Genomic DNA, 115,343 nt, shown 5'->3' on the forward strand with positions numbered 1-115,343 from the left:
AGAGAAGGCGACAGACTCAGAGTCTGTCGCTTTTTTTATGTCTGTTTGTCCTGTGCATGGTCTTTCATGCTTCGCGGTCCGCCAGTAGGATACACACACTTATTCATGTCTCCGGATGGATTATGACTGACATATCGCGCTCCGCTGTAGAAAAAGCCCTGGCCCAGTATCAGGACCCTTACCTCCAGACGGATCTGATCAATGCAGGCTGCCTGCGCAGTCTCGATATTATCGGCTCTGAAGTTCAAGCCGAGTTCGTCCTTGGCTATGCAGCTGCGGGCATCAGGAGCGGTATCGAGCAGATGCTCCAGGTGGCTGTGGAAAATCTTGAGGGCGTCAGCTCCGCACGTATCAGTGTGCGCTGTGAAATTCAGACAGCCCCTGCTCAAGGCTCCATAGCTGCTCTGGAGAATGTCAGGAACATCGTCGCTGTAGCCTCCGGGAAAGGAGGTGTGGGTAAATCTACCACTGCGGTCAATCTGGCGCTGGCGCTGGCCCGAGAGGGGGCCAGGGTGGGTATCCTGGATGCAGATATATACGGCCCCAGTATGGGGCTGATGTTAGGTCTGCCCGAGGGCACACGGCCAGAGGTCAAGGACCAGAAATTCTTTGTGCCGCCGCGAGCCCATGGCGTGCAGGTAATGTCCATGGCATTTCTGGTGGATGACAAAACCCCCATGGTCTGGCGTGGACCTATGGTCTCGGGGGCACTGATGCAGTTGTTGACGCAAACAGCCTGGGATGATTTGGATTATCTGGTAGTGGATATGCCCCCGGGTACGGGTGATATCCAGCTCACCCTGGCGCAGAAAGTGCCGGTTACTGGTGCGGTGATTGTCACCACCCCTCAGGATCTGGCTCTTCTTGATGCGAAGAAGGGCATTGAAATGTTTGCCAAGGTCAATATCCCGGTACTGGGGATTGTGGAAAATATGGCAATCCACATCTGCTCCAATTGTGGGCATGCAGAGCACTTGTTCGGTGAGGGCGGAGGTGAGCGGCTGGCCAACGATTACGGTGTTGACCTGCTGGCCTCCATGCCACTGTCCATGATGATTCGGGAGCAGACCGATGCCGGTGCGCCTACGGTTGTTGCCGAGCCCGAGTGTCAGATCAGCATGCTCTATCAGGACATGGCCCGTCACGTCGGCGCGCGCATCGCTGAGCGCGCCAGGACGGGTGGTGCTATGCCCGACATCAGCATCAGTGATGAGTGAGTTTCCCCAGGCATGTCTGCAGGTGCCGGCGGGGCTTTTTCCCGCTGGCAATACCCGGTAACATGCGGTCTCTTTTCGGCACATCGCAGGGCACATCATGAGCATCAAGTCTGACCGTTGGATACGTCGCATGTCCCAGGAACAGGGAATGATCGAGCCCTACGTCGAGCGTCAGGTGCGTGGCGACGAGGGTAATCGAGTCATATCCTATGGGGTTTCCAGCTACGGCTACGATGTGCGCTGCTCCAACGAGTTCAAGGTGTTCACCAACATCCACTCGGCCACCGTTGATCCCAAGCATTTCGACGAGAAGAGTTTTGTCGACATCACCAGTGATGTCTGCATCATTCCGCCCAACTCCTTTGCGCTGGCACGTACTGTCGAATACTTCCGCATTCCGCGGAATGTACTGACTATTTGTCTGGGCAAGAGCACCTATGCGCGCTGTGGCATCATCGTCAACGTCACACCCCTGGAACCAGAATGGGAAGGCCATGTGACGCTGGAGTTTTCCAACACCACCACGCTGCCTGCCAAGATTTACGCCAATGAAGGCGTAGCACAGATGCTGTTTTTCGAGTCTGACGAGCCCTGTGAAGTGTCTTACCGTGACCGGGGTGGCAAGTATCAGGGGCAGCGCGGCGTCACACTGCCGCGGGCTTGACCGGCAGCATGCCGGCTTTCTCTTAATCTCGGCAATATGCATGAAGGTTGATCTGGGCATCCGTCGACGGGCTGCCGAGGCCTGAAGAAAACCAGAGCCTAAAAAAACCGGAGCCGTGTTTGCCACGATTCCGGTTAAAAGCTGAGAAGCAAACACGGCGCCCAATGGGCGCCGTACTAAATCAGAAGCTCTTTGAAGCAGACAGAGTAACGTTGGAGTCGCAAGAATCGCTATCAACGTATATTGCTGTGCACTCGTTGCCAAGGTTGGTGTCGCTGTACATCAATGCCCAATCGATACCTAGCATTGTCTTGCCCAGAGTCACAGCCCAGTCAGCATAATCTTCATCGCTGCTGGCGCCGATCGGATCCTTCGTGTCGGTGCGACCATAATGCAGACCCAGGCCGATATCGTAGGGCAATTCAAAGCCATAGCCGATGTAAGTGTAGAGCGCGCTTTGGGGCTCATAGGCGTACTTGACGCCGCCACTGAAGCCGTAGGCGTCTACGTGAGCGATCCATTCGTCAACCGCATCAATACCCTGGGGAAAAGTGTAAGTGTTCCAGGAAACCGCGTAGCTGATGTCTTCGGTGATGGCGCCACCGTATCCGACATAGTAGTCCAGCTCGATGCTGGCTCCGCCGAAATCTTCATCAGCGACGTTAGAGCCCCAGGCACCAAGGAATACGCCGCTTTCGTGGGCAAAGTCCAAGCTCGCCTGAACCGCGCCGGCACCGTTGGTCTGTGACTGGCCGCGCCAGATGTAATCAGAGGCCAGAGTGGCGGTCATGCTGGCATCGATCTCACCAATGGCAGTCTCGAAGGTTTCCGCATGGGCCATATTGGCAAAGCCGAGTGTGCTCGCAGTGGCGATGGCGGCTGTCAGTTTTTTCATCATTTTCGTGTACCCCATGTTTTATGATTGCTGTAGTGGTTCAAAATGCGTTGGCATGGGACACATAGCATTTTGCTTGCCAGGTTTTATCTTTATTATATAAATCATGTGTTTAGGTTAATATTTTGAGAATAATTCAGCACTCTACCAGTTTTGGCGGGCTGGGGTTCGCCCTAAAGTAGTGCCGCTTTCCAGCCCAGGTGATTATGCTGGTGCGTACCCCAGACTTGTCAGTTATCCAGCCACATGGGTACTAGGTCTTTGCTTCTCTGGTAGCGCTTAAGTTTGCTTGCGAGGGATTCGGGAAGGCTGGGACAGTGAGCAAAGCCGTGGCTGCGGTACAGCTGTTCAAGCCCGGGTTGGCAAAACAGCCAGATGGGTCCAGTGACTGAAGCACAGGCATTTTCAAGCAGGTGACCTGCCAGCCCCTGGCGGCGCATGCGGGGGTCCACGAACAGGCTCGTGAGCCATTGTCCATGAGCCATCGGCTGTAGACAGAGACAGGCAACTAACTGATCCGAGCGCATCGCCCACACTGTATGCTCGGGGCGTGTTTTCATCCGGCTGCCATGTAGCCGGTAAAATTTGTCTGCCAGGGGTCGCTCGGTTGGCTGCAGTACTGCGCAAGGATAACTATCGCTCGGTTCACGGCGAGCTTGATGTGCATCAAGCGGCATCACGTCCGGTCTGCCACAATGATCAGAGTGTAATCATCAAAATGGACAATCTGGAGTAAGCGCAAATGCATACGATATTGCTACCCTTTGACGGCTCGGAAAGCGCAATGCGCGCAGCTGAGTATCTGGTCGATTTTTCAGCGACACTTGGTGACGTTACCGTACATGTGGTCAATGTCCAGACAGAACCAAAACTCTTCGGCAACTACGTATCGCCGACCATGCTGGACCAGCTGAATGCGGGTGCGCTAGATCACGCGGCGGAGGTAAACGCGAAGGTGGCCGACAAATTGCGCGCCGCGAATCTGGCCGTTCAGACCCATGAAATAATGGGTGAGGTCGTCAGTGAGCTGGTTGACGCTGCCCGCAAGCTCGGCTGCACCATGATTGTGATGGGTACCCGGGGCATGGGTAGTCTCGGCAACCTGGTGTTGGGCTCCGTGGCCAGCCAGGTTGTGCATGAGACGCCGATACCGGTCTTGTTGGTCAAATAACTGGGCCGCACCCACGCTTCAGCGTTTACCCATGGACCTGCGGGTCCCCTTGGGCGCCATGCCGATTTTCTTTTCATGGCGGGCGTTGCTGCCTTTCTGGTGCCAGGGCTGAGCTGGAGCCTGCTTTGGCGCAAAGTTGGCCGGGGCGAAGGGAAACTTGAAAGCCGGGACCTCAGTCTTGGCGTGGGTCTCGATCGAATCGGTATTTTTGGCAACCGTTTGTTCGAGTGGCAGGTGCTCAGTCATGGCGCAATCCGTGATAGAAAAAAAGTGGATATAAGGGCGCGCGAGTATACCTGTTTCCCGCACATTTTCCCGATTCGTTGGAACTAATTCCGCCCCCTCCTGGTCGATTGGGTGTAAGCCAATTTATATGTGAGGTATACCATGAGCGATAAAGAAGACAAGTTGAAAGGTAAAGCCAACGAAGCTATCGGCAAAGGTAAGCAGGGCGTTGGTGAAGCAACTGACAACGAGGACCTTAAAGCTGAAGGCGATCTCCAGGAAACCAAAGGCAAGGCCCAGGGTGTGAAGGGTGAAGCCAAGGAAAAGATCAAGAAGGGCGTGGATAACGCGTAACTCGGGTCTGATAGTAGTAAGTTGCTGATCAAAGCCGGTAGTTTCCCTACCGGCTTTTTTGTGGCCATCGTTCCGCTTTTAATCCTCTGTCACGTACGGTCACAGTCGGACTCTGGTGCTGTATCAAGTTGGGCAGATGGAACTGTGGCGGTGTAAATGCTGTCACTGTGATGAATTCGTTCAAAAAACCTATTTTGCTGACGCGGTCTGAAAAGCCCGCAATCTGGCGAATGGCTTACGAGGTTTCCACATGCTTCACTCCCACTGCAAACAGCAATCATCAGCTCCTCGCGCTGATGCCATGTCTCCGATTTCGCGTCTGGCAGTCAGCCTGCTCGCAAGTGCGGGCCTGTTCTGGACGTCTGGCGTGGCAGCCGAGCAAAACACCGAGCTGGTCAATCTGATCAACGAATATCGCGATTCTGCGGCCCAGTGCGCAGGGCAAGAGATGGCCGGTACCGGTCCGTTGGCACCCAACTCGGCACTGGCTCAGGCCGATCTGTCCTCGGCTGATTGGCAGGTTGCTCTGCAAGAATCGGGCTACCAGGCTTCGGCCGCTCAGTTAGTTCAGTTGTCAGGTCCTGCTGATGCCCGACAGGCGATGACCATGATTCAGAGCCGTTTCTGTAAGGTATTGCGCAGTGGTCAATATGCCGAAATCGGTGTGTCTCGCTCTGGTAACGAGTGGCAGATAGTGCTTGCCAGCCCATTGATTTCCAGAGAATTCATGGATCGCGACTGGATGGACGTTGGGCAGGAGGTGTTGGCTGAGGTCAATCTTGCGCGTCGGGAGCCGCGCACCTGTGGCGACCAGACCTTTGCTGCGGCGAACCCACTGACCTGGGATGCTCGCCTCGCGCGGGCCGCACATGAGCACAGTGGCTACATGGCGGAGGGTGCCGTACTCAGTCACGCTGGGCCTACCGGAGAGCAGGTACAAGCGCGGGTGGATGCGGTGAACTACGAATGGCGTAAATTGGGTGAAAACGTTGCAGTGGGCCAAAGCTCGCCAAAACAGGTAGTTGAGGCCTGGCTGCACAGCCCGGGGCACTGCGCGAACATCATGAACCCCGAGTTTACGGACATGGGCGCTGCATTCGAAAGCCGGCCGCAGAGTTCTATCTACTGGACTCAGGTGTTTGCGAGCGAGCGCTAGAGCCGGAAATGTGCCCGGCCTGCAACGGCCGGGCAGCAGGATCAATCCTGACGGCTGGTCACTTCCAGCAGGTGATACCCGAACTGGGTTTTCACCGGACCTTGCACAACATTGATGGGTGCGCTGAACACCACTGTATCGAACTCCTTGACCATCTGGCCTGGTCCGAAGGTACCCAGGTCACCGCCCTGACGACCTGATGGGCAAGAGGAGTTATCTTTTGCAACCTGTGCGAAATCGGCTCCGCCTTCAATGGCGCTCTTGAGTTCGTTGCACTTGTCTTCTGTAGCCACGAGAATGTGACGTGCGCTGGCTTTGGGCATGGGTTTGTGCTCCTGTGATTGAAGGGCAGGAGGTTACCGCAATCAGCTGTCACCCGAAAGCGCTCCAGGCCACAATCCCTTCCATGCTACCGCTGAGAGTGTCATGTCCCGCGACGAGCCTATTTTGCATGCCGCCACCGAAACCTTGAGTTTCTGCCAGATTGATTACCTGAACGGTTTTACCAAAGGCACGGCCTTCAGGCTCTTCAAGGCCGGTCGCCAGCATTTGGTGGAAGGACAGGATTATTTCTATCTGCCGGCAGTACAGCATGCGGACAAGATTCAGTTGCTCAAAGCCACTGGTCAGATATATCCAACCACCGTCAATCTGGTGCTGATCACCCGTCCAGGATACGGCAAGCTTCGGCAAGGGCAGGGGTTCGCTGGTTCAGGCGCCTGAGCGATGCCTGACAAAAGGAATCACCCTAGCTGAGGGGGTATTGTCGAGGACGAAACCGGGACTCTGCAGGGACGTCAGAGTTGCCTGTAGCTCAACAGTCGAATCGAGCATCAATTGCGAAAGTCTCATACAAGCCTGGAGGGGGTTGCGAGCTCTGAGCCGCTCGCCCTCGATAACAAATGCCAGCCCCCGTAACCTTCGTCTGCTCGCGGGGGATGCGTTGTTGATCAGCTCCTCGGTCAAGGTTTTGCGCAAGTTCTCCAGCGCTTCGGGTTGTTGTTGCGCCATGGTTTGCATTTCCTCAAAGCTGGGTAATTGCATTGTGATCTTGGCCATCGTTCTATCCTCTGGGGGTGGCGACTGGCAATCGGCACGTCAACACAGGGCTGGATCAGCGCTTGGAAACGAACACCGCTGTTGCTCTGCTACAGCTAAAGACCGCATTTGCTGAAAGTAATTCAGCATGAATCAGAAAGTTGGGTCTTCCTCACGGGAATAGTCCCATGAGCTATATTCCAGGTATCAATATGCGGCGCTCACTTCGCGCCACCAGTGATCAGACTCTCAGGTGTTATCGATGGCCTATCGAATCAAGCCCCGTAAATCAGCGACTAAACAGGTGCGACGCGTGGCGTTGGAAAGGCTGCATAAGGCGCGGAAGGCGTTAATGTTGCCACCGCAAGATCGCGCTCGCGGCATACATCAGGCTCGCAAGCGACTCAAGGAGGTACGAGCCCTGATCCGACTTGTACGCAAGCCGCTTGGAGAGACGTTCAAGGAGGAGAATCGGCGTTTTCGTAACATTAATCGCAAGCTGTCTAGCATGCGTGATGCTGGCGCCCTGATTGAAATCTGGGACATTCTTGCCGATGCTGAACCGGAGCGCTTTGCCTCGCAGGAAAAGCGCGATGTGCGCCAGCGCCTGGTTGTTCGCGGCCAGGATGGTGGTCAGACGGTAGAGGAGTCGCATCAGATTCTGAATGAAGTAATCGAGGATCTGGCAAAGGCAGAGGATGCGGTTGCGGCCTGGCCAGCGAAGGGTGAGACATTTGCATTGGTCTCAGATGGGTTGAAGCGCACCACGGCGGATGGTCGCAGAGCCCTGGAAGCGGCGTGCGATTCGGTTTCCGATGACCGGCTGCATGACTGGCGCAAGCGAGTGAAAGATCACTGGTATCACACCCGGCTGCTGAAGTCCGCCTGGCCGGCAGCTCTCGATGCCCGTACGGCCATGCTCAAGGATCTCGCTGACCTGCTGGGGCAGGATCATGACCTCTCGATGTTGCAGACCATGCTGGACAAGGAGCCAACGCTGTTTGGTTCCGCGCAGCAGCGCGAGGAGTTGCTTGAAATTGCCGGCAAACGACGCGATGAGTTGCAACATAGCGCGTTCAGACTAGGTCTACGTTTATATGCCGAGTCGCCAGCGGCGTTGTGCAAACGTTGGGGACGTTATTGGAAAATTGCGCGCGCCGAAAAGACCTGAACGGGGCTTTACCTTATATTCGTTTTCCCATATATTCGGATAAACGCATATGCAGGTAGGTAAAGAGTATGGGGAACACAGTGGCAACGTCAGATGCCGGCGAGGAGCTCACGCCCACAGCGTTATTCAAATGCCTGGCTGATGATACCCGTGCACGCATGACGTTGTTGATCGCCCGTGAAGGGGAGTTATGTGTGTGTGAACTCACTTCAGCCCTGAATGAGAGCCAACCCAAAATTTCACGACACCTCGCTCAGCTGCGCACCTGTGGTGTTCTCGAGGATGAGCGGCGTGGCCAGTGGGTGTACTACCGCCTTCATTCCGACTTACCCGAATGGGTGTTGGCCATGCTGACTCCAGTCATGCAGGCCAACCAGCAGTGGCTTGAGAGTGACAGCCGCCGTCTCGCGAAGATGGCGGGCCGGCCTGGCAGGGCGGATGTATGTGGTATTCGCGGCTGCTGAAATAAACCAGATCCGTTACACCCGGAGGAGCAAACATGAGCATCAAGGTAGGCATCAATGGTTTCGGCCGCATCGGGCGTCTGGCGTTGCGTGCGGCGTGGGATTGGCCCGAGCTGGAGTTTGTGCAGATAAACGATCCTGCTGGCGACGCGGCGACACATGCACATCTGCTCAACTTTGATTCGGTCCACGGGCGCTGGCTGCATGAAGCCAGCAGCGAAGGTAATGATCTGCTGATTGATGGGCAGCGTCTCAAGCTAACGGCCAACAAGGCTATTGCCGACACCGACTGGTCAGGTTGTGATCTGGTTATTGAAGCCAGTGGCAAGATGAAAACTGTCGCTGTGCTACAGGCCTACCTGGAACAGGGGGTCAAGAGAGTAGTGGTCAGCGCTCCAGTCAAGGAGGCTGGGGCGCTGAACGTGGTGCTCGGTGTCAATGATCATCTGTTCGAGGCAGCCAAGCACCGCATTGTCACCGCCGCTTCCTGCACAACCAACTGTCTGGCCCCGGTCGTTAAGGTGATCCACGAGAACCTGACAATTCGGCATGGATCGATCACGACTATCCATGACATCACCAACACCCAGAGCATTCTCGACCAGCCACACAAGGATCTTCGCCGGGCACGTGCCTGTGGCATGAGCCTGATACCCACTTCCACTGGGTCTGCCACTGCGATTGCAGAGATTTTCCCCGAGCTCAAGGGGCGGCTCAACGGCCACGCGGTACGGGTGCCTCTGGCCAATGCGTCACTGACCGACTGCGTCTTCGAGGTCGAGCAGGCGACCACGGTGGAGGAGGTAAACGAATTGTTCAAGGCGGCCGCGGCCTCTGGCCCGCTCAAGGATATCCTCGGCTACGAGGAGCGCCCATTGGTCTCGATCGACTACCGTACGGATCCGCGTTCCTCGATTGTCGATGCGCTTTCAACCATGGTGATCAATGGTACCCAGGTGAAGATCTATGCCTGGTACGACAACGAGTGGGGCTATGCCAACCGCACGGTTGAGCTGGCCAGAATGGTAGGCAGCGCCGACTGACAGGCAGGAGCCTAGACGTGATCAAAGCATTGGCGGCATTGAGTCCGCAGGTACGTCAGTACCTGTTGGTAACAGGCAACTACTGGGCATTCACGCTGACCGACGGCGCGTTACGCATGCTTGTGGTGCTGCATTTTCATACCCTGGGTTATACGCCGCTGGAGATTGCAGCACTGTTTCTGTTCTACGAAATCTTCGGGGTGGTTACCAATCTGGTGGGCGGCTATCTGGGTGCCTGGGTAGGGCTCAACCGAACGATGAATATCGGTCTGGCCATCCAGGTGATTGCACTGCTGTTACTGACAGTGCCTACTGCCTGGCTGAGTATTCCTCTGGTCATGGGCGCCCAGGCACTGTCGGGCATAGCCAAGGATCTCAACAAGATGTCTGCCAAGAGCTCGATCAAGCTCCTGGTGCCAGGTGATCAGCAAAGCACTCTTTACAAGTGGGTAGCCATACTGACCGGCTCGAAGAACGCGCTCAAGGGTGTTGGCTTTTTTCTGGGTGGTTTATTGCTAGCGACAGCAGGGTTCCGCGGCGCAATGTTGATCATGGCTGGAGCGCTGGCGGTCATCTGGATATTCAGCGTCATCTCGCTCAAGAAAGACCTGGGCAAGGCCAGTGCCAAGCCCAAGTTTCGCGAGCTGTTGTCCAAATCCCGGGCGATCAACATTCTTTCTGCAGCCCGTATGTTTCTGTTCGGCGCGCGAGATGTCTGGTTCGTGATCGCCTTGCCTGTCTATCTGAGTACCATATTTGGCTGGAGTTTCTGGCTGGTGGGCGGCTTTATGGCCACCTGGATTATCGGTTACGGCATAGTACAGTCGGCTGCACCACTGATCACCCGCCGCAAGGATGGGCGTGTACCCGATGGGCGGGCGGCCATGCTTTGGGCGCTGATGCTCGCTGGGCTGCCTGCAGCCATTGCTCTGGGCATGGATTCACAGTGGTCAACGCAGGCAGTCATCGTCATCGGTTTGCTGGTGTTCGGAGTGCTGTTTGCGGTCAACTCCTCTTTGCACAGCTACCTGATCGTCAGCTATGCCAAGGATGACGGCGTCTCGCTGGATGTCGGCTTCTATTACATGTCCAATGCGATGGGCCGTTTGATAGGTACAGTCCTGTCGGGTTGGGTGTACCAGGCCTACGGACTGCAGGCCTGTCTTTGGGTGTCCAGCGCCTTTGTGGCGATGGCTGCCGTGATTTCCCTGGGGCTTCCCCGTGCCCACGAGCTGACGAGACCTTAGGGCGGCACTCAGAACTCCAGGCAGATCTTGCCGAAATGGGCACCGCTTTCCTGGTGGCGGAAGGCGTCGGCAATCTTGTCCAATGCAAAGCTGCGGTCGATTACCGGACGCATATCGATTCTTTCCAGCGCCCGAATCATATCCAGCTGATGCCTGCGACTGCCAACAGTTACCCCCTGAATACGAGCCTGTCGATACATCAGTTCGGCGGTGGGCACCTCGCCAATCATGCCGGTCAGCACGCCGATCAGAGCAATATGGCCGCCCACCTTGATGGCCTTTATCGATTGCGGTAGCGAACCTGGGCCGCCAACCTCGACAACGATGTCCACGCCGCGTCCACCTGTCAGCTCCCGGACGCGCGCTCCCCATTTCTTTTCGGTCTTATAGTTGAGTACATGGGAGGCGCCCATTTCCTTGAGACGGTCCATCTTCGCTCCGCAAGATGAGGTGGCAATGACCTCGGCACCCATGGCGCGAGCCATTTGCAGCGCGCAGATCGACACGCCGCCGGTGCCCTGGACCAGTACGGTGTCCCCAGCCTTGATGCCGCCATCTACAACCAGCGCGCGCCAGGCGGTCAAGCCCGCCGTGGTCAGAGTGGCCGCTTCTGCGTGGCTATAACCCCTGGGCGCCTCGGTAAACCAATGGGCCGGGGTAACGGCTACCTCTCGGGCATAGCCGTCCATTCCATCCCCAGGCACGCCGCTGGCAAAGCCGTCCATGGGGCCACCTTCCTGCCACCAGGGAAAAAAGCAAGACACTACGGCGTCACCAACCTTGAATTCTTCGACTCCCTTGCCAACCGATTCGACCACTCCGGCCCCATCTGCCATCGGGATCCGTCTGTCTGCGTTGGGGATTTTCCCGGTCACCACCAGGTAGTCGTGGAAGTTGAGCGAGCTGGCGTGAATGCGAACGCGGATTTCCCCACGGCCCGGTTGGCCAGGATCATCACGCTCCACAACCTGTAAACGTTCGAGACCGCCCGGGGATTTCAATTCAATAGCCTGCATAACGCTCTCCGCTGTTGATACGTCTGAAAACCCTAAGCCTAGCAGGCGACACAGGGACTGCTGTCAAGTTGGCCAGCCCTGGCTCAGTCCAGCGCCTGGATTCTGAATTCGCCACATTTTGCCAGGTCAGCGTCGTTACAGGGCACCTGTTTGACTATCGCTCTTAGCGCACTGCGCAGGCCCTCTTCCAGTACGGGATGATAGAAGGGCATGCGTAGCACCTGATGGACGGTGAGCCCCTCGCTGATTGCCAGGCCCAGCAGGTGCGCCATGTGTTCAGCTGCGGGCACGCACATCTCGGCACCGATCAGCACCGCGTCCTTGCCCCTGGCATATATACGCATCAGCCCCTGATTGCGTTGCGCTGCCACGGCACGGCCCTGACGAACGAAGCTCGCCTCACCGATCAGTGCATCTGCATCGAGCTCTGCAAATCGTTGCCCGACAAAGGCCACCCCCGGCTCGATAAATACCACTCCCATGGGTGTACGTCTCGGAAACGCCGTAGGCTTATCAGCCATCGCGTTGTGCGCTGCGATATAACCTTCATCGGCAGCTTCGTGGAGGATGGGCGCATGTTGGTTGACGTCTCCGGCTATATAAACCGGCAGCTCGCCTATTTGCGTTGTGGCGGGGTCAAATGGCGGCATGCCGCGCTCGTCCAGGGGTACGCCGAGGGCCGCCAGGTTGAGGCTGTCGATGTTCGGTTTGCGGCCCACGGCAACCAGTACACGGTCCACAAGAATGCTGAACGCTCCAGTATCCACGCGCACGCCGTCGCCATCGGCGTGCAAGGAAACATCCGCGCCGGTGTGAATGCTGAAGTCCTTTTCCAGCGCCTCACGCAGTGCCTTGCTTACCTCTGGATCGCTTATGCCGGCCAGGCTGGTGCTCTTGTCAAAGGCGTGTACCTCGATGCCCAGATATGCCATGGCCTGCGCCATTTCCAGCCCGATTGGCCCCAGGCCAATGACAGCCATGCGTTCAGGGAGAGTTTTCTGTTCGAAAAAGGTGTCGGTAGTCAGCACCCGGTCACCGAGTGCCTTCCAGGGGGCAGGCATGACCGGGCTGGAGCCTGTGGCCAGGATAATACGCTCGGCATGGTGTGTCTGGCCCTCTACCTCGACTGTCTGAGGCCCAAGCAACCGGGCCAGGCCTTGAATATTGCGTTTGCCCAGGGTAGCTGTCGCCTCCAGGGTGCCACTGACAAAGTGATCGCGAAGCTTCCTTACGTGCTGCAGCATGGCCGGAATGTCAGCGGCCACGTGCTGGCCCCCGCGAATGCCAACCCCGGCCAGCTTGTTGCAATCATGCAATGCCCTGGCCGACTCGATCAGTACCTTAGAGGGCATGCAACCTACGCGTGCGCAGGTTGTGCCGTAGGCGCCGGCGTTGATCATGAGTACCTTGTCAGTCTCTTTTGATACTTCGCGCAGTGCCGCGAGACCTGCTGTACCAGCCCCGATAATAATGACATCCCAATGTTCAGCCATGCGTCCTCCAGAAAAACGGTTTTCTCTATCCTAGGCGATCTGTGAATGCCAGGCACAAAAAAACCGCCAGCGGACGTGTCCGGCAGGCGGTTTGCTGAGTCCAGGTAATACTGCCCTTGGGGGCAGTACCATGGCTCAGGCGGCGAAATTACTCTTCGCCGGCCATATCATCTTCACGCTGCATCGCTTGCTTGGTGTTGTTCCAGGCTGATGAGGTAGCGTGCTTGGTATTTTCCCAAGCGCTTTCAGTGGTGTCCTTGGTGCTTTCCCAAGCCTTGTTAAGCTCTTTCTGGGTATTGTTCCACCACTCTTCGCTGTACTCTTCAAAGCCCTTCAGCTCTTCGCCAGCGGAGGTGACGTGCACGTTGTAGCTGACATCACCGAACATGGGGTTGTCATCGGTTACGCGGGCTGTGAAATCGCCGCGGTTGACGATGACGTCACGCTCGCCAATACCGAGAAATTCGTTGGTCTGGACTACGATGGAGTGCAGGCCCATGTCATTACCGAGCAGAATGTCTTCAACATTGCCGACTTCATCGCCGTTCGCGTCGAATACTTCGGCCCCGAGGAGGTCTTCTGCCGAATACAGGCCTTGGGCATGCATGTTGTGGTCATCGGCGATGGCCGAGAAACTCAGACCCATGGCGCCGGCCAGCAGTGGAATACCCAGTTTGCGCATTGTATGTGTAGTCATAATGTATCTCCTCAATTGCTTTAAAAGTGATCTTCAGCCCTGCATGGGACTGTGATCAGTGCTTGCGGTTCAACCGATATGACGGTTGAGCTGTCAAGCGTCGTTTCTCAAAACGGCATTGCTCTTCAGGAATCAGGTCAGGCTCGCAAGGAACTGTGTTGGCCCTGAAGACATGCCGGAATTCACAAAACGGCAACACTGTGACGACACCCAGTTCAAAAAATTCCATTGAATTTCATCTGCATCAATTTCATTGCAGCGAACGCCCGGCTTTTCAAAGGCTCGATAGCCAGCTGATACGGGCTTTCACGCCAGTCTCCCCGGGCTGATAAGATGGGCACATATTCATAGACCGGAATCACGAATGCGCAACGTAATTAACGTATCAGTCAGTCCCAAGGGCACCCTCGAAACCCTTTCCCAGATCGAAGTTCAGCAATTGAGCGCAGCGGGTTCAGGTAGTACTTACCGTTTGTTCCGGCAGTGCGCGTTAGCGATTCTCAATACCGGCGTCCAGATCGACAATGCCAAGGCCATTCTCGAAGCCTACGAAGATTTCGATGTCAGGATTCACCAGCAGGAGCGCGGGGTTCGGCTTGAATTGATCAACGCACCGGCGGATGCCTTTGTCGATGGCGAGATGATTGCAAGCACCCGCGAGATGCTGTTCAGCGCACTGCGCGATGTGGTTTATACCGAAAGTGAGCTGGGTAGTCCGCGCATTGACCTGACCAATTCACAGGGCATCACCGACTATGTTTTTCACCTGCTGCGCAATGCGCGGACTTTGCAGCCGGGTCTGGAGCCAAAAATGGTCGTTTGCTGGGGTGGGCACTCAATCAATACCGAGGAATACAAGTACACCAAGAAGGTAGGGCATGAGCTGGGTCTGCGCAGTCTGGATATCTGCACCGGGTGCGGTCCGGGTGTCATGAAAGGTCCCATGAAGGGCGCCGCGATTGCCCACGCCAAACAGCGGATCAACAACGGTCGCTACCTGGGGTTGACCGAACCCGGCATCATCGCCGCCGAAGCGCCCAATCCGATCGTCAACGAGCTGGTTATTCTGCCGGACATTGAGAAGCGTCTTGAAGCCTTCGTGCGCGTTGGTCACGGCATCATCATCTTCCCGGGTGGCGTGGGTACCGCAGAGGAGTTTCTCTACCTGCTGGGTATTCTGTTGCATCCGGACAACCAGTCGCTGCCATTTCCGGTTGTTCTTACCGGGCCAAAAAGCGCCGAGGCATACCTGCACCAACTGCATGCGTTTGTCGGGGCTACCCTGGGGGACCAGGCACAGCAACGCTATGAGGTTATTATTGATGATCCGGCGGCCGTCGCCCGCGCCATGGCCCAGGGCCTGCGTGAGGTTACCGACTTCAGGCGTGCGCACAATGATGCCTACCACTTCAATTGGCTACTGAAGATCGAGGAAGGATTCCAACTGCCGTTCGACCCCACACATGCCAACATGGCCAGCCTGCAGTTGCGCCGCGATTTACCCGCCCATGAGCTTGCTGCCAACTTGCGTCGTGCGTTCTCCGGCATCGTCGCGGGCAACGTCAAGGATAAGGGGATTCGCCGGATCGAGAAGCATGGCGTTTACGAGATTCATGGTGATGAATCGATTACCGAGCCGCTCGGCAAATTACTGGAAGCCTTCGTAGCGCAGCACCGCATGAAGCTGCCCGGCGCTGCCGAATATGTGCCCTGTTATCGTGTGGTCGCCTGAATAGGTGACCGGTGGTCTGGAATGACAGTTCTGCACCGGGAACACCCGACGCGCCGCAGAGTCCATCTACAGTAACCACTCAAGCGGAGAACAACCATGCAGCAGACACCAAAAGTCAATCAGGCACCGAATGTACAAGGGTTTGAACGTTTCGCATCAGTCGCCGGCGGTCTCCTATTGCTCGGCAAGGGCATACGCCGTGGAGGGCTGATGGGGATAGTCGAATTTGCCATCGGCGGGATGGTTCTTGCCAGGGGCGCCAGCGGGCAATGTGAGCTCAAAAGAGCGATGAGCGAGCTGGAGACGAAACATAGCGGGCAGAGTCATAACCAGGATATTGAGCGCTATAGCCACATGCCGATGGACTCCGAAGTGCACAGTCCGGACTTCGAGAGCGATTCTGCCACCATGCCGGATGCAACCCAGATGGGTAATGAGGCTCGCGCAGATCGTCTGTCGGGCAACAATTGATCAGTTATTGAAATGAGAATCAAAACCATTTAGAGTTCGCGTCATAGAGACTGCTGTCGGGCGCTGGTGAGTACATCCTTGCCGGCACCCTGTAGATCGAGTGACGCCATGCCCTCCACCAAAGCCAGCACACATGAAGAGATCGAGCATTTATATGCCGATAACCAGAGATGGCTGCAACGCTGGCTCTATCAGAAAATCGGCTGCTCGCAGCGGGCCTCTGATCTGTTGCAGGATACCTTTTTGCGGCTGCTCGGCCGAAACGAGGTAATCGATGCTCTTGAGCCGCGTGCCTACCTGATGACAGTGGCAAAGCGGGTTTTGATTGATCATTGGCGCCGGTCACGCATCGAACAGGCCTATCTGGATGCTCTGGCGCAAATACCGGAAGCTTACGCCCCGGACCCCCAGGAGCAGCTTGTTCTGATTGAAACACTGGTCGAGATCGACAGCATGCTTGACGGACTTCCTCCTTTGGCCAAGCGAGCCTTTCTGTTGGTGCAACTCGACGGGATGAAGCAACGGGACATCGCAGCTCTGCTGGGTATATCGATCAGTACGGTCAAACGCTATCTGGTGATGGCTGCCACGCAGTGCTATTTCTCGAGGATGACGAGCGATGACTCCGCCAGACTCGCCTAGTTCTGCAGCAGATTACAGGCCGATTGCGCCTGCGGTAGCCGAACGTGCAGTCGAGCTCTTCCTCGCCTGGCAGGACGCCGACCAGCCTGGTTCCTGCACAATAGCAATCGCGCGGTGGCGTAATGAGCACCCGGAGCACGAGCGTGCGTGGCAACAGATCGAGCGGGTCAATCTCCGATTCCAGCAAGTCGGTACCGGGTCGGTGGGCAGTGCCGCGCAGCGGGCTTTGATTGATGCGGGAGTGCCCCGCCGCAGCGTGCTCAAAGGCATGGCAATGGTCCTGCTGCTGGCGGGTGGAGGTATCTACTCGCAGCAGGAGCGGCCGTGGGAGGCATGGACTGCGGATTATCGTACCGGCATGGGCGAGCGTCACAGGGTAATACTCTCTGACGGTACCGAACTGACACTGAACAGCGAAACGGCGGTGCGGGTAGTACCGACCACCGGTGAGCTCGGTATAGAGATACTGCGTGGGGAGATTCTGATAAGCACCGGTAGTGATCGGGACACCACCAACGCGGAGCTGCCCGGCATGCAGGTGCGCGTGACTACCGACCAGGGACAGATCACGCCGATAGGGACGCGATTTTCGGTCAGGCAGTTGGCGGACAAAACCCGTGTTGGTGTCTATCGTGGTCGAGTCCGAGTCCAGCCGTTCGAGAGCGGGCACGGCAGCCTGGTCGAGAGCGGTCAGGCATTGATGTTCAATCGGCACGGTGCGCTGCTGACCCTGGCTGCCGACGAGACCGATGCGGCCTGGGCACGCGGCATGATTGTGGCGCGCAGCATGTTACTGCCCGCGTTTCTTGAGGAGTTGAGTCGATACCACCCGGGCGTGATTCGATCCGCGCCCGTCTTAAGAAATCTGAAGGTGTCGGGCACCTATCCCATTGCCGAACTCAATCCGGTGCTCGACGCGCTGGCAGCGAACCTTCCTCTACAGATCAGGCGCGTTGGCCCCTTGTGGACAACGCTGGTGCCTGCCCCAAAGAGTCTCTGACAAGAGAATAAAAATCATTTTAGATGAGCTGATTCTCATTCTCATGCGACAGGTTCAATAGAAACCCTGTTTATCACTTGAGAGGATCAGCGCATGGCGCCTGTTTTTTGTCCCCGTACCGGCCATCCATTAGATGCACGCAAAGGTCTGCTGATCGGCATGATCAGCCTTTGCGCGGCGCTGCCCCTGCAGGCGGGCGCCCAGACGCAGGGTGAGGCCTCACAGCCAGCTAGCGAAGTTGGGCAGCGGTACTTCAAAGTTCCGGCTGGTGACCTGGAGCGTGCGCTGACAGACTTCGGACAGCAGGCGGATCTGCTGCTGTCATTTCCCGCAGCTCTTACCGAAGGTCTGCAAAGCGCCGGGCTTGATGGCAATTACTCTGTTACCCAAGCGCTTGAGCGATTGCTATATGGCACCCGTATGGAAGCGGTGGCCCAGTCGGAGAATGCCTACTGGATCAAGCGTTCGACAGGGCCTGCCGACCGCTTGGCGCCTGCGGCGCTGCCACAGATGCTGGTAGTCGGACACCAGACAGATGCCGACGTGAAGGTCATTGAAAGTGACGAAATGCGCGACGCGATGCGCTCGGACCTGGCTGAAACGCTTAGTCTGCTGCCCTCGGTACGGGTCGACAATACCGCCAGCTCAAGCTTGCAGCAGGGCGATCTTAAGCCTGCCGAGCTATCCATTCGAGGTGCTGCGGCCTATCAGAACAAGATCATGCTCGACGGAGGGTCGATCGACAATCTGCTCGACCCGGCTTTGAAGGAAAGCGCCGACAACTACACCAGCGTGGCTGGCCACTCCCAGGGGCTGTTTGTTGATACCGACTTCCTCGGCCGGATAGAGGTGATCGACGTCAACGCATCTGCCAGTGAGGGCGGCTTTAGCGGCGGGGTGGTCAAGGCCGAAACTCGCGCCTACGACGGCCGGGACAGCTTTGATATCAACGTTCGAGGCACCCGTGACAGCTGGACCTCGTTCCATGTTGATAAATCCCAGGAGGGTGAATTCAGTGATGGCGCGGCACAGGCTGTCACTGGGGTACCGGGCGAATTCCAGCCGAACTTCTCCAAGAGCGAGGGCTCGGTCAATGGTGCAACCCGCTTTGGTGATATTGGCGTTTTTGCCGGCTTCAGTGAAAAGCGCTCGACCATCAGGCAGAAACAGGTTGCAGCTTTGGACTGGGATTATTTCGCCGAGACGGGCCGCATTTTCAAACCTGGCGAGGAAACCTCCCTTGATAGCCGGTCGCGCTTTGGAGTGGTACGTATGGATCTGCTGGAGCGTGACTATGAACTGAATGCCTCGCTCGCCTACAGTGATTTCAGCGAAGACAGCTTTCTGATCAATTATCGCGACTCGGATTTCGAGAGTCAGCACAACGGGCTTAATCTGAGTGTGAATTTCGCTACCGATCTGGGCGCCACGCGAATGGACCTGAACGTCAATGCTGGTATCACAGCGGACGAGCGCGAATACGCCAACAACGTGCTGAACCAGTACAAGAACACCAGTATTTACGATTCCGGCATGGTCGGCGGTTTCGGTGACCTGGCCAACGAACAGCGGACTCTTGGTGCATCTGCGAAGTTCAATACCCCTCTGACCCGCAGCCTGAACCTTGCCTACGGCGCCGAAGCCTCCTGGATCGACTACCAGCAGGACCGCGGCATCGATTTTATCGTGAACGAATACAAGCTGGACTTTACCCAGCCGCTGCCCCCACAGACCAGCCCCGGCTCCTGGGCTCCTGAAGACCAATATCAAACCTCGGAAATCATTTATCAGGCCGGCAAGCTGGATTTTTCCAACATCAATTCTGCTCTATTTACCGAGCTGGCAGGCGAGCATGACAGATTGTTCTGGCGCACCGGCACACGTCTTGAACGGGACGGCTGGCTGGGCAACACCAACTTTGCGCCGCGGCTGCTCGCAGGGATTAATCTGGGTGCAGACCATCAGTACCGCCTGGCTGCTGGTGCCAACCGCTATTACGGCAAATCCTTTCTATCCTATCGGTTACGGGAGAAAGAGCGCAGCCTGCTGATCGTCCGCGAACGCACCTCGCCGGATGATCCCTTTGAACTGGTTGATTCAGCACGTAGATGGCAATACCTGGACCTGAATACCCCCTATGACGACGAGTACAGCCTGGGTCTTTCCGGTCCCTTGCTGACAGGTCAGGCGGGGATCCAACTGGTACAACGCCGTGGTGAAGACCAGATCAGAACAGAGCGTGACAACGATCGCGATATCGAGTGGTTCGAGAATTCCGGCTCCAGTCTGACCCATCAGGTGGATCTGTTCTGGCGCTCCAGGCCGATGCACTGGATGGGCATCAACTGGGCAGTTCACAGCACCGCGTCCTGGATGGACAAGGAAACCGACTCCACCTATGGCGATGGTTCAGGCGGGTACCTGTCCACCGATGATGGAAATGAAGAGGTTATTTTCGAGGGATCGCGTATCAAGCGCCGAGACCTCCCGGCAGATGATTTTGCCACCCCGATCAGTATCAATCTCGATCTGATCAGCCATGCCCTCGATGACCGCCTGTTTGTACGCAATAGCTTGGCGTTTACCGATGGCTATCAGTCCCTGCGCCGCCTTAGCCGTGAACCTGCTACCGGGCTCTATCGATACGAAGTTGAAGAGCAGGGCAGTGCGCTGCGCTGGGATATGAGTGTGGAGTATCAGTTGATGCGTGAGGCGTCGCCCTACGTTCGCGTTGACCTGGTGAATGTGACCGACAACGACAACGTGGTGCGGGCCGAGTCCGGCGTGCAACTGTTTGGCGTTGGCCGTCAGTACTGGCTGGAAGTGGGGTATCGATTCTGATCAGGTTTCTTTCTCTAGTCTGTCTGCTGTCGGCGCTGACAACGCTGGCCTATGGCGACCCAAAGCTGGTCGATGCCTATCGTCAGGAACAGGCGCACTGGCCTCCCGCACTGATCGATCCGGGTGTTCAGGCGCAGCCCCTGGCTGCGCAGCCACAAAAGGTGGTCCATCCGCAGGGCAATCCGTTTTCGGCGGCCCGGCAGTCTCTGGGCAAGCAGCTGTTTTTCGAGCGACGCCTGTCAGCGTCGGGGCAGATTGCCTGTGCGAACTGTCATGATCCAGACCTCGGCTGGGCCGATGGACGGCGAGTGGCTATCGGTCACAACCGCATACAGGGTGAGATGAACTCTCCCGGTATTCTCAATGCTGGATTCCTTGAGCACCTGTTCTGGGACGGCCGGGCGCAGACCCTGGAACAACAGGCGCTAGCCAGTTGGACCAACCCGATAGAAATGGCAGGGGATCCGCAAAAGGCGTCGCGCAAACTGGGGGAGGTGCCAGGTTATCAGCCCCTTTTCGAGGCAGCCTTTGGTACGCCGGAGGTAAACCCCGAGCGCATAACCCAGGCTATCGCCACCTTCGTGCGGTCCATGACCATGCCCGACACCCCCTTCGACCGGTTTATGCGCGGTGACAAGCAAGCGCTGAATGATCAGGAAATTCGTGGACTACACCTGTTCAGAACCAAGGCCCGGTGCATGAACTGCCACAATGGGCCGCTGCTCAGCGACGGCCAGTTCCATCATTTGGGCACCTCATTCCACGAGATGGGCAATTTCGAGGGTCGTTACCGCGAGACAGGCAAGCCGGAGCATGTTGGGGCTTTTCGCACGCCACCCTTGCGTGGGCACAGCGCTACGGTGCCTTATATGCACAACGGCTTCGTCGCAAATCTGGATATGCTGCTGCCGCTTTACAACATGGGTTGGTGGCAGAACGCACCAACGGTGGACAAAAGCGATGATGTGCCCTTGGCGCAACTCTCACCACTGATCAAGCCACTGGAGCTTGACCAGGGCGAGCTGGCTGATCTAAAGGCATTCCTGTTGTCCCTTGATGGGGATATGCGCTACCAAAGCATGCCGGAGGAGCTTCCCGACGCACCCTGATCGTCAGGTCAGGCCTTCATGTGCTTGCCTAGCTTGTCGCGCAAAATCTCGGGGGTGTTGCCGGCAGCCTTGTCCAGATCTGCCAGTTCGCTCGGCACAAACCAGTGCAGGGTCTCCGAACTGTAGGCGTCCATTACCGCGCGAGCGACTTCGACGGCTTCGACCACGCGAAAGGGCCCGGTGGTTGGCGCGTCCCGCAGCAGTTCATCCGATGGCATGCCGGTGCGAATCAACCCCGGCAGCACGTCGGCACAGCGTACGTCGAAGCGCCGGAATTCGTTGGATAGGGCCTCGGTAAGCCCCTTGACGGCGTGCTTTGTCGCTGCGTACACCGCGATCAGCGGCATGCCCATGGTGGCGGAAGAGGAGGAGGTGGTGAAGCAGAGTGCGTTGGGTGTCGCTTTCAGCAACGGCAATGCGGTGTAGATGCCATTGAGTACTCCGACCAGATTGACCTGAATCATGCGCAGCTGGTCTTCCAGGGGCATCTCGTCGAAGAAGCCACGCATTGCGATACCGGCGTTATTGAACAGGATATCCATGCGTCCGTCTGTTGCATCCGAAAACGCGGTTACCGCTGATTCAAACTGGCCCTTGTCACTCACATCAAGCGCATGTACCAGGCAGTTGGCAGCGCCTAGCTCGGCTTGCAAGGCATCAAGACCATTCTTGTCGACATCGAAAGCGCCAACAAACCAGCCCTGCTGGTTGAAAAGCCGTGCAGTCTCGCGGCCCATGCCCGATGCTGCACCTGTGATAAAGATTGATTGTCTGCCCGCTGCCTTAGTCATGTCGCAACCTGCTATTCGTTAGTGAAGTCAGCAGGCTAGCGTGTTGGTGTCTTGTTGTCCGCTACAGTCACAGATGCTGATCAGAGAACCTTGGCGGTGGTTATGTCTGCCGCCCGGACGTCAGACAACAAAATGCCGGGCCCGTTATCGGGCCCGGCATTTAGAGGCTGTTGCCTGCTACTTAATAGGAGCAGTTGCCACGATACTCGGAGATGTCGCGATCCGACTCGTGATCCGGGCCACACAGGAACTGTCTGTAGCGCTCGTCCTGATCCAGGTGCAGCTTCATCCAGGAAACACCAAAGCGGCTCAGCACATCGTTATTCACGCCACCGCCGTTGGCACAGTAATGGCTACCGCCATCGATCTCGACAAAGGCCTTCGGCGTGCTGTCGGGAATCTCGTTGTAGAACGGCGAGGCGTGCTGCCAGACAGGCGCAATGATGTCCGATTGGCAAGCGAAGATCAGCGCAGGGGTGTGCACATCACGGAAGTTAGTGGTATCCCATGGCGCCAGCGGAATAACCGCACCCAGACGCCCTTCTTCAGCCACACGCAGGCTGCCGCCACCCCCCATGGACCAACCGACAACGCCCAGGCGGGTTTCATCGATCATGCCGTTTACCGGGCTGAAGCGCGAAGTATTACGGTCGATCAGATAGTCCAGTGCACTGTTGATCTGACGTGCACGACTTGGCGGCTGATCAAAACCGCTGTTGGTATCGATGGTCATGACAACAAAACCGTGGGAGGCGAGTTTCGGGCCCCACCACTCGATGGACGATTCAGCTGAAACAAAACCTGGGATCACAACGATCGCCGCCATGGTGCCCGTGGTGCCTGTGGGGTAGTGGATGGTTCCACCACCAAACCCGGTGGACCAGCTTGATACGTTACTGGTGCGAACCGAGTAGGGACCCGTAGAGGCCTCAAGGAAGGAGACGCTGGGGTTCGGGCCGCGCTGGAAAGGGCTTGGCTCGCCAGGCGTTGGGCCTGGGTCGGTTGGTGGAGGTGGGGTCGGATTCATCGCAAACGCGCTGGCGGAAAACATCAAGGCGCCGGCCGCCAGTAGCGACAGGGCGGACTGGGAGAAGGTTTTTGTCTTCATTGTGACTCCAGAGGGTGAGTTCTTATTAAGAGCTAGGGAGCAGCGGCTTGCTTGCAGGGCAGCACTGCCGACCGGCAATGTTTTAATACGCGCCGGTCACGCTTGGAACCCTTCTGTACTCAAAATAAGAACTCGCCCACAAAAAGAGTCATTCCACCTTTTTGGGCGATTGCGAGATACTTTCTGATGCTGTCACTTGTGCCTGATGTTACGTTGACACGATCGGTGCGGTGCGGTTGCCAGCGTAAGACTGGTGGGTACAAATGCGATTTCGTCCGGTATTTTTCGCTTCGTAAAGCGCCTTGTCCGCTCGGTTGAGGGCAGATTCGATGCTCTCGTTGCTAACGTCAACCGCCGCAATACCCAGACTGATAGTGCACTTGATGTCGCTATCTTCAACCGTCGTGCGAAGGTTCTCGATTGCCGCGCGGATGCGTTCTGCACACCCAGTTGCTTCCTCCAGAGCTGTTTCCGGTAAAAGCATGACGAATTCCTCGCCGCCAAAACGGGCAATCAGATCCTTGGAGCGACTGAATTTTTTCAGCGCCTGGGCGATGCTGACAATGACCTGATCCCCAACGCCGTGACCATGGGTGTCATTCACTTGCTTGAAATGGTCTATATCAATGACCACGACCGTGAGGGGCGTATGGCTGTTCCTGGCCAGCTCCAACAGGTAGTCTGCCTCGGAGAAGAAAAACCGGCGGTTGTACAAGCGAGTCAATGGATCGGTTGCGGCTTGTTTCTTTAGCTCATCCTGGGATGCTCTAATGTCTTCAAGAATCTTGATCCGGTAGGAGATGATGAACGCCAGGGTGAGGGCTTCAAGCATGATGCCGATGCCAACGCCATGGCTGTTCAGATAACTCGGTTCGACAAGCCCCTTGTAAAAAAGCACTGCAAAACCGTTGAACACCACGAAGAAGGTGTGCCCGACGAGGAAGTACTTCACCAGCGGATTACCCTTGCGGTACAGCGAAATGCTGACCGAAAAGGTGACCACCATCATTATCGCAGCCAGAGTACTGGCTGGCTTCAATGCCGCGGAGATATCAAACAAGCCCCAGGCCAGCACACCGATCAACACAGCCAGCAGACCCTGTAGAACTCGATGTTCAGTGGGGTAGAACTTGCGGGTTTCAAATATCGCCATCATGAACAGCATGAGAAAAATTGGCATGGTAATCAGCGAGATGTTCAGCTTGAAAACGGCAGTGCCGTACAGGTTGAAGGCGCTCGCAATCAGGCCATAGGACAGCGCAATCCAGACCAGCCCTGAAATCAGGTAAAAGGAATAAAAAATGTTCTCTTTCTTGCTTGAAGCGAAATACAGGAGGCCGTTGTAGAACACCAAGGCAAGCATCATGCCGACCAACAGTGCGATGTCGGTGTTGATGCCGATCAGGGCTCGCCTGGATGCCTCATGGTCAAACACGTCCACCGCAAACCATTGGTGGGAGAAGGAGTGACTTCGCAGATAAAGCGTAGCTTCTTCACCTGCTGAAAGGGTTAAGGGGTACACCGCAGTGCCACGGTACATCAGGCTGTCATCTGCAGCCTGATCCATGTCGAGATTCTGACTGCTTGCCAGCTCGTTATCGCGTTCTTCAAAGAAGCCGACGGATTTGAGGTGATAGGCATGGGGCAGATGAACATACAGCTCCTGTCGGACGCTCGAGGTGTTCTCCAGAATGACCTTGAACCATGTGACGCGGGCACTGGTCCCTAGTGTGGTCTTGTTGCCTGTTTCGATGAACGGCAGATCGCGCACATCGGCATATGTCAGAGACTGGGAGTCATCCACGTGGTAGCCCATCCGGAACTCGGTAAGGCTGACTTCGGGCTGGTGGATGAGGGCACGCGGCTCTGCAAGCACGCTGGGCGCGTGGAACAAGAACAGCAGTAGGAAAAAGAGTTGCTTGTAATGTAGATCCATCTACGAGCCACTTATACGTTGGAAGCACAAACATGTTAACCAAGAAGCAGTCGTAGACCAAGCAACAAACTCCCGGCCCGCGCTTGATAATGGGAAACAAAAGCTGCTGCATCGACTAACCTGACTGAGACAACCCCGATACTTCACCCGCTACAAGGTGCTTACCATGCTGGCTTTATCAGTCATTTTTCTCTTAATTGGGCTGTTTCTGCTCGGTGGCGGTATCTGGCTCGCTGTATTGGGCGGCAGCCTGTACTACCTTCTGGCAGGTGCGGCACTGATCGCGACCGGCGTTTTGATCAGAACCCGTCGCGCGGCCGCACAACTGCTCTACGCCTTGTTGCTGCTGTCTACCGCACTTTGGGCGCTATGGGAGTCCGGCTACGATTGGTGGCCGCTGGCAACCCGCCTGGGTCTGCTGTTGCTGTTGGCAATCCCCCTGTTGCTGCCCGGTAATACCTTGAGGCGCAAGCCAGCGCTGGCGCTATTTGCGGTTTGGGCGGTTACCGGCGTCATACTCCTATCAAGTCTGGCCTATGACGCTCACCGGATTGAAGGTCAGCTCAACACCGAATCGATCGTCAGCGACCCCGACCTGGGAGACACCCCAGCCAATAACTGGACCAGCTATGGTCGTAGCAATCATGGTCAGCGTTATTCGCCTATAGACCAGATAACACCGGATAACGTTGGCGAGCTGGAGCTGGCCTGGCAGTACCAGACCGGCGATCTGAAAGGGCCCCAGGACATCGGTGAAACCACCTACGAAGCTACGCCCCTGAAAATCGCTGACAGCCTGTATCTGTGCACGCCCCATAACTGGCTGGTGGCGCTGCATGCCGACACTGGCGAAGAGTTATGGGTTTACAACGCGCAGGTGCCGCTCGATAGTCAGCGGCAGCATCAGACCTGCCGCGGGGTCTCCTACCTCGCACCTGGTGCCGGTACCTCGGATGCGCCTGTTGGATCCTCCTCGCTGCGGACGGTATCGCGCGAGCCAGCCGGACCTGCGCACGAGCTGGCCAGCAAGACATGCGACGCTCAGCTGTTCCTGCCCACCTCAGATGCGCGCTTGCTGGCGCTAGATCCAGCTACCGGGGCGCGCTGCAGTAATTTCGCAGATGATGGCGAGCTGGATCTGATGCATAACATGCCTTACACCCAGTCTGGTTTTTATTACTCCACTTCACCACCGATTGTGATCGCCGGTCTGGTCATTGTCGCCGGCTCGGTCAATGACAATTACGCCATCAATGCGCCGTCTGGTGTGATTCGCGCTTACGACGCCCGGTCCGGCGAATTGCGCTGGAACTGGGATTCGGGTAATCCCGAGGATACCGCTCCGATTGCCGAAGGCGACACCTACGCTACCAGCTCGCCCAACAGCTGGGCGATTGCCAGCGCCGACGAGGACCTGGGTCTGGTGTACTTCCCGATGGGCAATCGCACGCCAGATCAGATCGGCGTATATCGCTCGCCTGCGGAAGAAAAGTACGCCAGCTCTGTGGTCGCGCTGAACCTGGAAACCGGTCAGGCTGAATGGGTGCAACAGTTTGTTCACCATGATCTCTGGGATATGGATACACCAGCACAGCCGAGCCTGGTGGATATCGAGACCGAACAGGGCCTGCAACCAGGGCTCGTGGTTCCGACCAAGCAGGGTGATGTTTACGTGCTCAATCGCGCTACCGGCGAACCTATACTGCCGATCGGCGAGGAGCCCGCCCCACAGGGAACTATCGAAGGGGACTACGCGGCGCCAACCCAGCCGGTTTCCGCTTTGAGCTTTGCCCCTTCTCCCATGCGGTCTGCGGACATGTGGGGCGCCAGCCTGCTTGACCAGATGGTCTGCCGTATCCGTTTTCAGTCGTTGCGCTACGAGGGGCGGTACACGCCCCCTTCAGTGCAGGGCACACTGGTGTATCCGGGCAACTTCGGCGTCTTCAACTGGGGCGGCATCGCCGTCGATCCCGAGCGTCAGGTGATGTTCGGGATGCCCCTGTACCTGGCATTCACCGCCAGGTTGATTCCCAGGGACGACAGTGACGCTGCCAAGGCGAGCAACAGCGGAGAGCAGGGTATCAACTCCAATGCCGGCGCCGATTATGCTGTCGAGATGCAGCCCTTCCTGTCACCGCTCGGCATTCCCTGTCAGCAGCCGCCATGGGGATACGTGGCCGGTGCCGATCTGCGTACCGGGAAAGTCCATTGGCAGCACAAGAATGGCACGGTGCAGGATATGACTCCGTTACCACTGAAGCTGAAACTCGGCGTACCGGGGATTGGTGGCCCGATCATCACTGGTGGTGGCGTAGCCTTCCTGGCCGCAACCGTGGACGACTACTTCCGCGCCTACCGGGTTACCGATGGTGAACAACTATGGGAGCAGCGCATTCCTGCTGGCGGCCAGGCCACTCCGATGACCTATCTCAACAGCCGGGGTGAGCAAATGGTGGTTCTGGTTGCAGGTGGACACGGATCGGTCGGAACTACTATTGGTGACTACGTCCTGGCTTACAAACTGGGCGGTGAAGCGGACGGGGCGAAGGAATAGCAACGTTGGAAATGCGTTCAGATAGAGCCGGCAGAATGCGATTCTGCCGGCTGCTGGTAACTTGGACTCAGCCTTGTGCCTTGAGCTTCTTCTGTTTGGCAGCCATCTTCTCGCCCAGCGTGTTCAGTTGTTCCTTGGAGAGCAATTTTTCTGCATCCACAAACATCTCGGTTTCTTCCTCCTCGATGTGATGCTCGAGCAGCTCCTTGAGGACCTTGACCCGGCCGGAAAACTGGAGTGAGTCAGGCTTGGTCTTGAGCAGGTCAGGCAGAACCAGCTTTTCCACTGCACGATGCTCTTCTACCGCTTCGTGATACATCCTTGCCTCATCCTTGCCCCCGGCAGCCTTGTAGGCCGGATAGAAGTCTTCCTCTTCCAGGGCTGTATGCACTTTCAACTCGGCCTCGATCTTGCCTAGCAAGTCGGTACGTGTCTTGACTGCGCGCTCGGTAGTGCCGGCAATTTCGTCCAGCATTTTCAGTACTTTCTGATGGTCTTCCTTGAGCAATTCGATAGCGTTCATGGGGTAGTCCTCATTTTAGCTTGAGTCACGGTAAAAACGGCTTGTGGTAAAGCCTTGAATGCGATGAATGCGTCCGCTGGTTGGGGTCTGCTCGGTTTATCCCTGGGGAGCCGGAGACCTTGAGGCTGATTAACTTCATCAGAAAAATAGAACGGGCTAGCCATCAATAGTTCAGAAGATCGTTCGTGAAGGGGGGCGTTCTCAGGGGCTGGTGTGCACCAAGGGTAATAGCGGCACGTGCGTATCCGGTTGTGGGGTTCTTGGAGCTAAAGGATTATGTGTATCATAAAAAATACATAAAACTAAAAAGGCTTAACATGATCATAATGGGGAGCTCGAATCGTTATCGCGGTCAACCCTGGGGGTTTTTATGAGTCGGTTCAAGTCATTTGATGGAGTGGAGATTTTTTACCAGACATGGGGTCGCCAATCTGATCAACCACCTGTCGTGCTGCATCATGGCTACGTAGCCAACGCGCGGTTCAACTGGGTCATTCCCGGTATTGTGCGCCGGCTGACCGCGGCGGGCCGCTACGTGATCACCTTTGACGCCCGAGGTCATGGACGCTCTGGCAAGCCACAGGACCAGACGGGTTATGGTGAGTCACGAATGGTCAGGGATCTGTCGTGTCTCCTTGACGAGCTCGATCTGCATGAGGTCGATCTGGTTGGTTACTCTATGGGAGCAACTGTAGCCCTGCTGGCCGCGACCGGAGAGTCGCGCATCCGTCGACTGGTAGTCGGTGGCGTTGGAGGTGATGTTCTCCACCTGAACAGTCGATATCGCACCCAAGGAAAAAAAGCCTTGGCAGAAGCCATGTTGGGCAGCCGTTGGGCGATTCGCAACCCCACTCTGGCTGGCTTCCGATTGCTTGCCGACGTGGTGTGGGCAGATCGCAAGGCTATGGCAGCACAGGCTCTTGCCTTCCATTCCAAGCGTATACCCCTGGAGATGATATCCGCACCCACGCTCATTATCGCCGGCAACAGGGATCCATTTTCCAGACAACCGGGAAAGCTGCAAAAGGCGATAAACGGAGCGGAACTAAAAGTTGTCTCTGGTGATCACACCACTGTCTTGATCAGGGCGAGTTTCCAGAATGCCATCGTGGAGTTTATTGCCTAGACGCGATTGGGGGCTCGGCGACTTGCTGATCGGGCGCATTAAAGTGACCTGCATGTTCATCCAGGCTTTACATCAAACGAGGAATCCTTTTGATTGGTAGCTATGACCTGACCACAGCATTGCTGGTTCTGGCCTTGCTTACGCTTGGCATCGCGGTAGTTACCACGTTACTAGATAGACGTGTCGGTAGAGACACGGTGCTTCTCGGCGGTGGTGTGAGATCCAACAAGGAGCTGACGCAACTGGCGTTGCATGACACGCTCACCAAATTGCCGAATCGCCTGTTGCTGGAAGACCGGATTGAGCAAAGTATCGGTAAAAACAAACGTCAGAGTGGCATGTTTACCCTGATGTTCCTTGATCTGGACGGCTTCAAGTCAATTAATGATAGCTTTGGCCATCCGGTTGGCGACGAGCTTCTCAATCAGGTTGGCCGGCGCTTGACCGAAAGGCTCCGCGCCTCTGATACCGTCGCAAGGGTGGGAGGCGATGAGTTCGTGGTGCTCGCACAAGTCGATGGTCTGGAAGATGCAGCAAGCATAGCGGAATTGATCATCAGGTTGATCAGGGATCCCTTCCATGTCGGCGATCACGAATTGCGTCTCTCAACCAGCCTCGGCGTCGCGATTTACCCCTGCGACGGTTCGGATCAACAAACGCTGCTGACCAATGCTGACGCGGCGATGTATCACGCCAAATTTCATGGCAAGAATGCATTCAGCTTTTTTGATTCTTCCATGAATGCCGAAGCAGTCGATCAACTTGATCTGCTGCAGGATTTGCGGCGTGCGCTGCAGAAAGAGGAGTTCGAGCTTTACTACCAACCTAAGTTTTCCGCTAGTGGCGGGCACGTTGTGGGCGCAGAGGCCTTGGTGCGTTGGCACCATCCAACTCAGGGTCTACTTGCTCCAAGTGCATTTATCGGCCTGGCCGAGCAGTCGGGCCTGATTGTCGAGATCGACAAATGGGTATTGCAGCAAGCATGCCGGCAAATGGGTATTTGGCGCTCAGAAGGTCATACGCAATGGTGTGTCGCCGTCAACGTGTCCGCTATGCAGCTTTCACACGTCGGGTTTGTCGATAGCGTGAAATCTGCCCTGGAAACTAACGCTCTTCCGGCCGGTACCCTGATCATCGAAATCACTGAAACCGTTGTCATGGGTGAGCTTGGCGCCAGCATGCAAGTTCTGCATGCTCTGGCCGACCTGGGGGTTGATGTCTCACTGGATGCCTTCGGTTCTGGTCATTCGAGCTTGCTGCACCTCAAGGACCTGCCAGTCAAAGAGTTGAAAACAGCGCGCGGTTTTGTCAACGGTGTGCAGCATGGCCCGCGTGACCGGGCGGTTATCTCGGCGGTGGTGCAATTTGGTCAGGCCCTCGGCCTGCGTATCGTTGCAGAAGGCATCGAAACGGCAGAACAGCGATCCTATCTGGCCGCTATGAATTGTGATGTGCTCCAGGGTTACCTACTGGGTCATCCGCTGCCGGCAAAAGATTTCGTTGGCAAACTGGCTTGCTGTAAAACGGCCTGAGCCAGGGTATCTTTCCCCACACGAATAAAAAACCCCGGCAAGCCGGGGTAATGTCTAGCGCGTTACGCTTGTTATTTGTCAGGGTGCTACAGGTATCAGGCGTTCGTTGACATTGAAGGGTACATCGTAAGCCTTGGTACTATCGCCGTGAAACTCCAGCAGATACTCGGCAAGTGCATCCTGTTCACCGCCGGTGCTGGAAAAGCTCACCTGGCCTGGATCGTTATTCGCTACGTCGGCCTCCAGCAGGGATTTATGCTCGGCGTTGAGCAAACCCTTGAATGGCCAGGAGCTGCCGCAGTTGGCGGTAGCAAAGGGTGAGCCGGCCGGCGCTGCGCAGTTGGCCAGAAAGTCCAGAGCCACTACACGGAAGCTGCGATTAGGATTGCCGACTACGACGCCATCTTCAACGATGCGGTCCCAGCGAGCAGCTTCGGTGGTGGCGGTCGGGTCAACCAGCACGTCGAGGTCGATTACCCGCTGCCCATCAGTAGCCAGTCCCAGGTTGGTGTCGCCGTTGGAGCGCGCGGGTGCCGTTGGATCAAAGCTCAGACGCAGACCAGACGTATGGGTAAAGTTGCCCTTGATCATCTCCTCGGTCAGATCGTGCAGCTCGGCAGCAGTCATGGTTACCAGGGCCAGGCCATTGTTGAAGGCAAAGGCGGTCTGGATATCCAGCTGTGAAATGCCGCCCTCGGGCTTGCCGAAGTCATTGCCTGCCGGTGGCAGTAGCTGCAGATCATCAGCGGAGGTAGAGCCGGCAGGGCTGACAATACGTCCAATTGGTGCGCGAATACCGCCGCCGTTCTTCACTGATACCAGGGGTGGTGCGGTGAGGGTCATTTCCGACGCGTACCAGAGGTTGGCATCGGCTGACAGATTACCCAGGTTAGTCTCGCGGCTACGTACAAACTCGCGGCGACCATCCAGGAAGACCTCGGTTACACCAAAGGCGGTCCCATCCAGTTCGCCGAGAATGACCCGAATGACATCCGCAACGTCAGTCACATCTGCGATGGGCGTGGCGTTTTGCTGGGTCACGATGCTGTCGATGCTCGCCCAGGCACCGCTTTCACTGTTGTCGATGCTGTCGGTAATGATCACGCCCTGATCGTCGAAGTCGACCAGCAAACGGCCCAGATACTTGTAATCCGCATCGGTATTGACCAGCAGCACCGGCTCGTTGGCCGGGCTGGTAAACATCAGTGGATAATCATCGCCGGCACTATCGCCGTCACGCAGGACATCATTGTTGTTGGCCAGAATGGTGTTGGAGCCGCCACCTACAATGATATCAACGCCTTCCAGGCGAGTTGCCAGTGCACGTTCTACATCAAGGACCTGCATGTGCGAAAGCAGAATGATCTTGTTGATTTCATCATTTCGCAGCGCATCTACCTCAGCCTGAATCACCGCGGCCAGATCATCGAGACTGCCTTCGTTATTGCTCTGAAAGCCTGCAGGCGCAATGGTCAGGTTACCCGTTGAGGTAATGGATGGAAGGGTAGGGGTAACGGCTCCCACCAGGCCGATACGCTCCCCGTTCACGGTAATTACCGCCGAGGGTGCAACCTTGCCGCCAATGCTGCTTGCTTCCTGGCCTCCCGCGACCAAGAGGCCTGCGGTGGCGGGATCGGCAGCAAAATCAATATTGGACGATATGTACGGAAATTCGGCACCGCTGTAAGCGCCGTCCGGTGCGATGATGCCGGCAAAACCTGCAGGTCCGGTATCCAGGTCGTGGTTTCCGACAGCGGATACTTGTACACCAAGCTGGTTCTGGATCTGTGTTTCGCCGCGCCCCTCATCTGCTACGCCTACGACAGCGTCCATGCGCGGATCACCGCTGGCCTGGAAGATCGGGCCGGGGATGTAATTATCGCCAGAGCTTACCAGCAGGGTGTTGTCCGGCATTTCTCCCCTAAAATGGTCAACCAGCGCTGAAAAGTTATCGACATTGAACATGGCTGCCGTGCCACCGCCGTCCACGTCAGCAAAATGCAGCAGCTGGAGGGTGAAGGGGCTGGTGGAATTGTCCGGAGTGTTGTCGTCGGAATCAGAGCCATTGCAGGCTGCGAGGGTCAGGGCGGAGACCAGCAAGGCACTCCGGAAAATCAAAGGTCGCATGAACTATCCTCTTACTACGTGATACTACGAGGCGTTCAGCTTGGGCGGGTAGTGTGACCTGACAGTGATTTTTTGGTTACGGTTTGAGGAAACCCTGAGCAAGCGCTCAGGGCTGATGCCTGTAAAAGCTACAACCTACATAGTCGGCAACACAGCAATATCAACAATACCTTCGGGCAGCCCGTTCACATCACCCAGTGGCGTTGGCGCTCCAGTTTTCAGGTCGACCGTATGCAATGTCTTGCCGGTGAGCACATAGGCGGTGTTGCCGCCTTTGCCGTCACTGAGGATATCCATTGCGGCGCCATCCAGGCCTTTGGCCAGTTCACCAACGGGCTGCTGCACGCCGTCGTTTGGCGGATTCTGCAACATCAGCATGCCGCTGGTGAGATCGACGGTATACAGCTCCGTTTTCTCGGTGCCTGCGTATGAATTGGTATAGGCGCCGGCCACGACCTGTTCCGTCATATCTCCATGCGCAAAATCACTGGCATAGGCCACGGTACCGTCAGTAGCCACTTCACCGGTTTCGACGTTGACGCGGAAATTGGTGCCGTCAGCGGCGAGCAAGCGCAAGCGGTCGGCAACCGGATTGAAATCCACCACGGCGTGATCGCTGCCGGGAAGCGCTTTCTGCAACTTTGCCCCAGAGGTGGCTTTACCCGTCGCCATGTCCAGCGTGTAGAGCTGGTCAGCCCCGCCCAGGGCATAGAGAGTGCCGTTGGCTGGACGCACATCAATGCCGCGCAGATCGCTCGCGCCGTCTACGGCCATGCTGGCGGTAACCTCGAGCGCATCGGTATCTACCTTGTGCAACATGCCGTCCGCATCCAGGGCGAGCAGCTGCGCTGCGCTGGCGGTGCCTGCGGCCAATGTCAGTGACGTTGTCAGGATCAGTTTGTTGAAAGTATTCATCTGTGGTTCCTCGCATTCGTGAACGATGGGCTCAGCCCACCCGGCAAGGTGCTTTACAAGCCACCTGCCAGGTAATACCCGCGAGGAACCGTTCTGGATGTCGTCAATCGAAAATAAATTTTCCGGTAGCTCAATTGCTGGCGATCAGTACCGCTCGACCGATATACAACACCGGGCCGGTGGGTCGATCCAGCGGCGAGCCACCAGTGGGTTCGAGGGTGAGCTCGAACAACTGTCCTGCTTGTACCGCGCCGATCTGTTCCGCGCTCAACATGGTTTCCTGTCCCGGCTCGATCAGGCCCAAGGAGCGAGGGCCGTCCTGTGGATCAATCAGCGTCCAGAACTGCACGCTGCGGTCCTCGGGTATCTGATCATCGACAAGTGATTTGAGGCGCAACGCGCCATCCCCATCGATGGTAACCACCCAGCCGGGTTGAGCGCTTTCGCCCGGCTGCTGCAATACCGCGGTGTAACTGGGTCCTGGGGCCTCTGGCTTCATCACGCCGGGCAGCCAGCTCAGTAGCACCAGCAGGGCCAGCGCGCCGCTGGTCAGGCGCCAGAGTCCCAGGCTTTGCCACCAGCGAACGAAACCCTTTGGGGTAACGGCGACTGCATTTGCCGACCAGCCCAGAGTCTGCTGAATACGTTCCCACAGAACTGGCGAAGGCGCTTGCGGGGATAGCTGATCCGTCAGGTCCAGAAGATGTCGCTCCCACTCCAGCGTCATGCGAGCTGCCTCACGGTCGCTCTCGATAAGATCGCGCACTTCACTGGCTTGCGGCTCATCAAGCAGGCCCAGCACGTACTCGCCGATCAGAGCCCGACGCGGCTCAAGGTCGTGTGGAATCATGCTTGCAAACACTCCTGCAATGCGCGAAGCCCCGCGCGAATACGTCCCTTGATGGTGCCCAGCGGCGTAGTCAGCCGGCTGGCTATCTGTTCGTGGGTAAGGCCGCGGTAGAAGGCCAGAAGAATCGGGTGACGCCTGGGACGCTCCAATTGGCCAAGACAATGACGCAACTGACGACCATCGGATTGATCGCTTGCGTGCTGTTCCGCCTGAGGGCTGTCATCGGCCATCTGTTCGATAAAGCTATCATCAGTCTGGACCAGTCGGCCGCGTCCCCGCAGTTGATTGAGTGCGCGATAGCGCAAGATGCTGTAGATCCAGGCACGCCCTTGGCCCAGTGTACGATCGAAACGATGGGCATTGCTCCAGACCTTGACCAGTGCATCATGCACACAATCCTCCGCCTGGTCGCGACGCCCCAGAAGTGTAATCGCCAGTCCGAGCAGTTGCCCTGCTTCCTGTTGATACAACCGCTTGAAGGCGGCCTGGTCCCCGCGCGCGCAGGCTTCCAGTGTGCCTTCGTAATCGAAGTTGCTGTCTTCCATGCTCCGTTTCGTACTCCGTCGCTGTCTTGATCATGCAGGCTATACCCGCGAAGAGAGCACGCGGATGTGCAGGCGTTAATAAATAGGTAATTGTTCGTGTGAAAATGTTTCAGGGCCCGGCCCGGCGGCCGGGCCGAAAGATGTGGCTGTGCGGCGAATCAGCCAAAATAGTATCTGAGCATCCACACACCCATACCCATCATCATCAGGTTCTCGGTGAGTGATACGAAGCCGAGCGGCACATTGCTGCCGCCGCCTACGCAGGCGCACTTGAGTTCACGACGATCTATATACACCGCTTTGAGCACGGACGCCGCGCCGATGGTCCCGATAAACAGAGCGACTGGTATCGCTAGCCATAGCATGGCACCGGCTACCATCAAGACCCCCGCGAACAGCTCGGCAAATGGATACACGTAGGAGTAGGGCACCTTGCGCTGGGCGAGAAGATCATAATTGAGGAACATGGTTGAAAAGCTTTCGATGTCCTGCAGTTTCAACAGCGCCAGAATAGACATGCTGAATGCAATGAACAGCTCCGCTGAGCGAATGCTGAACATCCCGCCCAGCATCCATCCTACTGCCAGAGCCAACAAGGCAGACACGCCGAATACGGCCAGGACTGGCTGGTAGCTGGTCTCGTCTGGCGCTTTCACTTTTTTGCCAAAATGGCGGCGAAGCTCGTCGTACCCACCGACACGGTTTTTGCCGATGAAGGTCTGCGGCGTGGTGTCCACATCATGCCGCTCCTTGAATGCATCAGTCTCTTCGCGGGTGGTCAGCCATTTGTCTTCAACGTTATAACCAGCACGTTCGAGCATATCGACCGACTTCAGACCGAAGGGACACAGATGCTTTTTCATGACCATTCGATACACAGTGGCCTTGGCTTTGTCTGTCGAGTCGGTTGCCTTTGCCGTCGCATCAGGGGACGAATCAGGTCTTGCCGATTCTTCAGTGGTGGGTTCTGGTATTACGGGTTCCGATGACATGTGCCTCTCCTTTTCGATCTGGGCCTACTTCATCTGGCAAGCCAAGCGCTAAGAGGTTCCTTGCGAGCTCAGGCCCGCTCGCTAAACTGGGGGGCATCTCAAACAACAGGGAGGTTGCCAATGAAAACCATAGGTCTGATCGGGGGCATGAGCTGGGAGTCCAGCCAGACGTATTATCGGCTGATTAACCAGGGTGTCAGGGACCAGTTGGGTGGGCTGCATTCGGCCCGATTGGTGCTTTACAGCGTTGACTTTGCCGAGATTGAAACACTGCAACACCAGGGTGACTGGGACGCCACAGCAAAGATGCTGGGCGAGGCGGCCAGGGCGCTGGAGGGGGCAGGTGCAGACTTTCTGGTGCTGTGTACCAACACTATGCACAAGGTCGCTGCGCAAATCGAACAGGCCGTAAATATCCCCCTTGTGCATATAGCGGATGCCACTGCCGCCGTGCTCAGGCATGAAGGGATCACGTCGGTCGGCTTGCTCGGTACGCGATTCACCATGGAGCAGGCTTTCTATCGCGAGCGCCTTGAAAATCAGGGTATTCAGGTACTGGTACCGGACGAGCCCCAGCGGGAACGGGTGCATTCGGTGATTTATAACGAGTTGTGCCTGGGCCAGATCAGGGATGATTCGAAAAAGACCTATCTTGAAGTAGTGGGCTCCTTGGCGGACCGCGGCGCCCAGGGCGTCATTCTGGGCTGCACAGAGATAGGCCTGCTTATTCAGGCTGCGGACACAGCCGTTCCACTGTTCGATACCACCGCGATTCATGCCCGGCAGGCTGTCAGCTTTGCCCTAGGCGGCAAATTGCCGGAATAAGGCTGCGGCCAGAATGCCCGCTGCAATGGCGGGGAGCGGCTTTTTTACCAGCAGCATCATGATTGCGGTGGTCAGCAGCGCCAGCCGGGCAGCGTTATCGCCTTCCACCGCCAACGGAGCCAGGAGTGCGACCAGTACGGAGCCGGACACCGCGTGAATAAATTGCTTTACCCGGTAGCCGATAGGCACGAATGACATGACGTACACGCCGCCCCAGCGCGTGGCCAGGGTCACCAATGCCATTGCCAGAATGACCAGCAAGGCGCCCATTCCGCCCGTTTCGACACTCATGCTTGCCTCACCCAGAAGGTGCCCACCAGGCCACCGGCCAACGCGCCGACCACAACATGACTGTTCTCGGGCAGGTACCAGTAGGCCAGCAGCGAGCAGCCGGCGGCGACGGACCAGATAACCAGCATCCGCAGGTTCTTCTCGCCGCCAACTACCATAGCAAGCAAAAAGCAGCCCATGACCATGTCCAGACCAAAGCTCTTGGGGTCGCTGACAAGATTGCCAAAAGACGCTCCGAGCCAGGTGCCGAATATCCAGAAGCTCCAGAGTGCCAAACCTCCGCCGAATAACAGGCCCAGTCCCGGTTGCCCGCGGGTGAAGGCCTGCATCGACATCGCCCAGTTGGCATCGGAAGCGATCAACATCACGCCATAGCGCTTTGCTGGCGGCAGTTGGCTAAGCCAGGGGTAGAGCGTTGCCCCCATTAGCAGGTGCCGCGCATTAATTGCAAACACCGTGATCAGTAGCGTGAACAAGGGTACCTGGGGGCCCCACAGATCAAGGGCTGCGAACTGCGAGGCACCGGCGAAGACCAGCGTGCTCATCGCCATGATCATCGGATCACTGAGGCCGGCCTGGGTCGCCGCCAGGCCAAAAGCGGCACCGAAGGCGACCACAAATATGGAGATTGGAGCCAGCTGTTTAAAGCCATCCCATATCAATTGCCTGTCTAGCTGATGCAGCTGCCTATCGGCGCTTGCCATACATCTCCCCTGGGTTCCTTGTGCACAGCATTCTACTGTATCGCGCGCTCGATGAACCTGCTTTGGCAGGCAGCAGGGCTGTATGTGGGTTTTTCGTGCTTGATGCCTTTTTCTCAATCGGCTAGAGTCGAGCCAATTCAACGGAGATTTCCATGTCAATGCTGCCTGTACATCGTGTTACTGCCTGCCGTGCCCCGAGCATCGGTAGCGAGTTTTCGCGCGTGACATCTGTAGCTGTAGTTGGATATTTCTATTTTGGGTATTGGTTTAGCCGCATGCGCGCCTGATACCCCACAGGCGCCCGGTTCAAGGGTCGCCACCAGCAGTTTCATAACCCCGGTCGGCTTCCCGCCCGGGGTTTTTTATTGGTTGATTATTGATATTCATCTACTGCCAACGAGGCTCACATCATGTCGATTTATTGCAGCTGTAACGCTTATTCCTATCGTAACTGGCGATTTAGCGGCGCCTTGCGCGCTGCAATCCGACATCCAGACCGAACGCCAAACAGACATTGAAAAATCGTGGCGAAACAACGCCACGCAAGGAACCTAGCATGAACGCCAATCTCGCTACGCTTCACACCAGCACCCCCAGCGACCTGACGCTGATTGACAATACTCTGGTCGACCCCGCCCGCACTCCAGCTCTGCGCCGCACTGTCCCTCTGCCTACGCCAGCACAGTTGCGGGAACGTTTGCCTTGCCACCCGGCCTTGGCCCACCAGATCAACCAGCAACGTGAGGCTATCCGCGCCGTGCTCAACGGTATTGATGATCGCCTATTGGTCATTGTCGGCCCCTGTTCCCTGCATGATCCGGATTCAGCCGTCGAATACGCGCAGCGGCTCGCTGAACTAGCCCATAGAGTCGGCGATCACCTGCTGCTGGTGATGCGCACCTACGTGGAGAAGCCGCGCACGACCATTGGCTGGAAGGGGCTGATGTACGATCCGCACCTGGATAACAGCAGCGATATGGCCGAGGGTCTGGCCCTCTCACGCCGTCTTATGCTCTCCATTGCAGAGTTGGGACTGCCGGTAGCGACCGAACTGCTGCAGCCGATGGCGGCAGGCTACCTGGATGATCTGCTGGGTTGGGCAGCCATTGGTGCGCGCACCAGTGAGTCGCAGGTTCATCGGGAAATGGTCAGTGGGCTGGCGCTGCCGGTTGGCTTCAAGAACGGCACTGATGGCAGCCTGGGTATTGCCTGTGACGCCATGCGCTCTGCAGCGCATCCGCACCAGCACTTCGGTATGGACAATCACGGCCAGCCTGCCCTGATCCACACACAGGGCAATGCTGATACCCACCTGGTGTTGCGTGGCGGACATGGTGGGCCAAACTACCAGCCCTCGGCAGTTGCAGCAGCCAGGCAAACGTTGGAAAAACAGGGGCTGGCACCGCGAATAATCGTCGATTGCAGCCATGCGAACAGCAACAAGAACCCGATGCTTCAGCCGGCGGTGTTGCAGTCGGTTATTGATCAGCGCAAGGCCGGGGACAGAAGCCTGCGGGGCGTCATGCTCGAAAGTCATCTGTTTGATGGTAATCAGCCGATGGGAGCTGATCTGAAATACGGAGTATCAGTCACTGACGCCTGTATTGGCTGGGCTGGCACCGAGAGTGCGCTGCTCGATGCCGCTGAAGCGGCGCAGATCTGAATGCTCATCAGTCAAAGGCTTTTGGGCGATCTGCCTCGCGACGCAGCATCGGCCGTAACACCAGAGGTGCTAACAGGCTGGTGATCGCGGTCACCACCACTAATGCTGCGTAGAGCTGCTCGCTCAGCACCTCCAACTGCTTGCCCTGCTGGGCCACCACCATGGTGATTTCAGCGCGGGGCACCATGCTTACGGCCAGCAGCATGGCGCTACTGCGCCCGATCAAAGGCCAGGCCGAGAGGCCTACGCCGACCAGTTTGGTGCCAATGGCCACTGCAGCCAGGATCAGCCCCCAGGTCCAGCTGTCTGCCAATGCCTGCAGTTCTATCTCGCGGCCAATACCGATAAAGAAGAAGGGCGCCAGAAGTGCGTAGATGTCTTCATAATTGGCTTCGCGATTGACCGCTTCGGGATCGCGGCTGAATACCAGGCCAGCAAACAGCGCGCCCACCGCCATCGAGAAACCCAGCCAGCCGGAAATGGCTGCGATCAGCACGGCAAGGCCAAGCATGGTTTGCATAACGCCGGAGTCGGTTTCCAGGCGTCGACTCCAGTGGGTAATTGGCTTCTCCATATATTGGCTGAACAGCAGGCAGCCTGCGGCGAACAGCGTGAACTTGATGGCGTAATTCCATGCTGTGCTCCCCAGGATACTCCACACCTGGCCGTTGGCCTGTTGCAGCGTCGGGATGATCGCCAGCAATAACCCCATCAGCACCACGCCGGCAATATCATCCAATTCAGCCACATCAAGAAGCAGCCGGCCGTTGTGGGTATCCACCAGACCTTGCTCCTCCCAGGAAGCAAGGGATACCCCTACACTGGTTGCGGTCATTGCCACGCCGACAGCCAGAGAGGCGATCAGCTCGAGCCCAAGCGCATAGCGGGCGGTCACATAGCCGAGTACGGCCGCCAACGTCAGGTTGGCGATACCGATGATCGACGCTCGTGGCAGTTACCAGTGCGCCTATGACAACGATTTCAGCTGCGGAATTGTCTTCCACGATCAGTTCCTCTTTCTCTTTTAGGTCTTAGCCTAGTAACCATGCCAAGGGAGGGCAAAGCCGGGGAATTCAGGGTACAATCTTGCTTCCTTTCTGGCTCCAACGCCCCATCTCGGCCCCGCTGCCGACTGTTGCAACCGGCGCGCTTTGCCGCGCCGTGATCGGCGCCAACCCGTCGAGGTCGCTTTTGCAGGCAAACGCTCCCTCATATGTCGTCAACCGAACATGAGAGTACACATGACCGAAACATCCAAAGATGTCCCCAACACCCTGTTTATTGAAGTATCCGGATCTGGCCTGCCGGAGGTCGATGGTCTCTACGTACCGTCCGAGGCGCCACCCACCACATCCGAGTCCGGTGTTGTTTCCAGCCAGGGCTACTGGAATGGCAAGATGGCCTGGGACCGGGCCGACGGCAAGGCAGCGAGAAGTCCGGCGATTTCCTACTCCAACAGCTACAAGTCCTGGCGCATCAGCCGTCTGGATGGCCATTTGGCTTACGAGATCACCTGTGAAGACGAGTTACCCCCAACCGACCGGGAGTGGAATGTCTACAAGATGGGCGTAGCGCCCGCGCCCAAGGTCGTGATTCATCACTGTGATCCGCGTGAGCCTTGCCCGAAGCCCAATGTGGTCTTTGTGCTTGGCGGCCCCGGTGCAGGCAAGGGCACCATGTGCGAGTTGGCGGAAATTCAGCTTGGCTGGACCCACCTGTCCACCGGCGATTTGCTGCGTGCAGAGCAGCAAGCCGGGGGGCCAACAACCGAGATCATCAAGGAATACATCGCCGCCGGTAAACTGGTGCCCAACGAGATTGTTGTGCGTCTGCTCAAGGACGCCATGGAGCGCACCACCCGCACCACCGGCAAGGTCAATTTCCTGATCGATGGCTTTCCCCGCTCGCTCTCCAATCTGGAAGCCTGGTACGAGGTCTTTGGTCGCGAAGCCGAGCTGCCCGTCATGCTGTATTTCGAATGCCCGTTCCCGGTACTTGAACAGCGCATTCTGGGCCGTGCCAAATACTCGGGCCGCGCCGATGACAACGTCGAGGCAATGAAGCTGCGGTTCGATACCTTCAAGGAAGAAACCCTGCCAACCGTCGAGCTGTTCAGGTCGAAGGGCAAATGCGTGGAACTCGACACCAGCCAGGATCGCGAGGCGGTCTATGCCCTTTTGCGTGGCGAACTCGCCGCTTACACCGAGCAGCAACTGATGGACGAGCCGCTTACCGACAAGTCCGAGATGTTGCTGGGGCTGCGGCCTTACCCCCGGGATGCCTGATCACTTGCGCTGAACAGTGAAATTTATCTCCTGCACCGGTAGAATCGCGGGTTTTCCGAACCCCGACTACCGGATGTACGTATGAAGCTTCTCCACGAACTGATCCACCCCGAGCTCACCAGCCGTGAGGGCCGTATTCTCAGGCGGCATGCTGCGCGTGGCATCGTGTTGCGTGAAGACCGGATTCTGCTGCTGTTTACCGAGCGCTATAACGATTTCAGCTTGCCTGGCGGCGGTATAGACGAGGGCGAGGATATAGCCGTAGCGCTGGTTCGCGAACTGGAAGAAGAAACCGGCGCCCGTGACGTGCAGGTCAAGGAGCATTTCGGATTTATCGAGGAATACCGCCCGCACTGGAAGCCTGATTACGATCTGATGCACATGACCTCACATTTCTTTGTGTGTGACGTCGCGGCGGATCTGGTGGACTCGCGGATGGAGAGCTATGAGATTGCCAACGGCATGCGGCCCATGTGGATTTCTGTCAATGAGGCTGTGAGCCACAACCGCCAGGTAATGACCCGCCAGGAGAAATCCATGGGTCAGTCGATCCAGCGGGAAACCTTCATGCTGGAGAAGATTGCCCGCGAGCTGGTTGAGCAGTTCGATCCGGTCGCCTGATTAGCGCTACTCCCGCCCAACAGTTAACCCGTACGCGCAAAGCCGAATAGCTCTGTGAGGGGATGTGAGCGACCTTCAATATGGGCTCTCAACAAGCCCGCCCCAATCATGCTGTAACTGATTCCATTGCCGCCGTAAGCCATCGCAAATTGTACCCGCGGGCCGTACTGAGGGTGTGCGCCGAAAAAGGGCAGTCCGTCTTCGGTTTCGGCGAAGGTACCGCCCCAACTGAAGGCCGGTTGTATCTCAAGGTCAGGCAACAGCTTTTGCACTTTCTTGCACAGGCCCTTGGCCTTGCTCTGCACCCGAGCGTCGCGCCGCGCCGGAATGTCCATATCGTCATCGTCGCCACCAACCAGAAGCCTGCCATCGCCTGTGGTACGCATATACAGATAGGGCCTGGCAGACTCCCATGCCATGGTCGAGGCCAACAGACCCAGGTCCGATTCATCGATGGGGTCGGTAATAAAGGCGTAGCTACTGCGGTTTTTGGCCACCGACTTTTTCAACCAGTTCTGGGACGCATAACCCGCTGCAATCACCACATGCTGAGCCTGAATCTGCAGGCCGGCGGGCGTGCGCAGGGTCACGCCATTCTCGGAAGGGTCGATGGTGTCGATTACCGTGCGATCAAAGACTCTGCCACCGCGTTCCGCCAGCCGCAGCAAGAGCTTGGATGCCATGCGGTAGGGGTCTACACGCGCAGCCAGTTTGGTCAGGATGGCGCAGGGTGCCTTGATACCAAAGCGCTCCTTCAGCTCCTTGGCATCCAGCCACTGCGCATCGAAACCGTGTTTGACGCGCAGCTCATATTCTTCACGTAGAACCGATTTGTGACCGCGTTTGCTGGCGTAGTACAGACTCTCCTGCATGGCAAAATCCACATCGCCCAACTCTTCGGCAAGAGCGCGCAGATCAATGATGGCGTCTGCGCACGCCTGATAGGCTTGCAGTGCATGGAATTCACCGTACATCTTAGCCAGCTCGACCATGTGGGTATCGATCTCGTACTGCAGCAGTGCGGTGCTGGCCGCAGAGCTGCCCCAGGCAACATCCCGTTGCTCGACCACCACTACATCCAGGCCATTCTTACCCAGCTCATCCGCGATCAGTGATCCTGTAATTCCCGCGCCCACTACTACTACATCGCAGCTGGTATCAGCCTTGAGCTGGGGAAATTCACACATAAGGCCATTTTTGACAGCCCAGAAGGGATAACCACTTTTCAGATCCATATCGTGTCCTTTGATGGCAGCAGGCGGGGGAGTGCTTGGCGCAAAACAGTGCAGTACACGGGATAGGAGAGGATGGAGCGGTTGAAAGTTCCGGTTGGTTCCGAGCGGTTGCCGGCTGGCAGAAATAGAAACCGGCTGGCGGGCAGCCGGCGATGAGTTGCTCAACGTTTGAGGCTGATCCACGTTGCTTCAGCGCAGGCTACACGCTGGCCGTCACTGCGAAACAGGGCGCTGCCGGCATTATGTTTGCGGCCATCGTGGCTGATTGCCCAGGCCGATACGATCAGGGTTTCCCCGGCTTGTACGGACTGCTCTAGCCGGGCGCTGTAGCGCCCCAGCAAGGCCATGTCGGAGACCGGTTTGACCGCGAAGAAGCCCGGGCAATCCAGGGCGGCCCAGAGATACTCGCTGGCAACATTGCCATCGGCGTCAGCCAGATCCGCCGCGGGCTGCCAGAGTGCAGCGACCCGCTCCTGATGCTCGCATACTTCGCCGGCGAAGATGCGCAGGCCGTCCCCGGCGTCACGGTTGGTACCGCATACAAAGCAGCCTGGCAAGTCATGGCGCACGCCGACAAAGCGTTGCTGAGCTTCTTCGGCCTCCTGCAAGGATGGCGCAGCCGGGATTTCCATATCAAAGGTGTATGGACGAGCACTGGCCAGCAGTTGCTCGCCGTGCTTCAACTGTAGTCCGTCCTCATGCTGGTGCAGTTGCAGATCGGTATCCAGGGGCGGCGGCGCGTGCAGGGTCACCTGGCAAGGCTGCTCCATGTGCCTGGCGACAAGGCCGGAAACGTAGCCCCCGTTGCCGCTGTTCGGCGGCCCGCAGAAACGCCGGGCAATATGCAGTGTTGTGCTGGTCATGTTCTCTCCGGTGTACGTGTAATGCCTCATCTTACCCGCTTGATTCTCTTCGCAGCACACAGGTGCAGCAACATCCAGACTGCTGATGTTGGTGTATTTGGCCGCGGCTCAGTTTGCCTCCCGAATTCATTGAACCGCTGCTGAACAATCTGGGTCTATCTGCTAGATCAATTCACCAACCAGACAAGGAAATGTTTGAATGAACAGCCCCGCCCCCGAAAAAGCGTCTGATTCAAAGCTGAAAGCCCACATTGATGCCCTCGAAAAACAGAGCATTGATACCGCGCCAGATGCCTCGGCAAAACGATTGCACAATGGTACCGACACGCCGTTGCCACCGGCTGACCTGCACGGAAGCTACACCAATCACCGGCCCCTTCCGACACCGGGTGTTGCGGAGCGTCGCGCCTGGATCGTCGGTGGCGGTATCGCAGGCCTGTCTGCTGCCTTCTTCCTGATTCGTGACGGTCACATGCCCGCCGCCAATATCACCTTTCTCGAGGAGCAGGGCATAGAAGGTGGCTCGCTGGATGGCGCCGGCAATCCAACGGACGGCTACATCGTGCGCGGCGGCCGTGAAATGGAGATGACCTACCAGAACTTCTGGGACGTTTTCTCCGAGATACCAGCCCTGGAGCTGCCAGCGCCATTTACCGTGCTGGACGAGTACCGCATCGTCAATGATGCCGACAAGAACTGGTCAAAAGCGCGCCTGATGGAGAAACAGGGAAAAATCAAGGATTTCTCGACCATGAACCTCAGCAAACGCCAGCAGCTGGAGATCATCAAGCTGTTGCTGGCACGCAAGGAGGATCTCGATGATGTCACCGTCGAGCAATGGTTTAGCGCAGGCTTTCTGGAAACCAACTTCTACACCCTGTGGCGCACCATGTTCGCCTTCCAGAACTGGCATTCGGCACTGGAAATGAAGCTGTACATGCACCGTTTCCTGCACCTGATGGATGGCCTTAACGACATGACGTCACTGGTCTTCCCGAAGTACAACCAGTACGACAGCTTTGTCCGGCCGCTTATGAGTTGGCTCAAGGACCAGGGCGTGAATATCGAGTACGATACCATTGTCGAAAACCTGGGAATGGTTACCCAGAATGGCATCAGAACCGTCAACAGCATTCAGTGCCGTAGCAGTGATGGCAACAAGATAGTTAATGTCGCGCCCAGTGATCTGGTTTTGGTCACCACCGGCTCGATGACCGAAGACACCGTCTACGCGGATGACGACACTGCCCCACAGCTGAATGACAGAAGCCGTGCCGGTACCGGATCCGGCTGGCAACTCTGGAAGAATCTTGCAGCACAATCGGACATATTCGGCAGGCCGGAAAAGTTTTGTGGCGACATTCCACGCTCAACATGGGAGTCGGTAACGCTCACTTGCAGGCCCTCGCCATTGATGGACAAGCTCAAGGAGCTGTCGGTCAACGACCCCTATTCGGGTTTCACGGCTTCGGGCGGGATTATTACCTTTACCGACTCCGCCTGGCTGATGAGTTTTACCTGTAATCGCCAACCGCACTTTCCCGATCAGCCTGACGACGTAATAGTGCTCTGGACCTATGCCCTGTTGATGGACAAGCCCGGCGATTATGTGAAAAAGCCAATGCCCGAGTGCACCGGCAAGGAAGTGCTGGCCGAGATGTGTTATCACCTTGGCCTGATTGACCAGCTTGAGGCTATAGTTGCCGCAACCAGATCACGTATCGCACTGATGCCCTTCATTACGTCTCAATTCATGCCAAGGGCCAGGGGCGACCGCCCACAGGTGATACCCGCAGGCTGCACCAATTTGGCATGCATGGGGCAGTTTGTGGAAACCCATAACGACGTGGTTTTCACCCTGGAAAGCTCGGTAAGGACGGCCCGTATCGGTGTTTACAGTCTTCTTGGTATCAAGAAGCAGGTCCCCGACATCTACCCCGGGCAATACGATTTGCGTCGCCTGTTACGCGCTACTCGCACGCTGAACAGTGACGAGGCATTTGTGGGGGAGGGTATTCTGCGGCGTATTCTCAGTGGCACTTATTTCGAACACGTTCTCCCACTGGGCCGGAACGAGGATGCCAGCGATCTGCACAAGCCCGGGTTGTTCGAAAGTCAGCTTCAGAGCCTTCGAACTACGCTCAAGGAAAGCCAGACAGTCGACGAAGTCAAAGGCCGGGTTCAGGATCTGGTCAACAAGCTGCGGGGTCGCAACTGACTCCATAGCTGATGCTCTAGCACCCAGGCGGCTGACCCATTCCCTCGTCAGGAACTGCGGCGGACTTGCGGCGGTAAGTACTACGCGTGCTACTGTATTTGTCCACCTGCAGAGGATGGCGAATGCAAAAGCTCAAGTGGTTTGTAGCGGGTTTGGCCCTGGCAAGTTTCGGCTGTTATGGGACCAACGGCCCCGCACCGGAAGCGGTGATACCAGAGGCTACCGAGATGGCCGCGGTCAAGGAAGCTGACTGGTACAGACCGCCCTTGGGCGTGACCTGGCAGTGGCAGCTGTATGTCAGCGATGAGCATCCGTTGAATACTGACTACGATGCCGATATCTACAATATCGACCTGTTCAACACGCCCGAATCAACTATCGACTCCCTGCAGGCGGAAGGCCGCAAGGTCATCTGCTATTTTTCCGCAGGTACTTACGAGAATTACCGTGCAGACCGCTATCAGTTCAACAATAGCGACCTGGGTGATGGCGTGCGGGGCTGGCCTGCCGAGCGTTGGCTGGATATCCGCTCAAACAACGTGCGCCGGATCATGACTGAACGACTGGACCTGGCAGCGCACAAGGGCTGTGATGCCGTAGAGCCCGATAACGTGCAGGGTTATCTGGAGGGCACCGGCTTTGCTTTAACCGCCGAGGATCAACTGGCCTATAACCGCTTTATAGCCAACGAGGCGCGTCGCCGTGGGCTTGGGGTTGGCTTGAAGAACGGCCTTGAACAGATTGAAGCCCTGGTTGATTACTTTGATTTTTCAATCAACGAGCAGTGCTTCCAGTACAACGAGTGCCACAAACTGCTGGCATTTATCCAAGCTGGCAAGCCTGTGTTGAATGCGGAATACCCGGCAGAAGATAACGATTTGTCCCGGGATGATCCATCGATCGGAGCCCTGTGCGCCGCCGCTGAGGAGTTCAGGTTCAGCACGCTGGTTTTGCCGGTCGCTCTGAATGACAGCTTTCGAATCGCTTGCCCAAGCTCAACCTGATAATCACTATAAATCGCGGATTTACCGGGTCGCGGTTGAATTTGCGGCTGTCCTGTAGCAATTGCCGCCGCTGCGCTTGGCTACATACATGGCCTCGTCGGCGAGCCGCACCAGTTGCTGTTCGCTCTGGCCGTGCTCTGGATAAATGGCAATACCCAGGCTCGGGCTGCTGATCAAGGTCTGGCCCTCCAGTTGATAGGGGTTGCTCAGGGCCGCGATTATCTTGTCGGCGACCATAGCTGCATCTCCTGGCTTGGCGATGTTGTCCAGCAAGATGGCAAATTCGTCACCGCCAAGACGGCCGATCGTGTCTGAATCACGGACACATTTTCTGAGGCGCCCAGCAACCTCCTTCAGCAAGAGATCGCCTGTGGAATGGCCATAGGTGTCGTTGATCAGCTTGAAGTTATCCATATCCAGATAAAGCACGGCAAGACGCAAAGTGCCGCGCTGCGCCCTTGTCAGGGACGCCTGCAAGCGATCCAGGAATAGCGCCCGGTTGGGCAGTTCGGTCAGTTGGTCGTATTGGGCAAGAAACTCCAGGCGGGAGTGTGTGCGCTTGCGCTCAATTGCGGTCGCCACCTGGCTGGAAACGAACTGAAGCAGTTCCAGGTCCTGATCGTTGTAACGCACGTCACCCGAATAACTCTGCAGTACCAGGGCTCCGATGATCTCGGTTCCGGCTATCAGAGGCACGCCCAGCCAGTCCAGGGAATGCTTGCCCGCCACCGTGCCTATCTTTGCCAGCAGTTGCTCGGCCGTTTCGGGTGTGAGCAACAGGGCCTTGCCTGAGCGGATAACCTCAGCGCTCAGAGTTCCCGAATCCAGTGGCTGGGATGGCGGCGGTGGATCGAACTGGTCAACGTAGTATGGGAAACTGAGTTGATTGCTGGGGGCATCGTACAGCGCCACAAAGAAATTGTCGGCGGGTAGCAATTTCCCGATGACCTGATGCACTCGCGCATAGAGCATGCGCAGATCCCCCGCCGCGTGAGCAACTTCTGATATCGCATACAGCGCTGCCTGGACTGCTTCGGCGCGTTTGCGGCCGGTTATGTCCCGTGCAACGCCAACCCTTACCTGCTCGGCATCAAGCCAGCGCGCGGACCACATCACGTGCACGATGCGCCCATCTTTGTGGACGTAACGATTTTCATGGTCCTGGGAGGGGCTACCCGAATTGATCTGCTCGACCATCTTCAGCGAATGATCGCGGTCCTCGGGGTGCATCAGCTCGAAAGCCGTGCGGCCGATCATCTCCTCGGGCCGGTAGCCGAACACCTGTTCGCTGGCTGCGCTGACTGAAAGAAACCGACCCTCGATATCTACCACGCAGACAACATCGAGTAGAAGGTCGAGCAGCTTGTCGTGAGGTAGGGGAGGGGTTGTCGTCATGGCCATTACTATACTGGGACTCTTGGACGGTTCGCTAGCGCAAAGGCGCTTTTTTGAGCGTTCGCAGCCCGCGGGAGGGCCGGGCTTTGCCTTGACCAGGGGGGCTGCAGCTAACGCAGCTGGTCAATATGGAGCTCGACTATTACAGATGTAACCTGAGCTCCCGACCGGCAACACATGACTTCCCAGGCAAAAGCAGGATAATGGCGGCCAATTCGTTTCGCTCGTCATTCTGGTGCCCCCCATGGAAATCAAGGTCAACTTTCTCGACAACCTTCGACTTGAAGCCAAGTTCGATGACTTCACGGTGGTGGCCGATCAACCCATCCGTTATAAAGGTGACGGCTCAGCGCCAGGGCCTTTTGATTACTTTCTGGCCTCATCGGCCCTGTGTGCCGCCTATTTTGTAAAGCTGTACTGCGACACCCGCAACATTCCCACCGACAACATCCGCCTGTCGCAGAACAACATCGTCGATCCGGAAAATCGCTACAACCAGATCTTCAAGATCCAGGTCGAGCTGCCCGCCGATATTTCGCCCAAGGACCGCCAGGGCATCCTGCGCTCCATCGACCGCTGCACAGTGAAGAAGGTCGTGCAGACCGGCCCCGAGTTCGTGATAGAGGAAGTCGAGAACCTGGACGCCGACGCCCAGGCGCTGCTGATGCCCCTGACCGCCGAAGGCGAGGGCACCCGAGTGTTAGGCAAGGACCTGCCGCTGGAGCAGACCATCGCCAACATGTCCGGAATTCTGGCCGATCTGGGCATGAAGATCGAAATTGCCTCGTGGCGCAATATCGTCCCCAACGTCTGGTCGCTGCATATCCGTGACGCCCAGTCGCCCATGTGCTTTACCAACGGCAAGGGCGCGACCAAGGAGGCCGCGTTGGCCTCGGCGCTGGGCGAGTTTATCGAACGGCTGAACTGCAACTTCTTCTACAACGACCAGTTCTGGGGTGAAGAGATTGCCAATGCGCCCTTCGTGCATTACCCCAACGAGCGCTGGTTCAAGCCCGGTCGCAAGGATGCACTGCCCGCCGAGATACTCGACGACCACTGTCTGGAGATCTACAACCCTGACGGCGAGCTGCGTGGCTCACATCTGATCGACACCAATTCCGGCAACACCGAGCGAGGCATCTGCTCGCTGCCCTATGTGCGCCAATCAGACGGGGAGGTGGTGTATTTCCCCTCCAACCTGATCGAGAACCTGTTTCTCAGCAACGGCATGAGCGCCGGCAACACCCTGGCAGAGGCCCAGGTGCAATGCCTGTCGGAAATCTTCGAGCGCGCGGTCAAACGCGAAATCCTCGAAGGCGAGATGGCTCTGCCGGATGTGCCGCAGGAGGTGCTGGCGAAATACCCCGGCATCCTAGCCGGCATTCAAGGCCTGGAAGAGCAGGGCTTTCCGGTGCTGGTCAAGGATGCGTCCCTGGGCGGCCAGTTCCCGGTCATGTGCGTGACCCTGATGAACCCGCGCACCGGTGGTGTGTTCGCCTCCTTTGGTGCCCATCCCAGCTTTGAAGTCGCGCTGGAGCGCAGCCTTACCGAATTGCTCCAGGGTCGCAGCTTTGAGGGCCTGAACGACCTGCCCCAGCCGACCTTTGAAAGCCAGGCGGTTACCGAGCCGAACAACTTCGTTGAACACTTTATCGATTCCAGCGGCGTGGTCTCCTGGCGCTTCTTCAGCGCCAAGGCAGACTTCGAGTTTGTCGAATGGGATTTTACTGCCGAGGGCGAGCAAGCCAACGCAGAAGAGGCCGCCACCCTGTTCGGCATCCTCGAAGAGCTGGGCAAGGAGGTCTACATGGCCGTGTACGACACTCTCGGCGCCAACGCCTGCCGCATCCTGGTGCCCGGCTATTCCGAGGTGTATCCGGTCGATGACCTGATCTGGGACAACACCAACAAGGCGCTGCTGTTCCGCTCCGACATTCTCAACCTGCACAGCCTGGACGACGACAGCCTGCAGGCGCTGATCGAGCGTCTGGATGAAAGCGAGCTGGATGACTACACCGACATCAAAACTCTGATCGGCATCGAGTTTGACGACAACACCGCCTGGGGCCAGTTGACCATTCTCGAGCTGAAACTGCTGATTCACCTGGCCCTTGAGCAATTTGAAGAGGCCAAAGAGCTGGTCGAAGCCTTCCTGCAGTTCAACGACAACACCGTCGAGCGGGGCCTGTTCTACCAAGCACTGAACGTGGTGCTGGAAGTGGAGCTGGACGACGAACTGGACCTGGGCGATTACGAAATAAACTTCCGCCGCATGTTCGGCAATGAGCGAATGGAGGCGGTGCTTGGCTCTATGTACGGTAGCGTACGCTTCTATGGCCTTGAGCCCACCAGCATGAAGCTGGAAGGACTCGAGCGACACCAGCGCCTGGTGGAGAGCTACAAGAAATTACACCAAGCGCGGGCATCCGTCGTTGAGTAGGTAGTGATGTTGCCGGATCAATCGGCGTCCGCTTTCCAGGCGCCTACTGACCCAAGGAACACATCTACCCTGTCAAAACCCTGCGTCTTCAGCCAGCCCGCCGCCACACTGGCACGGGCGCCGCTGGCGCACATCACCGTGTAGGCGCGGGTGGGATCGAGATCGCGCCAATGTTTATTCAGGTGCCCAACGTAGATGTGTCGCGCAGCTTCGATTGGGTAGGCGTCTACCTCGTCGGCAGCCCGCACATCCAGCAGTGTCCAGTCGCCTGATTGCTCGGTCATGCGTGCCTTGACGCAGGCGACATCTACCAAAGACATCGATGCAAAATCCTGTCCGTTGGCAACTGATCCAACCATATTGGTAAAGGCCCCGACAATATGGTCAAAGCCGGTGCGGCGCAGATGGGTAGCCGCCACGCAAGCTTCATCCATCGATTCCGATACCAGTGCGATGCGGTCGGTTTCCTGCAGAAACCAGCCGGCAAAGGCAGTGATCATGCCAGCAGGAATGCACAGGGCGCCCGGCCAGTGTGCCCCGGCAAACGCGGCAACACTGCGCGTATCGATAACGTAATCCGCACCTGCCTTTTTCAGCCCGGCAAGGTCCAAGGGTACCGGCATTGCAATGTGTGGCATGGCGCTCCCACCCTCCACATTCAAGCGCTCCATGGTGCTGAAGTAGGGCGGTAGGTAGTGGTTTTCGGCCACTTTAGTGGCGATGAACTCGTCACGATCGGTGATTTTCATCGATGGATTATTCGTGCGCTCATGGCCTATGGTAGAAAACTCGCGATCGGCCATGCCCGCGCCGCAGACCGATCCGGCCCCATGCGCTGGATATATGATGGTCTGGTCACCCAGTTTCTCCAATTTGCGCAGGCTGTCGAACAGCAGCCCGGATACCTCACGCGCACGGTCGGGGTAGAAATCAGTCCGGCCTACATCACCCACAAACAGAGCATCGCCAGTGAATACGCCTACCGCTCCCTGATCAAACTCGGAGTCGAAGAGTGCAAAGGCCAGGTGGTCGTCGGTATGGCCGGGTGTTTCCAGTACACAGATCCGTGCCGCGCCTATGTCGAAGCTATCACCCTCACGGGTCGTCTCGGCATAGCGCACCGGTGCGGCAGGATTCGGGCCGTGCCATACCTTTGCGCCGGTCAGCTCGGCCAGTACTGGTGCACCCGATATGAAGTCTTCGTTACGGTGGGTCTCGAAAATATGGGTAATCTGCATGCCGCGGGCTCGGGCACGCTGGATATAGGTGTCGCAGTCACGCTGGGGGTCGATTACCACCGCCGCGCCGTTGCTGCCGACCAGATACGACAGCTGCGACAGGCCTTCGGTTTTGATGGTTTCAATAATCACGGAATAGCCTTCTTTTGGGGATCTATCCCTCTGTGACTCGGTGTTTCTTGAATCGTTTCTGCTTTCTCTGCAAAGGCATCCACTGGAGCACGGATGCCAACTGAGCTTTACTGTGAACAGCGTTTCCCAATGTAGTAGCCACCTGTTACCCGCAGGCCGGCATAGAAGTGCATGCTGGTCTCACCAATAGAGGAGAGCGAAACATGTCCGCCAAGAAATTATTGCTGCTGGCCGGTGATTACACCGAAGATTACGAAACCATGGTGCCGTTTCAGGCCCTTACCATGCTTGGATATGAAGTGCATACCGTCTGCCCGGATAAAAAGTCAGGGGATACGGTGCGTACCGCGATTCATGATTTCGAGGGCGATCAGACCTACACCGAGAAGCCGGGCCACAACTTCGCGTTGAACTACGATTTCGACCAGGTGAAGGTCGAGGACTATGTCGGCCTCGTAGTACCCGGCGGACGTGCCCCGGAATACCTGCGCCTGAATGACCGGGTTATCGAGATTGTTCAGCAGTTCGACAAGGCGCAGAAGCCAATCGCCGCCGTTTGCCATGGCGCGCAAATCCTCGCCGCAGCGGGTATTCTCAAAGGCCGTGAATGCAGCGCCTACCCAGCCTGTGGTCCTGATGTGAAAATGGCCGGCGGTACCTATATGGATATTCCGGTGGATCAAGCTCACACTCAGGGCAATCTGGTCACAGCCCCGGCATGGCCCTCGCACCCAGCCTGGCTGGCAGCGTTTGTCAAACTGCTGGGCGCTCAGATAACGCTGTAATCGGGATAATTAATCAACAGGTGGTGGCCCCATGTGTGAGCTCTACGTCAAAGCTGATCCGATTCTGTATGAATCACGCTCCCGCTCACTGCGCATCCGCGGCGTAGTCACCACCCTGCGACTGGAAAACCAGTTCTGGCAGATTTTGCAGGAGATTGCCGAGGTTGATGGCATGACCACCAACCAGCTGATTACCAAGCTGTACGACGAGATAATGGAGCTGCGCGGCGAAGTGGTGAACTTCGCCTCGTTCCTGCGTGTCAGTTGCACCCGCTATCTGACGCAGCGCGAGGCAAGACCGGTGCCGTTGTCAGTTGTCCGATCATCAGTCGGGTAGGTCTGCCGGGTGAGCTGACACTTCAGCTCGCCTGATTGTTCTGCCGATATATAGCGCTGTACGACGCGGCCATAGCTGCCATCGGTAACCAGTTGTTGTAATACATCCGCGTAGGCCTGAACAAAGGCCAAGTCGTTTGATCTTTTGCTGAAAGCCACCTCTGCGGCATCATCGGAGACGATCACGTTAGTAGCCTTGATGCGCCCACTCAGCCCCAGATTCTGAACTTCGTAGGCCCCGGTGCGCTCGTCGGCAATCACCCCGTCGATTCGACCTCTTTCCAGCATGCGCCACAGATTCTCACGTTTGGCCAGAACGGTTACTCGTGCAGCGAAGTGGGGGTCGTCCATGACTTGCTGGAAGTCCGACCCGTAATACACCCGGATCTGAGCCCCAAGTCGAAAATCGGTATTCATAAGATCTGTGAGCCGTGTTACTGGCCACTTCGCCAGCGCTCGCTCGTGCATAAAAAGAATGTTGTGCGACACAGGTATCACGGGACCGGAAAAATACGCATATTCTTCACGCTCCGGACGAGGAAAAGTCCCCGGCAGAACATCCAGCCGGCCCAGCTCCAACTCCCTGAGCGCTCTGGCCCACGGCAACTTGCGCATCGTGACGCTGCAGCCCAGGCGTTCCAGGGCGATGCGGTTGATCTCGACATAGATGCCGGTAATTTCTCCGTCGGGCATCTGCATGCTGAACGGCGGATCATCATCCCAGCGCAGGGTCTTTTCACACTGGGCGGAGGCCAGCCCGGTCCAGCAGGCCAGCAGCAGGGCGATTACCACGTGGTGGCGGGGGCGTGCTGAGCGAATCGCTGCGGTCGTCGTCAAGATCGTCATCCGTGCAGATCTGATTGTGTTTTCACGGGCCTGGGGGTACCTGACGCTTGTGCTCGGTGGCATCGTAATACCTGACGATTATCTTCGCCGCCGCTTCATCAACCGGCTCGCCAAGCAAAAACGCATCTATCTGTTCGTAGGGCACCCCGTGGGCCTCCTCATCCGGCCTCCCAGGCTGCAGCTCCTCCAGGTCGGCGGTGGGCACTTTTCCGACCAGTTGTGCCGGCGCACCCAGTTCTGCCGCCATGTTGCGCACCTGACCCTTGGTCAGCCCGGTCAGCGGTGCCAGGTCACAGGCGCCGTCGCCAAACTTGGTGAAAAAGCCCATTACCGCCTCGGCTGCATGGTCGGTACCCACCACCAGACCATTGGTGAAGTTGGCCAAAGTGTACTGCGCGATCATGCGCGAGCGGGCCTTGACGTTACCTTTCACAAAATCATGCTTGGCAGACTCGGTCGGCTCGTCGGTAAAGCACGCCATCATTGCATCCACAGCGCCTTTGATATCGACCTTACGCAGCTGATCGGGCTTGATAAAGTCCAGCGCAGACTGGGCGTCGTGTTCATCAGCCTGTACGCCGTATGGCAAGCGCATGGCATAGAAAGTGGCGTCATAGCCATCGGCACGCAGCGACTCGACAGCCAACTGGCAAAGCCTGCCGCAGGTGGTTGAGTCGACACCGCCGCTGATCCCGAGCACCAGTGATCGCACACCAGCGCCGCGCAAGGTGTTCTTGATGAAATCAACACGTCGCTCAATCTCCTGCTGGAGAGCGACGGACCCCTTGAGGTCAGGATTTACCTGCAATGCGCCGCGAATTTCAGCGCTACGACTTGCTGCAGTGCTCATGATTGTCTCCTTGGTATCTGATACCGGGAAGCTTGAAAATTCTGATCAACCAACACCATAAACGAGGTTGAGGTGTACACCAAGAGTGAACTCGTTGCTTAGGGTGTCAAAACCGGAACCTCTCTGCGGTGCAGTTTTGGCGGATTACATCACAGCCTGAACATATTGTCGTTGGAAAGCGCAGGTCGGTATGGGAGCCTTGCTCAGCGCCAAAAGGAGTGCGTCCTCACTCTGCTGAATCACTACTTTGCGCTGTCACAACCTAATTCCGACCTTCTTGCCCAGTCCCCCCTGGAGATTCTGCATGTCACGGCATGAACCCGCCACTGTAGCCTTCGCGGCGGCAGCAGATCGCGCATCTCTGTCCCTGGGTATGAGCGCTCGCGCCCTAATGGCGATGGTAGCCGGGGTTTTGTTGGGTGCCCCCTGGTTTGACCAGGGGCTTTACTGGACCGCCTGGCTCGGCGCCGTACCGCTCCTGTTTGCACTGCGGGACGTTCGCCTGCGCTCGGCATTGTGGCTCGGATGGCTCGCAGGCACAGTTTATTACGCCATAGCCACGTACTGGATTGTCGATTTCGTTATCAATTTGCGCGGCTTCAGCTGGGCTGTTGCCGTTTTGCTGGGCATGGTCTTCTGGTGTTACGCCGGTCTGTCGATCGGTCTGTCCTGTTTGCTGTTTCGCTGGGTGGCTCGCCATTTACCCCGTTGGGAGCTGCTGAGCTTTCCGGTTTGCATGGTCGTACTCATGGAAATCTACCCGCTGCTGTTCGGCACCTATTACGCCGAGGCCCAGGCCCAGTTTTTACCGGGCCTGCAGGGCGTTTCGCTGTTGGGCATTCAGAGTATGGATATGCTCATGATGCTCGTGGGAGTCCTGGTGTTCACGCTATTGACCGGCCATGGCCGCACACAGCGCACGGGAGTCCTGTTGGCGACCAGCGTATTGGTAGCCTGGTTCGCCTACGGCTTTATTACCCTGTATGTGTGGGACCAACGCATCCTCGCTTGGGAAACCCGCAAGATCGGACTCGTGCAGCCCAACGACGCAGTTACTCTCGATGTGCCAGAGCCGCCCAGGGGATTTACCCGCGAATACCCGCCAGAGCTCGCCGCCACCCAACGCCTGGCAGCCGCCGGGGCAGAGTGGGTGGTCTGGCCGGAGGCACGATACAAGGGGTATTTTGATAAGCCCTCCGTGCGTCTGGGCTACGCCGAAGTACTCACCAGGCTGGGCATACCTCTGGTACTGCATGATGCCGAGCGCGCCTGGGCCGATGATGACTACGCCGATTACAACTCTCTGGTGCACCTGGATGCCCAAGGCGCGCAGGCAGGCGTGTATCGCAAGATGCTGAGGATGCCCCTGGGTGAGTATTTGCCGGACTTCTTCAGGCTGCCGGGCATTGGTTGGGTGACGCGGCGCTTTTTTGGAGAGTTCGTGCGCCCATTGCAGCCAGGCACGGTACACGAAGAATTTGAAATCAACGGCATGCGTATTCAGCCGAAGATCTGCTACGAAGCGGCATTCCCTCGCTTTATCGCCGAGGCGGTAGGCACGGACGCAGCGGGCAAGGTATTGCTGTTCGTCTCCCAGGACAACTGGTTTGGTGAGACAGCCCAGCCGTTTCAGCATGCCGCCATGTCCGTGGTGCGGGGCGTCGAAAACCGCGTACCGATCGTCCACCTGATCAATAACGGACCCTCCGTGGTTGCCGCACCCAATGGGCGTATCACCGCACGTACGCAGGCTTTTGCAAAATCGGAAATCGTGGCCTCCATGCCATTCTCAGAGAAACATGGCGGCAGTTTTTACAGTCGTAACCCACTGGTGCTGCAATACCTGCAGTACAGCGTATTGGGTATGCTGGTGTTGATGGTTCTGATCAGGCGCAAGGCTGACGCCGCGCAAAACGTCAAAGGAAGACAGGAATGATCCTCAAAACGATAAAGAAGTTGTTCTCAGGCACTGTATATGTGCGCATCTGCGCGGACCGCTTGCGTGTACACCATCTGGAAGACGGCGCCGTGTTTGATCAGCCGCCGTTCATCGCATTGGATACCACCAATCCACGCAAGGTGACCATCAAGGCGATCGGAGACGAGGCCCATGCCCTGCAGGCAGATAGTCGATTCACCGTCACTAATCCCTTCTCCCATCCCCGATTGCTGGTGAGTAACTTCGGTAACGCCGAGCGGGTACTTACCCACGCGATACGCGAGGTACACCAGGCACAATTCATCACCCCCAGCCCCGTCGTCATAATGCATCCGCTGGAAAAGCTCGACGGTGGGCTGACCGACATCGAGTGCCGCGTATTTCGTGAACTTGCGATGGGCGCAGGGGCGAGGGAAGTGCACCTGCATGTCGGTGATGCGCTATCGCTTACCCATTTCAACTGGGACCAGATACGCTCACCAGACCAGGGCTAAGCCGGGAAGCCTTCCCAGGAAAACAAAAAAGCCCGCCGGGAGGCGGGCTTTATTACCAACGCATGGGCATCGACCAGCGATGCCCTGGTGCGCTTTACTCCATCGACGAACGCGGTGCTACACGCTGGTCATTATTGGAGATGGTTACTTCCACGCGGCGGTTCTGGGCCCGACCGGATGCCGAACCGTTGCTGGCGACGGGGTATTGCTCGCCGTAGCCGACAACCTGCACCCGCTGGGAATCAACACCTGCACGGGTCAGCGCACGGTGCACCGACTCGGCACGGCGCTGCGACAGCTGCTGGTTGTAGGAATCGGCACCGGTACTGTCGGTATAGCCCTCAACCACCAGCTGGCGCTCGGGATTGTCATTCAGAAAACTGGCAAGCTTCTGCACGTCGCGCTGGCCCGACGGCTTGAGATCAGACTTGTCGACGTCAAACAGCACGTCACCCAGGGTAACCAGCGTACCGCGTGCGGTCTGCTTAGCCTCTAGCTCGTCCTGTAACCTGCGGATCTGCTCCTCACGTGATGCCAGTTGCTGCTCACTTGACTTCAGCTGTTGCTTGCTTGATTGCAGTTGCTGCTCACGTGAAGACAATTGAGCTTCGGCGCGCTTGGCAGCGGATTGCTCCAGCTCTACCTCGGCAGACCGCAAAGCGATGGTCTGCTCGGCCAGCTCAATGCGGCGCTTGGCTACATAAGAGAGTTGGTCGACGCGCTCCTTGTCACCTTTCTCAAAGGCCTGGCTGGCCTGATCGACAGCCTGGCCAGCGTCTTCGGTTTCCAGTGCGGCCATCTGGCTGGCGCGGGGGTCGCTTTGCAGTTGGGCATATTGCGCCTGAGCCTGCTCCAGATTGCTGTTGGGCTGTGAAGCACAGGCAGACAGGCCGATGGCCGCAGCGAGCACGGTGGAAATAGTCATTAATTTGTTCATAGTGGGTAATCCTTGGCTGAAGGCGATTGGGAAATGGACGTCTTGATCACTCGGCGCTGCGCATACCCTCTTCGCGCAGATCCTCTATCCCCTGGTTGGCGTCCTTCAGGGCCTTTTGGGTCTTGGCGGCCCGTGCCTTGCGCTCGGCAACCCGTGCATCCCACTCGGCCTGTTCGGCGAGTACGCGAGCCTTGTCATAGTCCTTTTCCTGCATTGCCATTTCGGCCTGCTTCCACTTTTCCCGTGCGGAACGCATCTCTACCGCTGAATATTCAGTAGCCTCGGCACTGACTGCGCTATTCACCGCTGATTCGGTCAGGGCGAACTGGGCAGTGGGGGGATTGCCCGCGCAACCCACTAGCAGCAGACCACCCAAAGCCACAGCTGCCAGCATGGGCAGTCGGAAATGCGATAGGGGGTTTTTGATGGTGTTCATGTTCATGATCAGTCTCCAATGGAAATCTCGCCTGACGGATCAGAACAGCGGCCGCAAGCATTTTTTTGATTCTTTTGATTCATAGCCGATCATCTGCTTCCGGGCCGGACATACAGGGATTTCTGGCAAAGGTGTAGACACTGCCTTCTGACAATCGTTCCACTTTAAAAGCAAACTAAAGGCTCCAGAATGCGCCTTTGAAGCCATACGCCTGATACAGATGGCGTAATCCCTCGCCTCCACCTCGGCCAAGGCGCCAACGGCCAGGCATAAGGTTGAAAGGGGGCTCTAGCTTCCCGGTCATTGTCGCCACAAGGTGCACCCTTGGCCTCATGCCGTTACAATTCGCTCTTTGCCCCAAACGGTTGCCGCCATGTCCCTGCCTGCCCACCACATCGAACTGCTCAGCCCGGCGCGTGATGCCGACATCGCCCGTGAGGCCATCCTGCATGGCGCCGACGCGGTGTATATCGGCGGCCCCGGTTTTGGCGCGCGGCACAACGCAGCCAACAGCGTGGCAGACATCGCAGCGCTGGTGCCCTTTGCCCATCGCTACCACGCGCGGGTCTTCGTCACGCTGAACACCATCCTGCATGACAACGAACTCGAGCCGGCGCGCCAGCTGATTCATGAGCTTTACGATGCCGGAGTCGATGCGCTGATCGTGCAGGACATGGGCATCATGGAAATGGATATTCCCCCGATCGAGATACACGCCAGCACCCAGTGCGATATCCGCACCCTGGAGAAAGCGCGTTTTCTCGGGCAGGCCGGATTCTCCCAACTGGTGCTGGCGCGCGAACTGAGCCTGCAGCAGATCCAGGCCATTCACCAGGAGGTGGACACACCGCTGGAGTTCTTTGTGCACGGTGCGCTGTGCGTGGCCTTCTCCGGCCAATGCAATATTTCCCACGCCCAGAACGGACGCAGCGCCAACCGCGGCGACTGCTCGCAAGCCTGCCGTTTGCCCTACACCCTGACCGACGAGCACGGCGGGGTGATCGCCTATGAAAAGCATCTGCTGTCGATGAAGGACAACAACCAGACCGCCAACCTGGGCGCGCTGGTTGATGCCGGCATTCGTTCGTTCAAGATCGAGGGCCGCTACAAGGATGTGGGTTATGTGAAAAACATCACCGCCTGGTATCGCCAGCAACTGGACGCGGTGCTCGCCGAACGTCCGCACCTGGCACGCGCCTCCAGCGGGCGCAGCGCCCATTTTTTCGTACCCGACCCGGACAAGACCTTTCACCGCGGCAGCACGGATTACTTCGTCAATGACCGCAAGCTGGACATCGGCGCCTTCGACACGCCGACCTTCACCGGGCTACCGGTAGGGGAGCTGCAACAGGTACGCAAGAATGATCTGCTGGTCAGCAGTCATGAGCCACTGAGCAATGGCGACGGGCTGAATGTGTTGGTCAAGCGTGAGGTCGTCGGCTTTCGGGCCAACGTGGCCGAGCTGTTAAGCCAGCACGAGGACGAAGAAGGGCAACCACGCTGGCATTACCGCATCGAACCCAACGAACTGCCTGAAGCCCTGCGCCGCGCTCGCGCCGGGCAGACACTCAGCCGCAACCTTGACCACAACTGGCAGCAGGCGCTGCAGAAAACCTCCGCCGAGCGCCGTGTCGGCCTGCACTGGACGCTTGGCGGCGATGCCCAGGCGCTGACGCTCAGCGCACGCAGTGAAGAGGGCGTAACAGTCAGCCAGATCCTGGATGGCCCATTCGAAGCCGCCCAGAACATCGAACGCGCCCGCAGCCAGATCGCCGACCTGCTGACCCAACTGGGTAATACCCAGTACCACTGCGAAGGCACAGACGTAGCGCTGGAGAACATCCCCTTCGTGCCGATCTCACGTCTCAAGGCCCTACGCCGTGCGGTCGTCGAGGAGCTGGACAGCGCGCGTCTCGCCGCCCACCCGCATGGCAGCCGCAAGGCAGTCAGCAACCCGCCGCCGGTTTATCCGGACTCGCACCTCAGCTTTCTGGCCAACGTCTACAACCACAAGGCGAGGGCCTTTTATCAGCGTTTCGGCGTTGAGCTGATTGACGCAGCTTTTGAGGCCCACGAGGAACTGGGCGAAGTACCGGTGATGATCACCAAGCACTGTCTGCGCTTCTCCTTCAACATGTGCCCGAAACAGGCCAAGGGCGTGACCGGCGTGCGCAGCAACGCCAAGCCCATGCAGCTAGTGCACGACAACGAAACCCTGACCCTGAAGTTTGACTGCAAACCCTGCGAAATGCACGTGATCGGCAAGATCAAAGGCAATATCCTGCGCCAACCCCTGCCCGGCAGCGCCGCCAATATTGTCGGAACGATCACGCCAGATCAGCGGCAAAACACCATACCGCTCAAGGCCATTTAAGAAAGGGCAACTGCAGTAACTACCCCGGGAAGGACTCCGCCATTCCCGGGTCTAACCTTAAGCATCAGCCCCCGTTCATACACAGGCGCCACCCTGGAAGCTCGAGTCTCAACCCGCTACATACTGGCTTCCAAAATGCCTTGAACATCGATCTTCTGCAGTCCTTCGTCAAAGATCGCCTTCCACTTCCGGCCCTCGGCATTATTTTTGAAGGCAATGTGCAGGTTTTTTTCCACAAGCAGTCTGTCGTTCATCTGGACAGTATTCCTGACCCTCGACACCTGCGGATTGTTTGCCAGAAGGTAGTCAAACACGTTGCTGTCGATGACCGCGACGTCAATCCGCCCGGCTGCTACTTTCAGAATATTTTGCGTATCGGCAGTAACCGTTGATGCTTCGATATCTCCGGACGCGATCATGGCGTCGATCTGCTCGGTATTTACGTAGTCCTGAACCACGCCGAGTCTGTAGCCTTTAAGATCTCCGGGATTTTCCCACTCGACCGGATTTGACGAACGCTCAACCAGGCCCAAGGGACCTGTACCCAGCGGGTCGGAGAAAACAAACTCAATTGACTCATAAAGGTATTCGGGAAAGTAACCTATGTAGCTGTCATCTTTTTTAGTCAAGGCAACGGCCCTGGACCACGGAAAGAAATCAACTTCCAGGGTGTGCCCCATAGCTTCAAGCGCCGCTTTTGCGACTGCAACCGAGGCGCCTTGGCCTTGTAACTCGGGACCGGCATAAGGAGGCCAATGCAGAGAAGTCAGTTTGAGGGTATCAGCGACTGCACTTGATGAAAGAGCCGAAAATACAGAAGCGGCAATGAGCTGTACGAGTTTGGTTTTCATTACTTGAACCTTTTGATTCCTTTCACCTGAATCATACGAGTGCTCGTTACAGTTCAATTACAGCGCGGCATACCTAGCCAGGATATCGGCAGTCAGCAAACCCGTAACTAGCTCGGCGTGGCTCATCTGGGTGGGCCTCAGTCTCTACACCAGAATCACCTTGCCTGGTATTGACAGAGCTATCCTCAAAAACTATAGCCGATATGGTAGGGACACAATCGCGGCTTAATACCAGGATACAATCTACGGTGATGATCAACTGATTTAGGCCAGGGTCGCAGGCGATTCTCCGGCCGGTATCGCTTCATTTCAGGCCAAGACAAGGTGGTTTTTGTACACCGGAAGGTTTACCTTTGAGATAAGGCATTAAGCCACTCTCAGGAGCCCATGGATGGCGCGTAAACGTAGTTCATCGTTTGAAGATGTTGTTGTCGCTCTTTCCCGTCTGCCCTGGTGGGCCAGCCTGCTCATCGGGTTCGTTAGCTGGCTGATCCTGAATCCCGTGGCCAGCAGCCCCGTAGTTGTCCCTGCCGGCGTGCAGATCAGCGACATGTCCGGCGTGATGATCAGCCAGCTATGGCACACCTTCGCCATGTTCGGCCAATACCTGATTCCCCTGGTATGCGTGTTCGGCGCCATCGGCTCCGTATTCGGCCGCCAGCGGCGCAAGAAACTCCTTAACGACGTCAAATCCGCTACCCAGCCCGGCAAGACCATTGATGGCCTCAGCTGGCCGCAGTTCGAGCTGCTGATAGGCGAGGCCTTTCGGCGCAAGGGTTACAGCATTACCGAAACCGGCGGCAAAGGTGCGGACGGTGGTATTGATCTGATCTTGCGCAAGGATGGCGAAAAGTACCTGGTGCAGTGCAAGCACTGGCGCGCGCTTAAGGTGGGCTTGCCCGTGGTGCGCGAATTCTTCGGCGCCATGGCAGCCGAAGGCGCAGCCGGTGGCTATGTGGTGACCTCAGGCCAGTTCACCAAAGAAGCCAAAGCCTTCGCTAGCGGCCGGAATATCGAGTTGATTGACGGCGTAGCGCTCAAGAGCTGGATAGCGCAGCAGCACACGATCAGAACACCAACCGTAGAAATAAAGCCCCCGCCAGTAGCGCCTGCCATGACACCCGTCACCAACACAGAGCCATTGTGCCCAGTGTGCAGCGCGGCCATGGTTAGGCGACTGGCCAAGCGGGGAGCAAATGCGGGTAACGCCTTTTGGGGCTGTTCAAAGTATCCACGGTGTACAGGTACGGTAAGCGGTTGATGTCTGACGTGCGAGTGAAGGAGGGCAGCTATGTACTCTGATTGGGATGACGCACCGGATCGCATTAGACGGCGCAGGGGAGATAAGCCCCCACGTATCGCTTTGTGGTTCATGGTTATGGCCGTGCTGGCCGCTGGTGTTGCGTATGCAGCGTTCAAGCCCACTCCGCCGCAAACAACCGTGCAGACTGCAACCGCGCCCTCCGCTGCATCGATCGACACCCGTCAAACCCGGTTGGTGAATCCACCTCCGGTCACCACTCAGCAAACCAGCGCGCCACAAGCATCTATTGAGTGGACCGACGACGACTACGATCGGCAGGTAGAGCAGATGTACCGCGACAGCCTCGATGAAAATGCTGAGGCCCCGCTGAATTCAAAGCAGACGGTTTTCAACGATTCGAACTACGTTCCTGCCACGCAGGTGAATACCATCGCTATGCGCAAACCCATCGCCTACGAGGCTCCTAAGGAGGAGGGAAAAATCCATTTTGGTGGGATCAAGCATGAAACGCCTACGTGTTACGCCCCGGCAGGTAGTATCGAATGCAGGCGGTTCAAGGCACTGATGAAAAAGGCTCATAACCGACTCTGCCATAGCAGTAGTAACTGGAACTCACCGGCGTGCCGGAGGGCTGCTGCTTATAACCCGGCGGAGTGAGATCCAGCTTCGATGTCGGCTTTAACGGGCCGGACTTCAGTTCGAGACGGAAAATCAGCTAGGTCAGCAAATGAGCGGAATATCTAATTCTCATCTGACCCCAATTACGCGCAAATTATGTAGAATATAAAAGCCATGGCTATGCTGTACAGAAATTAGATGACATTGCAATTGATGAGTAGAATTTTATGCGGCTAAATAACCTTGGGTTGTATGAACTATTTCTGGAAAAGGGTATTTCAAGCCTATTCCACGCGAACACGATAGCAACCTCCCTGACCTATATTGCAAAAAATGGCTTGCTTTCGAGGAAATACGTTGAAGAAAAAGGCCTATATCAGACACCACAAGAATCCGACAATATAGACAAAAAGCATGATGTATTCGATGATATTTTTTTAGATACAGTAGACCTGCATCGGCACTTCGGGCGGCAGAATCACTACGGTCCTTCTTTATTTAGACTTGATCTGGATCTGTTGTTAGATGAAGAGCTGCAAGTATGGGTTACTAAAAATAACCCAGTTTATTGGAGTGGTCTTACAGATAATGCTCAAAAATATTTTGGAGATGTAGAAGAGTTGGCGCTAGAGTGGGACAAGTATGAAAGACATCGAAAAATGGTAACAATTAGGCGGCTTGGGCGCCCCCTGTCATTTGATTACCTAAGAGATATAACTGTAGATGATCCCCGTTTATCGATTGACACCAATCTCAACTTGGGGCAGGAGTCATTAAAGGCTATGAATGAAGCGGTGCAAACTTGGGGTCTTGGAAGGTGTCCAGTTATAGCGAGAGAATGTGGGTCATGTTTTTGTTCCGAGAATTATGCAAGGCAAGTTGGCATACCTGAGTTGATTCAGAAATTTATCCCACGCACTTTCTAGATAAGAGTGGGATGAGAGAGTTTTAATAAAGCTATTTATTGGATTATAAGGAAATGGACAAAGCTTGTTTGTGTTGAGGCAGTCAAAGCACCCCATACAAGCGCTAATATTAAAAAGGATGTGTTTATGCTTAATTGGAAAGAATTGTTAAATCAAGGCCGTCGAAAAGATCGACTCAAAGAAGTGCCTAGCAGGGGGCTGGCTTCTCCCAATGGTAGGTATGAAATAGAAAGGGATTATGATCGGATCCTGTTCTCTGCCCCTATTAGGCGTTTGGCTGACAAAACTCAGGTTTTCCCCTTAGATAAAAATGACAGCGTGAGGACACGGCTTACTCATTCTCACGAAGTTTCGACTTTGGCTCGGAGCATTGGGCTACGGTTGGCGTACGAGCAATACGACCACTTCAGAGACGCTGGTTGCCCAGAGTTTGTTCAAAGAAGCGTGCCCGCTATTTTGGCTGCAATAGGGTTAGTACACGATCTGGGCAATCCGCCTTTTGGGCACCAAGGCGAATATTCAATTCAGAGCTGGTTTTCAAAAAATAAGGGAAAAATTTTCGATACCGAATCGGAGGCTTTGGACTTTCTAAAGTTTGATGGCAATGCTCAAACCGTGCGTTTGGTTACTAAGTTACAAATTTTAAATGATGAATACGGTTTGAATCTAACTTATGCTACGTTGGGTGCTTTAATAAAATATCCAGTGCCAGCCACCTCGACCGACTCCGAAAGGTGGAAAAAACAAGGCTATTTCGATTCAGAAAAAGATATGGTGCAGGAAGTATGGGAGGCTACGGGCCTGTCGGAGGGGGTCAGGCATCCTCTGACATATATAATGGAGGCTTGTGACGATATCGCATACTCTGTGCTTGATGCTGAAGATACGGTTAAAAAAGGGCTAGCATCATACTACGACCTGATTCGGTATTTGGAAAAAAATTGCGCTGCTGATGAAACAGTCGCAAGCGTTATCGAACACTCGAGGCGGAAGAATAAAGAGTTCGAAGATAGTTCATTAAGTCCGCAGGAGCTCAATGATTGCTCAATGCAGATGTTTAGGGTAAATGCAATAACGAGTATGGTTGGTTCCGTCGTTAAAGGCTTTTCGGAAAATATTGGCGATTTAATGGTTGGTGAGCCCCTTTACAAAGGGCTTATTGGTGTATCTGATTCTAAAATATTATGTCAAACGCTTAAAAAATTTGATCTAGAGTATGGTTTTAGACATAAAAGCGTTTTAGAGCTTGAGCTAAAAGGGCATAATTATATACATGAAGCTATGGATATGCTTTGGGTTGGTATAAGAGGTAATCTAAATTCTACGGGTTATTCCATTACGCCATTTGGGCGTTACGCTTTTTCTAGAATTTCTGAAAGCTATCGACGTGTTTTTTTGGATTGTAATAATTCATTTTCTGTTAATTACAAGGAGGCGCAGCTCTTAGCTGATGCTATTTCGGGTATGACTGATAGCTACCTAATTGCATTACATTCGGAGCTTAAACCTTTATATGATCGACATTGCTACGAGTTCGGAGATACTGCGGAAGCGCGTCCAGCGGATATTTGAATCATCAAGATTCACCGAGGTTAGCTGCTTTATTGGCGAGTTGTCCCATGTGGGGGAGGTGCTTGTATTTGGCGGTTTGTTGCGTGATGTGGCGATGTTTGGTATTAAAGAATTTTACTCTGACGTAGATCTTGTGGTCGAGTGCGAGCAAGAAAGTTTGGATGTGTTTTTTCAGTCGATTCCTAATGCGTATAGAAATAAATTTGGTGGCTACCGTTTTCAGATAGGTGGCTGGGATGTCGACGTATGGTCTGTTCGTGAAACTTGGGCCTTCAAGAAAGGATTAGTAAATTTTATTGATCGAAGAAGTCTGTTGAAAACTACAGTTTCTAATTGGGATGCTATCTTATATTCTTTCAAGAGTAGGAAGATTTTTGTAAATAGTGGCTATTTTGAGGAGCTAAAGCACGGAAAATTAGAATTAGTTTTAGCTGAGAATCCAAGTGAGCTCGGTGTGCTGATGCGGTTGCTCCGATCAATTCACGACGGCAGGGCGCGTTACCTAATGCCAAAGGCTTTGGCATTTTTGCAAGATCAGTTGGAAAAAAGGACACCAGAGGAGATTTATGATGCACAGGTTGAGGGCAAGGGGAAAATATATTTTTCGAGATCGGAAATCACTCTATTAAGGAAAGAGTTGCTGCTCGTGAAGCCAGATTTTTTTGGGACCGAGATTTTTTTAAAAGGTAGAAATTATGGGCTCGATTTTTAAGTTAACGGTTGGGTAGGTAGGCCTGCCGTTGTTTTTCGAGCCCCGATTTTATATTTCCGCAATTTGTTTTTTTGCTTTTGTGAGAACTATTTCTGGAAAGGTGATGCATTCTTTTCCATCAACAATAACCTTTCTGCTTGAGTAGCCCTCTTCAGCGCAAATTTTAATACACCATCCCTGTATGTGCTGTAGTTCCCTGGCATCTCGTAACTCTCCTTCACTGTGCCGCTCAACTGACATGTAGACAATGCCGTAAGCAGGCTGTGATTCAGTTTCAGATAAGCGTTCACTGAGTTCATTAAGCTTTCTCTCAGTCACGAGAAAGCGCTCCCTTGTCTCCCGTTCTAATCGTTCTCTCTCCTCAATTTCATCAAGAAGTAGCATTACTGCTTTTTTTACGTCGGAGCCCTGTGGCACGCTTGGTGGCGGGTAAGTTCCGAATTTTTGTAATGAAGGCAAAACGTCATGAAAAACCCATCTTTGAAATTTTTTGCAAGCAGGGCTGTTGTCTCGCAAGATTATGCGGAATAGGCCCGGTTGAGAGACGAATTGAGAATCCTGTAAGTGAGTTAAATTTATTTCTGGTACAAAATACTTTTCGTCCGGATCAAGCGAGTCGAGGAGTGCTTTGGTTAAACCGCCTAAGCCTTGTTTCTTTTCGTCGGCGGCTAGTTTTGTATTCTGCTCGGCTAGTATCTGTACAACGTCAGCTAAGCAAAAGAATACTTCTTCGTTACGATAAATGGTCCTTATGTTTTTTCCATTTTCAGGATAAGAAAGTATTAAATTTGTGTCAGTCATCAAGCTGAACTCCTGTTGTTAGGGCGCGAAGCTTAAAAAAGTTCATGTTTCGACTATCTGGCGATTCTGTTCAATAGCTTTATTCGAACCGATATGTTATCCCAATACACTCACGAGCTCATCACGAAAATGGGGGCCATATGATCATATCTCACGTATTGGCTGGCAGTCAGCACTAGAAATAGGCAGGCAGCAGCCGAGAGTCAGGTCTTGTTTTTTGCCTAAGCTTCCTCAGTGAATACGTCAATCTGGCGTGGACCTGCCTACCCGCGAACCGCAGCGAACAACTCCGTCATTTGCTAAGATCTCGCCCCTAATAAAGCGGTAAGGCCATTCACATGCCCCGGTTAGTTTCATTACGTGATCACTTGGATTACAGCGATACCTTTGCGCTGTGGGTACATCAACAGTTTGCATACGAATACAGTGAGCAGCCACTGGTTGATTGGCAGCGGGAGTTCAGGGACGGCCAGAGCAACGGGGAGTGGCACACCCTTGTTGCCCTGGAGGACGGCGAGCTTTTAGGCGGGGCTGCACTAGCTAAAAACGATTTGCCCGAGCGTCCGGACTTGGGGCCCTGGCTTGCGTGCGTTTTTGTTACCCCGCAGGCACGGCAGCGCGGATTGGCGGAACAGCTGATTGAGGGCGTCTACTCCCAAGCTAGTGCCAAGGGCTATGAACGACTGTACTTGCATACCCATGATCGTGGTGACTACTACGCCAAGCGCGGATGGGAATATGTGGAGCTTTTCCACGCTTGGGGTAAGGAGCACTGGTTGATGCACCGAAAGCTCTAGTCCGGGAGGGTACGTAGCCTTCGGCGAAGTGCAGCCGTTGCACGTAGCGGGCGTGTGCGGGGGTGTTGGCAGGTGGGGCAAATGTTACTGCGCCGTAGCGGCTGACCAGGTAGTCGATGATGGCGCCGGATTCACATATCACCAGGTCGCCATCCTCGATCACGGGTGATCTGCTCAGTATGAAATGTTCATCTAGCCTAGCTGGAGTTTTGAGAAACCCGGTTTTCCCAGCGATCGCCAAGGCTCGGATTAACCACCAGCTGATTGTTTATGATTGACTTGCGTCAGCTTGAGCCAGGAACTAAGGGGCGCCGGGCGGCCCAGATGATAGCCCTGAGCAAAGTCGACTTTGAAGTTTTCCAGCAAATCCTGGGTGGCCTGGTCCTCAACGAATTCGGCAATGGTTTTCAATTCAAGGGTCGCGGCGACACTGACCATGGAACGGACAATGGACTGGTCGACTGCTGATGAGGACAGTTCTTTGATGAAGCTGCCATCAATTTTTAGATAGTCGAAACGGAACTGCTTCAGGTATTCAAAGGTAGCCAACCCGGTACCAAAATCGTCCAGAGCTACGCTGGCACCCAGTTCACGCAAGGTATCGAGTAAGCGCACCGCCTGGGGGCGGTTGCTAATGACTTGGGATTCAGTAATTTCAAAACACAGTAGCGTGGGGTCAATCTGCGCGGCCTTTACGCGCTGACAGATCCATTCGGGGAGCTGCGGGTCGGTCAGTGATGAACCGGAAAGGTTGATGCCAAATTTGCTGAATTGGAGCGCTAGCATCGGTTCTCGCTGCAACATAAGTAGCAGATTATCGATTACGTAGCAGTCAATCGAGCCCATCAAGCCTGCCTGCTCGGCAGCTGGAAGAAAATCACCAGGAGATACCAGCTCACCGGCACTGTTTTGCCAGCGTAAGAGTATTTCGCAATGCGGCTCCCGGGAGTGGCCTTGCAACGGCACTATAGGTTGCGCATAGAGGACGAATTCGCGGTCACGCAGCCCGACCTTGATGGCTTCCTGCAATGCCTTATTTTCAAGTCGGTTGCCTGCGGCATATTCAGGATGACTTAATCGACTGAAGCGATTACCGGTCATATTCGCTGCCGTGGCCAGACCATCCACCGCGAGCCGTAGCTCGACGCTGCCTGCACTGCTACGTGACGTCAGAACCATGCTCGGGCGCATCAGCAGGTTTGAGTGGTCATTGCAGACCGCACGGCCATCAAGCTGCTGGTAAAAACGGAGCAGAGTGCTTTCAGCCTGCTGGATGGGCATGTCCAGGGCTGCAGCGTAAAGACCACGCCAAAGTCGCGCGTAGTGACCAGGTACCCAGTTCGAAAACTCTTCAGCTACTGTTTTCTCGATGCGTTCGCAGGCTTCAAGACCCAGCAGATCAGCCAGATTGTTGATCTGCTCGAGACGCAAAATAACCAGCGTGCCATTGCCGCTGCTTTGCTGGTCCAGCCAGCTTGCCAACCCCATTTCGTTATACAGACCACTGAGCTGATCATAATGGGCCTGGCGCTTTAACACCCGCAGCATATTCTGACGTTCGCGTGAGACTGCCGAAAGCACCTGCATGGTCAGCACCATAATCACCAACTGCACAATGACCTCAGCCATGGCTGCATTGTCGGCAACTTCAGAATTGAAATCCGTTCGCACAACCGAGATCACCAGCACACTCACGCCAAGCAACAACAGATTTAGCAGTAACGGTGAGGCGATCAGGCTGGCCCAGACCATCATGGGCACAAATAGGTAGTGGGCAATCCAGCGGTATTCCGGGCTTGCAAAGACAGAAAGCAAAAGCACGGGTAAAAGGCAGCCGAACCATTGCAAAAGAAAACGCCGATCATTCTGTTCTAGGTGCAGACCCTGTAGGCAAACACTCATCAACAAAGGGGCAATTAGTAGGACCCCAATTGCACTTGTAACCCAATAAAAAGCGGCGATATCGAGTACGTGAAAATCAGGATATCTATCGCTGGCAGCAATCGCCAAGGTACCGAACAAGGCCGCACTGGCGGCGCCAGGTAGTAGGCCCCGGAGAAAAAAATTAGCCAGGCTACTCAAGGCGCGGTTGCTGCTCAGGGTCCAGCGGCTCGGCCAATAATAGGCCAGTAATCCGGGTACGGTGGCTTCCGCGAATAAAAGTGGCCAAATAGATGGCGAGAGCCACTGATAAGCGGCCCAGAGAAGCATGCCCATACCAACAGCTACAGTCGCCAGTCGACCCCACACCAGAGCGACCGCAACCGACATCCCGGTAACTGGCCAGATGAGTGAGAGTTCGCCGGAAATTGAGGTGAAGCGCGACAGCCAAATAGTGACAAAAGTCAGTACTATGATGGCGAGAAGCTTGCTGAGGGCTGCCTTAGTAACTGCCATCATAGAATGATCCAGGAATGGAAAAAGAGGGGAAGGGATAAGCGCTATTATAGAGAGCTGCTTGATGTATGGCTATTTGATATTACTATCGGTGATATTAGAACTTTTTAGGCGGCTACCGAGCCAAACGGCCTGCTGTTCACAAGGCAAGCCCAAGCCAAGTCGAGGGCCCTGCCTTTTGCCCCGGTCAGCTCACCTCCGCATCATACTCCCGCTCCAACGCCTCGGCCTTCTGCGCCGCCGGCCGCGCCATAATCCGCTGCATATACACCTCAAGATTCGGATATTCACCAAGCCCCCGCGTCTCGCCGATCTTTTCGAATACAAACGAATTCAGCACATCCGCACCGGTAAACTGATCGCCCATCAGATAGGTTTTGTCGGTCAGTTCGGTGTTGGCCAGCGTCAGTACGTCGGTCATTTGTTCCTTGCAAAATCCGCCCAGAAAGCACTTCTGGCTGTTGTCTGCGCTTAACAGATACAGGGCGATCAAGGGGAAGGCGGCGGTGCCTTCGGCGAAGTGCAGCCATTGCACGTAGCGGGCGTGTGCGGGTGTGTTCGCTGGCGGGGCGAAAATGTCTGCGCCGTAGCGGCTGACCAGGTAGTCGATGATGGCGCCAGATTCACATATCACCAGGTCGCCATCCTCGATCACGGGCGATCTGCCCAGGGGATTGATGGCTTTTAGCGCTTCGGGTGCGCGGCGAGTGACCTTGTCCCGTTGGTAACTCACCAACTGATATTCCACACCGAGTTCCTCCAGCATCCAGATAATACGTTTGGACCGGGACTGGTTGAGGTGGTGCAACGTGATCATGTTCGGCGCTCCCTTATTTAGGCTGGAGTCGGCTTGGGTCGATCAGCCAGAATTTGAGCTCCATCCTATGCCAGACGGACGGGCCTTGAATACGCTGGAAGCTACGTTTGCAGCCTGCTTATAAGGGGGTATTACTCAGGCGAAATGCGGATACCTTTGAACAGTCTCATGCGATGATCGTTCTCTGGTAAAAGTGCTCGCTGTTGTCTGGCGGGTCGATGGCTTGAATGAGGATGGTTCAATGGATTGGCGTGGCAGACGGCAGAGCCGCAATGTGGATGATCGTCGGGGGCAGTCGGTGCGGGGTGCCGGGGGCGGGGCCGGGCTGTTGTTGCTGCGGTTTCTGCCGATGATGCTGCGCAGCAAGATCGGTCGCGTCGTGCTGGTGCTGGGTGTGGTGCTGTTCTTTGGTGCCCGGATGCTGGGTATTGATTTGCTGCAGGTGGTCGATGGCGGTCCGCAGGTCGCGTCGCAGTCTACTCATCAGTCCACCCGGCAGTTCAGTACACAAGAGCAGGAGTTGGCCGAGTTTGTCTCTGTGGTGCTGGCGGATACGGAAGATACCTGGAACGCGATCTTTGCCGCTTCTGGCCAACGCTATCAGGAACCGCGATTGGTGCTGTTTTCCGACCGGGTCAATTCAGCGTGCGGTACGGCAAGTTCGGCTGTCGGCCCGTTCTATTGCCCGGCGGATAATCAGGTGTATCTCGACTTGGCCTTTTTTCGTGATCTCAATTTGCAACTGGGCGCGCCTGGGGATTTTGCCCAGGCCTATGTGGTTGCCCATGAGGTGGGGCATCACGTGCAGAATCTGATGGGTATCAGCCAGAAAGTGCGAACTGCGGGGGCGGGCAAGAGCAAGGCGGAGGTCAATGCCCTGTCGGTGCGCCAGGAGTTGCAGGCCGATTGCTTCGCTGGTGTGTGGGGCCACAATGCGAATAACCAGCAATTGCTGGATGAGGGTGATCTGGCCGAGGCGCTCGCCGCTGCCTCTGCGATTGGCGACGACCGCCTGCAGCGCCGATCTGGTGGTGAGGTGGTGCCGGACAGCTTTACCCATGGCAGCTCGCAGCAACGTATGACCTGGTTCAAGCGCGGGTTCGACAGTGGCGATATCAGCCAGTGCGATTCCTTCAGCGCCAGGCTTTGAGTTTGGACCGGTAACCAGGCTTGTGGCTGCCGTTTTGCTGGGTGGGTACGCGCTGCGGTAAGCCTGATTCACCCTGGCGGATTGGTGTAGCCGATTTGCTGGCAAGCCGGTAAGGTTGCGCTCCTGAAATGGAGGCGACATGACCTATCTGCTCTTCGTCACGGTGCTCTGGGCCGTGTCCTTCAACCTGATCGGTGCCCATCTGGCGGGCCAGGTCGATCCTTACTTTTCGGTGCTGACCCGCGTTGTGCTGGCTGGCCTGGTGTTTCTGCCGTTGACCCGCTGGCGCGGCGTCGATCCCCGCTTCATCGGTGGGGTGACCTTGGTGGGCGCGTTGCAGTTTGGCGTGACTTATATCTGCCTGTATCTGAGTTTCAACCTGCTCAGCGTGGCAGAGATTCTGCTGTTCACCGTGCTTACCCCGCTGCATGTCACGCTCATCGACGATGCAATGCAGCGACGATTCAACCCCTGGGCCTTGCTGGCTGCGGCCGTCGCGGTGATCGGAGCGGGCATCATTCGATATGACGGCATCTCCGCGGACTTTCTTGGCGGCTTTCTGTTGATGCAACTGGCTAACTTCACCTTTGCCAGCGGGCAGATCGGCTACAAGCATCTGGCGCAGCACTTTCCATCCGAGGTGCCGTTGTACCGACGCTTCGGCTACTTCTTCGTGGGCGCGTTGCTGGTGGTATTGCCGGCGTGGCTGCTGTTTGGCAATACCGAGCAGTTACCCAGCACTTCCACGCAGTGGGGCGTGTTGTTGTGGATGGGGTTGCTCGCCACCGCGGTGGGTCAATTTTGCTGGAACAAGGGCGCGACGCTGGTCCCTGCGGGCACGCTTGCGGTGATGAACAATCTTGCCGTACCCGTCGGCCTGCTGCTCAATCTGCTGGTTTGGCGCACGGACACCGCTTTGTTGCCGCTCTTTATCGGCGGCAGCCTGATCGTTTTTGCGTTGTGGATCAGTAGGCTGGGCGCTCACCAGCCTGCCTGAGCGGGCCAGCGATCTCGCTCCAGAATTGTATCTGCTACCACCGGTCGCCCCAAACTGGCCTATTGTGTAAGAGCCATATCGCGATCGGGTGGTTCAAGGAATGAAAAAGGGGCGCAATAGCGGCTTGCCGCTGCAATGGATACTGGCGAGCGGGATCGTTCTCAGCTTGCTGGCCGTCATGCTGGTGACTGTGGTTCAGGGTTATCGTGGAACCAGTGCAGCCATGTTGGCAGCGGCCGAGGATTCGGCGCGGCAGCTGGCGGTCATCATGGATGAACGGGCGGGCCGTCTGATCAGCCCGGCGGAAAGCACCCTGCGCGCCCTGGCACATGATCCACTGGGGGGCGCACCTGACATTGAGCAGCGCCTGGCACGGTTGCCGCTGCTGGTCGAGGTACTGAGTGCCAATGCCACCCTGAGCGCCGTCTTTGTCGGCTATGCCAACGGTGAATTTCTGCTGGTGCGTCCGCTGAAAGGCCGCCAGGCCACGTTGGAATACCCTGCCCCCGAGCAGGCCGCCTACCTGGTGCAGAGCATGCACTATGGGCCGGATCAACAGATTAGCGGTTACTGGCAATTCCATGATGCCGACCTGAAACTGCTCTCGCGGCAGGCGGTGCCGGACTACCAGTTTGATCCCCGTACCAGGGTCTGGTATCAGCGCGCCACTGCTAGCGCTGAGCTGGTGTTGACCGAACCCTACGTGTTTTTTACCACCGGTGAAGTTGGCCTGACCATGGCCTTGCCGAGCAAGACGGGTAACGCGGTGATCGGCCTGGACGCCGCCCTCGGTGATCTGGCCAGTGAGCTGGCTGATATGCGCATGACGGCGCGTAGCGAGGTCGCCGTGGTAGACGCCGATGGGCGCGTGCTGGCCTATCCGGATCTGGAGCAGATTCTCAAGCAGCAGAACGGCAATTTTCGGCTTGCCAGCTTGTCGGAACTGAGCAACGGAGCGTTGTTTCAGCTGGCGGGTCGGGTCACCTTGGGTGAAGAGCAGAATGAGCCCGTTACCTTCAACCTGAATAGCGATATCTGGTATGGCATCGGTTTTCCGTTGGCCTCCTTCGCCGACACGGGCGTACATATCCTGATAGCCATTCCTGGCTGGGAGTTGCTGGCCGGTGCGCGAGCCATCCTGGTGGATCAGGCGATCTGGGCGCTGGCCCTCATGCTGGTCATCCTGCCCATTGGCTGGGCGTTCGGGCAACGTTTGGGTGAACCCTTGAGCGAACTGGCAGACCAGGTGCAGGCCTTCAGTGATTTCGACTTTACCCAGCCCCCGCGTGTGCGCTCACGGATCAGGGAGGTCAACCACCTGAGTATTCTGATGGGGCGCATGGGTTCGGCGATTGACCATTTTCAGCAGATTACCCTGGCGTTGAGTCATGAGCCGCACCTGGAGCGAATGCTCGACGATGTTATGGAGCATCTGGTGGCGACGGCGGAAGGGCGTAGCGGTGCCGTGTATCTGTGCAATGAAGCGGGCACACAGCTTGATTGCATTAGTCGCTTTCAGGGTCCCCATTACCCCGACACCTTTGACCTGGATGATGCATTCCGCAATGAGCCCGAGGAGCAGATGCTGCAGCGCCTGGATGCCAACCACAACTATCTGGTGGTGACCTTGCATGACCGCTACCGGGCGCTGCTCGGCTTTCTCGTGGTGGAGCTGTCGATTCAGCTGGAAAGCGACTTCCATCAGCGTCTGCAACGCTTTGTGCGGGACCTGTCCGGCACGCTGTCGGTGGCGATTGAAACGCGCCTGCTGTTTGCCGGCCAGCAGCGGCTGCTGGATGCGATCATTCGTTTGCTGGCCGATGCGATTGATGCCAAGTCACCCTACACGGGCGGGCACTGCGAGCGCGTACCACAATTGGCGGCTATGCTGCTGCAGCAGGCGGAAGCGGCCCAGTCGGGCGTACTGGCGGATTTCGCCATGGACGTGGATCAGCGCTACGCGTTTCATCTGGCGTCCTGGCTGCATGATTGCGGCAAGATCACCAGCCCGGAATACGTTGTCGACAAGGCGACCAAGCTGGAAACCATCTATAACCGCATCCATGAAATTCGTACCCGCTTCGAAGTGCTCTGGCGTGATGCCGAGTTGGAGTGCCTGCGGGCCGAGTTGAAGGGGCGAGACGCCGAGCAGTTGCGTCAGGCCTGTCGCGCCGAACAGCAACGCCTGCAGGCAGAGTTTGCCCTCGTCGCCCAGGCCAATATGGGCGGTGAATCGATGTCGGATGAACGGGTGGCCGAACTCGAGCAGATTGCGCAGCGGCGCTGGGCGCGCCACTTTGATAATCGCCTGGGGTTGTCGCGAGCGGAGCAGGCGCGTATGGAGAACTTCCCCACGCAGGAATTGCCTGCCAACGAATACCTGTTGGCTGACCGCCCAGAGCATATTTATCCCTGGGGCGACAGGAAACCACCGGTCGAGCGCGACAATCCGGCCAACCGCTGGAACTTCGATATGACGTTGCCCGAACACGCCATGCATCTGGGCGAGTTGTATAACCTGCGCATCAGCCGCGGCACGCTGACGCCGGAGGAGCGCTTCAAGATCAATGACCACATCGTGCAGACCTTGATCATGCTGGAAGCCTTGCCGTTCCCGCGCCACCTGGAGCGGGTGCCGAACATGGCTGCGACGCACCACGAAACGCTGGACGGTAGGGGCTATCCCTGTCGGCTCACGGCTGAAGATCTGGGAGTGCCCGAGCGGATCATGGCCATTGCCGATATTTTCGAAGCGCTCACCGCCGCCGATCGCCCCTACAAGGAACCCAAGCCTCTGTCGGTGTCACTGGATATTCTGGTCAGCATGGCCGAACAGCAACATGTGGATGCCGACCTGTTGCACTTGTTCATTGACGCGGGTATCTACCGCCAGTACGCAGAGCAGTTTCTACAGGCGGAGCAATGCGATGCCGTGGATGAGGCACGCCTGCTGGCCCGGCTGGCGGCGCTGACGCGTGATTAGGCTCTGGCCGCGCCGGAAAACTGATAGCCCAGAAATAACAATCAGACACCGCTAGTGGGTCGAGGTTACAACACATCAAGAAACACAGTGGGTGTTGCTTCAGGGCCATTTGCCACTGTTTTATTCAGTAGTTAATTATTATAAAAACTGTCGGGCCGTGCTCGAACGCCTGTCAAATCGTCGATGCTTCTTCGGCTTTTAATTAGAGTGTCTTATGACTCAAAGACCTCCCGTTCCAGGCAACGAGCCGCAACGGCTTTTAAGGATCAGTGAGCTATCCCTTCTGGAGAGCTCCCTGGATCCGGTGTTCGAGCGGGTTGTCGAGTTGGCCGCAGCTGCCTTTCAGGTGCCGATCGCACTGATTTCCACGGTTGAAGAGAAGCGCCAGTTCTTTCGTGCGAGTGTCGGGCTCGACGTACGCGAGATGCCGCGCCTGGATTCGTTCTGCGCGTACACGATTCTTGCCGACGAGCCTTTCCAGATTTCTGATGCTCTGTCTGATTCGCGGTTTGCCAACAACCCCATCGTGACTGGTGAGCCAAACGTACGTTTCTATGCTGGTGTGCCGCTGACCACCACTGATGGGTTAGGTCTGGGTAGCGTGTGCATCATCGACACCAAGCCGCGCCCGGCGCTCGACGATCGCGAGCTGGCAATGCTCAAGCACCTGGCCGGACTGGTCATGCAGCGCATATTGACCCTGCGCGATGCCGCTATCGTGGATCAGCAGACCGGGTTGTTCAATCGGGTAATGCTGGAGCAGAGGATCCGCTCGACAGTATTCGGTGGCGAAGGCTGCACTGTGGCGGCGGTTGACGTCATACCGCCGCTGTTTCTCAACGACATTGTCAAGGCGCTCGGTTACCGTTTCTCCGATGAGCTGATACTGACCATCAAAGAACGACTGCAGGCCCAGCTACCTCAAGGATGCACCCTGTACAAGATAAGCCCCACGCGTTTCGCCTTTCTTCTGGATGAAGTGCAGGCCCAGGCTGGGCCCTCCCTGTATCAGTCCATTCTGGATGACCTGGCCAAGCCGGTAATCAGCAAGGGCATTCCGATACAGATGCAGGCAGGGATTGGTGTCCTGCCTATCGACCGCGACCAGGCCGCAGATCAGGACTGGCTGAGGCTGGTCATAAGTTCTGCTGACGATGCAAGGGATCGTCAGATAGGCTGGCAGTGGTATGACAAGCGCCTGGATGATGCACAGCAAAGGGCATTCATGTTGCTCTCGGCCATGACCGCGGCGCTGCAGTCTGATGATCAGCTTTATCTGGTGTACCAGCCGCGCATTGACCTGAATTCAGGGCGCTGTGAGTCAGTCGAAGCGCTGTTGCGTTGGACGCACCCCGTCTTCGGCCCTATTGGTCCGGCGGAATTCATTCCGCTGGCAGAAAAAACAGCTCTGATCGGCCCCATCAGCTTGAAAGTCATGCACGCGGCCGTAGCTCAAGCTGCCGTCTGGCAATCGCAAGGGATCAGCCTCAAGGTTGGAATCAACATTTCGGCTACTGACCTGGAGAGCAGTGCTTTCACCGACGAGCTTGCTGCGCTGATTGATCAGAAGGGCCTCAACCCATCCAGCCTGGAACTGGAATTTACTGAAACGGCACTGATAAACAAACCCCAGGCTGTGCGTGAGCAGCTCGACAGGATCAGCGAGTTGGGCATCAAGATCGCGATCGACGATTTTGGCAGCGGCTATAGCAACTGGACCTACCTGCGGGACCTCCCCGCGACCACGGTCAAAATTGATCAGACTTTCATGCACAATCTGCACACCAATGAAAAGAACATACCGCTGGTGCAGGCAGTCATCGAGCTGGCGTCACGCCTCGGCTACCGGGTGGTAGCCGAAGGTATCGAAGACGCCGCGACACTTGAGTTATTGCAGAGCTGGGGTTGCCATGAAGGTCAGGGGTACCATATCGCCCGGCCGATGCTGCCTGGCATGTTGCGCGACTGGCTTGCAGTGCGGCCTTCCTGATCGCGCAAAGGCAATAGTTACCTCCCACCCGAATTATCCCCAACCAGGTTTTGAATCATGAAGCACTAGGCCTCATGTGGTGCAGGAGGGGCTGCCGGCGGAGTATTCCAGGCTTGGATCGACCATCGCGTCAAACTGCTGTAGCGCGGTAGAGCCGATCAGAAACGGATATGAGAAAGAGGTGCGGTCCGTCAGATTGATTTCAACATCCTGTTCCTTCCCGCCGAGACACACGGCCATCTCGATTACCGGGCGGGAGGTGTAGTCTTTGCTTTCACCTTCGGGTACATCTGCTGCGCGCCGTTTGATCTTGCTGATACGTACAACGGGTAGTTCCAGTTCCTTGCCTTGCTGCTCGCCTTCAACAGCCAATTGGAAGCGAACCCAGTCTTCTCCGTCGCGCTTGAACAGCTTGATATTCTGCGCGCTGAGCGAGGCGGTTACGGCGCCGGTGTCCAGCTTGGCGGGTACTTCCAGATTCAGGTCAGGCAAGCTTGCCTTTTCACTGACTCCGTACACATTCGGCTGGTTGGCTGTAGCACTACCCCAAACCGTCATCAACGCAGAACATAACACCAGCATTTTGAATCGCATGTATAACCTCTTTGAAAACAATACGGTAACTGTGACCGAAGCTTCTCGGATTTGGTTCCGGGTGCGATGCGGCAGGCGTGAGGGGAGGGCACCTGGCGGGTGTGAGCGCTCCGGTGAAGGGCGCCCAAGGGGCGCCCTTGCATGGGTTTATCAGAATGCCAGGCGCGCTCCGACGGTCAGGTTGCGGCCGGGAAGCAAGACTTCATCCTTGATGAAGGAAGTATGTTCCCGTGCTTTCTCGTCCAGCAGGTTGTTGGCTTTTACATACAACAGATACTGGGTCTGGTTGAAAAACCCGGTATAGCTCAACCCCGCACTCAGCATGTTGTAGGCTTCGGTCTCGCTTTCAAATGACGCGACGCGATCCTGCTGACGCACACGGTAGAGCTGCAGCTGGCCGTCTATCGCGGGACTGAAGCTCTGGTTGAGGCGAACCCCCAAGCGGTCCGCAGGGATGCGCGGCAGGTCTTCACCGCCGCTCTTGAGCTCGCCCCGTACGTGATCTCCGAACAGGGTTAGCGCTGTGCGGCCAGTCGCCTGGAATCGCACCTGGCCCTCGATGCCGGTGAATACTGCATCGCGCTGGCGGTACTCGATTTCGCGCAGTTCTCCGCCCACGTCCCGGCCTGTGTCAGCTGCGTAGATAAAGTCGTCTATCGCATTGCGGAACAGACTAAAGGTGAAGGTGGTAGGGCCTGCCAGTTTGCGCAGCGTCAGCTCTGCGTTGTAGGAGGTTTCTTCATCTAGATCAGGATTGCCCAGCTCCACTGTACTGGTTGCCGCATGTGGCCCGTTGGCGTACAGCTCTTCAGCGGTGGGCAGGCGCTGGGATCGGGACAGGGTGAGCCCCAGAGAGTAGTCAGGCACGAAGGACCAGATGGCGCCGGCCGAGGCTGATGTGCCGCTGTGGCGACTATCGGCTGCACCCTTGGCGTCGATGGTCTGCCACTCCTGGCGCAACCCCAATTCGTATCGCCAGTTAGCCGTGGCGTATTCCTCAAGTAGAAAGATGCCGTGGTTGCGGGTCACCGTGGGTGGTACGTAGGCTTCTTCGCCAGTGGTCTCAAAGTCGCGATGCAGAGTTTGGGCGCCGACCACGCCGCGCCAGCCTGATACGGGTTGGTGGGTCAGCTCGAAGCGTGCATCGGTGGCGTTGTTCTCGAACCGAGTGCCCACCTCGCCATCTTCTATCTCGTCGTGTTCGTACTGGCTGTGCCCGATTCTGACGCGCAGGGTTTCAAAGCCAGGCAGTGGATCGCTTGCCTGTGCCCGCAGATCCCAGCGTTTCTGCGTCATATCAACATAGGGGGCCGCTTCGTGTTCATGCTCATGGGCATGATCGTCATGATCTTCGTCTTCTTCGTGGTCGTCATGCGCATCATGACCGGCGCAATGCCAGTCGCGTGGGCCATGGGTATGGCAATCGGCATGTTCGTGGAAGGGCAGTCCGTACTCACGGGTCTGCTCACCGTAGGCCAGCCCGATAAAGCCGCGCTCACCGATGAAGCTGGCCCCCAGGGTGAACGAATCGGTGTCGTTGTAGGAGCCGTGCTGCTCTCCCGGCGAATCGGGAATTTCATAATCATCGGTCCTGCGTTTGTTGCCTTCTGCCCTGAATGCGAACTGGTCTGCGCCAACGGTAATGCCGAATGCGCCGGAACGCTCATTGGCTACGCTGTTACCTCTCAGTTCCAGGTCCGCTTCATAGCCATTCTCTGGAACGTAGGTTGGTACCTTTCGGTCGATTACGTTGATTACCCCGCCGATCGCACCGCCGCCATAGAGCAGGGCAGCCGGACCCTTGAGGACCTCGATCCGCTCGGCCAGCATCGGCTCGCTGGTGACGGCGTGGTCGGGGCTGATAGTGGACGCGTCGAGCACACCTACGCCGTCGCTGAGAACTTTCACCCGGGCACCGTCCAGACCTCGAATTACCGGGCGTCCGGCACCGGCTCCAAAGCTGTTCGAGCGCAGACCGGGTAAATGTTCGAGTGTTTCCCCCAGGGTGGCTTCGCGGCTCAGGACCAACTGTGTACCGTCCAGGACCTCTGCTGGTACCACCATTTCATGACTCTGCCGTGCCAGAGCGCTGGCGCTGACAACACCAGGTTCGAGTTCGATTGTTTCCGCCGTGGCGAGTGCGGGTAGCAACACGAAGCCAATGGCTGCGGCGAGGGGGTTGAGTTTGCGATTCACTGTCATTCTCCAGAAGTGGGACAACTGCCTTCCTAGGCGATAGAAGGGTTGGGCGGGCCTCGGTGAGGCCCGGCGGGGAGAATACATAATGTTATAGTATAACGCAAAGTGGGTAAGCGGATTTCAGGAAGGATGATGGCGATCTATTGGGTTTGGGGAAGCAGGGGCATTAATGTTGGTATTCTGTGTCTGCCGCTTTGGGGGCAAGGCTTCAGGCTCGGCTCACGGCAGCACGAGCCTCCCGGACTCGCGGTGCAAATGACGCAACCGCGCACCCAGTTCGGTAATATTGCGCTGGTTTGCCTCCACCGCCCTGCGGTGCTCAGTGCTGATCATCTCAAGCGCCCGTTCATCCACCAACACGGCCAGTCCGTGCAATTTTTGCTGACGCTCATCAGTGAGCTGCTTCAGCTGCTGTCTTTCCTGCTTCTGCGGCAACCCATACCCGGTCTTCAACAATTCTGCGGGACGGCTGAGAAAGCCGCTTTCGCGCAATAGCTGGCTCATGAGTTCACCAGTTTCGTTCAGGGCGACATCATCCATGCGCCGCCCGGATACATAGCGGTCCTTGAGCTCATGCTGAATCAATATAATCTGGCGTCTGAATGCAGCTTGCTCAAGGAGCAGTAGGGCCGCCGCAACGCGATAGTCGGCTCGTTCGAACCAGTCACTTCGTTCTTCTGGCGCCAATGCGAGCCACGCCTCTACGTTCTGCTGGGGTAAATTCAAGCGCTCGCGCGCTATATCGAACATCAACTGATAGCGTTCACGGTAGGAGTCGAAATAGTAGCCCTGGCGCAAGGCTTCGGAATGATCCTGCAAGACCGACTCGTCGAGCAGGTCAGCATGCCTGAGCAGCGCCCTCAGTCCGGTTGGCGTGACCGTCTCCATACCGCGAATATCCAGGCGATCGGTACCGCTACGTAACAGCTTCAGGGTTTCAACCGCGCAGTTGTTGCTGACGAAGTAGTAGGTGCCGTCGTAGTTCCAGTGCATCTCGGCTGCGCGCCGCACCAGGCTGATCTGTTGCTCAGTGGTCAGTTTCAGTGGCAGCGACTGCAGGGATCTGAACTCAACCTTGGTGTATTCGTCGACCACCTGACTCAGTGGCAGCATGAACAAACGAGATGGATAGACGCCGGTCAGCCCATCCCAACTGGATATCTGAAGGTCATCGACGAAGGCGCGGAACGACAATACCAGATGATGTTCAAGATCCATCAGACACTCAGGCCCCAACGGCCGGCCAGGCGCACACATGACAACCCGAAGCATGCTGTGACCCCAGCGGCTAACCAGTGCTCCCTCAGGCTCGGCGAGCAAGTAATGCACCTGATAGATACGCCCCTCGTCGAGTTGCCCCAGGACCTGTTTGTCGACATCCAGCCCACCATTGACATAGGGCAAACCCGGAGCACAGTCGGCCGCAACGCTGGGCGCCCAGCCAAAGTGCTCCGAAAAATAGTCATGTAATCCCGGCCGGCGGCACCGGTATTCGGGGTCAAGCAGGAAGTACTCAAGATTGACTGCAACAAACTCGCGTGGATTGCTCAGTTCATAGGCATCCGGCGTGCGCAGGTATTGGTCATTGTGCCGTTCTACCTCGCCACGGCCACCGATACGCGCGGGCCAACCGGCGAGCTCAAGCAATCGGGGATTGTCACTCAGGGTAAAGCGTCGCTGCGACTGGCCCCGGCATTCAACAGGCAAGCCAACCGGGCCAAGACTCTTGTGCTGCCGGGCACATGAGCGTAACAACCCACGCTCGTCAGCAGGCCAGAACTGGCCTCGGTCGTAAAAATGCGCAAGCTCGTGGATCAGTGTTGCTTGCAGCTCCCGTTGCAGTGTGGCGTGCTGGCGTCCGGCGGGCAGGGTTTGATCGTCCCCCTGCACCAGCGCATCGAGCCAACGCTGATTGAGGAGTATTTGACCATCATAGCGGGCCCGCCCCATGACGCTATGCGCCAGTTTGGGAGACCAACGTAAAAGGATTTCATGGTCGAGTTGTGAAACCAACCGGGGAGGCAGGGCCTTGAGCGCCGCTTCAAGCAGCTTCTGGCTGGCCTGTCGCTGCTCATTGCTCAGCTCGGCCTGTTCCAGTTTCACAGTCAAGGCTGAATGAGCAGGAAGAACCCACAGTAGCGATGTTAGACCCAGAACAATGGCGATCACGGCTACGCCCCGCTCGAGAGCGGGGCGTATGTCAAGGCGCAATGGGAATGACGCCCTGAAAAGACTGGGCGTTCAGGACTGCTATCACAGAGCCAGAATAGCTTCTGCCAGTTGCATATCAGTGGCTTGTAGCTCTGGCATCTGGTGGCGAATATGACCCAGCGCCGCCTCCAGGTTAACGCCGCGCACTTGACCGTCACTGCCGACGAAGCTGGCAGCGTCATCCCGGGCATCCAACACGACCTTGTTCGAGCCAAAGGTAGAGGCAGTGCTGTCACCCAAGGCTTCAGCCATGTTGACTAGAACGTTGCCCACCGCATTGGTGGTACCAATAAAGCTGGAAGCGGAAGCCATTGCAGAAAAACCAACCAGACCAGCAGCAAGGATTACAGAGCGAATCTTCATGAAAACTCCTAGAGAGAGACCAGGCCTAATAAACCTGAAGTAACGAGCCATTACAGGTCCGCTTTCGTTGATTCTAGCGTTTATCCGACAGAAAAAGGGGACAGATTTATTTACCGCTTTTCAGTGTGCTCATGTTTGTTTCACTCCCCGGTTCTGTTGCCACACCATCGCGACCAGCACGGCCGATGCCAGACCGCCGACCAGGGTCGTCATCGGCCCCGGAAAGCTGAAGGCAAAGCCTGCGGCAATCAGTGGCAGGCGTTGCCAGTGTTTGACCAGGCCCGCCCCGAGCAGGTAACCCTCCAGCCCGCCAGAGATCAGCATGATGCCGGCAATGATCGAGGGCAGGACGTAGAACAGCGGGGTCAGGTCGCCCTGCAGCAGCAGGGCAGGCTGGAACAGGAAAAACAGCGGCACGAAGTAGATCACGATGCCCAGGCGCATGGCGGTGAAGGAGGTCTTCATCGGCTTGGCCCCGGCTATGGTGCCTGCCAGGAATGCAGCAGCACCCACTGGCGGCGTAATCACCGAGAGCATGGCGTAATAGACGATAAAGAAATGCACGGCGATGGTGTTCAGCCCGCCCACCTCAATGATCGCCGGGGCCAGTGTGACCGCCAGGAAGATGTAGGCGACGATGGCCAGACCCGCCATGCCCATGATGAAGCAGGCAGCAATGCCAAACAGGATCACCAGGAACAGGTTGTCACCGCCCAAGCCCACCAGGCCGGAGGTGACCGAGCCGGTAACGCCGGTAATGGTCAGGGCGCCGACCACAAAGGCGATCGGCAGGATGATGGCGGCGGTTTGGGTGATGAGTACGCCGATCTGGCGGATGGCGTCATACAGCCGGGCGGGCGTCAGGCGAGTCTCCTTGCGCAGGAACGACAGCCCGATCATCAGGATGCAGGCGTACCAGGGCGTGTAGTACTCCCAGCGCATGTACAGCAGGCCCCACATGAGGAATGCCATGACGAACAGGAATGGCCAACCGCGCATCAGTACCTTGCGTGTGGAGGGCAGATCCTCTTCCAGCATGCCCTTGATACCGGTGCGCGCGGCATAACCGTCTACCTGCAGCAGCAAGCCGAAGTAGAACAGGAGCGAGGGCAGGATGGCGGCGATCATGATGGTGGCGTAGTCCACGCCGATGGTAATTGCCATGACAAACGCGATTGCGCCCATCACCGGCGGCATTACCACGCCCCCGGTCGAGGCGCAGGCTTCGATGGCGCCGGCGTAGTGGGCCGGATAGCCGGCTTTTTTCATGGTCGGGATGGTGATGGAGCCGGTGCCGGCGATGTTGGAGAAGATCGAGCCGGACAGGCTGCCCATAAAGGCACTGGCGACCACCGCGACCTTGGCCGGGCCGCCGCGATAACGTCCAAAACCGGCGTTGGCCAGGTCTATGAAGAAGGCACCCGCGCCGGTAGCCAGCAATATGCCGGCGAACACCAGGAAGCCCAGGATGATTTCGGCGACGATTTTGGTGGTGATGCCCATCATGCCTTCGGCGCGGAAGACGTAGGACTCGATCATGTGATCAAACTGATAGGGCACCCCCATGATAAGCCCGGGGAACAGGTCCGCGACTAGCGGATACAGCCCGATCAGCACCACGACCAGCAGAAAAGGCGTACCCCCGCTGCGTCGGGCCAGCTCCATCATCAACAGCCAGATGACGATGCCCAGGTACAGATTGCTCCAGCCGGCCTGGATCATGTCCCAGGCGTTGTTGGCGAAGTAAAAGCTCACGCCCAGCACGAGGACGGCGGCCACTATGTCGTACCAGGGCACCTTCGACTGGCCGGCTTTGGCCGGGAGCGCCAGAAAGGCAGCGGCGGCGAAGAAGCCGATAAAGATCCAGTAGTACTCGCCTTCCAGCAGGCGCCGGCCGTTCCAGGTGAAGCCGAAGATATAGGCTATCCCCGCTATCAGCCCGCAGACGCTCAGCACGACAAAGGCGATGCTCTGCCAGGAGAACGGCTCACCCAGCCGAGTGACCTCGGCGCCTGGTTCAACGACTTCAGCAACGACGGTTTCAGTTTTCATGGAGCCCCTTGTTGTTAAAGACGTGTGCGGAAGCCTTCCAGGCCTTGCGTATGCTTATCCACAATGGCCATGAACCTGTCGTTGTTCATGTTTGGCTCGATACCGCTTTCCTTGGCTTCGGCCAGGGCTGCCCGCCGGGCGACCATCCAGCTATCCATTTTTTTGATAGCCTCCTGGTTCAGTTTGTCGTCTTCCTCGGTCCAGACGTTGACCTCTTTCAGGTAACGCACGGTGCCTTCGTGGACAGGCAGCGGCGAGCGATTCAGATACTCGCGGAACACCTCCAGGCTCATGCGGGTGGACAGGGGATGAGAGCCTTTGTAGGTGTCGTAGGATTGGTGGAACCACTTGGCCATGGTGTAGGCGAAGGCTTCGTCGGCATCCGCCGGGGCGGCGTAGAGAAAGTTCGAGACAAGACCGTCAACGCCTTTGGCTGACGACACACCCATGCTGATGGTGCCGGGCACGACCATGGGGCGATGCTCGAGGAATCCTTCCCATGCCTGACTACTATCTAGATCCATGGACAGCCAGCGGATGCCGCCGGGCGCGCCTTCCATCTCGGCCATCACCGAACTGATGGTGGCGCAGTAGGCCACATCGGCCTTGCCTTCCACAACGGCGCGGCAGTTCTCGACATAGCTGCTGGCCGGCACAAATCGGAGGTTTTCAGCGCCTTCGGCGCTTGTCATGCCTAAATAGGCAGGCAGGGCATCGGTCACGGCGGCAATCATGGGAGGGGAGAACTGCCCCCGTGCAACCCGAACGCCGCCTTTTTTCAGGTCGTCCATCGTGTGTAGGTCCGAGTCGCCGGAGACCACGAACGACCAGGGGGTGTCGTTGTGGTGCCAGATGACGCGCTGGGGTACCGGGGTCATGGTGGCGTAGTGGCCAATGCCCTGGATCTGGAAACGCAGCTCGGCGGTGGAGACCGAACTCAGCGCCAGGTCGCGACGTTCAGTCAGCCGGCGGTGCCGCTGGACTTCGCTGTCCTCCGGCACAACGCGGACGTTGGTTCCCAGATCCTTCTGCAGGATAGGGCCCCAGCCATTGGTGGAAGCAAAGCTGCCGCTGGAGGTGCCGGGGGTGCCGATGACCAGCAGGTGCGGCATAGTGAATTCTTCCGCGTGGGCCAGGCTGGCAAGGCCAAACGCAAGCCCGCCCGCCAGAGACAGGCAAGCACCCACCATGGGCTTCAGCGATGTGATTCTCATGAGAGCTGGCTCCAGGCTTGTTATTTTTATCGTGATAACGTCGCTGTGCTGGGCGCTGACACCCGCAAGGCCAAGCTAAGGTCGAGGCGGCTTTGCTGTCAACACAACTGGGCAAAGATGCCGGTTGGAGAAGATGCCCGATTTGTGTGATGAATGGCGAAGCGTGAGAGTTGGGAGACTTACCTTCGGGTTGCGTTACTCAGGCAGCCAGATTTTTTCCAGTTGCTGAAAGTTCCATTGTTCCGGATCTTCTCTGCTTACAATTTGCTCTTTTACGCGTGTATCTGACAAATCCAGGGTTCTGGTAGCAATCTTTTGCCGCAAGGTTATTGAGTAGAATACCTCTACCTTCGGTTTCAGCAGCGATTCCGGATTCTGCTCGATCACCACTGCCAGTTGCTTTGAAGTGAGCTTTACCAATGACCCTACCGGATAAATGCCGAGCATACGCACGAAGATCCGCAGCAGCTCCGGATCAAAATGCCCCTTCCATGCAACCATCCGGCTGACCGAAATCGCTGGGTCCCAGCCCGCTTTGTATGGTCGATTTGAGGTGATGGCATCGTACACATCACAGATTGCCCCAATGCGTGCGAGCAGGCTGATCTGTGCTCCGGCTTGTTGCTGAGGATAGCCGGTACCATCGAACTTTTCATGGTGATGCAGGCACACATCAAGCACCGCTTCGGGCACGTCCGTCCAGGATTGCAATAGCTGATACCCCATGACCGGATGCTCACGCATCACAGCAAACTCATCCTCCGTTAGCTTGCCTGGCTTGTTGAGAATATCTTCTGGGGTAAGCGCTTTACCCAGATCATGCAGCAGCCCTGCCAAGCCCGCTTGACGCGTTGCTTCTTCATCCAACTGAAGTTGCCGCGCCATGCCAATCATCAACGCAGCAACAGCGACAGAGTGCAAATAGGTGTATTCATCCTTGCTTTTGATCCGTGCAACGCTAATCAACGCATGGGAATTACGCGAGACCGAGGCGCTCATTTCATCGAGCAACTCGTTCAGCCCCGCTGTTTCCAGCGTCCGGCCCATTCGCGCATCGGCAAACATGCTTACCACGGCTTCTTTGCCACTACGAAAGATTTCACGTGCTTGACGCACTTCATCTTTGAATGAGCTCGTTATTACTGGCGTTTTTGCCTGGCTGTTGTCTGCACCAACCTCAGCATCTTTGCCGAGTGCGACTGATTCAATCGGCGCTGCTGGGTGATGAGGCGCAACATCACAGCCACGCGCCAGATCGATGATAAGTTCGTTAACTGAAGATTGACGGATTTTGGCCAGGGTAGCTGAGTCTTCAATCAACAATTTGCTGGTCCAGAAGGGGTGTTCTAGCCAGGAGCCGCAGAATTTATGCACATACATACCCATGCATACTTGGCTGAGGGGGATTTTCTTCAACATGGAGGATACCAGCTGACCAATATCACGATACTGGCTGATTAACGTAAAAGCCTCCGTGCTTGTCCCGGCTAAGAGTAACCAGGCTTTGACTTTATAATCATAGCCCTTGGCCATCTCTCTACCAATAGGCGAGCATGCAAATATGCGAGTAATCCACTACAAAATAATTTGAGGGTTTCGATCCAGGGGCATCAGGAGTGGTACTGCGCACTTGTGTTTATCCTTCGCGCAGCAGCATGGCCTGGTTGAGCCGTAATGCCTGCAAAGTGGGAATGAGGCCGCCGAGCATGGCTAGGGAGCTGACTGCAGCTGCGACCAACGCACCAAGCCACCAGAGATCGCCGGCGGGTAACTTCAGCAATGTGGCGGCCAGGGGCAGGGCGATCAGCGCGCCCAGGGCAGTAGCAAACAGCGTGGCGATAAACGTCAGCAACCCCGTTTCCAACAGCATCGCCAAACGAATCGCCCGGTGCCTGGCGCCGAGAATATGCAGCAGGTTGGCTTCATAGAGCTGCCGCCTGCGGCTGACGCTGACGACGCTGGAAAGCACCAGCAGGCTTGCGGTAAGACTGACCAGAGCCACTGCGGCAAGGCCCGCGGTGGCTTTGCCGAGCAGGTCGCCGGCAGTTTCCAGCCAGTCGGCGGTGCGCAGAGTGATGACGTTGGGTATGTTTCTGGCCAGCCATTGTTGTGACGCCTTGGCGCCGGGATCACTTTGGTAAACCACGCCTACGTAGCGGCCGATCAGTTCATCCAGGGCGCCGTCCTGTAGTACGCCTTCAAACCAGAAGCGCGTTTGCAGACCTTTCTGGCGGTAGAGGGCCTTGATTTCGGCGGGGACGGTCTGACCTTCGACCTGAAACTCCACCTGGTCGCCCACGGTCAGGCCGAGTTGGTTGGCTTCGCGATCTTCCATGGCCATGAAGGCGGGCCGGCCTTCTGGCGCAGGCGCGGTCCACCATTCGCCGGCAATCAGCTCCAGGTCTTCCGGGTTGCCTGACAGGTAGCTGAGTTTGTATTCATCGCCCATGGCTTCGCGTCTGGCTTGGGAGTTGTCTGCCAGCACTTCGGCAATGGGCTCCTGGTTGATGGCGTTCAGTCGGCCACGCACCAGTGGCAGGAGTTCGGTTTCGGCGTCTGGGTCCAGACTTTGCAGACCGGTTTGCAGGGGTTCGATCTGGTCTGGCAGCACTTCATACAGAATCAATGCGGGCGCTTCGGCGGGTATTGTGGACTCCAGTGCGCGGAGCAAGGTGCTGACCAGCAGCGTGCAGGCGACGACCAGTGTGAGTGCGGTACCCAGTGAGAGCAGGGTCGCACGCAGTGGCGAGTCGGGCCGATGCAAGTTGGCCAGGGCCAAACGACGGGCGAAGTTGCGATCGGCAAAACCGCTGTTTTCCAGCGCGCGGGCGGAATACTGCAAGCCTTTGATCAGCGTTTCCAGCAGCCCCCAGAGCACGACTAACGCAAGCAGAAACAGGAAGCCAAGCAGCGAGGAGGGCAGCCAGATCAGCAGGGTGGCGATGTATACAGCCAGCAGGCCATAACTGGCGAGGCGCCAACTGCGCGGTTCATGGCTGGCGGCCTGTACCTTGCCGCGAAACAGTCCAGCCGGTGAGGCAGCAAGCGCCTTGGCCAATGCCGGCAGCGCGAATACATAGGCGGTCAGCACGGCGAAAAGCCAGCTGAGTAACAGGGGCAGGATCCAGACCGAGATCCACTGGCCAGCTCCGCTAGATTCGGTCGCGGCAAAGGTATTGTCGGCCAGACTCAGAGCTACCGTAGATAACCCAACGCCCAAGGCGCCGCCGACAAGACCGGCAATGCTGCCAAGTATGCCGATTTGTAGCAGATAGATGCCTACTAGCGGCCTGCGCCGTAAACCCAGGGTTTGCAGTGTGGCGATGGTGCCGAGCTTCTCATCCAGGTAGGCATGGATGCTGTTGGCAACGCCCAGGCCACCAATAAACAGCGTGGTGAAGGCGATCAGAATCAGCGCGGTGGCGATCTGGTCCAGGCGCTCGGCCAGGCGTTCACTGCGCTCGGCGAAGGTGGTGGTGTCCCACTGGGTTTCGGGGAAAGCCTGTTCGAATTCATCCAGCCACAGATCCAGGTCGCGGTCGGTCTTCACCCGGTATTCGTAGTCGACGCGTGCGCCGGGACCTATGAGTTGCGCTGCCTGCAACGCCTCGTCGGAAATCATGATTGGCAGACCGCGCCAGTTGGCATTCAGACTGCGATCGGGCTGCGCCTGAATCAGCCCACCGATGCGGAAGGTGGCGGCGCCGATCTGGATTTCATCACCCACGTTCTGACCCAGGCGCTCGGCCAGCACGGGATCGATAACAGCACCCCAAAGATCATTCTTTTGAGCGGTGAGTTCGGCCAGCGGTTGGTCTGGAGAGAGGCGCAGCTCGCCGTACAGCGGATAGGCAGCATCCGGCGTAAGGATCGCGGCCCTGAGAAAGTTGTCGCCAGCCTGATCGCTGACCATGGTGTCGAGTTCGCGCACCAGGGAAACAGTGCCGGTGGTGCGAATCCATTCCAGCACCTCATCGGGCAGCGGCTGACTTGCATCCAGCTCGACGTCGCCGCCCAGCAGCGCTCGGGTATCCGCCAGCAGGCTCTGTTCGACCACCCGATAAAGGCTCGCCGTGGCAGCTACCAGAGTGACGCCGAGAATCAGACATGCCAGAAAAACCTTGAGCACAGAGAGGCGCGAGCGCAGATCTGTCACAGCAAACCGACACATCCAGGACAATCTAGTGAACATATCAGAGCGCATGCAAACGCCCTGCATCCATTCTGACCCGGTGCTGGCAACGTTCGGCTACGCGCTCGTCGTGGGTGACCAGCACCAGCGTTGATTTGCTTTGCTTGTGCAAATCGAACAGCAGTGACAGTACCTTTTCGCCGGTTTGCTGATCCAGGTTTCCGGTGGGCTCATCGCCCAGCAGCAGGCTGGGTTGATGAACCAGTGCCCGGGCAATCGCCACGCGCTGCTGCTCACCCCCGGACATCTGGCTGGGGTAGTGTTGCAAGCGGTGGCTTAGCCCGACTGCCTCCAGCATCGCCAGGGCGCGTTCGCGGGCATTAGCCTGGCCGGCGATTTCCAGTGGCAGGCTGACGTTGCCCAGGGCGCTGAGGCCGGGCAGCAAATGGAAAGACTGAAAAATGATTCCCAGGTGCGCACTGCGCCAGTCAGCCAGGGCGTTGGAGTCCATATCGCTCAGTTTCTGGCTGCCGACCAGTATCTCGCCCTGGTCCGGGCGTTCGAGGCCGGAGAGCAGCAATAGAAGGGAGGTCTTGCCGCTGCCCGAGGGGCCGGTAATCGCCAGGGATTCACCGGGCGGCACTGTGAGCGAGGCATCGTTGAGTACCGCGACGGAACCCGATTCTGTGGGGTAGGTCAGGTGAATACCGCTCATTTGCACGCTGGTGGACACAGGGGCTCCTTGGGTCGGTCCGGATCAGGAGACACTATGCCATGCCCACTGCAAAACCGACGATCCGCGGACACCATTGGCAACACTCTGCCGAGATTCAGCCTGCTGTGTAAGGTTTATCCGAGGACGAAACAGCTGCCGGCTCCCCGACCGCCCACTCCTTGGGAAAGCGGCGGATCAGTAGTGTCAGTCCAAAGCCCACTGACAACACAGCGAGGGTAAAACCGAAGGCGGCGGTGAAGCCTCCGGTGTTTTCGATCAACCAACCGGCGATGGCGGGCCCGAGGAATTGGCCGAAGGCAAAGAATAAGGTCGAAAAACTGAAGGCGATGGGGATATAGCGCGGTGCCACCTGATCGGTCGCGCTGGTTTGAATCAGCGTAAACAAGCCGTTGACCGATGCACCCATTACCAGAAAATGAAAAAAGAAGTAGTGCTGGGTCTGCTCGATGAGCGGTAGCCCCATGGCCACGATTACCAGAAAGATGCACGTCGCCAGTGCGTTGCCCCGGCCCCAGAAGTCAGACACCCAGCCCCACAGGGGGCCGGCGGCGATGGACATCAGCCCTGTCATAGCCATATAGCGACCAGCGATTGCTTCGCTATGGCCTGATTCGACCATGAAACTGACTATAAATACCGCCTGAACGATGTAGCCAAGGCCAATGATGCCGTAGGTGGCGGCTACTATGAGTATCCGGGGGTTGCGGTAGATCCGCCATTTTTCGTCTGTCGGCAGATGCCCGGCGGCCGTGGATCTCGCTTTGGGTGGGTTGCGCACGAACAGGCCGATCATGACGGTTACAAAGAGTGCGGTTGCGGCAAAAACACCCCAGCTGACCCGCCAGCCATACTCACCGAATACCTTGAACAAAAAGGGCACCAGCATGCCGGACACCAGGATGCTGATACCTACACCGCTGGTCATGCAGCCAATCACCAGACCGCGTTTCTCCGGGAACCAGGTGGCCAGAAGGGCGACCATAGGTGCAAATGCGAAGGCAGTACCAAAGCCCAGTAGGCCCATCAGAAGCATCACCAGCCAGAAGTTGGCAGCAATGGCGAGGCCCACGAAACCTGCGGTCACCGTGAGCATGCCAAACATGATGGAAGCTTTGGCGCCCCAGCGGGCAGCCGCAAGGCCCCCGGCCAGCACGGAGCAAACGTAGCACAGGGCAGTCACTGTGCTGAGAATACCCGCCTGCTGGTAAGACAATCCGAGGTCTGCACGCATGGCTGGCAGAATGATGCCGTAGGCCAGGCGGGCAAACCCGATAACGACCAGGGACGTAAGGGTGCCGCAAAGCACGGTAATGACCATGTTCGGGCGGTTGCTATTCTGGGACATCGTGACTCGCTTGTTATCGGACACTTGGCAGCCGCATAGGTTAGCAGTTATCCAAAAAGCATGTCCCCGACGTCACACCATTTCCAGCGGCTGCTTGCTTGCCGGCGGCGGGTAAGCGGCATCGATCTGGGACAGATCGTCTTCGTCGAGGTGCAGGCTGTCAGCCCCGGCGTTCTGTCTGAGGTGATCCAGGTTGACCGCTTTGGGAATGGCGATCACGCCGGGGTGGCGCATGACCCAGGCGAGTGCTACCTGGGCAGTTGTGGCGCCATGCTTGTCGGCTATGCGCTGTAGCACAGCGTCATGCAAAAGCACTCCGCCTTGCCCGATGGGGCAGTAAGCCATAAGCGGCATTTGCTGCTTTGCCTGCCAGTCCAGCAGGTCGTACTCAATGCCGCGGGCTTCTGGGTTGTAGAGCACCTGATTGGTTGCGCAAGCAGAGTTGGCAAGTTCTTGCAGGTCAGCAACATCAAAGTTGGAAACACCCCAGCGGAGGATCTTGCCCTGTGCGCGCAGGCGTTCAAAGGCGTCCACTGTTTCGCTCAGTGGATAATCACCGCGCCAGTGCAGCAGGTACAGATCAATGGTGTCGGTATCCAGACGTTGAAGGCTGCGCTCGCATGCCGCCTGCACGCCTCTGGTACTGGCGTTATGTGGGTAGACCTTGCTGACCAGATAGACCTCGTCTCGCCGGCCACGCATGGCTTCGCCGACAATTTCTTCAGCACCGCCCTCGGCATACATTTCTGCAGTGTCGATCAGCGTCATGCCCAGATCCAGCCCCGCGCGCAGGGCCCTGACTTCAGCCTGCCGTTGGCCGGCATCCTCGCCCATATGCCAGGTGCCCTGGCCAATACGCGGAACCTTTGCTCCGCCCAGTTTGATTGTCTGCATACCGGGAACTCCCTCTGATTGATGTATGCCGGGTGGATTACCGGCTGCGACCTTTGATAAGTTGTTTTTGCAGGGCTGTGACGTCCTTGCTTGCCTGCAATACGGATAGCGCCGGATCGGCCTTGCCATTGCGCCCCAGGCGGTCGATCTGGGCGTAGTACCAGTATTGCACCGCAAATGTAGCCATGGCTTTCAGGGCGTTGAGTTTGCCCAGAAACGCCAGCCAGCTGGGGAACAGGGCTAGCTGTTTTTCATAGCGGGGCAATTCTTCGAGCCCGGCTAGCAGTTGCGCAGGCGCGTCAGTCATCACACACATGGGGCGGCCCAGGCCGATGAGGTCAGCAGCGCCGCTATCCAGGGCCTGCTGCATGGCCTTTTTCTGACGGAAACCGCCTGTGACCATCAAGGGCACCGACACCTTGGCGCGCATGGCCAGGGCGAAGTCCACAAAATAGGCTTCGCGCTCTTGAGTGGATTGGGCCACGGTTTGTGGCTCTTCCGCTTCAATACCTTCGACGCCGAGCAGCTTGGGTTGTTCATAGGTACCGCCGGATATTTCGATGAGATCGACGCTGGCCTGCTCCAGCCATTCGACTACCTGCAGACTGTCTTCGAAGTCGAATCCGCCTTTCTGGAAGTCGGCGCTGTTGAGTTTCACCGAGATCGGGAACTCGGGACCAACTGCTGCACGCACGGCCGCGACACTGTCCATCAGCACGCGGGCGCGGTTCTCCAGAGAGCCACCGTATTCGTCTTTGCGCTGGTTGCTGCGGGGGCTGAGGAACTGCGACAGCAGGTAGCCGTGAGCGGCGTGGATCTGCACTCCGGTAAAGCCGGCTGCCTGCACCGCTGCGGCGCACTGGGCAAAGCGGCGGACAATCTCGTTTATTTCGTCTTTTTCCAGGGCTACCGGCTCACCGAACTGGCCTCCTGGTAGGCCCAGTTTGACTGGCGATGGCGCCTTTGGGTGTGGGTTGACCATCTTCATGGTCTGGCGGCCTGCATGGCTGATCTGCGCCCAGAAATGGTTGCCGTTGCGTGTAGCGGCCTTGGCCCAGCTACTCAGCGCGGCGTGCATGGCTGCATCGGGTTCACAGTCTATGACTACGTTGCCGGGGCGTTCCAGGTGGTCGCGGTCAATCTGGATATTGCCGGATAGCAACATGCCCGCGCCGCCATCGCTCCACAGGCCGTAGAGGCGTTCGAGTTCCGGGGTCGGCAGGCCGTCGGGCGTGGCCAGGCCTTCGGTCATGGCGGCTTTAGATAGGCGATTGGGGATGATGGCGCCGCATGGGAGGCTTAGAGGATCGGCAAGGGACTTGGTCATGGGGTTCTCTTGTTCTTGTTTATGACAGTGATGTGAGTGTATCCGGTTTTCCGACGGGTGTTCTTGAGAGGCGCTGAAATATCCTGTGAATCAAAATCGCTTTTTTATTGTCACAAGTCGATGACAACGCACCGCCCAGCACTTGTTTCAAAGGAGATATCGTTAAGGCCATGATTGAGTGGATTCAGGAAAACCAGGCGCTATTTAACGCTGGCATGAGCATAGCCACTTTGCTTGTCTGGGTGGTTTACGCCCAGTTGCTGTATTTCGGATTTCGCCGCCAGCGCACGCCCAGGGTGATCATCAATCGGGGCAGGAAGCGGGATCTGGACGCCCTGTGCATCATCAGCAATATGAGCCAGGAGGCAATTTATGTGGAATACATTATTGCCACTCTGGAGACATCCCATGGCACGGTGATGATGGATGTCACGGACTTTGAACGCGATCCTACAGAGGAGCGCGAGAACGAAGAGGGCGACAAGCAGAGGGTATCAGTAACACCCGAGGACATCCGCGAGAATACCCGCCAGGGCCCGCTGCTATCAGGCGAGTTCATGCATATCGGGACCTTCAACGATGTGGTTCGGCGTTTGGCGCGGCGGGCTGATATTCCCATGCAGGGGTATCGCCCGGTAGGAAATATTCTGCTGGAGCGGCTTACCATCGAGCTTATAGCTCTGTATGGCCCGGAGCCCAAACCCGTCAGCGCCAAGCGAAGCTTCAAAATCGAAAGCAACGAGTCGGGAGGGACCCTGACGCCCACCTCCTGGCAAACCCATCAGGGTATTTCCTTTCTACATCGTCGTCGGCTGTGCAAGAAGGTCGACAAGATTAATGAAACCAACTTCTCGATGAGCTCTACCATTCGGCTCGATAAAGACTAGAGGCTCCGGTCATCGAGCGCTGGTTGTATCAGCGCCAACGAGTCGATCAATCGCTTGATTGATATCGTTTTGCCTGGTGAGCTGGTCAAACAGACCCCCTGTGGCCTCGCCGTGAATCAGGCCCAGCAATACGCCCAACACAGCACCGCGGTGCACGTTATCACCACCGACCTCTGTGTTGGCTTGCAGGGCCTTTAAAGGATCTAGCTGGTGTTTGAGAGCGAAGTACAACACCGCCGGCCATGCATCGCTTATATAGCAGGCGGGCGACAGCACCCGACCAACCACTTCCCTATCCGGTTTGTTGCCTTCTACCAGCTTGACCAGATCGCGGCGCGGCAGGCTTCGGGTTGCGTTGAGCAGTAAGTCTTCCACCGAAGTATCAGTATCGCGAAACAGCAATCCATCAATCAGGTTAACAAAAGCGTCGCACACCTCTGCCAGGGAGGCGTCCGGGTGTGTAAGCGCCAGGTGCTCGCGGCACAGTTTGCGAGTATCTGCCAGTGATGTACCACGCAAGCGCTCTCCAATGACCAGCGGCGCGATGGTGACCAGCCCGCCAACCGAGGGCGTGTCATGGGTGATAGCGGCGCACTTTTCCGGTGGCAACCCGCTGGCGAGTTTGGCAAAGAATCCGCGGTGATAGGACTCGGCATAGGTGTCCGGATGCGCTGGCTCGTCCGCTGTCAGCAGCTGTATGTAGGCCTGAAGAAAAGCATCTCGATCATAGTGCCCGTTTGCCGCGTGCATGACGTTCATCAGCGCAAGTGCGCAATGGGCGTTGAGCGTGTTGTCCCCGGCGCGCATGCCCTGGTGGTAGTGAATATTGGGGCGGTCCCAGTATTGGGCTTTGCCCTTGAGTATTACGTCGCCCACTACGTTGGCCTTGTTGCTACTGCTGGCGTTCTTGCGGCCACCGCCACTGGTCGAGTGTAATGACATGATGGAGGAGGGGTGGACCTCCGGCGCCGGATGGAAGTGTCTGATGCCCTCGGGAAAGGCCTTGTCAATATCACTGACTCGGTAGAACCAGTGTACCGGCATGGCCAGAGCGTCGCCGATAAACAGGTTCTGCAGCGCTGCGGTGGCTCTGGCGGTAACATGCTGTGCAGTCATACTGTGCCTCGGTCTGGTTGGGTAGGGGCGACAGCCCCGTATCAATTCAGAATAACGCAGCCTTTGGCCCATAATGGATCCCAGGTGTTTCAAGGAAAGTCTTCGGCAAGAGGGGGGGTGATGGCGCTCAGAATAGCGGTGGTGGGAGCAGTGCTGGCGGGCCTGCTGGGTGCCTGGTGGCTGCTGCAGATACTCGGCATGCCGGCCAGCCTGTCTCCGCAGGCACTGTCTGACTGGCTGACCAGTCAGGCCGGAGTCGGCCCACTCTTACTCATGCTGTTGATGATTATTGCCGTGATCGTCGGGCCTATTCCGACGCTACCGGTCAGCGCCACCGCGGGTCTGGCCTTTGGCGTAGTTGAAGGCACGGCTATCGCCGCCACAGGTGCGCTGATTGGCGCGATGGCGGCGTTCTGGATTGCACGTCTGCTCGGGCGGGAGGCGATCTGCCGCCGCTTCCCGAATAACCCCGTATTGAACCGCGACGGCTCACAGCGCTTTCTAACCCTCACCATTGTGGTTACCCGGCTGATACCGGTGTTCTCATTTGCGCTGATCAGTTACGCCGCAGGAGTAACATCGATTCACGCTTGGCGTTTTGCCGTCGCAACCTTGATCGGCATGCTGCCCATGACCGTGGTTTTTGCCGGATTGGGTCACAGCTTCAGCATGCATCCGGCCCTGACTGTATTGGCGGGCGCAGCAGTTCTCGCGGCCATGGTCTGGCTGCCCTGGATGGTTAGCCGTCATCCGAATTCCAAACTGGGCCGTTGGTTGGGGCTGTGTTGATGACGGCTATGCCTTTGCACAGATACTTGCTGCACGGGGTGTGGGCATGGAGCTGAGCGGTGCATTGCTCAAGGTGACAAGAGCGCTCGTCTATATCTGTGCTGGCGTCCTGCCTGCCACGCTGTTGGCCGGACTCAGTCTGGTTTTTCTGGTGAGCAGCTTGTGGTGGAGTGTTTTGCTTGTGCTGCTGGCCTGGCTTGGAACGGTCGGTTTGATAATGGCGACGATGTTTCCGCCGAATGGAGCCGAATCGCGTTTGAGGATGATTGTTGTCATTCTGCTGACGTTCGGCTTGGTAGCCATATCGCCGTTGGCGCTGATGGCAATTGATTTTCGCAATCTGGCGCTGAAGGCCATCTTCATCGGGCCGGCATTGGTGGCACTGCATTACTGCTGGCAGGTGTTCAGGCTTTCGAATGTGCGCGAGCGCTGGTTTTTATCCATGGTATCGCTGCTGTTGGTGATGGCTCCTTTGTTGTGGTACCTGCAGCGTCCCACGCCGCCTGAGGCAGTGGTATATGACACCGCCGAGGCACGCGAGGTGACGCTGATCGTGGAGAACAGTACGCAGGAGGGGCATCCGGTGATGGGGCTGGCCTCGCTGAGCAAGGTGCCCTATGCGCGAATTCACTATCAGGACAGGACCTACACACCCTTGGGCGCTGGCAGAGTGATTTCATTTCCCCGGGAGACGCACAGGTCGCAGTACGTGATCCGGGAGCTGGTGCAGCCCAATCCCGCGAGCTCGCGCTGGCCGGTCAGAGTGGTGTGGGCCCTGCATGACAAAAGCGGTCGACTCATGGCGCGGCGTGAGCTCTGGCAGCGGAGCACATCTTACTGGTCTGCAGATACACCCAGCGGCTGGCAGGGCCAGAACGCGGCGGACTTTTTCCGCAGGGTGCTCACGCCGCTCGGGCGTATGGCTGTTCCGGATGAGCTGTATCCGGAGGCGAGGTTGCGCGTGGAGCCGACGTCAATTATTCGCCCCGTCAGCCACGCGGATATGGCAAAACGGGTTGCAGGATGTGAGGCGGGAATAACTATGGGAGAAGGCGAAAAATTTGGCCATCTGCAGTCTGCCAGCCCCGACTGGCGTTTTTCGGCCCGTCTGCCTATCGATCAGGTGTTTTGTACAGGTGACAGCACCTACCTCATTTATGCCATGTCTGGCCGCCACATAGAGGTAGACCGGTTAACTCTCGAGGGCCGATTCATCGGACAGCAGAGGATCAATCTGCCCGACGACCTATCGGTCGGTACATCTCACTTCAAGTATGTCTCCCGTTTTGATGCGGGCCCGCTTGGAGTGAGCATGCAGGTCAATTTCATGGACGGACTGCCCAGCCCCGGGCAGCCGGAAGTGCCTGTAAGCGGACTCAGAATCAGTCTTGAAACGAACCGTTAGGCGCCAAAGGCCGAGGCTGTGCAGGTGAGGCGATTAAGGGTGGGCGCCTGCTCCTGAGCCGTTATATGATGCGCGCGCCAATTTCGGCGACCACGTCAGCATCAGACCATCATGCCCAGCAACGCCATTTATACCGACCTCTCGGGTTACTACGATCTGATGTGTGCGGATATCGACTACCTCGCGCAAAGCCAATGTATTCATCGATTGCAGCAGCTGCTGGGCAATGGCGGAAAGCGGCATCTGGATCTGGCCTGCGGGACGGGGCCGCATGTGCGGCATCTACTGGATGCGGGGTATCAGAGCAGTGGGCTCGACATCAACCAGCCCATGCTGGACCGGGCGCTGATTCGCTGTCCCGAGGCGCAGTTCTCTCTGCAGGATATGTGTCAGTTTGCGGTCGAGCAGCCGGTTGATCTGATTACCTGTTTTCTGTATTCCATACACTACAGCGCCGAAATCGAGCGGCTCAAGGCGTGCATTGCCAGTGTGCATGGCGCGTTGGTCAGCGGTGGGCTGTTCTGCTTCAACGCGGTCGACAAATACAGGATCGACAATGACTCCTATATGTCGCATTCGGTTCTGAATGGAGAGGGCCATTTCAACTTCAGTTCCGGGTGGCACTATTCGGGGGAGGGTGAGCAGCAGTCGCTGAAACTGCGTATTGAAAGAACGGCAGCCAATGTGACCCAGATCTGGCGGGATCAGCATCCCATGGTGGCTGTGACTTTCGATGAGCTGACTGCGCTGTTGCAGCCTTACTTCGAGGTGCACGTGCTCGAGCATGACTACGGGACAATCAAGCCCTGGGATGGAATGTCGGGGAATGCGCTGTTTGTTTGTGTGAAAAGATAGGCCCTGGGGCGCGATATTACTGCGCCCACTCAAGATTTTCTGTGTCTTTGCCGGTCATTCCTCAATAGCATTGGAAAATTGGCCAATAGCATCAACTACACGCTGCGCCTCGTCACGAATCTTCAGCATGACTGCACCTGCCTGGTTGGCCAGTTGGACACCCTGTTCTGACTTGGTTTTGCTTTCACCCATACCGCTCACTGCCTGCTGCGCCAGCTCCATGTTTTTCAGGACCACGTCGTTGATTTCGAGGGTGGCCTGGCTGGTTCGGGCTGCCAGGTTGCGTACTTCGTCTGCTACTACGGCAAATCCGCGGCCTTGTTCGCCGGCTCGTGCGGCTTCGATGGCGGCGTTAAGGGCCAAGAGGTTGGTCTGCTCGGCTATGCCACGAATCACCTGAACTATGCTGTTGATCCGTTCCGACTGGTTACCGAGGGCATTGATGTGCTCTGAAACCTGTTCCAACTCCGACGCAATTGATCGCACGACCTCAACTGTTGCCTGAACAGTTTCAGTACCCTCGCGGGCACTCTCGTCTGTTTCCGCAGCAATGTCGAACGCCAGCTTGGCTGCAGAAGACTCTGCATGTCGTCTTTCGACCTGGTTGGTGATGTCACTGGCAAACTTCACTACACCGTAGAGTTTGCCATTGGAGTCATACAGGGGGTTGTAGGTCGCGCGCAGCCAGATTGTCTGGCCGCTGCGGTTTATGCGTTTGAATCGATCTGAAAGGTACTCACCTTTGTTCAAGCGCTGCCAGGCTTGCTGGTATTGGTTGCTGGCAGCCGTTTCTGCATCGCAGAAGATCCGGTGGTGTTTGCCTTTTACATCTTCCAGCCGGTAGCCCATGCTTTGCAGAAAGTTGTCGTTGGCGCTGACGATATGGCCGTCCAGAGTGAATTCGATTACCGCCATTGAACGGTTGATGGCGTTGAGCAGGCTCTTATGTTCTTGCTCAGCCTTCATCGCCCGGGTGATGTCCGTTGCGAGTTTGATGACCTTGGTCACATTGCCTTGCTGGTCCATGACCGGGATATAGCTTGCCTCAAGCCAGATTGGACGTTCGCCCTTGGCCAACCGCATGAATCTGTCACTGAAACTGTCACCCTTGGCCAGTCGCTGCCAGAAACGCTGATATTCGTTGCTGCGCGCTAGTTCGGGGGTACAGAACACACTGTGTTGTTTGCCCAGGACTTCTTCGAGGTCATACCCGACAACTTTAAGAAATAGGGGGTTTGCGTTGAGGATTTCCCCCCTTGGAGAGAACTCGATCATTGCCATGGTATGAGCAATGGCGTCCAGGATCTGATTTTGAATGGCCAGTTGCTGTTTGCTTACTTGAAGTGCATCGCGAACACGTGATCCGAACATGGATACCTCAACGCAGTTGAATTTTCGTGCCTTTATCTATCGGCAGACTGCCCATTTTCTTGATTCGGAAAAGTGCTGAATAGGGCTCTAAATTAGGCTGTAGAGCGCGATACAGATTTTTCGGGCGCAAGTGATGGCACCGGCTCCATCGCGCGGTGCATCATCACCTCAGTCGAAAACGCAGACGATCAATCCCAGCTCAACGCGCCACCGGTCTGGTACTCGATGACCCGCGTTTCGAAGAAATTCTTCTCTTTCTTCAGGTCCATGATCTCGCTCATCCACGGGAAGGGGTTAACGGTGCCCGGGTACTCTTCCTTGAGACCGATCTGGGTCAGGCGGCGGTTGGCGATGAACTTGAGGTAGTCCTCCATCATCGCTGCGTTCATGCCGAGCACGCCGCGGGGCATGGTGTCCCGGGCGTATTCTATTTCCAGCTGGGTGCCCTGCAGAATCATCTGCGTGGCTTCGTCCTTCATGCTGGCATCCCACAGGTGCGGGTTCTCGATCTTGATCTGATTGATCACGTCGATGCCGAAGTTCAGGTGCATGGACTCGTCGCGCAGGATGTACTGGAACTGCTCGGCAACGCCGGTCATCTTGTTACGGCGACCCATGGACAGGATCTGGGTAAAGCCGCAGTAGAAGAACACACCTTCAAGCACGCAGTAGTAGGCGATCAGGTTACGCAGCAGTTCCTTGTCGGTCTCGACGGTGCCGGTGTTGAAGGTCGGGTCGGAGATCGAACGGGTGTACTTGAGGCCCCAGGCGGCCTTTTTCGCCACGCTTGGAATCTCGTGGTACATGTTGAAGATCTCGCCTTCATCCATGCCCAGGGACTCGATGCAGTACTGGTAGGCGTGGGTGTGGATTGCCTCTTCGAAGGCCTGGCGCAGGATGTACTGGCGGCACTCGGGATTGGTGATCAGGCGGTAGACGGCTAGCACCAGGTTGTTGGCGACCAGCGAATCGGCGGTGGAGAAGAAGCCCAGGTTGCGCTTGACGATACGGCGCTCGTCGTCGGTGAGGCCTTCAGGATTTTTCCACAGGGCGATGTCGGCGGTCATGTTGACCTCCTGCGGCATCCAGTGGTTTGAGCAGCCATCGAGGTACTTCTGCCAGGCCCAGTCGTACTTGAAGGGCACGAGCTGGTTGAGGTCGGCGCGGCAGTTGATCATGCGCTTGGTGTCGACGCTGACCCGGGCGGCCGAGCCTTCCAGTTCGTCGAGGCCTTCCTGCACATCGAGGGCATCCAGTGCCGCCTTGGCGCGGGCGATGGCGGCTGAGTCGTCATCGCTGACCTGGCGGGCGTCGGCGACGTTGGCTGGGGTGCTCTCCGCGGTTTCGACTGCGGGTTCGGCGTGGTCCGCTTTTGTCGAGGTGGAACTCGACATTCCCAGATGCGGGGCTGCGGAGGTTTCGGGTGTGTCTAGTTCGTCCCAGCTGAGCATGGTTGGCTCCTTTCAGTCGCAGCTGCAAGCTTCAAGCGGCAAGCTGCAAGTTGGTTAATTTGGGTGGCGCGAGCTCTCGCGCGGTCATCCTCGGTCTCTCCCCGTCATCCTCGCGAACGCGGGGATCCATTCGGGGGTGGCTGTAAGCGCTGTGCCTCATGCCGAACCCCGAAGGTCAAAATGGGTTCCCGCGTTCGCGGGAATGACGCCAGGGGTAGTGAGTGTTCCTGCTACCCGGGGGCGCAAACTCCGAGCTGCTTGTCGCTTGCAGCTTGCAGCTTGTCGCTTTTTATTGGCATGCCTCGCAATCAGGCTCGTCAATCGCGCAGGCTTTCGGCACGGGTGCGGGGCCTGCAGGGGCGGCTGATACGCCGTTGCCGCCCGACGATACGGCGTTGAGCTTGCCGGTTTCCACTGTCGATTTCTCGGTGCTGGTCGCAGCCAGGGCGCGGAGGTAGTAGGTGGTTTTCAGGCCGCGGTACCAGGCCATGCGGTAGGTCACGTCCAGTGCCTTGCCCGAGGCGCCGGCGATGTACAGGTTGAGGGATTGGGCCTGGTCGATCCACTTCTGGCGACGGCTGGCGGCTTCGACTATCCACTTGGTTTCCACTTCGAACGCGGTGGCGTACAGGGCTTTGAGGTCCGCCGGGATGCGTTCGATCTGCTGGACCGAGCCGTCGTAGAACTTCAGATCGTTGACCATGACCGGATCCCACAGGTTGCGGGCCTTGAGGTCGCGTACTAGGTAGGGATTGATCACGGTGAACTCGCCGGAGAGGTTCGATTTCACATACAAGTTCTGGTAGGTCGGTTCGATCGACTGGGATACGCCGGTGATGTTGGCGATGGTCGCGGTCGGTGCGATGGCCATGATGTTGGAGTTGCGGATGCCTTTTTTCGCGCGCTGGCGCAGGGGTTCCCAGTCCAGGGTCTGGCTGCGGTCGACTTCGATGTACTTGGCGCCACGCTGCTCGGTAAGGATGTCCAGCGAGTCCAGCGGCAGAATGCCCTGGTTCCACAGCGAGCCGTCGAAGCTGGAGTAGCTGCCGCGCTCTTCGGCCAGATCGCAGGAGGCCTGGATGGCGTAGTAGCTGACCGCTTCCATGGAGTTGTCGGCGAACTCGACCGCAGCGTCGGAGCCGTAGGCGATGTGCTGCAGGTAGAGCGCATCCTGAAAGCCCATGATGCCCAGGCCGACCGGGCGGTGCTTGAGGTTCGAATTGCGCGCCTGGGGCACCGAGTAGTAGTTGATGTCGATCACGTTATCCAGCATGCGCACGGCGGTCTTGACCGTAGCAGCGAGCTTGGCAGTGTCCAGTTTGCCGTCGACGATATGCTGCGGCAGGTTGATCGAGCCGAGGTTGCATACGGCGATCTCGTCGGCCGAGGTGTTGAGGGTAATCTCGGTGCACAGGTTGGAGCTGTGGACAACGCCAGCGTGCTGCTGCGGGCTGCGTAGGTTGCAGGCGTCCTTGAAGGTGAGCCACGGGTGGCCGGTTTCGAACAGCATGCTGAGCATCTTGCGCCACAGGTCGCGGGCCTTGATGGTTTTGTGCAGCTTGAGCTTGCCGTACTCGATCAGCGCTTCGTAGTACTCGTAACGCTCCTCGAAGGCCTTGCCGGTCAGATCGTGCAGGTCGGGCGTATCGGAGGGGGAGAACAGTGTCCACATGCCGTCGTCGAACACGCGCTTCATGAACAAATCCGGAATCCAGTTGGCGGTGTTCATGTCGTGGGTGCGGCGGCGGTCGTCACCGGTGTTCTTGCGCAGCTCGAGGAATTCCTCGATGTCCAGGTGCCAGGTTTCCAGGTAAGCGCAGACGGCGCCCTTGCGCTTGCCGCCCTGGTTCACGGCCACGGCTGTATCGTTCACCACCTTGAGGAAGGGCACAACGCCCTGGCTCTTGCCGTTGGTGCCCTTGATGTAGGCCCCCAACGCACGCACGGGCGTCCAGTCGTTGCCCAGACCGCCGGCGAATTTGCTCAGCATTGCGTTGTCGTGGATCGCGTGATAGATGCCGGACAACTCATCTGGCACGGTGGTCAGATAGCAGCTCGACAGCTGCGGACGCAGGGTGCCGGCGTTGAACAGCGTGGGCGTGGAGGCCATATAGTCGAAGGACGACAGCAGCTTGTAGAACTCCACCGCGCGGGCATTGCGATCGGCTTCTTCTATGGCCAGGCCCATGGCGACGCGCATGAAGAAAATCTGTGGCAGCTCGAAGCGCACGCCGTCACTATGGATGAAGTAACGGTCGTACAGAGTCTGCAGGCCGAGATAGGAGAACTGCTTGTCGCGGCTGTGATCCAGCGCCTTACCCAGTGCGTCCAGATCAAATTCCTTCAGGCGCGGATCCAGCAGCTCGTGCTCGACGCCAAAATCGATGTAGGCGGGCAGGGTGCGGGCATACAGTTCGGCCATATCGCCGTGGGTCGCGCTTTCAGCGACCTTGAGAAAGCTCAAAGCTTCGGCGCGCAGGTTGTCCAGCAGCAGCCGAGCGGTGACGTGGCTGTAATTCGGCTCGCGCTCGACCAGGGTGCGGGCGGTCATTACCAGGGCGGTGTTCACATCCTGTTGGGTGACACCGTCGTACAGGTTCTTAAGGGTTTCGCGTTCGATCAACTTGGCATCCACTTCGGCCAGGCCTTCGCAGGCCTCGTCGATGATGGTGTGCAGGCGGCCCAGATCCAGTGGCTGGCGGCTGCCGTCGGGCAGGGTGATGTTCAGCGTGGGGTGCGCTTCGACCGGCTGACGGGCCTGGCGCTGGCGCGAGTGCTCTTCACGGTAGAGTACATAGGCGCGGGCGACCTTCTGCTCGCCCGAGCGCATCAGGGCCAGTTCGACCTGATCCTGGATCTCTTCTATATGCAGCGTACCGCCGGAAGGCATACGACGTTTGAAGGTGGTGGTGATGGTTTCAGCCAGTTGATTCACAGTCTGGTGAATACGGCTGGAGGCGGCGGCCTGTCCGCCTTCGACAGCGAGAAACGCCTTGGTGATGGCGACTTTGATCTTGTCATCGGTATAGCTGACCAGCTTGCCGTTGCGCTTGATGACGCGCATCTGGCCGGGAGCAGTCATCTGCAGATCAGAATTATGGTCGCCCTGAGGATTGCGGCCCTGTTGCGATTCGGTGATTGGGGTAACTGGCGGCATGTTGGGCTGCATGGTGATCTCCTTGGCGAAGCCGTTAATACAATATGTAGTGTTTTGACGTTCTGGGTCAGTAGAGCAGTGCCGTATTCGATCGGCTTGCTCAATACTCATCCCATATGTAGTGCGCTTTGTTAATCTTGGCACAAGATAGAGTGGAATATGCCGTCGTGCAAGCTTGAAATTGAAGACGGCTGTGATGGCTATTCGCCAATAATTTCGCCTTGGCTCAGGAAAAACGGGCTTTTCACTGTGAATTTTGGCTGATTTTCAGCTGAAAAAAATATGTATCGACACTACATGTAGTGTTTTCTGTATTAGCCCGAATATGTGCTCCCTTACCTGATAGGTCTTTTGCCGGGGGGTTGTTACAATCGCTGCTCCGCAATGAGACAGGCAGGTTGGCAGGCGAATGGCAGTCGATAACGAACGCATCCTCATAGTCGAAGACGATCTCAAATTGGCCGAGCTGATTCAGGCATTCCTGCGCTCGCAGGGTCTGGAGATTGATCTGCTAACCGATGGTGCCAGCGCGGTGGAGCACATTCTGGCCAGCAATCCCGACCTGGTGGTACTGGATCTGATGTTGCCGGGCGAGGATGGTCTGTCGATCTGCAAGCGCCTGCGGGGGGCCGGTTATGCGCGGCCGGTGTTGATGCTGACCGCGCGCAGTGATGACGAGGATCATATTCGCGGGCTGGAGCTTGGAGCTGATGATTACGTCAATAAGCCGGTTAGACCACAGGTCTTGCTTGCCCGTATCCGAGCGTTGTTACGCCGCAGCCATGATTCAGAGCCGGCCAGCGATGCGCCGGTCACTCGGCTGACCTTCGGCCCTCTGGTCATCGACAACGCCCGGCGCGAGGCCTGGCTGCGTAACGAACTGATCGATCTGACCGGTGCGGAACTGGATCTTTTATGGTTGCTGGCCAGTAATGCTGGTCGCACGCTAAGCCGTGAGGAAATATTCAACGCCCTGCGCGGAATCGAATATGACGGTCAGGATCGCTCCATTGATGTGCGCATATCGCGTATACGCCCCAAGATCGGCGATGACCCCGAGCTACCGCGCATCATCAAGACGGTGCGTAGCAAGGGCTACCTGTTTGTTGCCGTGCAACCCTGATACGGACGCCCCGTGAACTCCATCTTTCTGCGCATATACGGCGGCATGCTACTGATTCTTGTTGTGGTGTCACTCCTGGCACTGCTGGGAATCCGCCAGGTGAACGAGTTCCGCGCCGAAACTTACCGGGAGGACATAGCCACCGGCACCTTTCGCCTGATGGCTGACAATCTTGCGCCCATGGAAGGTGCCGAGCGGCTGAGGGCGCTGGCCGCCTGGACGCGCCTGATAGGTGTGCCGCTGCAGTTAAGTACCATCGATCAACTGAAGCTGGACTCGCGTCAGATCGCACATCTGGCCCGTGGCCGGGTGTTGGTCAAGCCTTCGGCGCAAAGTCAGGTGAGGGTGTTCAGCCGGGTCGATGAGCATACGGTGTTGACTACCGAAATTCAGCGCATCACCGAGCAACTAGGCAGGGCAACCTTGTTTCTGCTGGTTGACGAGCTGGTGCGGCACCCGGAATCGGACATGCCTGAACGATTACAGCGTCTGCGTAGGGACAAGGATTTTGGCTACACGCTGATGCTTACGCGAATGCGCGAAGCGGACCTGGATGCAGACCAGCGTCGCCGTCTGGAAGAGTTTGATACCGTCATGACGCTGGGTCCCGATGGCGATTCGGTTTTGCTGTATATGAAGGTGACCGATACCGACTGGGTGCTGCGTCTCGGCCCGCTATTCCAGATGGAAGACTATCCCAGGGAGCTGTTGTTGATCACCGGCTTGCTGGTACTGACGCTCAGCGGTTTGTTGATCTACTTGCTGGTACGGCAACTCGAGCGCCGTCTGATCACCCTGGAAGCTGCGGCAATGCTGCTCAGTCATGGCAACCTGGACGCTCGGGTTGACGCCGTGGGGCAGGACTCGGTGGGCCGTGTTGCCCGGGCCTTCAACGATATGGCGAGCCACCTGCAACGCTTGATGAAGATTCAGCAGGAGATGATCGGCGCGGTGTCCCACGAGTTACGCACGCCTATCGCACGGCTGCGCTTTGGTCTGGAAATGGTGGAAACCTCGAAGGCGGAAAAGGATATTGCCCATTACGTGCACGGCATGGATGCAGACCTCAGTGAGCTGGACATGCTGGTTGACGAGATTCTCACCTACGCACGCCTGGAGCAGGGTGCTCCTGCACTAGGTATGGTGCTCCTCGATGTGCCTGCTTTGATTGACCGTGTAGTGCAGGAATTGGCACCTTTGAATCAGGCAATCACCATGGAGGTTGAGGACAACAGTTACGGGAGAGCCATTGCGGTCGAGGCTGAGCAGCGCTATCTGACCCGGGCTATCAGTAACCTGATTACCAACGCCATGCGTCATGCCAGCAGCCGCGTGCGGGTATCCTGCCAGGTGGTCTATGGGCGCTGTGTGGTAAGCATCGAGGATGATGGCCCAGGCATTGATGAACCGCTACGGGAAAAGGTATTCACACCCTTTCTGCGCCTGGACGATAGCCGTACCCGCGCTTCGGGCGGCTATGGTCTGGGCCTTTCTATTGTACGCCGGGTAATGTTCTGGCATGGCGGTACGGCCCGTGCCGGCAGCTCCACCGCCCTCGGTGGCGCGGATTTCATTATTGAGTGGCCCCTGCGGCGCGGCTAGCGCTGCATCAGGTGGCCGGTCTACCGGCTGTGCCCGTTCACCAGTAGGCGGAAGGCGGTGCTGGCGGGCTCTGGATCGGGTGTTCGGCCACAGATCAAATCACAATAGATTGCCCCTTCACCGATGCGAATAATGAAGTAGGCCAGGCTCTCGGCATCCATTTCCGGATTGATGTTGCCCGCCTGGATCTGCTCTTCAAACAGCTTGCGCCAGGTCTCGATCAGCCGGCTTTGCAGGCCGGAGATATTTGAGGTCAATAACTGCAGGCCCCACTGTGGCTCGGCCCGCAAAAAGTCATGCATCGCCTTGCCGTTGATCAGCGCGATGTTTATATCGGTATAAATCTGCGCAAGAAAATCGATGCCCTTGAGCTTCGGGTTGGCCTCAGCTCGCTCGATGGCTTCGTCGTAAAGGTTCTTGTACTGGGACCAGAGAATCTCGCCCATCAGCAGGTCCTTGTTGCCGACCCAGCGCATCAGCGTCGCACGACCAACCCCCAGCTCCTCTGCCAGCAACGACAGATTCAGCCGACGACCCTCCAGCCACCAGCGTCGGGCCATGCGGAAGGCGCTCATCGGGGTGGCGCGTTCGTCGGATTTGCGCTGTGACAATGCCAGCGACAGGGGGGTAGGTTGGCTGCTCATGGTTTCGAATCCAGAAAATGTATGGCGTGTCATATAGTAGCAACATCGATACCAAGATTAGAAGTGTCCCGGCCATGAATCAGCGCATTTTTCGTCTGTGCAAGCGATTCTTTATCGACTTCAGATGTATGTACGACTGAATCTGCAAATAGATTCAAGCCAGGTGTTAAAGAGACTGTTAGCTTGATCGTCCTAGGTTGGAACAAATACAAAAATAATATGCCCGGTCAGGCCGGGTCAGGAGATCACAATGCGAATAAACAGACTTTCGGCATCTATCCGAGTAGCGGTGCTGCTCTCCGCCGGCGCCGTGCTGGCAGGATGCTTGCCCGGTGGAGGCGGCGGAGCCTCCAGTTCGATTCCGTCCACGGAACCCTGCTCCTCGATTGCCGGTGCTGTGCAGGTAAATGATATGTGCGTGCAAACCACCGTCGTCGCCAGTCCGGCCAAGGCGGCGCAGACACCCGGCACCGCCGGCGTGACCGTAACCAACACCAAACTGGTTACCCATCTGGGCGCCGATGCCGATCTGAACCAGGCGCGCTATACCCGCTACGCGCTGGCCACCCAGGCTGATCTGCAGCCCGATGCCATCCTGGTCGCTGTGCCTGGCACCCTGGGTGGCGCGCACAATTATTTTCGCCTGGCGGAAAATTTGATGGCCAAGGCGCAGGCGGCTGGGTCGGTGGTGGAGGTCTGGGCCTTCGAACGTCGTTCTGTTTTGCTGCAGGACACCGTGGGTCTGAATATTGCGGAGGATGAGAAGGACGCGGGTATTGCGGTGAATTTCCTTTTTGGCGACGAATTGGATCTGCCGCTGAGTCCTGAGCTCGACCGCCGTGCGGTGTTTTACGATCAGATTGATGTTCCCTTCATGGCCAACTGGACACCCCAGGTGTTTTCCCGTGACATTGACGTGGTTGTGGAGCTGGCGCGAGATGCCGCACGCAACGGTAACGTCTTTCTGGGCGGGCATTCAGCTGGAACCGGTTTCGTCGCGCGTTATGCTGCAACCGATTTCAACCTGAGCGGTACGGGAGCGCCGCAGCCAGGCTATGCCAAAGTTCGTGGCTTGGTGCTGTTTGAGGGGCAGGGCGGCTCGTTGCGTGCAGCGGCGCCGACCGCTGCGGAATTGGATGCCGTCGAAGCCGCCGCAGACGGGGGCCTGTATACCGCCGCCCGGACCGGCGCAGTCAGCTCCTATATCAATGCACCCGGGTTGGGGCCCCAGCAGTTGGTCTCCAGCGAGGTGCTGGGCATGCAGATGGCATTCGAAGGCACCATTAATGGGGAGCAGGCAGTTCTTCAACAGGCTTTCGGAGCAGATCGTAATGGTGCGACCAACAGTGTTTATCAGCAGGTGGCAGGCTATAACGACCGCCCCTTTCCGGTAACTGCCGGCGCAGCCCTTGCGACTTTTCAGGACGATGACAATCAGCCTACACCACAGTTTTTCCATCTTTCAATGGGTGCCCTGGGCTCTATGAATGCTGACGGTCTGGTCGAGTGGCTGGATAACGACCAGACGTTGCCGGCTTCGGCTTATACCGACAATGGCCCGGCGCCGATTACGCTGCTGACGCCGCAATTGTTTTGGGGAGTGGAGGCTGAGCCCGTCAATATGGCGCGTTTGGTACCATCCTTGTTCGTAGGCGAGACTAATTACAGCGACTGGTACTACCCGACCACGGGCCTTCTGATTGGCAACAATGCGACAGTCGGGGGCGCAAACCTGGGCCTGGACACCAGTGCCTTGTCTCTACCGGTAGCGGAGGGTGGCCGCGGGCGCTCGGATATCGTCAACCAGACCCAAGCGCAGCAGATCGATGTGCCGGTCATCGGGTTTGGCGGTACCAATGGTCTGACCCCGGTACCCGGTATCTGGCGTAGCTTTGCCAATGCAATCGCACCCTGTGCCTCTCTGAGTTGCGACGGTACGGCGAGAATGCTGTCCGGTGCCAATGACCTAAGCGCCTTCCCCACCTTTGGTGGAGCGGAGGGCGGTTTTGAAGTGCATATGAGCGAAGGTTATTCGCACAACGATGTGCTGGCGGCTGATGACGATGACACCAACAATGTGATCGACCCGCTGCTCGCATTCATGGAGCGTAACGCGCAGTAAAGACTTGCATCAGTAACAAATCAGGCCATCTCCCGGTTGCACGGGAGGTGGCCTTTCTGGTTATGGCAGAAGCATCAACCGCGTCCAATGAAAGGCATTTTTGTGGCCATGATGGTCATGAACTGGATATTGCTTTCCAGGGGCAGGCTGGCCATCTGGACCACGGCCTGGGCTACGTGATCTACGTCCATTACCGGTTCAACGGCTATTTCGCCATTGGCCTGGGGGACGCCGCGCTGCATCGGCACAGCCATATCGGTCGCAGCGTTACCGATGTCAATCTGCCCACAGGCAATGTTGTAGCGCCGGCCATCCAGTGATGTGGATTTTGTCAGGCCGGTCATCGCGTGTTTGGTCGAGGTGTAGGGCGCAGAGTTGGGTCGGGGTGCATGTGCCGATATCGAGCCGTTATTGATGATGCGGCCACCCATGGGTTGCTGGCTTTTCATTATCTTGAACGCCTGCTGCGTGCAGAGAAAAGCGCCGGTCAGATTGGTTTCGACTGTGGCCTGCCAGTGATCGAAGCTGACGTCTTCAAGCGGGACCGGCGGGGCGCCGGTGCCAGCATTGTTGAACAAGAGGTCCAGCCGACCGAAATGTTCGTGAGTTGCTGCAAACAAGGCTTCCACCGATTCCGGCTTGCGCACATCCGTCACTACGGCAAGGGCATGGCTTTCCAGGCCATCAGCTGCTTGAAGCGTGATTTTTAGCTGCTCTTCACGGCGGCCGGCGAGTACCACATGATATCCAGCCTTGAGAAGAGCGAGAGCGGCAGCGCGGCCTATGCCGCTGCCTGCACCGGTCACCAGTGCAACGGGGGTAATATCTGACATGATTTTTCCTGGCGGTTAGCGATGCTGCAGCATAGCGCAGATGCAAAAAAGCCGGTTACCCCAAGGTAACCGGCTTTTATTTGCTGATCAGATGCAGTTGATCAGTTGATGCCCTTGCGCTCTACATCCCATCCACGGTCAGTACACAGACCGCAACGGCTGCCGTAGAAAGTGCTCTCGGCGCTACCATCGTTCATCAGGTGATACCGGAACCAGGCAGTGGAGGGGCCGCGGTAATCACCACCATTACCTACAGGCTCGAAGTGGCTGGCGCTGGTGCGCTCGCCCCAGAAGACCGGTACGTTAGCGTTGCGGAATACCGGTGATGCGTTCAGGCCAGGGGATGCGATGGAGTCGCGGCCACCGGTCATCAGAAACATCGGCCCGTTCTGGCGGCTCTGCGAACTTGAACGGTGTCCCAGTCCAATGGTGTAGGGCTGGAATGGCGCTGTGACGGTTACACGACCATCACGGCCAGCCATGATCGAGC

At 57.0% G+C, this 115,343-nt stretch carries 101 protein-coding genes and 1 pseudogene (1 of these 102 running past the window's edge); 50 read left to right on the forward strand and 52 right to left on the reverse strand.

Annotated elements, in window-relative coordinates; translation table 11 throughout:
• Positions 1 to 122: 122 nt before the first annotated feature.
• Positions 123 to 1,217: an iron-sulfur cluster carrier protein ApbC gene (gene apbC, locus IEV54_RS02800; RefSeq protein WP_150277341.1), complete on the forward strand. Its 1,095-nt coding sequence runs from the start codon at positions 123 to 125 to the stop codon at positions 1,215 to 1,217.
• 97 nt (positions 1,218 to 1,314) lie between these two features.
• Positions 1,315 to 1,881 carry a dCTP deaminase gene (gene dcd / locus IEV54_RS02805; RefSeq protein WP_150277340.1) on the forward strand — a complete coding sequence of 189 codons (567 nt, stop codon included), beginning with the start codon at positions 1,315 to 1,317 and terminating at the stop codon, positions 1,879 to 1,881.
• A 181-nt stretch (positions 1,882 to 2,062) separates the two neighbouring features.
• Here dcd and IEV54_RS02810 read toward each other — a convergent pair whose 3' ends face one another.
• Both IEV54_RS02810 and IEV54_RS02815 read right to left on the reverse strand, forming a co-directional pair.
• Complete coding sequence (locus tag IEV54_RS02810) at positions 2,063 to 2,794, reverse strand: TorF family putative porin (RefSeq protein WP_150277339.1); 732 nt, start codon at positions 2,792 to 2,794, stop codon at positions 2,063 to 2,065.
• 212 nt (positions 2,795 to 3,006) lie between these two features.
• Positions 3,007 to 3,393, reverse strand: coding sequence for a GNAT family N-acetyltransferase (locus IEV54_RS02815; protein WP_268235127.1), 387 nt, complete (start codon positions 3,391 to 3,393; stop codon positions 3,007 to 3,009).
• Between IEV54_RS02815 and IEV54_RS17425 the strand changes: the two genes are divergently transcribed.
• Positions 3,384 to 3,512 carry a hypothetical protein gene (locus IEV54_RS17425; RefSeq protein ID WP_263363760.1) on the forward strand — a complete coding sequence of 43 codons (129 nt, stop codon included), beginning with the start codon at positions 3,384 to 3,386 and terminating at the stop codon, positions 3,510 to 3,512. The two genes, IEV54_RS02815 and IEV54_RS17425, sit on opposite strands and share 10 nt — an antisense overlap.
• A gap of 6 nt (positions 3,513 to 3,518) precedes the next feature.
• Complete coding sequence (locus IEV54_RS02820; protein ID WP_150277338.1) at positions 3,519 to 3,947, forward strand: universal stress protein; 429 nt, start codon at positions 3,519 to 3,521, stop codon at positions 3,945 to 3,947.
• 18 nt (positions 3,948 to 3,965) lie between these two features.
• Here the strand turns inward: IEV54_RS02820 and IEV54_RS02825 are convergent, their stop codons facing one another.
• Complete coding sequence (locus IEV54_RS02825) at positions 3,966 to 4,193, reverse strand: hypothetical protein (protein ID WP_150277337.1); 228 nt, start codon at positions 4,191 to 4,193, stop codon at positions 3,966 to 3,968.
• Between the two features lie 141 nt (positions 4,194 to 4,334).
• On the opposite strand from IEV54_RS02825, the gene IEV54_RS02830 reads away from it, so the two are divergent.
• Positions 4,335 to 4,526 (forward strand): CsbD family protein, encoded by a 192-nt coding sequence (locus tag IEV54_RS02830; protein ID WP_150277336.1) that lies wholly within the window; start codon positions 4,335 to 4,337, stop codon positions 4,524 to 4,526.
• Positions 4,527 to 4,827: 301 nt separating this feature from the next.
• Positions 4,828 to 5,682 carry a CAP domain-containing protein gene (locus IEV54_RS02835; protein ID WP_188434301.1) on the forward strand — a complete coding sequence of 285 codons (855 nt, stop codon included), beginning with the start codon at positions 4,828 to 4,830 and terminating at the stop codon, positions 5,680 to 5,682.
• 41 nt (positions 5,683 to 5,723) lie between these two features.
• Here IEV54_RS02835 and IEV54_RS02840 read toward each other — a convergent pair whose 3' ends face one another.
• Positions 5,724 to 6,005, reverse strand: coding sequence for a peptidylprolyl isomerase (locus IEV54_RS02840; protein ID WP_150277334.1), 282 nt, complete (start codon positions 6,003 to 6,005; stop codon positions 5,724 to 5,726).
• Positions 6,006 to 6,108: 103 nt separating this feature from the next.
• Here IEV54_RS02840 and IEV54_RS02845 point away from each other — a divergent pair, with 103 nt between their 5' ends.
• Positions 6,109 to 6,405, forward strand: coding sequence for a hypothetical protein (locus IEV54_RS02845; RefSeq protein WP_150277333.1), 297 nt, complete (start codon positions 6,109 to 6,111; stop codon positions 6,403 to 6,405).
• Here the strand turns inward: IEV54_RS02845 and IEV54_RS02850 are convergent.
• A complete protein-coding gene (locus IEV54_RS02850) occupies positions 6,394 to 6,741 on the reverse strand; it encodes a DUF3135 domain-containing protein (RefSeq protein ID WP_150277332.1) in 348 nt (115 codons plus the stop codon). The two genes, IEV54_RS02845 and IEV54_RS02850, sit on opposite strands and share 12 nt — an antisense overlap.
• Positions 6,742 to 7,072: 331 nt before the next feature.
• Here IEV54_RS02850 and IEV54_RS02855 point away from each other — a divergent pair, with 331 nt between their 5' ends.
• The 4 genes from IEV54_RS02855 (at position 7,073) to arsJ (ending at position 10,645) form a co-directional block, all read left to right on the forward strand.
• Positions 7,073 to 7,891, forward strand: a complete 819-nt coding sequence (locus tag IEV54_RS02855; protein ID WP_188434302.1) for a CHAD domain-containing protein — start codon at positions 7,073 to 7,075, stop codon at positions 7,889 to 7,891.
• A gap of 68 nt (positions 7,892 to 7,959) precedes the next feature.
• Complete coding sequence (locus IEV54_RS02860; protein ID WP_150277330.1) at positions 7,960 to 8,355, forward strand: metalloregulator ArsR/SmtB family transcription factor; 396 nt, start codon at positions 7,960 to 7,962, stop codon at positions 8,353 to 8,355.
• 35 nt (positions 8,356 to 8,390) lie between these two features.
• A complete protein-coding gene (locus IEV54_RS02865) occupies positions 8,391 to 9,398 on the forward strand; it encodes an ArsJ-associated glyceraldehyde-3-phosphate dehydrogenase (RefSeq protein WP_150277329.1) in 1,008 nt (335 codons plus the stop codon).
• A 20-nt stretch (positions 9,399 to 9,418) separates the two neighbouring features.
• Positions 9,419 to 10,645: an organoarsenical effux MFS transporter ArsJ gene (arsJ, locus tag IEV54_RS02870; RefSeq protein WP_150277493.1), complete on the forward strand. Its 1,227-nt coding sequence runs from the start codon at positions 9,419 to 9,421 to the stop codon at positions 10,643 to 10,645.
• A gap of 8 nt (positions 10,646 to 10,653) precedes the next feature.
• Here the strand turns inward: arsJ and IEV54_RS02875 are convergent, their stop codons facing one another.
• The 3 genes from IEV54_RS02875 to IEV54_RS02885 form a co-directional block, all read right to left on the reverse strand.
• Positions 10,654 to 11,661 (reverse strand): zinc-dependent alcohol dehydrogenase family protein, encoded by a 1,008-nt coding sequence (locus tag IEV54_RS02875; protein WP_150277328.1) that lies wholly within the window; start codon positions 11,659 to 11,661, stop codon positions 10,654 to 10,656.
• An 83-nt stretch (positions 11,662 to 11,744) separates the two neighbouring features.
• Positions 11,745 to 13,154, reverse strand: a complete 1,410-nt coding sequence (locus tag IEV54_RS02880) for a dihydrolipoyl dehydrogenase (protein WP_150277327.1) — start codon at positions 13,152 to 13,154, stop codon at positions 11,745 to 11,747.
• A gap of 148 nt (positions 13,155 to 13,302) precedes the next feature.
• The gene (locus IEV54_RS02885; RefSeq protein ID WP_150277326.1) at positions 13,303 to 13,851 is read right to left on the reverse strand and encodes a PRC-barrel domain-containing protein; all 549 of its coding nucleotides are present in this window, start codon (positions 13,849 to 13,851) and stop codon (positions 13,303 to 13,305) included.
• 364 nt (positions 13,852 to 14,215) lie between these two features.
• On the opposite strand from IEV54_RS02885, the gene ppnN reads away from it, so the two are divergent.
• The 6 genes from ppnN to IEV54_RS02915 all read left to right on the forward strand — a co-directional run bounded on the left by ppnN (position 14,216) and on the right by IEV54_RS02915 (position 21,646).
• On the forward strand, positions 14,216 to 15,583 hold the full coding sequence (gene ppnN, locus IEV54_RS02890; protein WP_150277325.1) for a nucleotide 5'-monophosphate nucleosidase PpnN: 1,368 nt from the start codon (positions 14,216 to 14,218) through the stop codon (positions 15,581 to 15,583).
• A 96-nt stretch (positions 15,584 to 15,679) separates the two neighbouring features.
• Positions 15,680 to 16,054, forward strand: coding sequence for a YgaP-like transmembrane domain (locus IEV54_RS02895; RefSeq protein ID WP_150277324.1), 375 nt, complete (start codon positions 15,680 to 15,682; stop codon positions 16,052 to 16,054).
• A gap of 108 nt (positions 16,055 to 16,162) precedes the next feature.
• Positions 16,163 to 16,696, forward strand: coding sequence for a sigma-70 family RNA polymerase sigma factor (locus tag IEV54_RS02900; RefSeq protein WP_150277323.1), 534 nt, complete (start codon positions 16,163 to 16,165; stop codon positions 16,694 to 16,696).
• Positions 16,674 to 17,696 carry a FecR domain-containing protein gene (locus IEV54_RS02905; protein WP_150277322.1) on the forward strand — a complete coding sequence of 341 codons (1,023 nt, stop codon included), beginning with the start codon at positions 16,674 to 16,676 and terminating at the stop codon, positions 17,694 to 17,696. Before IEV54_RS02900 ends, IEV54_RS02905 begins: the two co-directional genes overlap by 23 nt.
• Before the next feature lie 93 nt (positions 17,697 to 17,789).
• The gene (locus IEV54_RS02910) at positions 17,790 to 20,537 is read left to right on the forward strand and encodes a TonB-dependent receptor (protein WP_150277321.1); all 2,748 of its coding nucleotides are present in this window, start codon (positions 17,790 to 17,792) and stop codon (positions 20,535 to 20,537) included.
• Positions 20,538 to 20,698: 161 nt separating this feature from the next.
• Positions 20,699 to 21,646 (forward strand): cytochrome-c peroxidase, encoded by a 948-nt coding sequence (locus IEV54_RS02915; RefSeq protein ID WP_188434303.1) that lies wholly within the window; start codon positions 20,699 to 20,701, stop codon positions 21,644 to 21,646.
• 8 nt (positions 21,647 to 21,654) lie between these two features.
• On the opposite strand, the gene IEV54_RS02920 is transcribed toward IEV54_RS02915, so the two are convergent.
• From IEV54_RS02920 to IEV54_RS02930, 3 genes are all read right to left on the reverse strand, one after another.
• A complete protein-coding gene (locus IEV54_RS02920) occupies positions 21,655 to 22,437 on the reverse strand; it encodes an SDR family oxidoreductase (RefSeq protein WP_150277319.1) in 783 nt (260 codons plus the stop codon).
• Positions 22,438 to 22,618: 181 nt separating this feature from the next.
• Complete coding sequence (locus IEV54_RS02925) at positions 22,619 to 23,545, reverse strand: alpha/beta hydrolase family protein (RefSeq protein WP_150277318.1); 927 nt, start codon at positions 23,543 to 23,545, stop codon at positions 22,619 to 22,621.
• Between the two features lie 208 nt (positions 23,546 to 23,753).
• Positions 23,754 to 25,481 carry a sensor domain-containing diguanylate cyclase gene (locus IEV54_RS02930; RefSeq protein ID WP_150277317.1) on the reverse strand — a complete coding sequence of 576 codons (1,728 nt, stop codon included), beginning with the start codon at positions 25,479 to 25,481 and terminating at the stop codon, positions 23,754 to 23,756.
• A gap of 166 nt (positions 25,482 to 25,647) precedes the next feature.
• On the opposite strand from IEV54_RS02930, the gene IEV54_RS02935 reads away from it, so the two are divergent.
• Positions 25,648 to 28,035 carry a membrane-bound PQQ-dependent dehydrogenase, glucose/quinate/shikimate family gene (locus IEV54_RS02935; RefSeq protein WP_150277316.1) on the forward strand — a complete coding sequence of 796 codons (2,388 nt, stop codon included), beginning with the start codon at positions 25,648 to 25,650 and terminating at the stop codon, positions 28,033 to 28,035.
• A gap of 67 nt (positions 28,036 to 28,102) precedes the next feature.
• Here IEV54_RS02935 and IEV54_RS02940 read toward each other — a convergent pair whose 3' ends face one another.
• Complete coding sequence (locus tag IEV54_RS02940) at positions 28,103 to 28,558, reverse strand: PA2171 family ribosome-binding persister protein (RefSeq protein ID WP_150277315.1); 456 nt, start codon at positions 28,556 to 28,558, stop codon at positions 28,103 to 28,105.
• A 370-nt stretch (positions 28,559 to 28,928) separates the two neighbouring features.
• Here IEV54_RS02940 and IEV54_RS02945 point away from each other — a divergent pair, with 370 nt between their 5' ends.
• On the forward strand, positions 28,929 to 29,684 hold the full coding sequence (locus IEV54_RS02945) for an alpha/beta fold hydrolase (protein WP_150277314.1): 756 nt from the start codon (positions 28,929 to 28,931) through the stop codon (positions 29,682 to 29,684).
• Between the two features lie 89 nt (positions 29,685 to 29,773).
• Positions 29,774 to 31,216 (forward strand): putative bifunctional diguanylate cyclase/phosphodiesterase, encoded by a 1,443-nt coding sequence (locus IEV54_RS02950; RefSeq protein WP_150277313.1) that lies wholly within the window; start codon positions 29,774 to 29,776, stop codon positions 31,214 to 31,216.
• A 78-nt stretch (positions 31,217 to 31,294) separates the two neighbouring features.
• Here IEV54_RS02950 and IEV54_RS02955 read toward each other — a convergent pair whose 3' ends face one another.
• From IEV54_RS02955 to IEV54_RS02975, 5 genes are all read right to left on the reverse strand, one after another.
• Positions 31,295 to 33,343, reverse strand: a complete 2,049-nt coding sequence (locus tag IEV54_RS02955) for a bifunctional metallophosphatase/5'-nucleotidase (protein ID WP_150277312.1) — start codon at positions 33,341 to 33,343, stop codon at positions 31,295 to 31,297.
• A 135-nt stretch (positions 33,344 to 33,478) separates the two neighbouring features.
• Positions 33,479 to 34,258: a DUF4394 domain-containing protein gene (locus IEV54_RS02960; protein WP_150277311.1), complete on the reverse strand. Its 780-nt coding sequence runs from the start codon at positions 34,256 to 34,258 to the stop codon at positions 33,479 to 33,481.
• A gap of 130 nt (positions 34,259 to 34,388) precedes the next feature.
• Positions 34,389 to 35,108 (reverse strand): anti-sigma factor, encoded by a 720-nt coding sequence (locus tag IEV54_RS02965; protein ID WP_150277310.1) that lies wholly within the window; start codon positions 35,106 to 35,108, stop codon positions 34,389 to 34,391.
• Entirely contained in the window at positions 35,105 to 35,653 is a 549-nt protein-coding gene (locus IEV54_RS02970) for a sigma-70 family RNA polymerase sigma factor (RefSeq protein WP_150277309.1), read from the reverse strand. Before IEV54_RS02970 ends, IEV54_RS02965 begins: the two co-directional genes overlap by 4 nt.
• A gap of 158 nt (positions 35,654 to 35,811) precedes the next feature.
• Positions 35,812 to 36,645, reverse strand: coding sequence for a MauE/DoxX family redox-associated membrane protein (locus IEV54_RS02975; RefSeq protein WP_150277308.1), 834 nt, complete (start codon positions 36,643 to 36,645; stop codon positions 35,812 to 35,814).
• Between the two features lie 120 nt (positions 36,646 to 36,765).
• Here IEV54_RS02975 and IEV54_RS02980 point away from each other — a divergent pair, with 120 nt between their 5' ends.
• On the forward strand, positions 36,766 to 37,470 hold the full coding sequence (locus IEV54_RS02980) for an aspartate/glutamate racemase family protein (protein ID WP_150277307.1): 705 nt from the start codon (positions 36,766 to 36,768) through the stop codon (positions 37,468 to 37,470).
• Here IEV54_RS02980 and IEV54_RS02985 read toward each other — a convergent pair.
• Together IEV54_RS02985 and IEV54_RS02990 are read right to left on the reverse strand one after the other, a co-directional pair.
• Entirely contained in the window at positions 37,447 to 37,761 is a 315-nt protein-coding gene (locus IEV54_RS02985) for an AzlD family protein (protein ID WP_150277306.1), read from the reverse strand. The two genes, IEV54_RS02980 and IEV54_RS02985, sit on opposite strands and share 24 nt — an antisense overlap.
• Positions 37,758 to 38,465, reverse strand: a complete 708-nt coding sequence (locus tag IEV54_RS02990; RefSeq protein WP_150277305.1) for an AzlC family ABC transporter permease — start codon at positions 38,463 to 38,465, stop codon at positions 37,758 to 37,760. The genes IEV54_RS02985 and IEV54_RS02990 overlap by 4 nt, the downstream gene beginning before the upstream one ends.
• 240 nt (positions 38,466 to 38,705) lie before the next feature.
• Between IEV54_RS02990 and IEV54_RS02995 the strand changes: the two genes are divergently transcribed.
• Both IEV54_RS02995 and IEV54_RS03000 read left to right on the forward strand, forming a co-directional pair.
• Positions 38,706 to 39,020: a hypothetical protein gene (locus tag IEV54_RS02995; protein WP_188434304.1), complete on the forward strand. Its 315-nt coding sequence runs from the start codon at positions 38,706 to 38,708 to the stop codon at positions 39,018 to 39,020.
• Position 39,021: 1 nt separating this feature from the next.
• Positions 39,022 to 40,128, forward strand: a complete 1,107-nt coding sequence (locus IEV54_RS03000; RefSeq protein ID WP_150277304.1) for a 3-deoxy-7-phosphoheptulonate synthase — start codon at positions 39,022 to 39,024, stop codon at positions 40,126 to 40,128.
• Positions 40,129 to 40,135: 7 nt separating this feature from the next.
• Here IEV54_RS03000 and IEV54_RS03005 read toward each other — a convergent pair whose 3' ends face one another.
• Positions 40,136 to 41,083, reverse strand: a complete 948-nt coding sequence (locus IEV54_RS03005) for a cation:proton antiporter (protein ID WP_150277303.1) — start codon at positions 41,081 to 41,083, stop codon at positions 40,136 to 40,138.
• 286 nt (positions 41,084 to 41,369) lie between these two features.
• Between IEV54_RS03005 and IEV54_RS03010 the strand changes: the two genes are divergently transcribed.
• Positions 41,370 to 42,413, forward strand: coding sequence for a nucleoside monophosphate kinase (locus IEV54_RS03010; protein ID WP_150277302.1), 1,044 nt, complete (start codon positions 41,370 to 41,372; stop codon positions 42,411 to 42,413).
• Positions 42,414 to 42,494: 81 nt separating this feature from the next.
• Positions 42,495 to 43,034, forward strand: coding sequence for an NUDIX hydrolase (locus tag IEV54_RS03015; RefSeq protein WP_150277301.1), 540 nt, complete (start codon positions 42,495 to 42,497; stop codon positions 43,032 to 43,034).
• Positions 43,035 to 43,057: 23 nt separating this feature from the next.
• On the opposite strand, the gene IEV54_RS03020 is transcribed toward IEV54_RS03015, so the two are convergent.
• Positions 43,058 to 44,269, reverse strand: a complete 1,212-nt coding sequence (locus tag IEV54_RS03020) for an NAD(P)/FAD-dependent oxidoreductase (protein ID WP_150277300.1) — start codon at positions 44,267 to 44,269, stop codon at positions 43,058 to 43,060.
• A gap of 161 nt (positions 44,270 to 44,430) precedes the next feature.
• Positions 44,431 to 45,132: a hypothetical protein gene (locus IEV54_RS03025; RefSeq protein ID WP_223825420.1), complete on the reverse strand. Its 702-nt coding sequence runs from the start codon at positions 45,130 to 45,132 to the stop codon at positions 44,431 to 44,433.
• A 199-nt stretch (positions 45,133 to 45,331) separates the two neighbouring features.
• On the opposite strand from IEV54_RS03025, the gene IEV54_RS03030 reads away from it, so the two are divergent.
• Both IEV54_RS03030 and IEV54_RS03035 read left to right on the forward strand, forming a co-directional pair.
• Positions 45,332 to 47,350, forward strand: a complete 2,019-nt coding sequence (locus IEV54_RS03030) for an oleate hydratase (protein ID WP_150277299.1) — start codon at positions 45,332 to 45,334, stop codon at positions 47,348 to 47,350.
• A gap of 122 nt (positions 47,351 to 47,472) precedes the next feature.
• Positions 47,473 to 48,354, forward strand: coding sequence for an endo alpha-1,4 polygalactosaminidase (locus IEV54_RS03035; RefSeq protein ID WP_150277298.1), 882 nt, complete (start codon positions 47,473 to 47,475; stop codon positions 48,352 to 48,354).
• Positions 48,355 to 48,375: 21 nt separating this feature from the next.
• Here the strand turns inward: IEV54_RS03035 and IEV54_RS03040 are convergent, their stop codons facing one another.
• Positions 48,376 to 49,749 (reverse strand): sensor domain-containing protein, encoded by a 1,374-nt coding sequence (locus IEV54_RS03040; RefSeq protein WP_150277297.1) that lies wholly within the window; start codon positions 49,747 to 49,749, stop codon positions 48,376 to 48,378.
• Between the two features lie 244 nt (positions 49,750 to 49,993).
• Here IEV54_RS03040 and IEV54_RS03045 point away from each other — a divergent pair, with 244 nt between their 5' ends.
• The gene (locus tag IEV54_RS03045; protein ID WP_150277296.1) at positions 49,994 to 52,189 is read left to right on the forward strand and encodes an OsmC domain/YcaO domain-containing protein; all 2,196 of its coding nucleotides are present in this window, start codon (positions 49,994 to 49,996) and stop codon (positions 52,187 to 52,189) included.
• Positions 52,190 to 52,206: 17 nt separating this feature from the next.
• Here the strand turns inward: IEV54_RS03045 and IEV54_RS03050 are convergent, their stop codons facing one another.
• A complete protein-coding gene (locus IEV54_RS03050; protein ID WP_150277295.1) occupies positions 52,207 to 53,559 on the reverse strand; it encodes an MBL fold metallo-hydrolase in 1,353 nt (450 codons plus the stop codon).
• 203 nt (positions 53,560 to 53,762) lie between these two features.
• Here IEV54_RS03050 and IEV54_RS03055 point away from each other — a divergent pair, with 203 nt between their 5' ends.
• Positions 53,763 to 54,344: a DJ-1/PfpI family protein gene (locus IEV54_RS03055; RefSeq protein ID WP_150277294.1), complete on the forward strand. Its 582-nt coding sequence runs from the start codon at positions 53,763 to 53,765 to the stop codon at positions 54,342 to 54,344.
• A 31-nt stretch (positions 54,345 to 54,375) separates the two neighbouring features.
• The gene (locus tag IEV54_RS03060) at positions 54,376 to 54,681 is read left to right on the forward strand and encodes a ribbon-helix-helix domain-containing protein (RefSeq protein WP_150277293.1); all 306 of its coding nucleotides are present in this window, start codon (positions 54,376 to 54,378) and stop codon (positions 54,679 to 54,681) included.
• Here the strand turns inward: IEV54_RS03060 and IEV54_RS03065 are convergent.
• Both IEV54_RS03065 and nadE read right to left on the reverse strand, forming a co-directional pair.
• Positions 54,618 to 55,517, reverse strand: coding sequence for a substrate-binding periplasmic protein (locus tag IEV54_RS03065; protein ID WP_223825419.1), 900 nt, complete (start codon positions 55,515 to 55,517; stop codon positions 54,618 to 54,620). The genes IEV54_RS03060 and IEV54_RS03065 overlap by 64 nt on opposite strands.
• A gap of 31 nt (positions 55,518 to 55,548) precedes the next feature.
• Entirely contained in the window at positions 55,549 to 56,376 is an 828-nt protein-coding gene (gene nadE, locus IEV54_RS03070; RefSeq protein WP_150277291.1) for an NAD(+) synthase, read from the reverse strand.
• A gap of 304 nt (positions 56,377 to 56,680) precedes the next feature.
• On the opposite strand from nadE, the gene lnt reads away from it, so the two are divergent.
• Both lnt and IEV54_RS03080 read left to right on the forward strand, forming a co-directional pair.
• Positions 56,681 to 58,312 carry an apolipoprotein N-acyltransferase gene (gene lnt / locus IEV54_RS03075; protein ID WP_150277290.1) on the forward strand — a complete coding sequence of 544 codons (1,632 nt, stop codon included), beginning with the start codon at positions 56,681 to 56,683 and terminating at the stop codon, positions 58,310 to 58,312.
• Positions 58,309 to 58,809, forward strand: coding sequence for a rod shape-determining protein (locus IEV54_RS03080; protein ID WP_150277289.1), 501 nt, complete (start codon positions 58,309 to 58,311; stop codon positions 58,807 to 58,809). Before lnt ends, IEV54_RS03080 begins: the two co-directional genes overlap by 4 nt.
• Before the next feature lie 94 nt (positions 58,810 to 58,903).
• Here IEV54_RS03080 and IEV54_RS03085 read toward each other — a convergent pair whose 3' ends face one another.
• On the reverse strand, positions 58,904 to 59,746 hold the full coding sequence (locus IEV54_RS03085; RefSeq protein WP_150277288.1) for an OmpA family protein: 843 nt from the start codon (positions 59,744 to 59,746) through the stop codon (positions 58,904 to 58,906).
• 46 nt (positions 59,747 to 59,792) lie between these two features.
• Positions 59,793 to 60,188: a DUF4398 domain-containing protein gene (locus IEV54_RS03090; RefSeq protein WP_150277287.1), complete on the reverse strand. Its 396-nt coding sequence runs from the start codon at positions 60,186 to 60,188 to the stop codon at positions 59,793 to 59,795.
• Between the two features lie 367 nt (positions 60,189 to 60,555).
• On the opposite strand from IEV54_RS03090, the gene IEV54_RS03095 reads away from it, so the two are divergent.
• Complete coding sequence (locus tag IEV54_RS03095; protein ID WP_150277286.1) at positions 60,556 to 62,556, forward strand: peptidase U32 family protein; 2,001 nt, start codon at positions 60,556 to 60,558, stop codon at positions 62,554 to 62,556.
• Positions 62,557 to 62,672: 116 nt separating this feature from the next.
• Here IEV54_RS03095 and IEV54_RS03100 read toward each other — a convergent pair whose 3' ends face one another.
• Positions 62,673 to 63,407, reverse strand: a complete 735-nt coding sequence (locus tag IEV54_RS03100; protein WP_150277285.1) for a substrate-binding periplasmic protein — start codon at positions 63,405 to 63,407, stop codon at positions 62,673 to 62,675.
• Positions 63,408 to 63,798: 391 nt separating this feature from the next.
• Here IEV54_RS03100 and IEV54_RS03105 point away from each other — a divergent pair, with 391 nt between their 5' ends.
• From IEV54_RS03105 to IEV54_RS03125, 5 genes are all read left to right on the forward strand, one after another.
• Entirely contained in the window at positions 63,799 to 64,668 is an 870-nt protein-coding gene (locus tag IEV54_RS03105; protein ID WP_150277284.1) for a restriction endonuclease, read from the forward strand.
• 30 nt (positions 64,669 to 64,698) lie between these two features.
• Positions 64,699 to 65,328 (forward strand): hypothetical protein, encoded by a 630-nt coding sequence (locus tag IEV54_RS03110; protein WP_150277283.1) that lies wholly within the window; start codon positions 64,699 to 64,701, stop codon positions 65,326 to 65,328.
• Positions 65,329 to 65,516: 188 nt separating this feature from the next.
• A complete protein-coding gene (locus IEV54_RS03115; RefSeq protein ID WP_150277282.1) occupies positions 65,517 to 66,215 on the forward strand; it encodes a hypothetical protein in 699 nt (232 codons plus the stop codon).
• Between the two features lie 126 nt (positions 66,216 to 66,341).
• Entirely contained in the window at positions 66,342 to 67,787 is a 1,446-nt protein-coding gene (gene dgt / locus IEV54_RS03120; RefSeq protein ID WP_150277281.1) for a dGTP triphosphohydrolase, read from the forward strand.
• Positions 67,729 to 68,499, forward strand: coding sequence for a hypothetical protein (locus IEV54_RS03125; protein WP_150277280.1), 771 nt, complete (start codon positions 67,729 to 67,731; stop codon positions 68,497 to 68,499). The genes dgt and IEV54_RS03125 overlap by 59 nt, the downstream gene beginning before the upstream one ends.
• 48 nt (positions 68,500 to 68,547) lie before the next feature.
• On the opposite strand, the gene IEV54_RS03130 is transcribed toward IEV54_RS03125, so the two are convergent.
• The gene (locus IEV54_RS03130) at positions 68,548 to 69,300 is read right to left on the reverse strand and encodes a BRO-N domain-containing protein (RefSeq protein WP_150277279.1); all 753 of its coding nucleotides are present in this window, start codon (positions 69,298 to 69,300) and stop codon (positions 68,548 to 68,550) included.
• Positions 69,301 to 69,638: 338 nt separating this feature from the next.
• Here IEV54_RS03130 and IEV54_RS03135 point away from each other — a divergent pair, with 338 nt between their 5' ends.
• Positions 69,639 to 70,097, forward strand: a complete 459-nt coding sequence (locus tag IEV54_RS03135; RefSeq protein ID WP_150277278.1) for a GNAT family N-acetyltransferase — start codon at positions 69,639 to 69,641, stop codon at positions 70,095 to 70,097.
• 103 nt (positions 70,098 to 70,200) lie between these two features.
• Here the strand turns inward: IEV54_RS03135 and IEV54_RS17430 are convergent.
• The 3 genes and pseudogenes from IEV54_RS17430 to IEV54_RS03150 all read right to left on the reverse strand — a co-directional run.
• Positions 70,201 to 70,338 (reverse strand): annotated as a pseudogene (locus tag IEV54_RS17430) (glutathione S-transferase N-terminal domain-containing protein); the annotation flags it as partial.
• A gap of 8 nt (positions 70,339 to 70,346) precedes the next feature.
• Positions 70,347 to 72,497, reverse strand: a complete 2,151-nt coding sequence (locus IEV54_RS03145) for a sensor domain-containing phosphodiesterase (RefSeq protein ID WP_150277277.1) — start codon at positions 72,495 to 72,497, stop codon at positions 70,347 to 70,349.
• A 184-nt stretch (positions 72,498 to 72,681) separates the two neighbouring features.
• Positions 72,682 to 73,311, reverse strand: a complete 630-nt coding sequence (locus IEV54_RS03150; protein WP_150277276.1) for a glutathione S-transferase family protein — start codon at positions 73,309 to 73,311, stop codon at positions 72,682 to 72,684.
• A 241-nt stretch (positions 73,312 to 73,552) separates the two neighbouring features.
• Here IEV54_RS03150 and ypfJ point away from each other — a divergent pair, with 241 nt between their 5' ends.
• The 4 genes from ypfJ to IEV54_RS03170 all read left to right on the forward strand — a co-directional run bounded on the left by ypfJ (position 73,553) and on the right by IEV54_RS03170 (position 80,431).
• A complete protein-coding gene (gene ypfJ / locus IEV54_RS03155) occupies positions 73,553 to 74,461 on the forward strand; it encodes a KPN_02809 family neutral zinc metallopeptidase (protein ID WP_150277275.1) in 909 nt (302 codons plus the stop codon).
• A gap of 139 nt (positions 74,462 to 74,600) precedes the next feature.
• Positions 74,601 to 75,458 (forward strand): carboxylate/amino acid/amine transporter, encoded by an 858-nt coding sequence (locus IEV54_RS03160; protein ID WP_150277274.1) that lies wholly within the window; start codon positions 74,601 to 74,603, stop codon positions 75,456 to 75,458.
• Between the two features lie 100 nt (positions 75,459 to 75,558).
• Positions 75,559 to 78,441 carry an HD domain-containing phosphohydrolase gene (locus tag IEV54_RS03165; protein ID WP_150277273.1) on the forward strand — a complete coding sequence of 961 codons (2,883 nt, stop codon included), beginning with the start codon at positions 75,559 to 75,561 and terminating at the stop codon, positions 78,439 to 78,441.
• Between the two features lie 214 nt (positions 78,442 to 78,655).
• Positions 78,656 to 80,431 carry a sensor domain-containing phosphodiesterase gene (locus IEV54_RS03170; RefSeq protein WP_150277272.1) on the forward strand — a complete coding sequence of 592 codons (1,776 nt, stop codon included), beginning with the start codon at positions 78,656 to 78,658 and terminating at the stop codon, positions 80,429 to 80,431.
• 72 nt (positions 80,432 to 80,503) lie between these two features.
• Here IEV54_RS03170 and IEV54_RS03175 read toward each other — a convergent pair whose 3' ends face one another.
• The 12 genes from IEV54_RS03175 to IEV54_RS03230 form a co-directional block, all read right to left on the reverse strand.
• A complete protein-coding gene (locus tag IEV54_RS03175) occupies positions 80,504 to 81,025 on the reverse strand; it encodes an ATP-dependent zinc protease family protein (protein ID WP_150277271.1) in 522 nt (173 codons plus the stop codon).
• A gap of 150 nt (positions 81,026 to 81,175) precedes the next feature.
• Positions 81,176 to 83,221: a TonB-dependent receptor gene (locus tag IEV54_RS03180; protein ID WP_150277270.1), complete on the reverse strand. Its 2,046-nt coding sequence runs from the start codon at positions 83,219 to 83,221 to the stop codon at positions 81,176 to 81,178.
• Between the two features lie 222 nt (positions 83,222 to 83,443).
• Entirely contained in the window at positions 83,444 to 85,393 is a 1,950-nt protein-coding gene (locus tag IEV54_RS03185; RefSeq protein ID WP_150277491.1) for a DUF7844 domain-containing protein, read from the reverse strand.
• Positions 85,394 to 85,477: 84 nt separating this feature from the next.
• Positions 85,478 to 85,798 carry a DUF2388 domain-containing protein gene (locus tag IEV54_RS03190; RefSeq protein ID WP_150277269.1) on the reverse strand — a complete coding sequence of 107 codons (321 nt, stop codon included), beginning with the start codon at positions 85,796 to 85,798 and terminating at the stop codon, positions 85,478 to 85,480.
• A gap of 129 nt (positions 85,799 to 85,927) precedes the next feature.
• On the reverse strand, positions 85,928 to 87,850 hold the full coding sequence (locus tag IEV54_RS03195; protein ID WP_150277268.1) for a TRAP transporter permease: 1,923 nt from the start codon (positions 87,848 to 87,850) through the stop codon (positions 85,928 to 85,930).
• 14 nt (positions 87,851 to 87,864) lie between these two features.
• Positions 87,865 to 89,064, reverse strand: coding sequence for a TAXI family TRAP transporter solute-binding subunit (locus IEV54_RS03200; protein WP_150277267.1), 1,200 nt, complete (start codon positions 89,062 to 89,064; stop codon positions 87,865 to 87,867).
• A gap of 195 nt (positions 89,065 to 89,259) precedes the next feature.
• Positions 89,260 to 90,597, reverse strand: a complete 1,338-nt coding sequence (locus IEV54_RS03205; protein WP_308420789.1) for a cyclic di-GMP phosphodiesterase — start codon at positions 90,595 to 90,597, stop codon at positions 89,260 to 89,262.
• Between the two features lie 103 nt (positions 90,598 to 90,700).
• The gene (locus IEV54_RS03210; protein ID WP_223825417.1) at positions 90,701 to 93,256 is read right to left on the reverse strand and encodes an ABC transporter permease; all 2,556 of its coding nucleotides are present in this window, start codon (positions 93,254 to 93,256) and stop codon (positions 90,701 to 90,703) included.
• Between the two features lies 1 nt (position 93,257).
• Complete coding sequence (locus IEV54_RS03215; RefSeq protein WP_150277489.1) at positions 93,258 to 93,911, reverse strand: ABC transporter ATP-binding protein; 654 nt, start codon at positions 93,909 to 93,911, stop codon at positions 93,258 to 93,260.
• Positions 93,912 to 94,026: 115 nt separating this feature from the next.
• The gene (locus IEV54_RS03220; RefSeq protein ID WP_150277265.1) at positions 94,027 to 95,277 is read right to left on the reverse strand and encodes an MFS transporter; all 1,251 of its coding nucleotides are present in this window, start codon (positions 95,275 to 95,277) and stop codon (positions 94,027 to 94,029) included.
• A 72-nt stretch (positions 95,278 to 95,349) separates the two neighbouring features.
• Complete coding sequence (locus IEV54_RS03225; protein ID WP_150277264.1) at positions 95,350 to 96,171, reverse strand: aldo/keto reductase; 822 nt, start codon at positions 96,169 to 96,171, stop codon at positions 95,350 to 95,352.
• 37 nt (positions 96,172 to 96,208) lie between these two features.
• Positions 96,209 to 97,498: an NADH:flavin oxidoreductase/NADH oxidase family protein gene (locus tag IEV54_RS03230; protein ID WP_150277263.1), complete on the reverse strand. Its 1,290-nt coding sequence runs from the start codon at positions 97,496 to 97,498 to the stop codon at positions 96,209 to 96,211.
• Between the two features lie 170 nt (positions 97,499 to 97,668).
• Here IEV54_RS03230 and IEV54_RS03235 point away from each other — a divergent pair, with 170 nt between their 5' ends.
• Positions 97,669 to 98,385 carry a hypothetical protein gene (locus tag IEV54_RS03235; RefSeq protein WP_150277262.1) on the forward strand — a complete coding sequence of 239 codons (717 nt, stop codon included), beginning with the start codon at positions 97,669 to 97,671 and terminating at the stop codon, positions 98,383 to 98,385.
• Positions 98,386 to 98,394: 9 nt separating this feature from the next.
• Here IEV54_RS03235 and IEV54_RS03240 read toward each other — a convergent pair whose 3' ends face one another.
• The gene (locus IEV54_RS03240; RefSeq protein ID WP_150277261.1) at positions 98,395 to 99,501 is read right to left on the reverse strand and encodes an ADP-ribosylglycohydrolase family protein; all 1,107 of its coding nucleotides are present in this window, start codon (positions 99,499 to 99,501) and stop codon (positions 98,395 to 98,397) included.
• 120 nt (positions 99,502 to 99,621) lie between these two features.
• Between IEV54_RS03240 and IEV54_RS03245 the strand changes: the two genes are divergently transcribed.
• The 3 genes from IEV54_RS03245 (at position 99,622) to IEV54_RS03255 (ending at position 102,550) form a co-directional block, all read left to right on the forward strand.
• Positions 99,622 to 100,290 carry a TVP38/TMEM64 family protein gene (locus IEV54_RS03245; RefSeq protein WP_150277260.1) on the forward strand — a complete coding sequence of 223 codons (669 nt, stop codon included), beginning with the start codon at positions 99,622 to 99,624 and terminating at the stop codon, positions 100,288 to 100,290.
• A 181-nt stretch (positions 100,291 to 100,471) separates the two neighbouring features.
• Positions 100,472 to 101,695: a hypothetical protein gene (locus tag IEV54_RS03250; RefSeq protein ID WP_150277259.1), complete on the forward strand. Its 1,224-nt coding sequence runs from the start codon at positions 100,472 to 100,474 to the stop codon at positions 101,693 to 101,695.
• Between the two features lie 111 nt (positions 101,696 to 101,806).
• Positions 101,807 to 102,550, forward strand: a complete 744-nt coding sequence (locus IEV54_RS03255) for a class I SAM-dependent DNA methyltransferase (RefSeq protein ID WP_150277258.1) — start codon at positions 101,807 to 101,809, stop codon at positions 102,548 to 102,550.
• Positions 102,551 to 102,604: 54 nt separating this feature from the next.
• Here the strand turns inward: IEV54_RS03255 and IEV54_RS03260 are convergent, their stop codons facing one another.
• From IEV54_RS03260 to IEV54_RS03270, 3 genes are all read right to left on the reverse strand, one after another.
• Positions 102,605 to 103,921 carry a methyl-accepting chemotaxis protein gene (locus IEV54_RS03260; RefSeq protein WP_150277257.1) on the reverse strand — a complete coding sequence of 439 codons (1,317 nt, stop codon included), beginning with the start codon at positions 103,919 to 103,921 and terminating at the stop codon, positions 102,605 to 102,607.
• Positions 103,922 to 104,109: 188 nt separating this feature from the next.
• A complete protein-coding gene (locus tag IEV54_RS03265) occupies positions 104,110 to 105,372 on the reverse strand; it encodes a ribonucleotide-diphosphate reductase subunit beta (RefSeq protein WP_150277256.1) in 1,263 nt (420 codons plus the stop codon).
• A 289-nt stretch (positions 105,373 to 105,661) separates the two neighbouring features.
• The gene (locus tag IEV54_RS03270) at positions 105,662 to 108,529 is read right to left on the reverse strand and encodes a ribonucleoside-diphosphate reductase subunit alpha (protein WP_150277488.1); all 2,868 of its coding nucleotides are present in this window, start codon (positions 108,527 to 108,529) and stop codon (positions 105,662 to 105,664) included.
• A gap of 409 nt (positions 108,530 to 108,938) precedes the next feature.
• On the opposite strand from IEV54_RS03270, the gene IEV54_RS03275 reads away from it, so the two are divergent.
• Positions 108,939 to 109,652: a response regulator gene (locus tag IEV54_RS03275; protein ID WP_150277255.1), complete on the forward strand. Its 714-nt coding sequence runs from the start codon at positions 108,939 to 108,941 to the stop codon at positions 109,650 to 109,652.
• Between the two features lie 12 nt (positions 109,653 to 109,664).
• Positions 109,665 to 111,254 (forward strand): ATP-binding protein, encoded by a 1,590-nt coding sequence (locus IEV54_RS03280; RefSeq protein WP_150277254.1) that lies wholly within the window; start codon positions 109,665 to 109,667, stop codon positions 111,252 to 111,254.
• A 20-nt stretch (positions 111,255 to 111,274) separates the two neighbouring features.
• Here the strand turns inward: IEV54_RS03280 and IEV54_RS03285 are convergent, their stop codons facing one another.
• Complete coding sequence (locus IEV54_RS03285; RefSeq protein WP_150277253.1) at positions 111,275 to 111,898, reverse strand: QsdR family transcriptional regulator; 624 nt, start codon at positions 111,896 to 111,898, stop codon at positions 111,275 to 111,277.
• Between the two features lie 250 nt (positions 111,899 to 112,148).
• On the opposite strand from IEV54_RS03285, the gene IEV54_RS03290 reads away from it, so the two are divergent.
• On the forward strand, positions 112,149 to 114,020 hold the full coding sequence (locus IEV54_RS03290) for a hypothetical protein (protein ID WP_150277252.1): 1,872 nt from the start codon (positions 112,149 to 112,151) through the stop codon (positions 114,018 to 114,020).
• Between the two features lie 74 nt (positions 114,021 to 114,094).
• Here the strand turns inward: IEV54_RS03290 and IEV54_RS03295 are convergent, their stop codons facing one another.
• Together IEV54_RS03295 and IEV54_RS03300 are read right to left on the reverse strand one after the other, a co-directional pair.
• Positions 114,095 to 114,853: an SDR family oxidoreductase gene (locus IEV54_RS03295; RefSeq protein ID WP_150277251.1), complete on the reverse strand. Its 759-nt coding sequence runs from the start codon at positions 114,851 to 114,853 to the stop codon at positions 114,095 to 114,097.
• Between the two features lie 101 nt (positions 114,854 to 114,954).
• Positions 114,955 to 115,343: the 3' end of a poly(ethylene terephthalate) hydrolase family protein gene (locus IEV54_RS03300; protein WP_373286418.1), read on the reverse strand. 481 nt of this gene lie beyond the right edge of the window; only the last 389 of its 870 coding nucleotides appear in the window; its start codon lies off the right edge, out of view; its stop codon occupies positions 114,955 to 114,957.

The sequence above is a fragment of the Halopseudomonas salina genome (genome assembly GCF_014637955.1).
GTDB lineage: Bacteria > Pseudomonadota > Gammaproteobacteria > Pseudomonadales > Pseudomonadaceae > Halopseudomonas > Halopseudomonas salina.

Coding starts and splice junctions, on each gene's coding strand:
- IEV54_RS03115 (WP_150277282.1), top strand. CDS start 65,517: ATGCGGCTAAATAACCTTGGGTTGTATGAACTATTTCTGGAAAAGGGT.
- nadE (WP_150277291.1), bottom strand. CDS start 56,376: ATGAGCACTGCAGCAAGTCGTAGCGCTGAAATTCGCGGCGCATTGCAG.
- IEV54_RS02880 (WP_150277327.1), bottom strand. CDS start 13,154: ATGGCTGAACATTGGGATGTCATTATTATCGGGGCTGGTACAGCAGGT.
- IEV54_RS03105 (WP_150277284.1), top strand. CDS start 63,799: ATGGCGCGTAAACGTAGTTCATCGTTTGAAGATGTTGTTGTCGCTCTT.
- IEV54_RS03190 (WP_150277269.1), bottom strand. CDS start 85,798: ATGAAGATTCGCTCTGTAATCCTTGCTGCTGGTCTGGTTGGTTTTTCT.
- IEV54_RS03220 (WP_150277265.1), bottom strand. CDS start 95,277: ATGTCCCAGAATAGCAACCGCCCGAACATGGTCATTACCGTGCTTTGC.
- IEV54_RS03085 (WP_150277288.1), bottom strand. CDS start 59,746: ATGAACAAATTAATGACTATTTCCACCGTGCTCGCTGCGGCCATCGGC.
- IEV54_RS02985 (WP_150277306.1), bottom strand. CDS start 37,761: ATGAGTGTCGAAACGGGCGGAATGGGCGCCTTGCTGGTCATTCTGGCA.
- IEV54_RS02825 (WP_150277337.1), bottom strand. CDS start 4,193: ATGACTGAGCACCTGCCACTCGAACAAACGGTTGCCAAAAATACCGAT.
- IEV54_RS03225 (WP_150277264.1), bottom strand. CDS start 96,171: ATGCAGACAATCAAACTGGGCGGAGCAAAGGTTCCGCGTATTGGCCAG.
- IEV54_RS02845 (WP_150277333.1), top strand. CDS start 6,109: ATGTCCCGCGACGAGCCTATTTTGCATGCCGCCACCGAAACCTTGAGT.
- IEV54_RS03100 (WP_150277285.1), bottom strand. CDS start 63,407: ATGAAAACCAAACTCGTACAGCTCATTGCCGCTTCTGTATTTTCGGCT.
- apbC (WP_150277341.1), top strand. CDS start 123: ATGACTGACATATCGCGCTCCGCTGTAGAAAAAGCCCTGGCCCAGTAT.
- IEV54_RS02905 (WP_150277322.1), top strand. CDS start 16,674: ATGACTCCGCCAGACTCGCCTAGTTCTGCAGCAGATTACAGGCCGATT.
- IEV54_RS02940 (WP_150277315.1), bottom strand. CDS start 28,558: ATGAACGCTATCGAATTGCTCAAGGAAGACCATCAGAAAGTACTGAAA.
- IEV54_RS02865 (WP_150277329.1), top strand. CDS start 8,391: ATGAGCATCAAGGTAGGCATCAATGGTTTCGGCCGCATCGGGCGTCTG.
- IEV54_RS03235 (WP_150277262.1), top strand. CDS start 97,669: ATGATTGAGTGGATTCAGGAAAACCAGGCGCTATTTAACGCTGGCATG.
- IEV54_RS03275 (WP_150277255.1), top strand. CDS start 108,939: ATGGCAGTCGATAACGAACGCATCCTCATAGTCGAAGACGATCTCAAA.
- IEV54_RS02830 (WP_150277336.1), top strand. CDS start 4,335: ATGAGCGATAAAGAAGACAAGTTGAAAGGTAAAGCCAACGAAGCTATC.
- ypfJ (WP_150277275.1), top strand. CDS start 73,553: ATGGATTGGCGTGGCAGACGGCAGAGCCGCAATGTGGATGATCGTCGG.
- IEV54_RS03290 (WP_150277252.1), top strand. CDS start 112,149: ATGCGAATAAACAGACTTTCGGCATCTATCCGAGTAGCGGTGCTGCTC.
- IEV54_RS03170 (WP_150277272.1), top strand. CDS start 78,656: ATGACTCAAAGACCTCCCGTTCCAGGCAACGAGCCGCAACGGCTTTTA.
- IEV54_RS02925 (WP_150277318.1), bottom strand. CDS start 23,545: ATGAAGACAAAAACCTTCTCCCAGTCCGCCCTGTCGCTACTGGCGGCC.
- IEV54_RS03295 (WP_150277251.1), bottom strand. CDS start 114,853: ATGTCAGATATTACCCCCGTTGCACTGGTGACCGGTGCAGGCAGCGGC.
- IEV54_RS02970 (WP_150277309.1), bottom strand. CDS start 35,653: ATGGAAGACAGCAACTTCGATTACGAAGGCACACTGGAAGCCTGCGCG.
- IEV54_RS02975 (WP_150277308.1), bottom strand. CDS start 36,645: ATGTCATCGGAACCCGTAATACCAGAACCCACCACTGAAGAATCGGCA.
- IEV54_RS03205 (WP_308420789.1), bottom strand. CDS start 90,597: ATGGCCAAGGGCTATGATTATAAAGTCAAAGCCTGGTTACTCTTAGCC.
- IEV54_RS02885 (WP_150277326.1), bottom strand. CDS start 13,851: ATGACTACACATACAATGCGCAAACTGGGTATTCCACTGCTGGCCGGC.
- IEV54_RS02855 (WP_188434302.1), top strand. CDS start 7,073: ATGTTGCCACCGCAAGATCGCGCTCGCGGCATACATCAGGCTCGCAAG.
- IEV54_RS02860 (WP_150277330.1), top strand. CDS start 7,960: ATGGGGAACACAGTGGCAACGTCAGATGCCGGCGAGGAGCTCACGCCC.
- IEV54_RS03145 (WP_150277277.1), bottom strand. CDS start 72,497: ATGATGGCAGTTACTAAGGCAGCCCTCAGCAAGCTTCTCGCCATCATA.
- IEV54_RS03270 (WP_150277488.1), bottom strand. CDS start 108,529: ATGCCGCCAGTTACCCCAATCACCGAATCGCAACAGGGCCGCAATCCT.
- IEV54_RS03010 (WP_150277302.1), top strand. CDS start 41,370: ATGACCGAAACATCCAAAGATGTCCCCAACACCCTGTTTATTGAAGTA.
- IEV54_RS02900 (WP_150277323.1), top strand. CDS start 16,163: ATGCCCTCCACCAAAGCCAGCACACATGAAGAGATCGAGCATTTATAT.
- IEV54_RS03195 (WP_150277268.1), bottom strand. CDS start 87,850: ATGAAAACTGAAACCGTCGTTGCTGAAGTCGTTGAACCAGGCGCCGAG.
- IEV54_RS03130 (WP_150277279.1), bottom strand. CDS start 69,300: ATGACTGACACAAATTTAATACTTTCTTATCCTGAAAATGGAAAAAAC.
- IEV54_RS03080 (WP_150277289.1), top strand. CDS start 58,309: ATGATCCTCAAAACGATAAAGAAGTTGTTCTCAGGCACTGTATATGTG.
- IEV54_RS03215 (WP_150277489.1), bottom strand. CDS start 93,911: ATGAGCGGTATTCACCTGACCTACCCCACAGAATCGGGTTCCGTCGCG.
- IEV54_RS03025 (WP_223825420.1), bottom strand. CDS start 45,132: ATGACCAGCACAACACTGCATATTGCCCGGCGTTTCTGCGGGCCGCCG.
- IEV54_RS03160 (WP_150277274.1), top strand. CDS start 74,601: ATGACCTATCTGCTCTTCGTCACGGTGCTCTGGGCCGTGTCCTTCAAC.
- IEV54_RS02980 (WP_150277307.1), top strand. CDS start 36,766: ATGAAAACCATAGGTCTGATCGGGGGCATGAGCTGGGAGTCCAGCCAG.
- IEV54_RS03020 (WP_150277300.1), bottom strand. CDS start 44,269: ATGGATCTGAAAAGTGGTTATCCCTTCTGGGCTGTCAAAAATGGCCTT.
- IEV54_RS02840 (WP_150277334.1), bottom strand. CDS start 6,005: ATGCCCAAAGCCAGCGCACGTCACATTCTCGTGGCTACAGAAGACAAG.
- IEV54_RS03015 (WP_150277301.1), top strand. CDS start 42,495: ATGAAGCTTCTCCACGAACTGATCCACCCCGAGCTCACCAGCCGTGAG.
- IEV54_RS03090 (WP_150277287.1), bottom strand. CDS start 60,188: ATGAACATGAACACCATCAAAAACCCCCTATCGCATTTCCGACTGCCC.
- IEV54_RS02930 (WP_150277317.1), bottom strand. CDS start 25,481: ATGGATCTACATTACAAGCAACTCTTTTTCCTACTGCTGTTCTTGTTC.
- IEV54_RS02965 (WP_150277310.1), bottom strand. CDS start 35,108: ATGATTCCACACGACCTTGAGCCGCGTCGGGCTCTGATCGGCGAGTAC.
- IEV54_RS02990 (WP_150277305.1), bottom strand. CDS start 38,465: ATGGCAAGCGCCGATAGGCAGCTGCATCAGCTAGACAGGCAATTGATA.
- IEV54_RS02875 (WP_150277328.1), bottom strand. CDS start 11,661: ATGCAGGCTATTGAATTGAAATCCCCGGGCGGTCTCGAACGTTTACAG.
- IEV54_RS03060 (WP_150277293.1), top strand. CDS start 54,376: ATGTGTGAGCTCTACGTCAAAGCTGATCCGATTCTGTATGAATCACGC.
- IEV54_RS03055 (WP_150277294.1), top strand. CDS start 53,763: ATGTCCGCCAAGAAATTATTGCTGCTGGCCGGTGATTACACCGAAGAT.
- IEV54_RS02945 (WP_150277314.1), top strand. CDS start 28,929: ATGAGTCGGTTCAAGTCATTTGATGGAGTGGAGATTTTTTACCAGACA.
- IEV54_RS02960 (WP_150277311.1), bottom strand. CDS start 34,258: ATGAATACTTTCAACAAACTGATCCTGACAACGTCACTGACATTGGCC.
- IEV54_RS03210 (WP_223825417.1), bottom strand. CDS start 93,256: ATGTTCACTAGATTGTCCTGGATGTGTCGGTTTGCTGTGACAGATCTG.
- IEV54_RS02955 (WP_150277312.1), bottom strand. CDS start 33,343: ATGCGACCTTTGATTTTCCGGAGTGCCTTGCTGGTCTCCGCCCTGACC.
- IEV54_RS03150 (WP_150277276.1), bottom strand. CDS start 73,311: ATGATCACGTTGCACCACCTCAACCAGTCCCGGTCCAAACGTATTATC.
- IEV54_RS03165 (WP_150277273.1), top strand. CDS start 75,559: ATGAAAAAGGGGCGCAATAGCGGCTTGCCGCTGCAATGGATACTGGCG.
- IEV54_RS02820 (WP_150277338.1), top strand. CDS start 3,519: ATGCATACGATATTGCTACCCTTTGACGGCTCGGAAAGCGCAATGCGC.
- IEV54_RS02935 (WP_150277316.1), top strand. CDS start 25,648: ATGCTGGCTTTATCAGTCATTTTTCTCTTAATTGGGCTGTTTCTGCTC.
- IEV54_RS03285 (WP_150277253.1), bottom strand. CDS start 111,898: ATGAGCAGCCAACCTACCCCCCTGTCGCTGGCATTGTCACAGCGCAAA.
- IEV54_RS03000 (WP_150277304.1), top strand. CDS start 39,022: ATGAACGCCAATCTCGCTACGCTTCACACCAGCACCCCCAGCGACCTG.
- IEV54_RS03125 (WP_150277280.1), top strand. CDS start 67,729: ATGATCGACATTGCTACGAGTTCGGAGATACTGCGGAAGCGCGTCCAG.
- IEV54_RS03175 (WP_150277271.1), bottom strand. CDS start 81,025: ATGCGATTCAAAATGCTGGTGTTATGTTCTGCGTTGATGACGGTTTGG.
- IEV54_RS02895 (WP_150277324.1), top strand. CDS start 15,680: ATGCAGCAGACACCAAAAGTCAATCAGGCACCGAATGTACAAGGGTTT.
- IEV54_RS03035 (WP_150277298.1), top strand. CDS start 47,473: ATGCAAAAGCTCAAGTGGTTTGTAGCGGGTTTGGCCCTGGCAAGTTTC.
- IEV54_RS03240 (WP_150277261.1), bottom strand. CDS start 99,501: ATGACTGCACAGCATGTTACCGCCAGAGCCACCGCAGCGCTGCAGAAC.
- IEV54_RS02835 (WP_188434301.1), top strand. CDS start 4,828: ATGTCTCCGATTTCGCGTCTGGCAGTCAGCCTGCTCGCAAGTGCGGGC.
- IEV54_RS03095 (WP_150277286.1), top strand. CDS start 60,556: ATGTCCCTGCCTGCCCACCACATCGAACTGCTCAGCCCGGCGCGTGAT.
- dgt (WP_150277281.1), top strand. CDS start 66,342: ATGCTTAATTGGAAAGAATTGTTAAATCAAGGCCGTCGAAAAGATCGA.
- IEV54_RS03030 (WP_150277299.1), top strand. CDS start 45,332: ATGAACAGCCCCGCCCCCGAAAAAGCGTCTGATTCAAAGCTGAAAGCC.
- IEV54_RS03110 (WP_150277283.1), top strand. CDS start 64,699: ATGTACTCTGATTGGGATGACGCACCGGATCGCATTAGACGGCGCAGG.
- IEV54_RS03260 (WP_150277257.1), bottom strand. CDS start 103,921: ATGTTCGGATCACGTGTTCGCGATGCACTTCAAGTAAGCAAACAGCAA.
- IEV54_RS03255 (WP_150277258.1), top strand. CDS start 101,807: ATGCCCAGCAACGCCATTTATACCGACCTCTCGGGTTACTACGATCTG.
- IEV54_RS03265 (WP_150277256.1), bottom strand. CDS start 105,372: ATGCTCAGCTGGGACGAACTAGACACACCCGAAACCTCCGCAGCCCCG.
- IEV54_RS02850 (WP_150277332.1), bottom strand. CDS start 6,741: ATGGCCAAGATCACAATGCAATTACCCAGCTTTGAGGAAATGCAAACC.
- IEV54_RS03245 (WP_150277260.1), top strand. CDS start 99,622: ATGGCGCTCAGAATAGCGGTGGTGGGAGCAGTGCTGGCGGGCCTGCTG.
- IEV54_RS02810 (WP_150277339.1), bottom strand. CDS start 2,794: ATGGGGTACACGAAAATGATGAAAAAACTGACAGCCGCCATCGCCACT.
- ppnN (WP_150277325.1), top strand. CDS start 14,216: ATGCGCAACGTAATTAACGTATCAGTCAGTCCCAAGGGCACCCTCGAA.
- lnt (WP_150277290.1), top strand. CDS start 56,681: ATGTCACGGCATGAACCCGCCACTGTAGCCTTCGCGGCGGCAGCAGAT.
- IEV54_RS03040 (WP_150277297.1), bottom strand. CDS start 49,749: ATGACGACAACCCCTCCCCTACCTCACGACAAGCTGCTCGACCTTCTA.
- IEV54_RS03045 (WP_150277296.1), top strand. CDS start 49,994: ATGGAAATCAAGGTCAACTTTCTCGACAACCTTCGACTTGAAGCCAAG.
- IEV54_RS02920 (WP_150277319.1), bottom strand. CDS start 22,437: ATGACTAAGGCAGCGGGCAGACAATCAATCTTTATCACAGGTGCAGCA.
- dcd (WP_150277340.1), top strand. CDS start 1,315: ATGAGCATCAAGTCTGACCGTTGGATACGTCGCATGTCCCAGGAACAG.
- IEV54_RS02910 (WP_150277321.1), top strand. CDS start 17,790: ATGGCGCCTGTTTTTTGTCCCCGTACCGGCCATCCATTAGATGCACGC.
- IEV54_RS03230 (WP_150277263.1), bottom strand. CDS start 97,498: ATGACCAAGTCCCTTGCCGATCCTCTAAGCCTCCCATGCGGCGCCATC.
- IEV54_RS03135 (WP_150277278.1), top strand. CDS start 69,639: ATGCCCCGGTTAGTTTCATTACGTGATCACTTGGATTACAGCGATACC.
- IEV54_RS03200 (WP_150277267.1), bottom strand. CDS start 89,064: ATGAGAATCACATCGCTGAAGCCCATGGTGGGTGCTTGCCTGTCTCTG.